This window comes from Mucilaginibacter frigoritolerans (genome assembly GCF_007830615.1).
GTDB lineage: Bacteria > Bacteroidota > Bacteroidia > Sphingobacteriales > Sphingobacteriaceae > Mucilaginibacter > Mucilaginibacter frigoritolerans.
On record NZ_VLLI01000016.1, the window covers coordinates 1 to 115,343 of the forward strand.

74 protein-coding genes, 1 tRNA gene and 1 rRNA gene (1 of these 76 running past the window's edge) are annotated in these 115,343 nt (G+C 40.8%); 40 read left to right on the top strand and 36 right to left on the bottom strand.

Annotation, left to right across the window (positions count from 1 at the left end):
- The 11 genes from JN11_RS21460 to JN11_RS21510 form a co-directional block, all read right to left on the bottom strand.
- Positions 1-234, bottom strand: a 16S ribosomal RNA gene (locus tag JN11_RS21460); the annotation flags it as partial.
- Positions 235-837: 603 nt separating this feature from the next.
- Complete coding sequence (locus JN11_RS21465; RefSeq protein ID WP_144916033.1) at positions 838-2,907, bottom strand: alpha-amylase family protein; 2,070 nt, start codon at positions 2,905-2,907, stop codon at positions 838-840.
- A gap of 15 nt (positions 2,908-2,922) precedes the next feature.
- Positions 2,923-5,256, bottom strand: a complete 2,334-nt coding sequence (locus JN11_RS21470; RefSeq protein ID WP_144916034.1) for a glycoside hydrolase family 95 protein — start codon at positions 5,254-5,256, stop codon at positions 2,923-2,925.
- Positions 5,257-5,281: 25 nt separating this feature from the next.
- Positions 5,282-6,367 carry an SGNH/GDSL hydrolase family protein gene (locus JN11_RS21475; protein ID WP_170227823.1) on the bottom strand — a complete coding sequence of 362 codons (1,086 nt, stop codon included), beginning with the start codon at positions 6,365-6,367 and terminating at the stop codon, positions 5,282-5,284.
- A gap of 166 nt (positions 6,368-6,533) precedes the next feature.
- Positions 6,534-8,744 (bottom strand): alpha-galactosidase, encoded by a 2,211-nt coding sequence (locus JN11_RS21480; RefSeq protein WP_246139067.1) that lies wholly within the window; start codon positions 8,742-8,744, stop codon positions 6,534-6,536.
- A gap of 281 nt (positions 8,745-9,025) precedes the next feature.
- Positions 9,026-10,543, bottom strand: a complete 1,518-nt coding sequence (locus tag JN11_RS21485) for a RagB/SusD family nutrient uptake outer membrane protein (protein WP_144916037.1) — start codon at positions 10,541-10,543, stop codon at positions 9,026-9,028.
- Positions 10,544-10,554: 11 nt separating this feature from the next.
- Positions 10,555-13,710 carry a SusC/RagA family TonB-linked outer membrane protein gene (locus JN11_RS21490; protein ID WP_211360872.1) on the bottom strand — a complete coding sequence of 1,052 codons (3,156 nt, stop codon included), beginning with the start codon at positions 13,708-13,710 and terminating at the stop codon, positions 10,555-10,557.
- A gap of 834 nt (positions 13,711-14,544) precedes the next feature.
- Positions 14,545-16,134, bottom strand: a complete 1,590-nt coding sequence (locus JN11_RS21495) for a solute:sodium symporter family transporter (protein WP_144916039.1) — start codon at positions 16,132-16,134, stop codon at positions 14,545-14,547.
- 63 nt (positions 16,135-16,197) lie between these two features.
- The gene (locus JN11_RS21500; RefSeq protein ID WP_144916040.1) at positions 16,198-17,214 is read right to left on the bottom strand and encodes a GntR family transcriptional regulator; all 1,017 of its coding nucleotides are present in this window, start codon (positions 17,212-17,214) and stop codon (positions 16,198-16,200) included.
- A 318-nt stretch (positions 17,215-17,532) separates the two neighbouring features.
- Entirely contained in the window at positions 17,533-20,430 is a 2,898-nt protein-coding gene (locus JN11_RS21505; RefSeq protein ID WP_144916042.1) for a glycoside hydrolase family 9 protein, read from the bottom strand.
- A 352-nt stretch (positions 20,431-20,782) separates the two neighbouring features.
- Positions 20,783-21,616: a response regulator gene (locus JN11_RS21510; RefSeq protein WP_144916044.1), complete on the bottom strand. Its 834-nt coding sequence runs from the start codon at positions 21,614-21,616 to the stop codon at positions 20,783-20,785.
- Positions 21,617-21,763: 147 nt separating this feature from the next.
- Here JN11_RS21510 and JN11_RS21515 point away from each other — a divergent pair, with 147 nt between their 5' ends.
- Together JN11_RS21515 and JN11_RS21520 are read left to right on the top strand one after the other, a co-directional pair.
- Positions 21,764-22,231 (top strand): CAP domain-containing protein, encoded by a 468-nt coding sequence (locus JN11_RS21515; RefSeq protein WP_144916046.1) that lies wholly within the window; start codon positions 21,764-21,766, stop codon positions 22,229-22,231.
- A gap of 190 nt (positions 22,232-22,421) precedes the next feature.
- Positions 22,422-23,174, top strand: a complete 753-nt coding sequence (locus JN11_RS21520; RefSeq protein ID WP_211360873.1) for a GH12 family glycosyl hydrolase domain-containing protein — start codon at positions 22,422-22,424, stop codon at positions 23,172-23,174.
- 204 nt (positions 23,175-23,378) lie between these two features.
- On the opposite strand, the gene JN11_RS21525 is transcribed toward JN11_RS21520, so the two are convergent.
- Positions 23,379-25,100 carry a GH39 family glycosyl hydrolase gene (locus JN11_RS21525; RefSeq protein ID WP_211360874.1) on the bottom strand — a complete coding sequence of 574 codons (1,722 nt, stop codon included), beginning with the start codon at positions 25,098-25,100 and terminating at the stop codon, positions 23,379-23,381.
- Between the two features lie 373 nt (positions 25,101-25,473).
- Here JN11_RS21525 and JN11_RS21530 point away from each other — a divergent pair, with 373 nt between their 5' ends.
- The 8 genes from JN11_RS21530 to JN11_RS21565 all read left to right on the top strand — a co-directional run bounded on the left by JN11_RS21530 (position 25,474) and on the right by JN11_RS21565 (position 42,626).
- Positions 25,474-29,679 carry a hybrid sensor histidine kinase/response regulator transcription factor gene (locus JN11_RS21530; protein ID WP_144916047.1) on the top strand — a complete coding sequence of 1,402 codons (4,206 nt, stop codon included), beginning with the start codon at positions 25,474-25,476 and terminating at the stop codon, positions 29,677-29,679.
- A 592-nt stretch (positions 29,680-30,271) separates the two neighbouring features.
- Positions 30,272-33,436 carry a SusC/RagA family TonB-linked outer membrane protein gene (locus JN11_RS21535; protein ID WP_144916049.1) on the top strand — a complete coding sequence of 1,055 codons (3,165 nt, stop codon included), beginning with the start codon at positions 30,272-30,274 and terminating at the stop codon, positions 33,434-33,436.
- 11 nt (positions 33,437-33,447) lie between these two features.
- Positions 33,448-35,016 (top strand): RagB/SusD family nutrient uptake outer membrane protein, encoded by a 1,569-nt coding sequence (locus JN11_RS21540; protein WP_144916050.1) that lies wholly within the window; start codon positions 33,448-33,450, stop codon positions 35,014-35,016.
- A gap of 39 nt (positions 35,017-35,055) precedes the next feature.
- Positions 35,056-36,279: a glycan-binding surface protein gene (locus JN11_RS21545; RefSeq protein ID WP_144916052.1), complete on the top strand. Its 1,224-nt coding sequence runs from the start codon at positions 35,056-35,058 to the stop codon at positions 36,277-36,279.
- A gap of 83 nt (positions 36,280-36,362) precedes the next feature.
- Positions 36,363-38,072 carry an alpha-L-arabinofuranosidase gene (locus JN11_RS21550; protein WP_144916054.1) on the top strand — a complete coding sequence of 570 codons (1,710 nt, stop codon included), beginning with the start codon at positions 36,363-36,365 and terminating at the stop codon, positions 38,070-38,072.
- Between the two features lie 129 nt (positions 38,073-38,201).
- The gene (locus tag JN11_RS21555) at positions 38,202-39,782 is read left to right on the top strand and encodes a GH39 family glycosyl hydrolase (protein ID WP_144916055.1); all 1,581 of its coding nucleotides are present in this window, start codon (positions 38,202-38,204) and stop codon (positions 39,780-39,782) included.
- Positions 39,783-39,869: 87 nt separating this feature from the next.
- On the top strand, positions 39,870-41,381 hold the full coding sequence (locus JN11_RS21560) for a family 43 glycosylhydrolase (RefSeq protein WP_144916057.1): 1,512 nt from the start codon (positions 39,870-39,872) through the stop codon (positions 41,379-41,381).
- Positions 41,382-41,483: 102 nt separating this feature from the next.
- Positions 41,484-42,626, top strand: coding sequence for an alginate lyase family protein (locus tag JN11_RS21565; protein ID WP_144916059.1), 1,143 nt, complete (start codon positions 41,484-41,486; stop codon positions 42,624-42,626).
- Between the two features lie 546 nt (positions 42,627-43,172).
- Here the strand turns inward: JN11_RS21565 and JN11_RS21570 are convergent.
- The 12 genes from JN11_RS21570 to JN11_RS21625 all read right to left on the bottom strand — a co-directional run bounded on the left by JN11_RS21570 (position 43,173) and on the right by JN11_RS21625 (position 59,248).
- Positions 43,173-44,570 (bottom strand): YeiH family protein, encoded by a 1,398-nt coding sequence (locus tag JN11_RS21570; RefSeq protein WP_144916060.1) that lies wholly within the window; start codon positions 44,568-44,570, stop codon positions 43,173-43,175.
- Between the two features lie 53 nt (positions 44,571-44,623).
- On the bottom strand, positions 44,624-45,910 hold the full coding sequence (gene soxC / locus JN11_RS21575; RefSeq protein WP_246139068.1) for a sulfite dehydrogenase: 1,287 nt from the start codon (positions 45,908-45,910) through the stop codon (positions 44,624-44,626).
- The gene (locus JN11_RS21580; protein ID WP_211360875.1) at positions 45,879-46,502 is read right to left on the bottom strand and encodes a c-type cytochrome; all 624 of its coding nucleotides are present in this window, start codon (positions 46,500-46,502) and stop codon (positions 45,879-45,881) included. Before JN11_RS21580 ends, soxC begins: the two co-directional genes overlap by 32 nt.
- 16 nt (positions 46,503-46,518) lie before the next feature.
- A complete protein-coding gene (locus JN11_RS21585; RefSeq protein ID WP_211360876.1) occupies positions 46,519-47,961 on the bottom strand; it encodes a phytoene desaturase family protein in 1,443 nt (480 codons plus the stop codon).
- Between the two features lie 8 nt (positions 47,962-47,969).
- Complete coding sequence (locus tag JN11_RS21590) at positions 47,970-49,997, bottom strand: MFS transporter (protein ID WP_144916064.1); 2,028 nt, start codon at positions 49,995-49,997, stop codon at positions 47,970-47,972.
- A gap of 63 nt (positions 49,998-50,060) precedes the next feature.
- A complete protein-coding gene (locus JN11_RS21595; protein WP_144916065.1) occupies positions 50,061-51,395 on the bottom strand; it encodes a DoxX family protein in 1,335 nt (444 codons plus the stop codon).
- 149 nt (positions 51,396-51,544) lie between these two features.
- On the bottom strand, positions 51,545-52,519 hold the full coding sequence (locus tag JN11_RS21600; protein WP_144916067.1) for a cyanophycinase: 975 nt from the start codon (positions 52,517-52,519) through the stop codon (positions 51,545-51,547).
- Positions 52,520-52,555: 36 nt separating this feature from the next.
- Positions 52,556-53,509 (bottom strand): cyanophycinase, encoded by a 954-nt coding sequence (locus JN11_RS21605; protein ID WP_144916068.1) that lies wholly within the window; start codon positions 53,507-53,509, stop codon positions 52,556-52,558.
- Positions 53,510-53,526: 17 nt separating this feature from the next.
- On the bottom strand, positions 53,527-54,879 hold the full coding sequence (locus tag JN11_RS21610) for a RagB/SusD family nutrient uptake outer membrane protein (RefSeq protein WP_144916070.1): 1,353 nt from the start codon (positions 54,877-54,879) through the stop codon (positions 53,527-53,529).
- Positions 54,880-54,912: 33 nt separating this feature from the next.
- Complete coding sequence (locus tag JN11_RS21615) at positions 54,913-58,023, bottom strand: SusC/RagA family TonB-linked outer membrane protein (protein ID WP_144916072.1); 3,111 nt, start codon at positions 58,021-58,023, stop codon at positions 54,913-54,915.
- Between the two features lie 809 nt (positions 58,024-58,832).
- Positions 58,833-58,903, bottom strand: a tRNA-Cys gene (locus JN11_RS21620).
- A 135-nt stretch (positions 58,904-59,038) separates the two neighbouring features.
- On the bottom strand, positions 59,039-59,248 hold the full coding sequence (locus tag JN11_RS21625) for a hypothetical protein (RefSeq protein ID WP_144916073.1): 210 nt from the start codon (positions 59,246-59,248) through the stop codon (positions 59,039-59,041).
- A gap of 231 nt (positions 59,249-59,479) precedes the next feature.
- Here JN11_RS21625 and JN11_RS21630 point away from each other — a divergent pair, with 231 nt between their 5' ends.
- The 7 genes from JN11_RS21630 (at position 59,480) to JN11_RS24875 (ending at position 65,732) form a co-directional block, all read left to right on the top strand.
- Entirely contained in the window at positions 59,480-60,058 is a 579-nt protein-coding gene (locus JN11_RS21630; RefSeq protein ID WP_246139069.1) for a TlpA family protein disulfide reductase, read from the top strand.
- 50 nt (positions 60,059-60,108) lie between these two features.
- Positions 60,109-61,425 (top strand): APC family permease, encoded by a 1,317-nt coding sequence (locus tag JN11_RS21635; RefSeq protein WP_262713301.1) that lies wholly within the window; start codon positions 60,109-60,111, stop codon positions 61,423-61,425.
- Positions 61,422-62,588: an LLM class flavin-dependent oxidoreductase gene (locus tag JN11_RS21640; RefSeq protein WP_144916075.1), complete on the top strand. Its 1,167-nt coding sequence runs from the start codon at positions 61,422-61,424 to the stop codon at positions 62,586-62,588. Before JN11_RS21635 ends, JN11_RS21640 begins: the two co-directional genes overlap by 4 nt.
- 629 nt (positions 62,589-63,217) lie before the next feature.
- Positions 63,218-63,409 (top strand): histone H1, encoded by a 192-nt coding sequence (locus JN11_RS21645; protein WP_144916077.1) that lies wholly within the window; start codon positions 63,218-63,220, stop codon positions 63,407-63,409.
- An 80-nt stretch (positions 63,410-63,489) separates the two neighbouring features.
- Positions 63,490-63,954 (top strand): DUF4395 domain-containing protein, encoded by a 465-nt coding sequence (locus JN11_RS21650; RefSeq protein WP_144916078.1) that lies wholly within the window; start codon positions 63,490-63,492, stop codon positions 63,952-63,954.
- Positions 63,955-64,064: 110 nt separating this feature from the next.
- Entirely contained in the window at positions 64,065-65,570 is a 1,506-nt protein-coding gene (locus JN11_RS21655) for an OmpP1/FadL family transporter (RefSeq protein ID WP_144916080.1), read from the top strand.
- Positions 65,571-65,609: 39 nt separating this feature from the next.
- On the top strand, positions 65,610-65,732 hold the full coding sequence (locus tag JN11_RS24875) for a hypothetical protein (RefSeq protein ID WP_262713302.1): 123 nt from the start codon (positions 65,610-65,612) through the stop codon (positions 65,730-65,732).
- A gap of 503 nt (positions 65,733-66,235) precedes the next feature.
- On the opposite strand, the gene JN11_RS21660 is transcribed toward JN11_RS24875, so the two are convergent.
- Complete coding sequence (locus JN11_RS21660) at positions 66,236-67,015, bottom strand: DeoR/GlpR family DNA-binding transcription regulator (RefSeq protein ID WP_144916081.1); 780 nt, start codon at positions 67,013-67,015, stop codon at positions 66,236-66,238.
- A gap of 291 nt (positions 67,016-67,306) precedes the next feature.
- Between JN11_RS21660 and JN11_RS21665 the strand changes: the two genes are divergently transcribed.
- The 4 genes from JN11_RS21665 to JN11_RS21680 are packed head-to-tail and all read left to right on the top strand — an operon-like array spanning position 67,307 to position 72,028.
- A complete protein-coding gene (locus JN11_RS21665) occupies positions 67,307-68,899 on the top strand; it encodes a glycerol-3-phosphate dehydrogenase/oxidase (RefSeq protein WP_144916083.1) in 1,593 nt (530 codons plus the stop codon).
- 50 nt (positions 68,900-68,949) lie between these two features.
- On the top strand, positions 68,950-70,464 hold the full coding sequence (glpK, locus tag JN11_RS21670; protein WP_144916085.1) for a glycerol kinase GlpK: 1,515 nt from the start codon (positions 68,950-68,952) through the stop codon (positions 70,462-70,464).
- Positions 70,465-70,488: 24 nt separating this feature from the next.
- Positions 70,489-71,220, top strand: coding sequence for an MIP/aquaporin family protein (locus JN11_RS21675; RefSeq protein WP_144916086.1), 732 nt, complete (start codon positions 70,489-70,491; stop codon positions 71,218-71,220).
- Positions 71,221-71,251: 31 nt separating this feature from the next.
- A complete protein-coding gene (locus tag JN11_RS21680; RefSeq protein ID WP_144916088.1) occupies positions 71,252-72,028 on the top strand; it encodes a hypothetical protein in 777 nt (258 codons plus the stop codon).
- A 215-nt stretch (positions 72,029-72,243) separates the two neighbouring features.
- On the opposite strand, the gene JN11_RS21685 is transcribed toward JN11_RS21680, so the two are convergent.
- The 4 genes from JN11_RS21685 to JN11_RS21700 are packed head-to-tail and all read right to left on the bottom strand — an operon-like array spanning position 72,244 to position 78,770.
- Positions 72,244-73,527: a metal-dependent hydrolase family protein gene (locus tag JN11_RS21685; RefSeq protein ID WP_144916089.1), complete on the bottom strand. Its 1,284-nt coding sequence runs from the start codon at positions 73,525-73,527 to the stop codon at positions 72,244-72,246.
- A gap of 43 nt (positions 73,528-73,570) precedes the next feature.
- Positions 73,571-74,032 (bottom strand): hypothetical protein, encoded by a 462-nt coding sequence (locus JN11_RS21690; protein WP_211360878.1) that lies wholly within the window; start codon positions 74,030-74,032, stop codon positions 73,571-73,573.
- A 21-nt stretch (positions 74,033-74,053) separates the two neighbouring features.
- Entirely contained in the window at positions 74,054-75,505 is a 1,452-nt protein-coding gene (locus tag JN11_RS21695; protein WP_144916091.1) for a SusD/RagB family nutrient-binding outer membrane lipoprotein, read from the bottom strand.
- A 4-nt stretch (positions 75,506-75,509) separates the two neighbouring features.
- The gene (locus JN11_RS21700; RefSeq protein ID WP_246139070.1) at positions 75,510-78,770 is read right to left on the bottom strand and encodes a SusC/RagA family TonB-linked outer membrane protein; all 3,261 of its coding nucleotides are present in this window, start codon (positions 78,768-78,770) and stop codon (positions 75,510-75,512) included.
- Between the two features lie 1,000 nt (positions 78,771-79,770).
- Between JN11_RS21700 and JN11_RS21705 the strand changes: the two genes are divergently transcribed.
- The 8 genes from JN11_RS21705 (at position 79,771) to JN11_RS21740 (ending at position 89,577) form a co-directional block, all read left to right on the top strand.
- Positions 79,771-80,796, top strand: a complete 1,026-nt coding sequence (locus tag JN11_RS21705; protein ID WP_144916092.1) for a winged helix-turn-helix domain-containing protein — start codon at positions 79,771-79,773, stop codon at positions 80,794-80,796.
- A gap of 105 nt (positions 80,797-80,901) precedes the next feature.
- Positions 80,902-82,020 carry an L-rhamnose/proton symporter RhaT gene (gene rhaT, locus JN11_RS21710; protein WP_144916094.1) on the top strand — a complete coding sequence of 373 codons (1,119 nt, stop codon included), beginning with the start codon at positions 80,902-80,904 and terminating at the stop codon, positions 82,018-82,020.
- Between the two features lie 22 nt (positions 82,021-82,042).
- Complete coding sequence (locus JN11_RS21715) at positions 82,043-84,163, top strand: bifunctional aldolase/short-chain dehydrogenase (RefSeq protein ID WP_144916095.1); 2,121 nt, start codon at positions 82,043-82,045, stop codon at positions 84,161-84,163.
- A gap of 29 nt (positions 84,164-84,192) precedes the next feature.
- Complete coding sequence (locus JN11_RS21720; protein WP_144916097.1) at positions 84,193-85,467, top strand: TIM barrel protein; 1,275 nt, start codon at positions 84,193-84,195, stop codon at positions 85,465-85,467.
- Between the two features lie 7 nt (positions 85,468-85,474).
- Entirely contained in the window at positions 85,475-86,857 is a 1,383-nt protein-coding gene (locus tag JN11_RS21725) for an FGGY-family carbohydrate kinase (protein WP_144916099.1), read from the top strand.
- Positions 86,854-87,588, top strand: coding sequence for a (Fe-S)-binding protein (locus JN11_RS21730; protein WP_144916101.1), 735 nt, complete (start codon positions 86,854-86,856; stop codon positions 87,586-87,588). The genes JN11_RS21725 and JN11_RS21730 overlap by 4 nt, the downstream gene beginning before the upstream one ends.
- 6 nt (positions 87,589-87,594) lie before the next feature.
- Positions 87,595-88,971, top strand: coding sequence for a lactate utilization protein B (locus JN11_RS21735; protein WP_144916102.1), 1,377 nt, complete (start codon positions 87,595-87,597; stop codon positions 88,969-88,971).
- A 15-nt stretch (positions 88,972-88,986) separates the two neighbouring features.
- Positions 88,987-89,577: a LutC/YkgG family protein gene (locus JN11_RS21740; RefSeq protein ID WP_144916104.1), complete on the top strand. Its 591-nt coding sequence runs from the start codon at positions 88,987-88,989 to the stop codon at positions 89,575-89,577.
- Positions 89,578-89,756: 179 nt separating this feature from the next.
- Here JN11_RS21740 and JN11_RS21745 read toward each other — a convergent pair whose 3' ends face one another.
- Positions 89,757-90,158: a hypothetical protein gene (locus JN11_RS21745; RefSeq protein ID WP_144916106.1), complete on the bottom strand. Its 402-nt coding sequence runs from the start codon at positions 90,156-90,158 to the stop codon at positions 89,757-89,759.
- A gap of 261 nt (positions 90,159-90,419) precedes the next feature.
- On the opposite strand from JN11_RS21745, the gene JN11_RS21750 reads away from it, so the two are divergent.
- From JN11_RS21750 to JN11_RS21785, 8 genes are all read left to right on the top strand, one after another.
- Positions 90,420-90,788 (top strand): winged helix-turn-helix transcriptional regulator, encoded by a 369-nt coding sequence (locus JN11_RS21750; RefSeq protein WP_144916107.1) that lies wholly within the window; start codon positions 90,420-90,422, stop codon positions 90,786-90,788.
- A gap of 385 nt (positions 90,789-91,173) precedes the next feature.
- Entirely contained in the window at positions 91,174-91,746 is a 573-nt protein-coding gene (locus JN11_RS21755; RefSeq protein WP_144916109.1) for an RNA polymerase sigma factor, read from the top strand.
- Between the two features lie 120 nt (positions 91,747-91,866).
- Positions 91,867-92,988 carry a FecR domain-containing protein gene (locus JN11_RS21760; protein WP_144916110.1) on the top strand — a complete coding sequence of 374 codons (1,122 nt, stop codon included), beginning with the start codon at positions 91,867-91,869 and terminating at the stop codon, positions 92,986-92,988.
- A gap of 269 nt (positions 92,989-93,257) precedes the next feature.
- Positions 93,258-96,668, top strand: coding sequence for a SusC/RagA family TonB-linked outer membrane protein (locus JN11_RS21765; protein WP_246139071.1), 3,411 nt, complete (start codon positions 93,258-93,260; stop codon positions 96,666-96,668).
- 12 nt (positions 96,669-96,680) lie between these two features.
- Positions 96,681-98,069 (top strand): RagB/SusD family nutrient uptake outer membrane protein, encoded by a 1,389-nt coding sequence (locus JN11_RS21770; protein ID WP_144916114.1) that lies wholly within the window; start codon positions 96,681-96,683, stop codon positions 98,067-98,069.
- 122 nt (positions 98,070-98,191) lie between these two features.
- Positions 98,192-99,277: a TlpA disulfide reductase family protein gene (locus tag JN11_RS21775; protein ID WP_170227824.1), complete on the top strand. Its 1,086-nt coding sequence runs from the start codon at positions 98,192-98,194 to the stop codon at positions 99,275-99,277.
- A gap of 23 nt (positions 99,278-99,300) precedes the next feature.
- Complete coding sequence (locus JN11_RS21780; RefSeq protein WP_144916117.1) at positions 99,301-102,114, top strand: M16 family metallopeptidase; 2,814 nt, start codon at positions 99,301-99,303, stop codon at positions 102,112-102,114.
- A 313-nt stretch (positions 102,115-102,427) separates the two neighbouring features.
- Positions 102,428-102,640 carry a hypothetical protein gene (locus JN11_RS21785; RefSeq protein WP_144916118.1) on the top strand — a complete coding sequence of 71 codons (213 nt, stop codon included), beginning with the start codon at positions 102,428-102,430 and terminating at the stop codon, positions 102,638-102,640.
- Between the two features lie 104 nt (positions 102,641-102,744).
- On the opposite strand, the gene JN11_RS21790 is transcribed toward JN11_RS21785, so the two are convergent.
- The 4 genes from JN11_RS21790 to JN11_RS21805 all read right to left on the bottom strand — a co-directional run bounded on the left by JN11_RS21790 (position 102,745) and on the right by JN11_RS21805 (position 109,433).
- A complete protein-coding gene (locus JN11_RS21790; protein WP_144916120.1) occupies positions 102,745-103,764 on the bottom strand; it encodes a hypothetical protein in 1,020 nt (339 codons plus the stop codon).
- 144 nt (positions 103,765-103,908) lie between these two features.
- On the bottom strand, positions 103,909-107,019 hold the full coding sequence (locus JN11_RS21795) for an efflux RND transporter permease subunit (RefSeq protein ID WP_144916122.1): 3,111 nt from the start codon (positions 107,017-107,019) through the stop codon (positions 103,909-103,911).
- Between the two features lie 11 nt (positions 107,020-107,030).
- A complete protein-coding gene (locus JN11_RS21800) occupies positions 107,031-108,089 on the bottom strand; it encodes an efflux RND transporter periplasmic adaptor subunit (protein WP_144916123.1) in 1,059 nt (352 codons plus the stop codon).
- Positions 108,090-108,092: 3 nt separating this feature from the next.
- Positions 108,093-109,433: a TolC family protein gene (locus JN11_RS21805; protein ID WP_144916125.1), complete on the bottom strand. Its 1,341-nt coding sequence runs from the start codon at positions 109,431-109,433 to the stop codon at positions 108,093-108,095.
- A gap of 333 nt (positions 109,434-109,766) precedes the next feature.
- On the opposite strand from JN11_RS21805, the gene JN11_RS24880 reads away from it, so the two are divergent.
- Entirely contained in the window at positions 109,767-109,901 is a 135-nt protein-coding gene (locus tag JN11_RS24880) for a hypothetical protein (protein WP_262713303.1), read from the top strand.
- 139 nt (positions 109,902-110,040) lie between these two features.
- Here the strand turns inward: JN11_RS24880 and JN11_RS21810 are convergent, their stop codons facing one another.
- Positions 110,041-110,805, bottom strand: coding sequence for a LytR/AlgR family response regulator transcription factor (locus JN11_RS21810; protein WP_144916127.1), 765 nt, complete (start codon positions 110,803-110,805; stop codon positions 110,041-110,043).
- Complete coding sequence (locus JN11_RS21815) at positions 110,786-111,721, bottom strand: sensor histidine kinase (RefSeq protein ID WP_246139072.1); 936 nt, start codon at positions 111,719-111,721, stop codon at positions 110,786-110,788. The genes JN11_RS21810 and JN11_RS21815 overlap by 20 nt, the downstream gene beginning before the upstream one ends.
- Positions 111,722-112,245: 524 nt before the next feature.
- On the opposite strand from JN11_RS21815, the gene JN11_RS21820 reads away from it, so the two are divergent.
- Complete coding sequence (locus JN11_RS21820; protein ID WP_144916130.1) at positions 112,246-114,627, top strand: TonB-dependent receptor; 2,382 nt, start codon at positions 112,246-112,248, stop codon at positions 114,625-114,627.
- Positions 114,628-114,650: 23 nt separating this feature from the next.
- Positions 114,651-115,343: the 5' portion of a PepSY-associated TM helix domain-containing protein gene (locus JN11_RS21825; RefSeq protein ID WP_144916132.1), read on the top strand. The gene runs 432 nt beyond the window's last position; only the first 693 of its 1,125 coding nucleotides appear in the window; the start codon lies at positions 114,651-114,653; its stop codon lies off the right edge, out of view.

Below are 115,343 nucleotides of genomic sequence, written 5' to 3' on the forward strand. Positions count from 1 at the left end.
GCATGCCCATCCATATCCTATAAATATTTGATCATTATACAATGCTGTACTGTGATTTTATGCGGGCTTAATCTCTCTTTCGAGAGGCTATCCCCCTGATATGGGTAGGTTACATACGTGTTACGCACCCGTGCGCCACTCTCATGAAAAGCAAGCTCTTCAATCCCGTCCGACTTGCATGTATTAGGCCTGCCGCTAGCGTTCATCCTGAGCCAGGATCAAACTCTCCATTGTAAAATGTTTTTGTTTGTTCACTGACCCTATTATTAATAATAGAATCTGTATTTTATATCTTTTTACAGTATCCCCGGGTTTCATCAATTCGTTTGACTCGATAATAATTAAATTATCTTCCCGCTACGTTATATGTTATACCTTAAAACAAAGAACTTTTCGCCTTCTCTCACGATTTGGCTTTTTATTATCTCTACCATCATTGCGATGGTCAACTAATCATTGTTATTTAGCAATTGTGCTACCCTGATTGCGGGGTGCAAATATAGGAATGTTTTGAATAAAAAAAAATAAAAAATATTTTTATTCAAAAAGCACAAAAACACCTTTTAAATGTCCAAAAAACACACTTTAACTTCATCGAAATAAAATAAACATTTAATAAACAACTAATTAAAATATACAGACGATAACAAGACAATGCTTAAAGCGGTGCGCGTACTGGGTTGAGCACATTACAAATGTGCGCTTGACGGAAAATCAGTAATGTAAAAAAAGCGCGTATTGGACCATTTTTCTCAAAATATCAGAAAAATTATCCCGAATTATTGGCTACAATATTTCATAGCAGTGCTAACCTGCCACTAGTAAAAAATCATATTATTATTCTTTACTGAATTTATACAAGACCGCGTCATTCGCAGGCAGTTTGCTCTTTGACGATAATTGCGTTAACGAACTTGGGGCATCATCCGGCAGCAGATTTTTAATAGTATACTTTTTATTTAGTGCCAAGCCAAGGCGTTGCTTGTTTATTTCATATTCCTTAGCATCATTACTGTAGTTAAATACAGCAAGGTAAAAATCATTGCCAATCCATTGGGTAAACATTTCAGTTGTTTTATCGCCTGTATTACCCTCAACCGGCCTGAATGCTTTACCATTTTTAATTACCTTAAGCAATTCCTTATTTTGATACAGCTTTTTAGCCACCGTAGCCCATTGCCCGGCGGTTGAAAAATCATCCCCCGTAAAAAAAGTACCGGTAACTATACCTGACAACACCCGCGCCCTGTTTGCACCCGGCGTTTCTGTACCTAATACCAATTGGTCGGCATCAATAAAATTGTACATATAAGTTAGCCACCAGCCATAATTAACACTGTTTAATGTGTATTGAGTATCATGCATACTTTTAAAGCCATCGCAAGCAATACGGCGGGTATGTACGTAACGCGCGGTAGCCAAATTAGGCGATATTGCAGCATAAACCAGCATTTGCCCATCAAGTTGTTTAATTAAATATTCCATTCCCTTATGGTAGGCCTGCATGCCGGTGGTAACTGTGGTATCATAAAAATGTGTTGATTCAGCTGCACCATGCCCCAAAAAATCAATCTTTATCATTTTAAAACCGCATGCTTTTAGTTTGCCAATTATAAATGCAATACGCTGCTGCGTACCGGGGTGAGTTGGATCAATAGCACGTGCACCATCAATTTCATGATAGCCGTTGCCTACTTTAGTCCATATATCGCCCCAATTATATTGGCTGCCTTCCACCTTTCTGTTAGAGCCACTTTTCCAGCCCCAGTCAGTAAATGGCGCCCAGTAAACACCCGGCTGTAATCCTTTCGATTTACAATAATCTGCAAACTCCTTCAATTTGCTGTAATCACCTTCATTCCCGCCTTTCAGCATGTTATCCCAAAACGCATCGAGATCAACATAAGCGGTATTACCTGTTCTGAAACCGGCCAGGCTATCGGCAATAAAGTCTGCAACTTTTACCACTTTATCAAACGTTATCTTATCCTGCAATACTCCCCAGCTATTCCAACCCACGGGTGTTGGTTTTGTCCAGTTAAAAATAAATGGTGGTTCGGCCATACGGTTTGCCTTGCCATATTCTTCCAGCCCGGCACGCCAGTCATCAAAATAACCTACAAATACTTTTGGCGATTTAATTATAGTACCACCAATTTCACCATGCGGAATATTGTCACGGGTAACCGTCGAATCACTATATCCCCCAAAAACATTAACCATGTTACCACTATCCTTTGTAGCGGTTGTACTTACACCTGTTTTCCAAACCTCATGCTCTAATGACCCGAATACAAAACCCCTGCGAGATGTATTATCAAATACTGCTCCTGTTTCAGAACTGATGTTAGCAGCCGGTGCAATAAACGGTTTTGAATTATAGCTAATGAAAGTATCGTTATCGAAAGGAAAGAATACAGTACGCGCATCACCATTAATACCGGCAAAACTTCCTTTAAAGGGCGACATATAATTGCTTTTTAAATAGCTTCCGCTTAGTTCAACCTGGGTAATAAAATATGGCCGGTTATTGTATATGTAAAACACCTGCTTCATCTCAACGCCGCTATTGCCCCTAAGTGTGACCGTGTGCCTTGATCCGTTTCCGAATTTATCGCTGATGCTAATTTGATTATATTTCCGTTCCGGGAAGTCTGCCGAGCTCAAAATTTTTCCTTTTACCTTACAGGTAGCAACAATGTTTGAAAATATCAGTTCATGGTGGCTGTAAACGTTATACATCCCGGTTTTTAAATTGTATACCACCACACCATTGAGATATAGCATATTAATTTTTGAATCTGCAGCACTAACGTGTTTAACATGTATTGAACCTAAAACAGCGAGTGGCAGCAAAGCGATCAGCAATAGCAATAACAGTTGGGTAGTTTTTATAAGATGATTCATATTTTTTGTGATTGATCAGACTTTTAATGCCATTATATTTTTAATAACACCGTTTATTTTCACTTTAACCATTCGTGGTTGTGCTGATGTGATGTGGTAATCAGTTACTTTACCATCTTTCCATTTAAAATCAATGGTCAAATTACCGCGTGCCCTTAAGCCCGTTACTTCTCCCGTTCCCTTCCACTCATTTGGTATGGCTGGTATCAGTTCGATGTAACCGGCGTGGCTTTGTATCAGCATTTCGGCAATACCTGCTGCAGCACCAAAGTTGCCATCGATCTGAAATGGCGGCCCTGCTGAAAGCAGGTTGGGATAAATGCCACCGCCTGAACCATAATTAATATCGTTACGCAAAGTTGGTCTCATTAATTGGCAGTATAGTTTAAAAGCGCGGTCGCCATCATGCAGCCTTGCCCACCACAATATTTTGTAGGCTATAGACCAGCTTGGGCCATCATCACCACGAACGTCAAGTGTTTTTTTAGCGGCTTCGGCAAGTTCAGGCGTAGCGTCAGGCGTTATTAATGATGCCGGGAACAAGCCATACAGATGCGATACATGGCGATGTTTCGGCTCAGTTTCCTTATAATCTTCCAGCCATTCCTGTATACGACCATCTTTAGATATAACACCCGGAGGCGGCAGTTCCTTTAATTTAGCGCTTAGCTGTGCCCTGAAAGCTTTATCCTTACCCAATATTTTTGAGGCGGCAATCACATTATTAAATAATTCCCTTATAATTTGATTATCAATGGTTGCGCCCATGCAAATACTGGCGATTTTACCGTTTGGTAAATAAAATGAGTTTTCGGGAGATGATGACGGCGAGGTTACCTGCCAGCCTGTTTTAGGATCCTTAACTAATATGCTGTTATAAAACAGCGCAGAACCTCTTAATATCGGGTAAATACTGGCCAGATATTTTTTATCGTTGGTAAATGTATAATGCTCCCATATGTTATTGCATAACCACCCTGAACCTGCCTTAGTTACGCCCCACGATGCACTTTCTCCCGGCTCGGTAAAATGCCACGGATTGGTTATTACGTGTGCCACCCAACCATCAGCATTATAATATGCTTTTGCTGTTTTTTCACCATGCGGTATCATTTCGCGAATCAGCTCAACTAATGGCAAGTTAAGTTCAGACAGGTTTGATACTTCCAGCGGCCAATGATTCATTTGCACGTTAATATCCAGGTGATAATCGCCATTCCAGGGCGTTTGTATTTGATTTGCCCATAAACCCTGCAAGTTTGGCGGCAGTAAGCCTACTCTTGTACTGCAAATACTCAGGTACCGGCCATACTGGTAAAATAATACCGGCAGGCCATTGTCTGATGCCGGGTTTTTATGGAACGAGATTAGCCTTTCATCAGTTGTTTCCTTGATATCACCAGCATTGCCCAAATTAACAATTACCCTATTAAATAGCTTTTGATAATTGCTGACATGCTTTTGCTTTTCGACAGCATAAGGCGTATTTACAGCGGCGTTGAGTATAGCCTCCGTATTCTTTTTGAAGGCTGCACCCTTGAAATCGGTTCCGGCTGATATATAAATTATAGCTTCGGTAGCATTTTTGATGATCAGCATATTGTTTGCAAGGCTCATGGTACCGCCCTGCAGTTTGGTCTTTACATGCGCCAGGTATTGCATGCCCTTGCCATCAATGCCATTATCCAACTGACCGCTTAATTGCAGTTCATCATCACTTAGGGTCACGTTACCCTGCTCCGGGCGACTAATGCCTATGCTACAGCTTAGTTGCCCTGGTTTATCGGCAGTAAGCCTTATAATGCTGATATCATTATTAAAGCTGGTAAAATATTCTCTGGTATAAGTAACACCATTTACCTTAAATGTGCTTTTGGCAATGGCTTTGTTTAATGATAGTTCGCGCTCATAATTGGTGAATTGGCTGCCGGTGCTATCAGCACCATTGTATTTATATTTTATGCTAAGATTGCCAAGCACCTGGTAGCAACCGAAGGGCACACTACCACCGCCTTTGCCGGTACATACAAAATCCTTATTGATCAAATCCTGTGCTTCATCATTTTTACCTTCATCAAGCAGCTTTCTTATTTGCGGTAAAACTTTATAAGCATTGTAATTATTAGCGTCTTGTGGTGCGCCAGACCATAGGGTAATGTCATTCAGTACAATATTTTCGCTGGCTACACCACCATCGGGCATCATACCTAAACGGCCATTGCCTAAAGGCAGGGTTTCTTCCCAAACCTGTGCAGGCTTGTCATACCATAATTTCAAAGGCTGCTGCCCGAAACAAGTATTAATGAGTACAATGCTAAGTATTGTGAATAAAGAAATCTTACGAATCATACTTAATGTTATATGAGTTATGCTCTTATTGTTTATTTACCAAAAAGTTAACTATGCGGCATGCATTGCCTTTACTATTTTTATTTTTCAGCTGATTTATGGTGATAGTTAACACGTGATTTCCGGGTTTTAAATTACTGCCCAACAACAGATACCACGGTAAGTGCAGCATGCTGCTCCATTCGGTATACAAATCGACCATGTTTTCGGGACCATCATCTACCCGGTACGAAATAATTCCTGCATCCGAGCCGGAAATAATGGCAATGCCTACCGCAGTTCCGTTAAAAGGTAATGACAATGCTGAGCCCGGTGTTACAGAACTTAATACCGGCACGTTTACAAAACCTGCTCTAGTACCAAGGCCATCAGTTGGTTTCCAATTGTTATCAATTGACCAGCCGAAATTATAGCGGGCATTACTGATATTATAGTAACTTCCATGCTCAAAATTTGCTTTATCCAATGGTTTAGGCAATGATGGTTTAATTGTTTTTTTTGTCTTACCATCCAAACAGGCATTAAGCAGGCTTTTTATGTTTTCAAAATACAGTTGCTGTCCAAAAGGCGCCGGATGTATATCCTTAAAATCACCTTCCCAGCTAAATTCTTTGTTATTGATTTTATCACGAACCTCTTTACCCAGGTTTATAAATAGCAGGTTATAATGTTCAGCAACCATTTGATGATTCGCTATTTCGGGCGGAATAAGGCCCTGGTTATAGTCACTCGTTTTGTAAGGGTCAGCAAAGGCCATCATGATGAGATCCATATATGGATTACTTCTTTTAGCATGCCTAACTATTCCTTCTAAAGCTCGTACCTGCGTTATACTATCAGTATGGTTTACCCTGTCATTTACGGCGGCTTCAATAAACATCAGGTCGATTTTGCCTGAATCAAGTATATCGCGCTGTAACCTGAATGCGTGGGGCAGGCTTCCTAAAGATGGTATACCTGCAGCAATAAAATGAAAATCAGTATTCGGGAATCTATCTGTAAGGTATTTACAAACCATTTGTCGCCAGCCCGGATTGTATGTGATGGAGCCACCAAGGAATGTTACTGTAACGTTTTTTCTTGTGGCAATTACATGCTTAAAATTGTTCAATTTATTGACCAACGTATAATAGTTCCTATAAGGCAAGCCTGTATTAGTTATAACAGATTTGTCTTGCCCTTTTGCAAATAGACATGCACAAGCAAAAAGCATGACGAAAGTGAATTTCTGTATTAAAGTTGTTTTTATTCCCGTTTTCATCATCTTATAACACAAATTATTTCATTTCATTCAATTCCATTACTACGCTTGTCCTGTTAACATTTACTTCAGGATTCAGACCAATCTTCATTAAAAAATCACCTGTGTAAACCCTTTCATGGTCGGTTACCGGCAATGTGCCCGGGTATAAATTTATCTCTTTGATACGGTATTTCTTTTCAGGGTCTAGTCCATTCAGCAGAATTGGTCTTTTACTTCCTTCTCCGTAACGGTAATTAACCAGATACGTAAACATCACCGCAGTCGACTTATCAGCATCTACATAGATTAGCGAAGCGGTATTTTCCTTTCGAGGGTCTGACAGCCTATACTGATCTCCCTGCCATACCACCGGCTTGATTTCGTTATAGATTGCCACCGCGTTCTGGCAAAACTTAAGATCATCACCACTGAGTTTGCTGACCACTATATCAAATCCGAGTTTACCCATCATCGCAACATCAACCCTAAACTTCAGGGGTTCTTTACCCCAGTCGGTTACATGGTTAGCGCTTGTAATGGCAGGGTAGAAGTAGGAATTTTCCCACTGGATAAATATCCGCTCAATAGGGTCAGTATTATCACTCGGCCAAAACTCTGTAAAATATTGTAAAGCACCGTAGTCAACACGTCCGCCGCCACCTGAACATAACATCATCGGTACTTCCGGGTATTTGGCCCGGATCCGCTGTAGTACTTTATATAAACCCCTTACATAATCAACATAAAACTGCGACTGGTTTTGATGCAGATGGACGGCGTAAGCGTTATAAATAACGGCATTACAATCCCATTTTATAAAGGCCAATGCCGGATCCTTAATAAATAAGGAGTCGATAACATGGTATACAAAGTCTTGTACCTGTGGATTACTCAGGTCAAGTACCAACTGGTTTCTAAAGTAATATTCTTGCCTGTCGGGTTGTTTAATTACCCAGTCGGGATGCTGATGGTATAAGTTGCTCTTAGGACTAACCATTTCTGGTTCGATCCATATCCCAAACTTAACTCCCTCGCTTTGTGCCTCCTTCGCAATAGCTGCAATGCCATTCGGTAGTTTTTTACGGTTCTCCTGCCAGTCACCCAAGCCGGCGTGATCATTATTCCGCGGAAACTGGTTACCAAACCAGCCGTCGTCCAGCAGGAAAAGATCGACACCTAGTTTTTTGGTGCTTTTTAACAATTCATTGAGCTTGGCCTCATTAAAGTCAAAATAGGTAGATTCCCAGTTATTAAGCAGGGTCAGCCTTGAACCTTTACCGTCAATCAGTTTATAGTTACGGGCCCAGGATTGCAGGTCACGACTTGCTTTGCCTTTACCCTGTGTTGAAAACGTGTATAAAAATGGTGGCGTTTCAAACACTTCACCCGATTTTAGCTGATAAGGTGATGCATAATTATTGATTCCTGATATAATCCGGAGGTTATCTTGTGGATCAATTTCAAAATCCGTTTTGAAGTTTCCGCTCCATTCCAATCCGCCAAACAGAACACTGCCATGGTCTTCGGTAGCTGGCTCGTCGAGTGAAACCATAAATACGGAAGGCATAAAAAGGTTAGCCCTCGTCCCCAGTTTCGAATCCAGCGTTTTGATGCCATGTGTCAGCAAGGTCTCCTCGGGCTGCATCTCCCTGACCCAGTCGCCATGATATTGCCGAAGCCAATAGCTGCCCGCAGACAAATTGAGGTTAGCGGATGCAAACTTTTGCAGCACTATATTTCCTTTTTCATGGTGTTGTATAGCGCTCCATTGTTCAAGTACATTTTCTTTGTAATAAGATTTGTAATACAAGGTAACCTGGAAGTTATAGACCGGGTCTTTCAACAGCACGGTTAAAAGTGAGATATCATTACTAATTTTAGTTTGAGTATGGCTTACATACTGCAGATCGAGTGAATTATTGCCATCAGCGTGTGTGACCGCAATGGCAGGTTCCAGCAGGTTTCGTGAACCGGCCGGTGTGTAAGCAGAATTATACATTCCGCTATAATCAATCGCCTGTTTATATTCGCCGGTAACCAATTCATATTCACCTGTTTTATCCAGTTTCTTCCCTATATAAATTGTATTTAAATGCCCAGCGGCATCCGTTTGTAAAACGACAGCTGTCTGCTCCGTTTCCACCGGTATAGTTACCTGCTGCGCTTTAGCATGCCCGCAGCAGGCAATTGTTACTAAACACAGTATAATATACCTGCTCTTTAAATATATATCTGTTATTTTCAATTGTATAGTACTTTTTTAAAATCTTTAAATAAACCTTACCCGGCTGCACTTTCTTTCGCTATAACATCGCATGATTGATGATTAGTTCATTGACACTGCTTAACCAATCATTGTTGTGCTTATGGTAACTGTAATAAACCGCCGGTTTATGTTGATCATTAACACACCGGCGGTTCAGCAAACCTTAGTATAGACAAACAGGGCTATCCAGATCCTAAATAGCCCCGTCTTTGTCCGGACAAGAACACCATCGTCTCTCCGTTATACTTAATAACTCAATTTTATTTGTAATCAGGATTTTGCACCAACACACCACCGCTTTTATCAATCTCTGTTTGTGGTAATGGCCATTTGTAAAATTTATCCTGCCAGTTAAAGGTGATTATACCGGTATTCAGTCCGTTTAGGGTTGGGCCTGCTATATGCCACCTCACAAGGTCAAACTGACGTAATCCTTCAAAGGCCAGTTCCACCCTACGTTCATGGCGTATACGCTGGCGCATTTGGTCTTGGGACAGGCCGGCTGGATAAGCTGGCATACCTACCCTCGCCCGAATGGCCGTGGTCAGCTGGTAAACGATTGCATCCGGACCCGATAGCTCGTTTTCAGCTTCAGCATACATCAGCATTACCTCTGCTGCGCGAATGATAACAGCATCCTGCTGGCTCAATGTAGAAAAGCCATAAGGTATATTCTTGGGTTCCAGGAATTTTTTTGTACCATATCCAGTTGGAACAGGATTCGATGGATGATCTACCTCGCCGTTCCCAAAATCGATATAGCCTTTATAAACCGTCATTCCCAGCCTGGGATCACGATTATTAAAATTATTTACTTTGTCAGTCAATGGTGATGTGCCCCAGGGCAAGCCATCAGTACATTCATAATCGTCTACCAAATTTTCGTAGGGAGCACAGGCGTCCCAGTCACCATAATACAGATCCCATGGTGCAGTGTTATTGGGCGCTAGGAAATTAATTGTAAAAATAACTTCATTACTGGTCATCTGGGTTGCATCCCTGAACGGACTGATAAAATCCGGATCTAAAGAATACTGTGTCAACACAGACTTGCTCAAATCACGAACCTGACCCATTATGGTCGGATCAACAGTACCTGTCCCCTGGTACGCAGCAAAAATCAATACCCTGGCCAGTAAAGCCTGCGCCGATGATGCGCAGGCGTGGCCATAATTGCTGATATAGGGTTGGGTGCTTAAGTTAGTGATCGAGTAATTCAGGTCGCTTTGAATTTGTGCCAGTATTTGCGCTGCGGGAACTTTTGGTTGTTTCTGTGTGGCTAGCGTGAGTGGTTGAGTTACCAACGGCACATCGCCATAAATGGTGTACAGCTGATAATACATAAACGCTCTTACAAACATTACCTCACCTGTATATTGCTTCCTTATAGCGTCGGTTACATCAGCACCCTTGTAAGCTGTTAGCTGTGTTAAAAAATTATTGACACGCGCGATGCTGGTATATGCGTCATCATATATTGCCTGTTGATAACCTCCGATTGTTGCACTCAGATTACCCTGGTCGATACTGGTTACCGAACCTGAATTAAACTGATTGTAGCCGTTATCAGAAAGACAATCCCGGAAACCCATTCCGTAGGAAAACTCCTCGGTCTGCATGGAGCCATACACAGAAGCCAGCGCTTCATCAAAGTCACTTTTTTGTTTGAAAAAAGTACTGGTAGCCAGTTGATCTGTAGGATTCAGATCGAGCGTTTTTTTGCAGGCTCCCAGCGTTGTGACTATAGCCATGCATATGATATATATTCGTTTTTTCATTTTATCAATTCTTAAAAAGTTACGTTTACACCGAAGGAATATATTTTATTTTGCGGGTAAGTGAGAAAATCACCACTTGCCGCGCGTTCCGGATCAAGCCCAGGGTACTTAGTAAAAGTGAAAAGATTGTCGCCTGAGAAGTAGACCCTAAGACGATCTATACCTATATGTTTGGTAACACTTACTGGAATTGTATATCCAAATACCAGGTTTTTCACCCTAAGGTATGAACCATCCTGCAGAAAAAAGGTGGACGGGCGGGTCAGACTTTGCGGAGCATTGAATCCCCAGTAAAGACGGGGCATAGTAGTAGATGGGTTTGTTGGGGACCAGGCATTCAACCAGTTGGTGGTTGGTGGCGCACCTTGCACAAATGGGATTGTTCCCCAATCATTAACAAAGTACTTAACACCATATACGCCTTGCATCAATACCGAAAGATCGAAACCCTTCCAGCTGCCACTTGCACTAAAGGAGTAATTCAATTTGGGAACAACACCCGGAATGATTACCCTATCATTATCATCAATTTTTCCATCGCCGTTAACATCCTTGTATTTCAGATCGCCAGGCTGTGTAGCATCTCCATATTGTTTAGGTGAATTAGCAACTTCCTGTGCATTCTGGAAAATTCCTACCACTTGCAGCATATAAAAAGAATTGATTGGATAGCCCTGCTCATTGATACTATTACTATAAATATCAGGCGCGCCATACTTCACCAGTTTATTGGTGTTATGATCCAGGTTAAGGCCAAAGTTATAGGTCAGCCCGCTAAAAGTACCGCCATTTACGGAATTACCATAAGTAAGGCCAAGTTCAACGCCTTTATTATCTACCGTACCATCATTGATGGTAGGCGCCTGTAGCCCAACAACGGCAGTGATTTGGGATTGCCTCAAAATATTTGAAGTGACCCTATTGTACCAATCAAAAGTGACATTAAAATGCTTTACAAGAGTAATATCCGCACCAATGTCCGTCATGGTGGTCGTTTCCCATTGTAATTGCAAATTATTTAATTGTGTTTGCGCAACTCCGGTGGTCAGGTTTTGGTTATTAAATGAATAAGCACCTGTAAAATTCAACAATGCCTGATATGGATAAAGTACACCATAGCCACCTTCCACTATATTTTGATTACCGACTTGCCCCCATGATCCTCTGAATTTAAGGTTGCTGAGCCAGTTTAAATTGAGGTCTTTAACAAATGGTTCCTCTGTAACTCTCCAACCGGCAGAAGCGGATGGAAAAGTCCCCCATTTATTACCGGGAGCAAATTTCGAACTACCATCAAAGCGGATGTTGCTTTCCAGAAGGTAACGTTCTTTGTAATTGTAATCCACGCGGCCGAACCATGACTCCAGCGCCCATGCATTACTCGTACCTGCATTAGTAATATGATCAGTACTACCCGCGTTTATCTCCTGCAAAGCAGGGTCGACAAAATTTTGCCTGTAGGCTTGCAGATATTCATAATCGCTTTGCTCAATACTCCAACCTGCTTGTGCCGAAACTGTATGACTACCAAAAGAGTGGTTATATTTCAGGTAACTGAATAAATTGGAATAAATCGTATGCTCGTCCTGTACGGTTAGCCCCTGCCCCAGGTCAAGAGTTGTACCCAATTGTCCGGTTTGATAATAATATTCCGGAATGTTCTGAACAAAGTTTTTGTAATTATCAAATTCTCCGTTAAAAGCGGCCTTGGTGTACCATGAAAAATCTTTGTTGAAGGTCACATTTGCCCAACCCTGGATGTTCGCTACGTAATCCTTGGTATCATGGTATAAGCCATCATCCAACACTGCAACAGGGTTTTTATTATTATACTCAAACGGATATGCTTTGTATGTAAAATTACCGCTGCCATCTGCCGTATAAGGTCCGTAAGTGGGTGCCTGTGATAATGTTGACAAGAACATATCTTCTGACCCATTTGAAGTAGCATCTGTTACTCCTGATTTTAACAGGATATTGGTACCGAAGGTGATATGATCATTAACTTTGGATTGTAGATTTGAACGAATATTGTATTTTTGGTAATCAAACCCACGCATGATACCATTTTCATCAACATACCCAAAATTTATATTGTAGGTCGTTTTATCGTTACCTCCGCTAAATGTCAGGTTATGCGTTTGTGTTGGCGCTGTCCTGAAAAGGTATGGTAACCAATTCGTGTTTGGATACAAAGGATCATTCGGATGCGTCGCGTAAGCGTTAATTTCTGCCGGTGTGTATAGTTGCGTTGGATCGGTAAGACCGGAATTGATACGGGCTGTATTGTACATATTCATATACTGAACAGAATTAGTAACCAAACTAAACATTTTAGTGTAGGTGTAGATACCAACATTGCCGTCGTACTCAACTTTAAGTTTGCCGGCTTTACCTTTCTTTGTGGTTACCAGAATTACGCCGTTGGCCGCCCGCGAGCCGTAAATGGCTGTGGACGAAGCATCTTTCAATACAGAAACGCTTTCAATATCGGTAGGATTGACATCGTTCAGGTTGCCCGGAACGTCATCAATTAGCACCAGAGGGTCGGAACCGGCCCCGCTGAAGGTGCCTACCCCCCGAATTTTTATTGAAGCATTTTCATTTCCAGGTTCACCGCTGCCCTGGGTTATCGCCACACCGGGAGCAAGGCCTTCCAGCATAGTGGTTGTATTTACAACTGGTCGCTTAATCATATCTACTCCCGAAATAGTTGAAACAGATCCAGTAAGGTTAACCTTTTTCTGGGCACCATAGCCCACTACCACCACTTCATTCAGCTCTTTATTTTCTTCCTGAAGGGTAACGTTGATGTTTGTTTGATTATTAATGTGGATCAACAGGGTTTTATATCCGATAAGGCTAAAGGAAAGATCGGCTGTTGGGCCTGCTTTAATACTATAGGCACCTTTAACATCAGTAACAACGCCATTGCCTGTGCCCGGAATACTTACTGTTACACCAGGCAGGACACCGTTAGCATCTGATACCTGACCGCTCACCGTGATGGTTTGCGCGTAGGCGTTTAAGGTTAACAAGGGTAAAAGGATCAGGAGAAATAAAACAAGCTTGTGTTTACCGGACATAAGCTGCCTTTTTGGGCAAATGCCGGAAAAGGCTTGTCTCATGTCGCCATCCTTCAAAATGGAATGAGTAAATCTTTTCATAATTTAAATTGAATTGGTTTGATTAATATGGAATGAATGGTAGAAAATACTATAGGATGTATTAAAGTTGAGCTACAAGCATCGTGGCCTTAGATTTTCTTTTCGGCAGGTGTTTTTTTAGGTTCATGTGAGATGGGTTATATTGTTTAAAATTTGTTTGTTTACTTACCTATAGTTTACTGTACCAGCCGCATAGTACAATTATTCACTTCGCAGTAAACAATTAGCTATGGCTACACATCAAACATCCATTTGTACAATGCACTACTAGTACAACATTACAATGGAAAACACTATTCTTTAAGCAACTGGTTTATAATTGGCACAATAGCATAGAGGGCTTAACTATTCTATACTATACTATAATTCAAAAATGAAAATATAAAATGACTTTTGCAAGTTTTCATTACATTTTTCATAATGCTAGCTATTTAAGTATTGAATTCTTTATATTTAGGCAGCACCCATTTCCCATTGAAGACGCTGTAATAAATTATTTTATATTGGTTAAATTCTTATTATCCAACAATTGCAATTGTAAAGTTATTTGTGATATACTTTAATCGATATCTATTTTATTTTTAAAACTCCCCGGATAAGCCTACTACCAAATGTGTTTTAGAAAAACTCAACAAGACTTAAAAATGAATTTTTAAATAAAGTATAGAATAGTACAGATAAAAATCTATCGACAGGATCGTTCGCCTATGATTGCGAAATATTGAAAAGGGGAATGTTTTCGGAGAAAAAGCCAGCCTTCTAAAATTTCAACTTCGAATACTGGTCAAGAGCCTTACATCAGTGGGGCCCAATACTATTAGTAAACCGCACACGCTATTTACCGGCAATGCCTATTGATGAGAACAGGACAAAGGCGAGCACCATAAGGATAATGAGCAACACACTTACCCAATGCCGGTAACGCCAGGGCTGAACATTTACAACAGGATGTTTTTCTGGCTGATAAGGCACCTTGAGCGGGAACAGTCGCCCAATAAGTAGCATTATGCCAACGGTAACTACAAACAGGATAGCCAGCACATGCAAGTAATGCATTGGCGGATGAAATATCAAGATAACGATGGCATAAGTCGTTATAAAAAAGGCCAATCCAATTTTTACGGCCACGGGCGGCACTCTGCGTGTCAGAAAGCCTACAAGCAAAACAGAGAAAATGGGCACGGTAAAAAAGCCAGACAGCATCTGGATATAAGTATAAAAACCGCCTTTAAACAAAATAATGAACGGCGCTATACAGCATCCCAGCAGCGTGAGCAGCACCTGGAAGATTTTACTGCTCCGCACCAATTGCTCATCGTTTTTCTGCTTTCCGGTTTTATCAAACCAGGGCTTATAAATGTTCATGATAAATAACGTTCCTGAACTGTTGAGGCCGGCGTTAAAAGTGCTGAAAACTGCACCTAAAACGATGGATGCCATAAAACCCTGGAAAACACCGGGCAGAATATCTGATATCAGCCTAGGGAACACCTCCCTGGTATTATCAAGATGAGGATACAGGTGCACGGCAATCAATCCCGGCAAATTCAAAATTAACGGAGAAAGCAATTTGCCCACGCAGGCCAGTGCTATGCCTTTCTGGCATTCTTTTAGATTTTTGGAAGCGAGTGCCTGCTGTACTATAAATTGCTCCATGCCCCAGTAGTACAAGTTCATGAGCAGCATGCCGGTAAAAATTGTACCAAAGGGCACCGCGTCTCCAGCTGAGCCGATGGCGTTGAGGTGCTCTTTTTTTTGATGCAATATCACCCCCACCCCATTTAATAAATTGCCATGACCGAGATACTTAAAACCGTAATAAGATATGAGCAGGCAGCCAGTCATCATTCCCAGGCCCAAAAGCGTATCAGAAATGCTCATGGCCCGCAGACCGCCCAGAATAGAGTATAAACTACCCGAAATACCGATGACCACAATAAGCACGCAGCAAGTGGCAGTTGAATTCCACCCCATGTGCTGACTAACGTGAAAAATGCCGTTCATAGCCAGGGCGCCGCCGTATAAAATGGTGGGAATAAGATTGATTGCATAACTAGCCAGAAAAACAACAGATACTATTCTCTTGGTAACTGCGTCAAAACGGTGCTCTAAAAAATCGGGGGTAGTAATGGCACCTATACGTAGATAAACCGGTAGCAGAAATTCCGAAACGACGAGCATGGCCAGGATAGACGTCATCCCCCAGGCCATAACAGACATATTATTGATATACACAGACTCGTTTTCACCGATGAGCAGGTTGCCGCTCAGGTTGGTCAAAAAGATAGAAGAGCCAACCAGCACAAAACCAAGGCTGCGATTGCTTAAAAAATAATCATTCACCGTTTTCAAGCGTGTTCGTCTTGTTTTAAGCCAGGAAATCAAGGCTACCAATCCGGTACAAATGATAAAACTAAGCAGCATAACAAACTAAAACGCGTATGATAAAATTGATCGGAATACAGATATACACTCTACTTATAAACGCTACAATGATTTACGTCTAATGAGCGTTGTGGGAATGATTTTTTTGATCGCTTTGCCTGACGTTACAAACACAGCCGCTTCTTCTGCCATTAACCCGAAATCGGTAGAATAAGTAGTAATACCACCGCAGATGATCTCTTTTACCATATCATCATTGTGTGATAGAATGCCTACGTCAGCACCCGGATCGAGGTTTTTATCTATGCAATCTTTCAGCATAGCCCATAACTCTGTATTATTAATTGTGAAATATACCTTTCCCTTAGTGATTGCCCCTGGGGTGTATTCCGTATGTATGGTTCCTTTTATGCCGTATTCTTTAATGAATCTTTTAAAAGACCGTAAAATTTCAATTGGCGTATCTGTAGATGGGCGGTAGTAGAAAACAAATTCATCATAACGTGTTATTACGTCTTTTAATTCGCAAAAAGCTTTGTAAGTCGCTTGTTCAAACTCCTGTGTAACGTAAGAGAAGTCTCCGTCCATCTGCTCAAAACGATCAATCATCAGAAATTTATTCAGTGGAATATTTTTCAGAATATCTTTGGTGCGCGGGTTAGGGATGGGAGCCACCACGTATATACCATACTTGCCACGTATGTTGTTGATAATAGTGTCCAGGATGTCGATATTGTTATGATGGAAAAATACATCGAGATGCACATCCTGATCGAGGTGCTTCTTAAATGTTTTGTAGAATGTTTCCTGGAAAGTATCAAACGCGTAAAGCACCAGCGCTACCCGCAGACTCTGACCAGTATCTTCACTGGCAATGAAAAAGCCCATACGGTTACGGGATTCTACAATACCACGCTTGATGAGCTCCTTGTAGCCCTTCATGATGGTTTCCCGGGCAAAGCCCAGCTCATTCATCAACTTATTGACTGACGGGAGCAGATCGCCCAAGGCAACTACTTTATTATCAACAGCATTGATAATGCCCTGCACAAACTGTTCATGCTTGGTTAGCCGTGGTATACCCTCAAGCTCATGTATCTGGTCATAGATATCTCTCATCTAATGTATTTTTATCATACTTCGACTTCTTTCTTGCATTATGATTTAGTCAATAATGGAATAGAATAGTATAAGACCAAAGGTAAATTTATTTGCGCAAAATCCGCATTGCGATGATATTTTTTTTAGGAACGTAACTTCAGGTAAACCCTTTTTAAATTGGGTTCAATCAATTTATCTGCCATCAGTTCCTGCTTATCCTAATTAGATAGGTATATGCTATTGGAGCCGTGATATTAATTAATCGTACAAAAGAAATTGCAGGATTGATTTTAATCCAACACGTCTGTTCATATAACGCTTAATATTCCAGCGAATTTACCAGGCCGCACCCCGAATTTCTTTTCGTTCGGTTAGATTTTTATCAGCAATAATTACCGCAACCCATGGCTCGTCAGACACCGTAATATGTCCCCGCCATTCAAAATTAGCAGCGACGCCTGGGGTAAATTTGATTTCTTTTGAATAATCGCTCAATGAAAGGTTATCCGTACGGATTGTGAATTGATGGTTTCCTGTGCCTTGCGCTATAACTTCGATCACTATATCTCCGTTTTGCGCGGACTGTTTAGTTATTTTATAACTAAACATGAATTTGGAACGGAACTCCAGTTGATAAGAAGAACCAGGTAAAAAAGTTTGGCTTTGTTTCAGCCCTTTACTGCTGATTTCATATTGACCCTCTGGTAAAGTTATTTTAAAATGCTTCGAAGATCTATCTGGAAGAATGGTCGTTGTTTGCCCGGAGATTTTGTCCTTAAAAGTTACGGCTGCATCTGCAAGGCCCCCAACGATAGCTGAACCCTCCACATCTTTTAAAAGCCAGACCCAGTTAGTAACCGGATGACCCCATATTTCTTTATAGGTCCACATTGCTTGCACAGGCCAGTAAGGCGCATCATTTGCTTCGCGCGTTTGTATACCAACAGGTAGCCCGCCAACCATATCACCTGAAGATGGTGAATATAGCGGGATGTAATCATGTCCTTCGCCGTACATTGTACTTTCAGCAAACGGGTTTCTACCAATAATCCATTCCAATTGCTTCGTAGCCAATTCTTCACTGGCCAGATCACCACGTAAGCGGCCAGCACTGGCTAAAGCCTGCGCTTGAGGTAATATTGTACCAAAGTTCCCACGGTAGTCCATCCAAACCGGAAAAATCCGCAGATAATGCCCCGAGCCTAAAGATATGCCTTGTAATACCTGCGTACGAAATGATTCCTGGCGGCTTTCGGGTACATGCCTGTATTCGGTGTCCACATAAATTGACGCCGGCATCATTTGGTATGGAGCTGAGTATTTAGCCATAGTTTTTAAATATTCAGCATAAAGCGTTACCGAAGCGTACCATTTCATCCAGTTGGCATCATCCGGAAAAGCGTCGCAAAGTGCGGTTAATGCCATGGTCGGTGCCTGCTCACGTCCCCGGTGACAATAATGTAAAATCCGCTCGTGTGTAGTGCTCGTGTAGTAAAATCCTGTAAACGGTACTTTCCAATCAGGGCGCTTCCGTTGTTGGGCATTGGTGATAAGCGGGGCAAGCCGGGTCGCCAAATTTTTATATTGCAATGCGTGAGTCGCTTTCCATAAAGCCACTGAACTAATGATTGCCTGCGCCGGCAGCTCATCCTCTACATTGTTCGAATCAAAAGTTCCCCGCCAAATATCGGCAGATGGTTTTACTGATGGCATGCCTGCCATCGCGAATTGCCAATCGGCCTCTGCCGTTTTTAGTGCATAGGCTGCCAGCCGCGGATCACTTTCTTTGAACACTGAATAAGCAAGCGCTTCAACACCCGCTGCCTCAAAATTAGCCATCGGGTTGTTTTGTGCATAAGTAACCGGATCATCATCATCGCCGATAATATCATTTGTTCTGCGGCTATTTAATGATCCTGTATTACGGTAGCCATCGCCAAAATTATTTTTCAGGATCCAGTCAAGCCCCCACTGAGCTTCCTCCGTAACCCGGTCATAAAGCTTTGGGTTATCATCCCGTTCTTTAAGCTTTTCAGCCATACTTAGTAATGCACTGGTAATCTCTGCAGTACCTTCAAAGCTTTGTGACAGGTCGCCAGCGTCATGCCAGCCACCATTGGTCACTATCTTACGATTCCCATGGATACAGATCCAGTCGTTGTGTTCATTGCCATGTATGCCCGGTATTGCCATACCGCAGCGTTCTGCATAAAAAAAATTGAGCGCTTTCCAAACCGTACGTTCATAAACATCTGCTTCGATGCGAAACGGCTGCGTAACAGTTTCCCCGGCTTTCAAAACGTAAGTTCCCGGTGTTCGGACCTCCGAAAAATCCATTTCCTGAAAGTTTCCTATAGCTGAATTTACTTGTTTAACGGGCTTGTCTAATACCACTTTACCATTTAGCTGATTAATTAGTTTAAAATCTTTAGCAGTGATATAACTACCTATCGCGCTTTTTTGAGCTCCGGTCTGGTAACCGGTATGCGCGTAAGCGATCCGTCCCTTCCAAACATCCCAACCTTCAATTTTGTCCGGGTCAACTTTCTCCAGCTCCATCTGGTCAAAATAAAAATGAATTTTATCGCTTTCCCCGGGATAGCTCCCGGACAAACCATAGGAAACTTCAAAGCTGGTTATTTTATCCCTGGCCACATTGCCGATTTCCCAAACAATATGGTTCCATTGGTGATTTTTAAGCACCCAGGAGGTTTGGCCTTCCTGCCCGAAAATTGCGGGAAGTTTCTCTTTGCCGTCATTATACAGCTGGGCATCCAATGCAATTGTATAAAATCCAGGCAAATCCGGATAAATCCAGATAGAAATACGGTTGTATTTTGTCCAGTCTTCACCATTGAACAGCCTTCGGATGCCAGAACGCCCCCACCCGCGGCCATTTTTAGGTGCCGGGCCTTCAAGCCTTGTTGGCGTGGTCATGAGTAAGGAATGATCCCCCTGATGAACAAATTGTTTCGAAAGCGATATGTCAGCAACTGTACCGCTCGAATCAGGTGTGGTCATTACCTTTCTGGCATCAACAACCTGTACTCCTGATGAGGTAAATGATTTCCAGTGATCGAGGCTTTCCATATCATCTAACGTACGTTTGTCGTAGATTTTTTTATTCAGCCAGCGGTAAGCTGCAGAATCTTTAAACTCCGCTTCCATCGGTTTCCTGACCAGATAAAAGGCAGACAAAAAAATAAACGCAGCAAGCAATAATAAGTATCTCATAATTCTAAATCTCAGGGTAAAACAAGGAGCCTAAATGCAATGAATTGTAATTATAAAACTCTCAATTCAAAATAGTGGCCAAAGGAGACCCTACATTTACGCTACACCTTATCATTAAAATTTACAACAACAGCAATCCGGCTCCATAACACTTTAATTATTCATCCTTTTATACATGGTTGCTTCTGTTAAATGGAGATTATATGAATGCATTTTTTTGCCATATAAACGAACTTGCCATTTTGAAACTTAGAGTACTTTGATAAAATCGAACTCAAATCTATTGTACAGAAAACACTATTCTACCTGTTGACTGTTTGGGTTGCATATAAAACTTCATATTAAGAACAAGTTATTTGCTCTTGTTTAAGGAAATGTACCTTGTGGGCGAAATTTTAAAATATTGGCTAAAAGAGGATGAAAAGTAGGCTACGGAACTAAACCCTACCTGATAGGCAATTTCCGAAATGTTATGACTGGTAGTGGTGAGTAACTCTGCTGCTTTTTCAAGGCGGAAAATGCGAATAAACTCCTTAACCGACAGGCCCGTAATAATTTTTATTTTACGGTAAGTCTGGGCCCTGCTCATTCCAATGGCTCTGGCAAAATCATTTGCCTCAAAGGCCGAATTACTTATGTTCTGTTCAATGGTTGCGTAAGCTTTCCGCAAAAGTAATTCGTCAGTATTGGTAAGCCCGGTTTTATTGTGCGAGAGCCGGCGTCCATTTAAAAAATTATTCAGCAATAGCTTTCTTGATTTTATCAGGTTACCCACCCGGGCTCTTAGAATGTCAAAACTGAAGGGCTTTGTTACATAATGATCGGCACCATTCTTTAATCCCCTAAGTAAACTATTTTCGTCATCATAACCCGTAATTAGTACTATAGGTATATGGCTGGTGCGTAGGTCTTCCTTTAATAGCTTACATAATTTTATGCCGTTTATACCCGGCAATTGTATATCGCTTATAATTACATCGGGTATAGCTGTAATAGTTTTTTCAAAGCCTGTTAAACCATCTTCTGAATCCATAATGCGATAATAATCTTTAAATTCATCTTTTATTACCATTCGCATCTCATAGTCATCTTCAATAATATGCACCAAAGGCTTCCCGTCATCGGCAGGTATTTTCCAGTGAACGTAATCAGGTAGCAATGCCCGGATATTATTTTGATCAAACATAAGTAGGTTTTACAGAGCAGAACGCCCTTTGTATTTATAAAGGTAATGATATTTTTACATGTAATTAAGACAGTTTTATTGAAAAAAGCTATTTTGCTTTCCTGATATAACTTTTAATGGTTAAAATTGACTAACCAATTCGTATCCGTGAAAAAATTTATTAACCTTGGAGTGTTGCTATGCTTTATTATTTATGGGTGCAAAAAAGAGAGCAACCCTACTGAGGATGTGCATAAAGATATGCTTGCAGCCGTTAACGCATTAAGAAGTACGGGCTGCACTTGCGGTACAACCTATATGCCACCAGTACCGGCAGTTAAATGGAACAGCGATCTTGAAGCTGCTGCTGCTGCTCATGCAAAAGATATGTTTGTTAATAATTACTTTAATCATATAGCGCCTGATGGCTCTTCACCAATACAGAGGGCCCTGCAAGCAGGCTACACAGGAATGTATATAGGCGAAAATATTGGAACCGGTTACAACGATGTTCAACAGGTAATGGCTGCCTGGACAAAAAGTGAAGATCATTGCAGAGCGATGATGGATAGCACCTATGTAGACTTGGGTGCCGCAAGGTATAATACCATTTGGGTGCAGGAATTTGGGAGGTAAACCCAGCGCTGCCGTAATAAATTATTTGTAAAACAACCACAACTGTAACAGACTATTCATCAGGCAAATTACCTATTAGTTTATATTTATTATATCTATGAGAAACTAGTGCAAACAATTGAGCAATTAGTGAAAGGCTTTTGGATAATTATAGTTTTAATTTGGGTAACCAATAATAAAACTTAAAATTATGAAAAAAGTATTTTTATTTTCAATTGCAGCCATAGCTATGGCCTCATGTCAAAAAGAAGCTAAGGCACCTGCTCCTGTTTCTGCTAATGCCAAAGTAGAGGCAAACTGGTCGTCATCTGCACAATATGCCACTTGGAATGCAGGCAGTGGCTACTATATCGAAAACAATATATGGGGAAGTGGCGCTGGCTTTCAATCTATTTGGGCAAACTCCTACAGCAACTGGGGGGTATGGTCCGACCAGCCAAATACCAGTGGGGTAAAGTCATACCCAAATTCAGATTATGGCGTTCATCAAACATTTAGCGGCTTACACACTGTTCAAAGCAGCTTTAATGTAACAGTTCCCAGCAGCGGTGCTGCTGCCGAAAGCACCTATGATATATGGTGCAATAACTATGCTTATGAAATTATGATATGGGAGAACTGGACCGGTGCGGTAAATCCAATTGCCGTTGGCTATAACGGCAATGGCACTCCAATAGCGACTTACACAAATGTAACGCCTACTTCCGGAGGCCCTACTTATACCGTTTATGTGGGCTCTAACGGAACAAATGCTGTATATTCTTTTTTAAATAATAGCCAAACATCATCTGGAACCGTTAATATAAAGGACATTCTTAATTTTATTCAGAGTAAAGGGGTAACCTTTACCACGCTGGATAAGGTTCAATTCGGGTTTGAGATCACGTCATCAAATGGTGGTCTTAATTTCGACTGCAACAGCTATTCAGCTACTGTCAATTGATTTTGTAATTAATCCTATACAATTACCTAACAATTAGTTTCAGTCAGTCAAAAAAAGCCTCAGTGTTTTCGACCTGAGGCTTTTGACTTTTTAAAGAGTAAAAAGAAATAATCAAATGTAAAATCTGACCAACAATTTTGAGCCAATTTCAACCTATATTGATGGGGAAAATGAGTTCCTAATAACTGATTTTTGCAAATAAGTTTACCAAGTGATTTTTAATAAAGTAACGCCTTGTCTTTCCAAGTCAAAATCAATTTTCGTTTCACCATTTACAGGTGTAATATATTTTGGAGAATAAGCTTCTTTTAACTGACCTGCAGCTTCCAATATCTTATACTCTTCCAGTGTTGGAGTCTTTGGTGAACCCATTTTTTTCCACACCGTATAGGCATTACTATGCGTCTGATCAATAATATATTGAGTGAGTAATACATTTCGCAGCGGAAGTCCTTTTACCAATATAGAAACAGGTGTCGACGGAACATCGGTATCATTTTTATCATGATAGTTCCAAACCAATATGGCGGTAGCATTTGTGCTTTTTGTAGCTAATGCATTTACGTCCGGCTCCTGCCCTCTTACACTCGAGTCGCGAATGGTTATATAGTTTTGCTTTGAGGTTGACGTAGTGGTTACTCTGTTGCCTTGCATCATTCCAAACATTCTGAATACATTCAAAACAGGTTTATCAATACCATTGGTAGCAAGGTCCCTGAAACCTCTGAAATAAGGCTGATCTTCAAATTCAAATGCCCAAGTTACAGCACCTGATAGGTTAACCCCTCTTTTTGTGGCCAGGTCATAGGTACGGGTCATCACCGCTGCCGTATAGCTGGCATACATGGTGCTGTTGCGGTAGGCATATTCAGGATGAAGGTCTCCCGGGCAGGCTGCGCAACCCTCAGGATCTGATTCTCCGATAACTATGGGCAGTTTTTTTAAAGAAGGTATAGATGAAACGATCTCAAATCCTTTGTCAATACTCCTAAGTTGGTTCCCCATATTCATCCATACAACTCCATCAATAAGTTTAGGAGCACCTTTAGCGTGAAAGGTAATAAAATCAAGCGGGGTACCCGGTTTACCGGTAACATAATTCTTCCCGCTTACAATATGCGTTAAAAACTTTTGCAGGAGTTCGCCACCCGATTTTCCATCAGGACTGGTGGTTTCTGGCCCACCTATTTTTGCAGTCGGCAATGCCCGCTTTACCGCATCTGCAGTATAGTCATATAATTTAATGTATTCGTCCGTGTTTCCTTTCCAGTAAAAGGTTAAATCAGGCTCATTCCATACCTCCCAGTACCAGCTCTCTACTTCTGTTTTGCCATAACGTTGCACAGAATGCTTCACCCATTGAAAAACCAGTTCAGCCCATTTTTCATAGCTCTTTGGAGGATATGGCCATCCCGAATAATGTTTCGGTTTTGTTTTATCCAATTGAGTTTCTTCACTTACGGACCCTGGATTAACGGACAGCGCCTCTGGCATGAAGCCTATTTCGGCAATTGGTTTCATACCACGCTGAATATAGGTATCAAAAATACTGTCAATAATTTTCCAGTTATAAACCGGTTTTCCATTGGAGTCCTCGGTATAAGCATTGGTTGAACTCCATTTTAAACCTGGGATAGCATCGCCGCTGGTCAGCATATTATGAGCTCTCACATTTACCCTTACCGGGCTTAAAGCAGCAATTTCTGTCAGTAATTTTTTCCCATCTTTCATATAGGTATAGTTTGCTTCATCATATCCGAAATACTCCCAGATCGGGGGCAGACGTCCCTCTGTTTGTAATAAATTTACATCAATAGAAACTGTAGGAGTTTTAGATTGTCCATAGCCACCTAATGATATTGATAACAGAATAAGGAAGAAAAAACACCTTGAAATAATTTTGGAGCTCATAATATTTTGTTTCATTGAAATTCGATTGGTGATGGCCTTTCTTATATTTTAAACAATTATACTCAAAGTCTATATTCAATTACCGTTACATTTTCATATCGCAAAGCTTTAAAATTTGGAATGAGCCGCCATCCTGATTTTCTAAAGTTGCTGATAGGTGATTAGGTTACTATTTTGTCTTCATTTAATTTTTCATACTTGCAGCTGCCCGTTATTTTTTAAAAAATGTTATAACTACAATTGAAGCTAAAACAGACATGTTTTTCATTTTATGACAGCGAATTTATTTACAAACAGATATTACGTGTTTATATTACAATTATACTAACTTAGTGTAAACCAATCATAAATATAGGCACCAATTTTGAACTATTTCAACCGTACCCCAATGCGCATAAAGTGTTATGTTCTGCTTGCATTCATGTTTTTTACATGCGTCTGGTCTTTTGCGCAAAGCAGCCAATACCAATTTTCACACCTGGGTATAAGTGATGGCCTGTCACACAACCAGGTTAACTGTATTTATAAAGATTCTGAGGGCTTCATGTGGTTTGGTACAGCATCGGGCCTTAACCGTTACGATGGTTATAACTTTAAAGTATTTAAGCATGATGCTGATAATAAAAACTCTCTCCTCGACGATTTTATAACTAATATTTTCGAAGGACCTGATAAAAAATTGTATATATCAACACGCACAGGGTATTGTTTTTATGATCCGGAAACAGAGCAGTTTAATAGCGATATGTCATTATTACTCGGACCTTTAAAACTTCCAAATTATCCCGTTATCTCAAAAATAGTGCGGAATAATCACGGAGATTTTTGGTTTTTGTGTCCCGATTCAGGCATTTACAGGTATAATACCTTAAGCAGGCAGACAAAACGTTACTATCATAATATAAAATCTAAACCTTCTCTGTACTCGAGTACTGTTGCAGATCTTAGTGAAGATGCAAAAGGCAATATATGGCTGGTTTATTATGACGGCACAGTTGAGATGTTTAATATTAAACTTAATAAAATTACCTATCGTACTAATGTTTTTACTAGGGTAAGTAGAAATACAAACAACTATTATTCCATAACCGTAGATCGGGACAATGATTTGTGGCTTTATGCATCCAACGTAAATATGGGTGTATACTATTACAGCCCCTCAACGGGCATATTCAGACATATCAATAAGGAAACTAGAGAAACAAAGTTAAAGTCGAATATCATTAATAATATTGTTCAGGCCGATAACGGACTTATATGGATAGCTACTGATCACGGGGGCATAAACGTACTGGATAAAAAGAACTTCAAAATTACTTATTTATTAAATCGGGAAGACGATGCTAAATCGTTAAGGCAAAACAGCGTAATGCTTTATAAGGATAATACCGGTATTATGTGGGCCGGCACTTTTAAAGAAGGGATAAGTTATTACCATAACAATATTATCAGGTTTCCGCTCTATAGGCATTTTGCCTCAGACCCAGGTAGTTTGAGTTTTGAAGACGTTGACAAATTTGTTGAAGACAAGCTAGGGAATTTGTGGATTGGCACTAATGGTGGCGGTTTAATTTATTATAACCGTAAAACGGGAAAGTTTAAGCAGTATAAATACGATCCGGGAAATCCGAATAGCTTAAGCAATGATATTATTGTTAGCTTATGCATTGATCATAACCAAAAATTATGGATAGGTACCTATTTTGGGGGACTTGATTGTTTTGACGGAAACAGCTTTACACATTATAAGCACGATGATAAGGTGCCAACCAGTATTGCTGATGACAGAGTATGGAATATCCTTGAAGATTCAAGGCACCGGTTATGGATAGGAACGTTTGCAGGTGGCCTGGAAATTTTTGACAATTCAAAAAAGATATTCTATCACCCCTTTAAGCAAACTGAGATCAGATGCCCTTATATATCCTCGATTTTTGAAGATAAGGATGGGAATATTTGGGTAGGTGGGTATTTTGGTATTGATGTTATAATGAAAGAAGGCAACCGTGTGATTCATTATAAACGAAATGCGAACAATGAAAATAGCTTAATAGATGATAATATAAATTGTATTAATCAGGATAGCCGCGGGCTAATATGGATAGGAACACGGGCTGGATTGAATATATTAAATCCTAAAACAAAGAGGTTTACTCCGCTTACCAAAAAAAACGGCCTTCCTGATAACTCAATATTAGATATACTGGAGGACAATAAAGGAGCGATGTGGTTAAGCTCATCAAACGGTTTGTGCCGAATAACAATGTCCCCCAGCAATGGTACCTATAGTTTTCAGTTTGAAAACTTTGATGAAACAGATGGCCTGCAAGGACGGGAGTTTAATGTAAACGCAGCCCTAAAAACCAGTAAGGGCGAACTGATATTTGGTGGCGGCCATGGATTCAATATTTTTGATCCATTAAGTATACAGCCTAATACTAATAAACCTGAATTAATTTTCACCGATTTTCTGCTATTTAATAAAAGCATAGCAGCTAATGAGGCGGTTAATGGGCATGTTATACTGTCAAAAGCCATTTCGGCGACCCGGTCAATAACGCTTAACCATAGCGAGAATGTTTTTACTATTGAGTTTGCTGCATTGAATTTTTTTAATCCTCACAAGGTGAAGCATCAGTATATGATGGAAGGATTTGACAAAGGATGGCTTAATGCTGATAATGCAACGCGCAAGGCAACCTACACCAATCTTGACGGTGGCGATTATACATTTAAGGTGCGGGCCTCAAATTCAGAGGGTGCATGGAATCCCAATTATATAGCTTTAAGGATAAAGGTACAGCCCCCATTCTGGAAATCGCCAGTAGCATATATTAGTTATGTAATGCTGATTTTTGGAATACTTTTTCTGATCCGTCAGCGGGGGATACAAAAGATAAAGAGAAAGTTCATTGCCGAACAGGAAAAGCAGGAAACAAAACTTATTATTGAACAGGAAAGGAAAGAGGTTAAGCGTATGCATGAGCTTGACATGATGAAGATTAAGTTTTTTACCAATGTAAGTCACGAATTCAGAACGCCTTTATCCCTGATAATGGCGCCGGTTGATAAAATGCTTAATCATACAACTGATGTTGACCAGAAGCAACAGCTAACCATGATCAGAAAAAACGCCAAACGATTATTAAACCTTGTAAATCAATTGCTTGATTTACGTAAAATGGAAATACAGGAATTAAAATTGCATAATAAGCCCGGCGATATTGTTAAATTCATTAAAGAAATCTCTTTGTCGTTTACAAATATAGCAGATGAAAAAGGTATTGGTTTTGTATTTGATACAGAGTTGGAAACCTTAATAACAAGTTTCGATCATGATAAGATAGAAAGAATATTATTTAACCTGCTTTCTAACGCTTTTAAGTTCACTCCAATGGGTGGCCATGTAAGTGTTTTACTTAATATGGTATACAACAGATCGATGGTTGAATCTCAGCTACTTGAAATTAAGGTTATTGATACCGGTATTGGCATCCCTTTTGAAAAGCACGATAAGATATTTGAAAGATTTTATCAGCATGATATACCTGAGTCATTACTTAACCAGGGCAGTGGTATTGGCCTTGCAATAGCCCGGGAATTTGTTAAGATGCATAAGGGAGAAATAATAGTTGAAAGTGAGCCTGGGCACGGGAGCTGTTTTATAATTCAGTTACCGCTACCTATACAAGAAAACTTAGTGTCTACCTTAACAGATATTGATACAATTGAAAGTGAAGAACTGAATATCCCACTAATTGAAGAAGACAAAGCAGGACTTAAACATCAATATGCAAACAAAAAACCTGTAGTATTACTGGTGGAGGACAATGAGGATTTTCGTTTTTATTTAAAAGGCAACCTAAAAAACATATTTTCAGTTATTGAAGCCTCAAATGGTAAGGAAGGATGGCAAAAGGCCTTATCACATCATCCTGATATTATGGTTAGCGATATCAGCATGCCCGAAATGAATGGCATAGATCTTTGCAAAAAAATAAAAGATGATAAACGCACTTCGCACATCCCGATCATTTTATTAACGGCTTTAACCGGTGAAGAGGAACAGTTAAAAGGATTGGAAATTGGTGCCAATGATTATATGACCAAACCCTTCAACTTTGAAATACTGCTTTCAAAAATTAAAAACCTGCTAATCTTGCAGGATACCTTTAAACGTACTTATAAAAAACAAATGGATATACAACTACAAGAAGTTGCCATTCAATCCAATGATGAGAAACTTTTAAGAAATATAGTTGAATATATCGAACAAAATATTTTAAACTATAACCTTTCTGTTGAAGAATTAAGCCGCCAGATGAACATGAGCCGGGGATCACTTTATAAAAAGGTTTTAATGCTTACAGGAAAATCGCCCCTTGAATTTATTCGATCAATAAGATTAAAAAAAGCAGTTTATTTACTGGAGAACAGCCAGATGAGCATAAGCCAGATAACTTACGAAGTTGGCTTTAATACGCCCAAATATTTCACAAAATTATTTAAGGAAGAATATAATATCCTCCCGTCTGCATACGTTAGCTCCATTCGTCAAAAAAGAATCCTGGCAGAAACGGGAAGCAAAGAATAACAAATAGATTTTTTTTCTGATTCATTTTAAGAATCTTCTTCAAAATGCCGTGATAGACCTGTGTCGTTAAGTAACATTTTTGTTATTATTTCACTTCAAATTTCATGAAAACACATCCAAAAATGGATAGTTAATTAAATAAAAACAATTTAACTATCTTATTTTCAATACATTAAATAGATTTGAACATTTGGTCTATATTCATGTTCAAATCTGCCATCCCATTTTTTAAAACTGTCATAGTTTCATTCCCAAGAATATCTGTTCAACACAGTGAATTAAGATTACTGCTTTGAACTTATCTGTCCAATTATAAGCTAACAACCCTAACCAGGTTAATTTATTTTTTTACTATGCTGAAAATTTTACTTACCAAACGGTATAAGTTTTTTCTATACCCTATTCCCGCAATCGATTGCGGGAATAAAAATGAGGCATAAGAGCATCTTTAAAAATCGCTTTTAAACTCCTTCCATTACTATTCCAATTATAGTATTAAAACCAATAATAAATTATGAATGAAAATTAAAACACAATCAAACCAAAGAATTATGAACCAATTATTTACCAATTTTTAAAATTCCTGTATAAAATGGAAAAAATTTTACTAAGAAAAATGAGATGCGGCATTATGCTATTTATAGCAACCATGTTGCTGGGGCTGCCCGCCTACGCGCAAATTCATCGAATTACCGGAACGATCATTAGCGCCGAAGATTCTAAACCAATGCCGGGAGTAAGCATTAAAGTAAGCGGTGCAACAACAGGCACTGTATCGTTAACCGATGGTACTTACTCCATAATGGCAAAATCAACTGATGTGCTGATTTTTAGCTTTATAAGTTATACATCACAACAAATTTACGTTGGTTCAAGTAATTCAATTGACGTAAAAATGAGCCAGTCAACAAGTAACTTAAATGAAGTAGTAGTTATTGGTTATGGCAATTCGAAGAGAAAAGACCTTACCGGCTCAATTTCTTCGGTATCGGCGACAAACATTGTTGAAGCGCATCCAACCACTATTGACCAGGCTTTACAGGGCAGAGTTGCCGGTGTAGTAGTACAACAGGTGTCGGGGCAGCCGGGTGGTGATGTAAATATACAGATACGAGGTATCGGTGGGTTTACAAATGCACCTCCACTGTATGTTATTGACGGGGTACAAATACCACCAAACGTTCAGTCGCCTATTCCGGGCGAGGGCAGTAATCCATTATCCACTATCAATCCTTCCGACATTGCATCAATTGATATATTAAAAGATGCTTCTGCCACAGCAATATATGGTTCCCAGGCTTCAAATGGGGTGGTGATCATTACAACCAAAAAAGGGGTTATGGGGCCACCGTTAATAAGTTACGATGGCTACGCCGGCGAGCAATCTTTGTCAAAGTATTACGATGTAATGAACCTACAGCAATATGCCACTTTTATGAATGAAAAAGCTGCCATTATCGGTTATGATTTGAGGCCCCAGTTTGCAAACCCGCAATACTTGGGCACCGGTACCGATTGGCAAAAAGCTTTGTATAGGACTGCTCCTGAAGAAAACCATAACATATCCATAAGTGGTGGCGATGCCAGAACCAAATATTTTTTGTCGGGTACTTACTTTTCCCAGGAAGGCATCGCTTTAGGTTCTGATTTTAAACGAACTACATTGAAAGTGAATATTGACAACAAAACAACCAACTGGTTAAAAATTGGCACTAATTTAGCTTTTGCCCACGTAGCTGAAAACGTGGCAACAACCAATACCGGTGTTATTTTACAGGCACTGAACCAGACCCCGGATGTAGAAGTGAAAAACCCAGATGGTACCTGGGGTGGTAACGATCCTAATATTTATGGCGCATATGGCGCCAATCCGTTTGCATTGGCATCAATTGTTACTGACTTTAAAAGCAGGTATCAGTTGATTGGAAATGCATACGCCGAAATACAATTTACAAAAGACCTGACATTGCGTAATGAAGTTTCGGGAAATTTTGATTTTGCTACCGAGGATTATTTTGATCCCACTTATACTATGGGAGCCTATACAAATACTACCAATACCGGAACTTCAACAAGTGCGCAAAACTTTTATAATTCAATTACAAATTATTTAACCTACTCGCATTTCTTTAATAAAAGCAAACTGTGGTTTAGTGCAACAGCAGGGCACGAAGCGCAAAAAGTAAATGGCAGTACAGTTTCGGCAACGCGAACTAACTTTGTCAGCAATAACGTAACAACGATTAGTAGTGGCGACCCTACTACCGCACTAAATTCGGGTATTAAATCCGATGGTGCACTGGAAGCTTATTTTGGCAGGGCGAATTTAACCTTTGACGATAAATACACATTAACCGGAACTATACGCAGAGACGGTACTTCAAAAATAGATGTCACCAACAGGTGGAATACTTCTTATTCAGGCGCATTTGCGTGGAAGTTGAACAATGAAGCATTTTTGAAAGATGTAAAAGCCATTGATGATTTGAAACTGAGGCTAAGTTACGGGTTAGTGAATAACCAAAACATTGCCGAATATGCATATGGTTCTACATTAACCACTGTGGCAACAGGGCTGTCGGGCAATTCACAGTTGACCTCTACCTTGGGTAATCCAGACATAAAATGGGAAACAACAAAAGAGTACAATCTGGGTTTAGATGCCAGTGTACTTAATAACCGGATTACTTTTACTGGTGATGTTTATTATCGTAAAACAGATAACTTATTATTAAGCCTAACCGAACCCTATTATTCGGGAACCTATGCTGCCGGAGGCTATTCGCCCGGTGCTATCCTTGCCCCTTATGTTAATATTGGTTCAGTTAGCAACAAGGGTATTGAGTTTTCAATCGCAACTACCAACATTAAATCAAAAGATTTTAACTGGAGAACTAACCTGATCTATTCGCAAAACAAAAATACCGTACTTGCCTTATCTCCTGGTACCCCGGCAATATATGGCACTTATACCAAAACAATCGTCGGTAGATCCATCGGAGAATTCTACGGCTATCAGACTCTTGGTTTATATAAAGATGCTGCTGATTTTGCCAAATACCCTGCAGTTTGGCAAAACGGAAGCGGACCAATACCAATCACACCAGGCTCAGGAGGCGTTTGGGTAGGCGATGTTATCTATAAAGACAACAATAAGGATGGTAAAATAGATGCCAATGACGAGACCTTTTTAGGTTCTCCTTTGCCTAAATTCCAATACGGTATAAACAATACTTTTAATTATAAGAATTTCGACCTTACTGTTTTTATGACAGGCGAATATGGCAACAAAGTTTTTAACCAGATAGGTGTTAACGGAAGTGATCCGAATCAAAACTTTGGTTATTTCGCAAGTGTAGCTAACTATGCCCGTATAGGACTGATAAACCCTAGCGGGTCTGCGTCAGACATAAACAACGTTTATATTACTAACCCCAGCACAAAAATTACCAGGATAAGCCAGAGCAGCGGCGATCAAAACACCATTTTCTCTGATAGGTATATTGAAGATGGCTCATTTTTAAAATGCAAAAGCATTGCTTTGGGGTATAATTTTTCACAAAGTGTTTTATCAAAATTACACCTGAGATCATTGCGCATATATGCCAATGTTACCAATGTATTTACTATTACAAAATATACAGGTTACGACCCTGAAATAGGTTCATGGAATCCTTTGGCTGCTGGTATTGACAACGGATATTACGCTCAGCCGAGGGTTATTTCAATTGGTGCCAACATTTCTCTGAATAATTAAAATTTATTATTATGAAAAAGATTAAAATATATATTTTCTCATTGTTTGTCATTATCATGATAAACAGTTGTAAAAAGGACTTCCTTAACAGACCCCCTTTAACCGGAATTACAACAAGTAATTTTTACAAAAGCACATCCGATCTTAGGCTCGCCACGGCGGCCATTTATGCACAGCCCTGGTTTGACTGGAATAATTTTCCGCTTTTAGGTATCGGGGATATCATGGCCGGTAATATGCTGCAACCTTACAATTCCGGCCTTGTTCAGTTCACTACATTTTCAATAACCAGCGACAATACTTACCTTACGCAGGCTTGGCAGGGTTTTTATATTATAGTGGCCCATTGTAATGTAAATATCAAGGCCATAAACACCCAGTTGCCTGATAGCGTATCTGCAGCGGGTAAAAATGGCGCCCTTGGCGAATTGAGATTTTTACGGGCTACCGCGTATTATCATCTTGCAATGTTGTGGGGAGCTGTTCCCATTATTGAAGACAATGACAAGCTGATTGCCAACCCTTTAGTTCCGCGCAATAAACTGACTGATGTTTACAGATTTATTATAAACGATTTAAGGTTTGCGGCAGCAAATCTGCCCAAATCTGATCAGGCAGGGCGTGTAACCACATGGTCGGCGCAGGGTATGCTGGCCAAAGTATATTTAACCAGGGCCGGTTTAGGCCAGAGCGGTACCCGCAACCAAACTGATCTGGACAGCGCAGCGTATTTCGCTGGCAACGTTTGCAATACAAGCGGTTTGGCGCTTTTACCAAGCTATTACAACCTTTTCAGGACCCAGTACAATGATAATTCCGAATCACTTTTTGCTTTTCAGTGGGCTCCGGGTGTGGGCTACGGACAAGGTAATGATATACAGGCGCAGTTTGCGCCAAGCTCAAGCATAGTACCTGGTGCTGGCTGGGGAGGTGCAATCGGCCCAACTATTGACCTCGCTAACCTGTATACTAAACAGGATTCTATTCGCCGCAAAGCCACTTTTATGCTTACAGGCGACTACTATCCCGAACTAAATGCCGCTGGAGGAGGTTATACCGCTACCGGCTGCAATGTTAAAAAACACATAGTAGGAACCCCTGCAGATAACAATTCGCCAACCATGGATCGTTGGTCCTCTATTGAACATAATACCGTGTTGCGATTAGCTGATGTGTATTTAATTTACGCTGAAGCTTTGATGGGGAACAATAGTTCTACTGTTAATGGCCAGGCATTGCAATATTTTAATGCTGTACGCACAAGAGCCGGCGTTGACCCTGTTACAATACTTACGCCTGATATCCTGATGAAGGAACGCCGGATTGAGTTGGCTTTTGAAGGCCAGTATTGGTTCGATCTTGTCCGTCTTTCTTATTATAACCCGCAAGCAGCGATTGCCTCTATTAATGGTCAAACAAGGGAGCAATTTACTTACAATCCGGGCACAGGTGTGTCAACCATAGTGCCAAGTAACCTGATTATTACACCGGCAACTGCTGCAACATTTACATTGCCCATTCCGGCAAACGATCAGACGGCTGATCCTAAATTATTGCAGGCACCGGTGGCTTATTATTAACATCAATAGAATTATTTTATTCTTTAAAAATATACATATATGAAAAAGCTACTTTACAATGTCAATAATTATTTATTGCTTGTTATAATCGCTGCTATATTCTTTTCGCTACCAGCCTGTAAAAAGGAGAGTTCTTCTACCGGTACACCTGTAATTACGGCTATCCGTAATTACGTTCCACATCCCGGCGACTCCCTTTTAAGCAAAGTTGGTACAGGACAATGGGTGGTAATTTCTGGCCGAAATTTAAAAGGGGCCCTTAATATTTATTTTGACGGTGTTTCCGCTTCTTTTAATGATGCATGGTTCTCCGATACCAGCGCTGTTGTACTGATCCCATCAGTTATTGCATTTCCTTCGGTACCATCGAAAACGCTTAATACTATAACCTATGTCACAACACACGGGCAAACTACTTTTTCGTTCCCCATTGTTGCCCCGGCGCCTTCAATTTCAGGCATTTCTGATGAAGACGCCAATCCGGGCGATTCAGTTAAGATATACGGGTTTAATTTCTTTTTTGTGCAGAGTTTAACCTATGCAGGTTTGCCGGTAACTAGTTATAAGTCTTCAAATGATGGTACATACATTAGCCTGGCAGTGCCTGCAGGAGTTACGCAGACCGGCGGTATTGTTTCTGTTACAACAAAATCGGGTAAAGCAACAACTGTTTACACAGTCCATGATTTTGTAACAGGCGTATTCCAAAACTGGGATAGTATAAATACTTATCCCTGGGGATCAAATACGTCAAGCAGTTCCACGGATTTTCCGGGTAATACCGGCAGTTATAATGTGTTGACTGCTACTAATCTTGCGGCTGACGACTTTGCCTGGTATAATGGTGGTCGTGGAGTAAACATGGGAGCCAGTCAATGGGTACCTATTGCAGATATTGACAGCAGTTTATCCAGTTATGCCGTAAAGTTCGAAATATCGGTTCCAACAACTACACCATGGGTTAATGGTGCTATTTATGTTGCTGTAAATTATAGTTTTAATTATATAGCACGTTATACCCCATGGATAAGCAGCACTGGTAAAACAACTGCATTTACTACAAATGGCTGGCAAACTGTAACTATACCGCTATCAAACTTCTTGACAAATAATGGTACAGGAACACAAGTTGCATCTATAACGGATTTAGTAGGTGCTAGCGGTAATAATGGTATGAATATCTGGTACATCAATGACAGTTCAGGCGCGGTTACAGCTTTTACTGCGGCTATTGATAATATCAGAGTTGTAAAAATCAACTAACCAGATAATGCTTATACCCACTTACTGTTCAATACAGAAGCGGGTATAAGCATTTTTATAACCTCTTAGAACAAAATAACACCATGAAATTAATTATATTTTGCCTGGCTTTATTTTGCCTTTCAGCTTTTGCTGCTTGTAAAAAAGGCAATAAACCTGATACAACCGTTACAAGTATAGCCCCGCAAAAAGATCCGGTGATTGCTAAGTCTGTGGGTTTCTTCCTGGACGATTGGGTATCTAAAACTTTTGTAACACCTTTTTATACCGATATAGCCCAGCCATCAGGTAGTGCTACTGTAACTGTAAATATTGACTATAGTACCGTAATTACAAAGGTGCCTAAATACCTTTATGGCAATAATACCAATCCATATATGGGGCAATTAGTTACGGAACCGACTTTAATAAATAATATTAAAAATTTATCGCCCAATATTCTTCGCTTCCCTGGTGGAAATATTTCGAGCGTTTATTTCTGGAATGGGGTATTGCCGGCTGATGTACCTGCTAATTTGTATGATTCAAACGGCAATACCGTTGCTGCCAGTTATTGGTTAGGCAATAATACAGCCGCCTGGACCTTATCATTAGACAACTATTATGCAGCCCTAAAGCAAACCAACAGTACGGGCATTATAACAGTTAATTATAGTTATGCCCGTTACGGTACAAGCGCACATCCCGACCAGGTGGCGGCTCACCTGGCTGCTGATTGGGTACGCTATGACAAAGGGCGCACCAAATACTGGGAAATTGGCAACGAAAGCGGTGGTCCGTGGCAAGCTGGCTGGAGAATTGATCTCTCACAAAATAAGGACGGCCAGCCTCAGATCATCACCGGCGCCCTATATGGCATCCATTTTAAAGTATTTGCTGATTCCATGCGTAAAGCAGCTGCCGATGTTGGCGCTCAAATTAAAATTGGTGCCCAGCTTGTGGGTACTAACCCCGTAAACTCGTGGAATTCGGTTGATAAAACATGGAATTCGGGACTGTTCGCCTCGGCCGGTGATTATGCCGATTTTTATATTGTACACGATTATTTTACCGGATCAGATAATGAAACAGCAGCCACTATTCTTAATACACCAACAACCGAATCACAAACAGTTATGGACTGGATGAATACCACCACTACACAGGGTGGAGTTTCATTAAAACCTATTGCCCTTACTGAATGGAATTTATTCACTATCGGCTCAAAACAAATGACATCATTTATAGCAGGCATTCATGCTACTATGGTTTTAGGCGAATTACTTAAAAATCAGTTTGGCATGGCCAGCCGCTGGGACCTCGCCAATGGATGGAACAACGGCGACGATATGGGTATGTTTAATGCCGGTGACGAGCCCGATGGCGTTAGCAAATGGAATCCCCGGCCTGCATTTTATTATATGTACTATTTCCAGAAATATTTTGGCGATAGGATGGTGAGTTCATCGGTGCTAGGGGGAAGCGGCGATGTATTAAGTTATGCATCATCTTTCACATCTGGAGAAGCTGGTGTAGTAATTGTGAACAAAGGCACCTCATCCCAAATAGTAAGTGTCAGCTTAAAAAATTTCGCACCGGGTACCAGGTATTATTATTATACTTTTACCGGCGGAACTGATAACGGCGAATTCTCAGGCAAGGTATATATAAATGGTAATGGGCCCGATGGCGCCAATGGTGGGCCTGCAGATTATTTAACATTAACAGCTTCCTCGTCCACTATGAATAGCGGTATTAAAGTTTCGGTGCCCCCGCGATCTGTGATTTTCCTGGTAGCTGATAGTAAGAAATAAATTATTTATCGTAAAAATACACTCGATTTATGTTTCACCTGATATAAAAGCAACAATAAACAAGTTTACAACAACTAAAAAGATAAATTTTCATGAGTAATTTTATTTCTAACAATAAAAATTAAACATATGCCCTTAAAGTATTTTATCTCGATTATTTTATTAACTACCTTTTTTATTACTGCAACAGCACAAAAAAAATCAAATGATAGAGTCATTTCCGTTGATTTGGGCGAAGTAAAAGGGCCACTATCTAAAAGTTTTAAAATGTGTGTAGGTGCAGGTCGTGCCAATGAGGGTTTAAGGGCCGATTGGCAAAGGCAATTGAAGATGGCGCATGAGGAATGCGGGTTTCAATACATCCGCTTTCATGGTCTGCTATCTGATGATATGGGTGTTTATTTTGAAGATAAAGCTGGTCATCCAATCTATAACTGGCAATACATCGATGATCTATTCGACTTTTTACTCCAGATACACATGAAGCCATTTGTTGAAGTAGGATTTATGCCGGGTGCCCTGGCAAGCGGTACCCAAACTATTTTCTGGTGGAAAGGAAATGTTACACCACCAAAAGACTATCAGAAATGGGACGATTTGATTAAGGCCCTCGTTGAGCACTGGACACAGCGATATGGTCAAAAGGAAATAGCAAGCTGGTATTTTGAGGTATGGAACGAACCTAATCTGAAAGGCGGCTTCTTTACCGGCACGCAACAGGATTATTTTAAAATGTACAAAGAAACGGCTATAGCTATTAAAAGCGTGTCGGCCAATTATCGCGTAGGTGGCCCTGCCACTGCGGGGAATGCCTGGATACCGGAAATGATTGATTTTTGTTCGCAGCAAAAAGCACCAATCGATTTCATCAGTACCCACGATTATGGTGTAAATCAGGGATTCCTGGATGCGACTGGTAATGCCGGAACTGTCCTCAGCCAAAACAGATACGCTGTTGCGGATAACATGCGCAATTCAAAAAGAAAAATTGCACAATCCGCGATGCCTAACCTGGAGTTACATTATACCGAGTGGAGTGCTTCCTATACTCCATCAGATCCGGTTCATGACAGTTACCATGAAGCAGCCTATATTTTAAATACGGTGAAACATGCCGGATCCTATGTTAATTCCATGTCATACTGGACCTTTACCGATATTTTTGAAGAAGCGGGTCCGCGGACAACGCCTTTTCACGGAGGTTTTGGCCTGGTCAATTATGAAGACATTAAAAAACCGGCATATTATGCTTTTAAATATTTAAACCAGCTTGGCAATACTGAACTTCGGTGCGCGGATTCCAGCGCCATCGTTTGTAAGGACACCAGGGGTAATATACAAGCATTATTATGGGACTTTACAATTGATCATCCAGGAGATAGCGTCAATAACCAGGTATTTTATAAAAGGAATCTGCCGGCCAAACCTTTACCACCTGCACAATTGAAACTTCACGGATTAAAACCGGGGAAATATGTTTTAAGCGTATACAAGACCGGCTATCAGGAAAACGACCCTTATACAGCATATTTCAAGCTCGGGTCGCCCCCACAACTGACGATAGAACAGGTCAAAATACTAAAGCAACACGATAAGGATACTCCTATTGAGCACCGGGTGGTTAACGTTAATTCATCAGGCAATTTTGACAAAGAATTTATCATCCGGCAGAATGAGGTGTTGTTGATCAATATAACCCGGATTAATTAGAGTTTAGCCGATTGCGGCAATAATGTTAAAACACACGATCAGGACGTCCAAAAACTAGATGGGTAAACCGGTTATCATAAGTAAATCATGAAAAAAATTATTACGACTGTCGTACTCATCTTATTGGCTTATTTTGCAAATGCTCAATACCAGATAAATACCAAAGCAAAAGGAGAAGATTACTATTTAAACCCAATCTTTGCAGGAGACTATCCTGACCCCAGCCTATTGCGCGACGGCAGCGATTACTATATCGTTCATTCTTCATTTGAGTACTACCCTGGGTTATTGATCTGGCATTCAAAAGATTTGATAAATTGGACACCGGTAACACATGCCTTACACAAATATGTTGGCTCAGTGTGGGCACCCGACCTGGTTAAATACAAGAATAAATATTACATCTACTTCCCTGCAGGTAATACCACCTATGTAGTGACTGCTGATGCTATTAACGGGGCATGGAGCGAGCCGGTAGATCTGAAGATCAACTATATCGATCCCGGTCATTTTACAGACTCCCTGGGCAAGCGCTATTTGTATTTCAATAATGGAGGTTATGTCCCTTTGTCTGACGATGGTCTTTCTATTACCGGTGAGTTTAAACATTCGTACGATGGCTGGAAAATACCCCACGATTGGTCAATTGAATGTTTCTGTATGGAAGGTCCTAAGATGGCTAAGCGCGGCAATTATTACTATCTTACGGTGGCCGAGGGTGGAACAGCTGGGCCGGCAACAAGTCATATGGTAATATCAGCACGTTCTAGGTCCCCTTTTGGGCCGTGGGAGAACTCTCCTTACAACCCCATCATCAGAACAAAGCAAAATTCGGAAAAATGGTGGTCCAAAGGGCATGGTACTTTGTTTGAAGACGCAAAGGGGAAATGGTGGATGGTTTTTCACGGCTATGAAAATGGTTATTACAATATGGGCCGTCAGACCTTGCTTCAACCTATAGAATGGACCAAGGACGGTTGGTATAAATCACCTGTCGGTATTAAAACAGACGAACCTATTAAAAGGCCCACTAAAAGTATTTCAAAGAGTACGTTTTCACTTAATGATGACTTTAGTGGAAATGATTTAAAAACCCAATGGCAATTTTTCAGAGAGTATGATACCACTAGATTTCATTTGGTTAATAAATGCTTAACGATAAAAGCAAAAGGCAACTCTATTGGTGATTGTGCGCCCTTACTTTGCATCCCATCGAATCATTCCTACATTGCCCAGATAGAATTAATTATTGAAGGAGAGGCAACTGGAGGACTGGTCCTCTTTTATGACAATAAATATTATTCCGGAATTTTAGCAGATAAGGAAAATATTCTGGCTAATCTTCGGGGCTGGCAATTTCCAACAGCAAAAGCAGTAATAAAAAGACATGTGTTTATACGCTTGAAAAATATTAAAAATACCATTGATATGTATTACAGCTTAGACAGTCAAAAATGGACCAAAATAGAAAACTCTGTCGAAGTATCCGGTTATAATCATAATGTCCTAAGCGGATTTTTAAGTTTACGATTAGGGCTTTGTTCTATAGGGAATGGAAATGTTAAGTTCAAGAATTTTATTTACAAACCATTGGATTGAAAATAAAACTCTTAAAATCATTGTTGTGATAGACACTTGTTTACGATTTAATAAATCGTTTTATTAAAATTGGAACGCCCACATGCAACTCAAACTACCAGTATGAAGAAATTCAACCCGATTATTTTGATCTCCCTTATCAGTGCTTTTATTTGCCTTAGTATGAACACCTTCGCTCAGAGACATTTTGTTCATCCGGGGCTACTACAGTCACAGGCCTCACTCGATAAAATTTACTATGCCGTACAAAACAAAACGGAGCCGCAATACGGTTCGTACGAATTATTGGAAGAAAATCCATTGGCCCAGGCTGATTATAAAATGCGTGGCCCATTTAAGATTATCGCCCGTGATGGTGACTATAAATACACTAAACCTAAAATGGAAGCCGATTTTTCGGCAGCCTATCTTAACGCATTAATGTGGGCCGCTACTAAAAAGGAGACCCATGCTAAAAAGTCACTTGAGATTCTGGAAGCGTATGCCGATAGCCTGCAATTGATACCTCCAACTAACGATGCGCCCTTGCTTGCCGGGTTAGAAGGCAACAAGATAGTTAATGCCGCCGAGATATTGCGTTATACGTACAAAGGGATAACTGCCAGCCAGATAGAAAAAATTAAAAAGATGATTGTAAAGGTATTTTTACCCGTTTGCGATAATTTTTATAACCAGCCTCCTTATACCAATGGTAACTGGGGCGCCTGCGTTACCAACATGTATTTAGGCAGTGCAGTTTTTTTAGATAACCTGAAGATGTACAACAAAGCAGTTGATTTTTATTTGAATGGGTATGACAACGGGAATGTTAAGCACTATATAGATAGCCTTACCGGACAGGTACAGGAAAGTGGCCGTGACCAGGTGCATACCATGCTCGGAATAGGATGTTTGGCGTCGACCTGCGAAATTGCTTATAACCAAGGCGATGATTTGTACAGCGCATACAATAACCGTCTGCTGCTGGGCTTTGAGTATGTAGCCAAATACAATTTAGGCTACAATGTACCTTTCCAAACATATAAGGAAGTAACGGGCAAATATTCAAACCTTAGCAAAATATCTGATAAAGATCGCGGAATGCTGATTCCGATATATGAAATGGTTTATAATCACTACGTTCGCATAAAGGATTTTCAAATGCCTTATACTGCGAAAATGATTGCCAAAATGCAGCCTGAGGGCTTTGATAGTGCTCATATGGGTTTTGGTACTTTACTTTTCTATAGTAGGGATAATCATTAAAAATTAAAAGATCTTTTTAACCCGATCACTTGTGCTTGTTCAATCAAACTAAATGCATACCGTTCGGTAGCAGTGATAATTAGGTTAGCTTTTTCGATACAAAAATTGATTTTTCATTGAGCATCAATAAGTTAAAAATAGACAACAAAATTTTTCGAGCCTTTTTTGCTAATAACATGTGGAAAACTTTGAAATCACCTCTTATTTCTTTGCCTATCTCCAATAACAGTACAGTATCGTTAGGAGCATACAAATCAGTGCCCATATTTTTATTTAACTTTCAGATCGCACTGAATTTTCAATCTCTCCTCGATTAAACCCAGAAATGCGCGGTATAAAGTGCGGACAACTATCCCTCGCGGAAAGATAAAGTTGATTATAATTACATAACCCATCCTGATCTCTAACGGAGGCAAACCCCGAACTCATGATTGTGAGTCCGGGATAAACCGCTTCTATAACAGCAGGATCGTTTTGGAAGTGTATACATTTTTGGCAAATCTGCTCAGAATTACCTGGTTTAATTAAATCTAAAATTTTCATGTGTTAATGTGTCACAATTGAAGACCAATAATGACCGAAAACAATTACTGATAGGAAGTATCCCAAAGCTACATTTACAACAACCCCGAAAGTAAATGCGGCGAAAGGCTTGATACCTGCCGCAGCCAATTCACGGAACCGAGTAGTAAGACCAATACTTAAGAAACTAAAGGTGAACACCCAGGTGCGCAATGCCGTTATAGGGAGAATGAGCGATGGTTTCACCAATTTATTGTAATCAGTAAGCGTATTTCCGTGTACAATAAGTGTAGTAACCACTGAAGCAATGAGGAACCCAATTACGAATTTGGGGAAGCGCCACCATATCTGTCCAACCTGAACCTTTGAGTTGGTTTCAGTACGCTCCCAAACAGTAACTGAAATAAGCGCCAATACCAATGACCAGATACCGATCCAGATGTCCCGTCCTATTACTTTGATCAGTGTGTAAGATGCAAGGGCCTGTTCAGCTGTTCCGGAAATACCCAAATGCGTGCCAGCCAGACCACCATACGATTGAGCAGCAGCCAAACCGGCAGCGTCAGCAAATTCTGACGTCCCTATCCAGGCGCCTGCCACCCCTGTTGGCAGGTGAATTGCACGTGAAACCAGTGGCAAAGCAAAAATGAGAATAATGGCGTAAAACACCACCAGGCTTATCGCAATTGGCGGATGCTCCTTCTTGGCCCGTACGGCTCCCGCAACAGCAATTGAAGCAGAAACACCGCATACAGCACCACCTGCCCCCAATACCGCCGCTAACCGATGGTCAAGACCAAGCTTTCGGGCAGTGAAGAAAATAACAAAAAAGGTAACTAAGGAAACAATTGATGCCTGTAAAATAGCTACGGGTCCAGCCCAGATAATTAATGTAAAAGGCAAGGTAGCTCCCAGCAATACAATACCCAGTTTAATATAAAACTCTACCCTGAATCCGGCATCCAGCCAACGGGGTAATCCAATTACGTTTGAAATAAATAATCCAAGCGCAAGAGCCAGCAATGGTGGTTCCAGGTTATAGCGGTTGGCCTGATCCCAGCTGCCTATGGCGTAGATGACTGTTGAAAGTACAAAAATAAAAATGAACGATGGAATAAATGCCTTTGGTTTTTGCCCGATGAAGGAAATTACTATGGTAAAGAGCCCGAGGAATGCCGCAAGCAAAGCCAGATACTTAATGCCGTTCTTTGAAAATTGTGTGGAAAGCTGTGATAAGGTTGACCATTTGGCCGGAGCCACCGCAATCCATGAAATGCTGGAGCCCGTAAGATAAAGGACATAGGCCAAGGCCACAATACCCAGGCCAAGCCAAACCGCCCACCAGTCTTCTTTCGACCAGAATTCCTGCCAGATGGAGGGTTTATTTATACCGGTTACTTCGGTATGAGTTGTTTCTGTCATAATGTTTAATTTAAATTATTTTTGAATGATATTTATTGTGTTTTTTAGTCTCCTTATTTCCAATTTTCCGGTTTAAATAATACACTGCCATCAGTTCTTATCTGCCAGGAAGTAACCGGATTTAAATGATATCCGCCCAGATCTGTACCCCGGGCATCCACCAGTTGCCTTAAGGTAGGTTGTATGTACCCCGTCTCATCAATTGCTCTGCTTAATATTTCTGTATTTTCCCCGTTCCACTGCCATAGGTATCTGAACAAGGTATGTGCCTTATCCAGTACAGGCTCCTGTAGTTTGGCGGAGCTCCAGGTTTTACCGGCATCTGTGCTTACTTCCACTTTTACAATTTTCCCCCTTCCGGTCCATGCAATACCTCTTATTTCTATCCACCCACGGTCTACTTTTTGAGGAAAAGAAGGATAGGTAATTATCGATCGTGCATCCATTTCGAAGCTGAACATTCTGATCTTATCCTTAACCGGATAAGTGTAACGGGATGTTTCTTCCCTCGTCATAAAAGGCTGATCAGATATTTCAATTCGTCTTATCCATTTTACGTTGGTATTGCCTTCCCAACCAGGTAGCAGTAAACGGGCTGGATATCCCTGTTCGGGACGCAAAGCCTCCCCATTTTGACCATACGCTATAATTGCCTCATCCCACCCTTTCCTGGGAATGCTCCTTGTCATTAGAGATGCGTCTGAACCTTCGGCGAGCAGCCATGATGCCTTTTCACTTACGCCAACCTCCCTCAGCAAGGTAGAGAGCATAACCCCGGTCCATTCGCTTTGGCTGGTTAAGCCAAGTACATCCTGCGGTGTCATTTCTTCTTTACCGGTTCTAAAATTGCCTGCACACTCCAAAAAACAGATTCTTGTAAATGAGGGAAACTTCTTCAGATCAGCTAGAGTAAACTTCATGGGCCTGCTAACCATCCCATGAATAAGCAATTCATATTTACCAGGGTCAATGGTTGCTACTCCCGCATGATGCCTTTCAAAATGCAGGTCTGATGGCGTTATGGTACTATATAAATCCTGTAAAGGGGTGCGAGATGATAGATCTGACGGCTTACGAACAGGGTGCTCAAAAGGAGAACGTTTACCAAGTACGCTCGGACCCGGGCCTACTGTTTTTGTTGGATCGCTGATCGGGCCAACAGGGACTCCGGCTTGTATGTATTTCGCAAAAGAAGAACTAACCGGGATAATAGCAGCAGCCAGTGCCCCGCCTAGTAAGGTACGGCGGCTTATCCTTCCCGGTGTTTTATTCATTTCGGTATTCTTATTTTCCTCCATCAGCTCATTGTTATTTAACTTCTGCCCCACCCCTTCGGTCATCAACCACAAAAAGCTTTTTTGCGGGCATAATTACACGCGGTAAGGTTTGTGCATTTAATATAAAATCGGGTTTTATAATCTGGTTGGAACCCAGCAAAAAAGCTGTTAAGCTATAAACCTCGTTATTTGTTAATGAGCCGGGAAGATTATAAGGCATGGTGCGTCTCATATAATCAAATAACGTTGTTGCGTAGGGCCAGTAATTACCAATGGTTTTAGGCTTACTTTTAAATAAGGTGTCACTTACCAGGGCCGGGGCGGGCAGTTTAAATCCCGGCGTTTCCCTACCATTCTCACCATGACAAGCAGCACACTTTAACGCATATAATACCTTTCCCCTAGCTGCATCGCCTTCGCCTGATGGTAAGCCCTTACCATCGGGCCTTATTGCTATATCCCAAAGAGAGATTTCCTGGGCTGTTGCAGTGCGTCCAAAACCAAAAGTTGCCGGCCATTTTGTTGTATCCTGTCCTTTCCATTGCTGATGTTTAACAGCTCCGTTGCCATGCGAAGCCATCAGCATCACGGCAATCAGCCCGTAAGCAATCACCATAATAAAACGAATAGACCTGCCCCGTATCTTTTTTTTCATTTCAACTCAATATTTATCATTTGACATTGATGTTAAATACATCCTTCAAGGCACATTTAGCAGCATGGTACCCGCACATACCATGTACACCGCCGCCAGGCGGTGTAGAAGACGAACAGATATAGATACCTTTTGCCGATGTACGGTAAGGCGACCAGCGCAAGGCTGGCCTTGTAAATAGCTGTGCCAGATCAATAATTCCGCCGTTAATATCACCGCCAATATAATTGGGGTTATAGCTCTCAAGTTGACCGGTGTTCATGGTGCTTCTCGCAATAATTCTTTCACGGAAGCCAGGTGCAAAACGCTCCACCTGTTTTTCTATCGCGTCTGTCATGTCCTTGAATGAACCATTAGGAACATGGCAATAAGCCCAGGCTGTATGTTTTCCATTTGGTGCACGTGAAGGATCAAACAAGCTTTGTTGAGCCAGCAGCACAAAGGGTTTTTCAGGATGATGTCCCTTAGAAGTTAGCTGTTCGCTTTCTACAATCTCCTGTAAGCTGCCTCCTATGTGAACGGTTCCGGTATCCCGAACATTTTCAGCAGTAAATGGTATGGGAGCATCTAATGCCCAATCAACTTTGAACACGCCCATTCCATAACGGTATCGCTCCAATTGCCACTTATAAATTGATGAGAATTTATGCCCTGCTATTGTAAGAAGTTGTTTTGGGGTAATGTCAAAAAGTATGGCGCGTGCGGATGGCAACTGATCTAATAACGTAATATATCTGTTGGTTTCAATTTTACCACCCAGGGATAAAAAATATAAAGCAAGGGCTTCAGAAATTTTCTTTGAGCCGCCCTTGGGCACCGGCCATCCTTTCAAGTGACCGTTGGCCATTAAAACAAGTGCAATTGCTGAAGTTGCCATATTGCTTAATGGCTGGATACTATGGGCAGCCATTCCTGCAAAAAGCCCTTTTGCTTTTTCTGTATCAAACCGTTTGGAAAGTTGTGTTGCGGGCGCTAAAGCATTTAATCCGAAACGCGCCATTTCATATGGATGTTTAGGGAAATGTAATGGGGCCAACACATCTGCTGCAATATCCGGCAAGCTTTTTACCAGCGGCTGTATCAGTTTTAAATAAGCATTTTTATCAGCTCCCAATAAGTCAGCCGTTTCCAAAACAGACGTTTTAAGCACAGCAGCGCTTCCGTCATCAAATGGATGTGCTGCCGCCACTGCGGGATAGATATACTCCAGACCGTATTCACCAAGAGGAAGCGTTTCAAAAAATGGAGAGGCCACTGCCATAGGATGAATGGCTGAACATACATCATGCAAAAAACCTGGCAGGGTTAGTTCCTCTGTGCGTAAACCGCCGCCAATTTTATCTTTTCCTTCTATCAGTAAAACAGAAAGCCCGTTTTGTTGCAATAATATGGCTGCAGCAAGACCATTTGGTCCTGAGCCTACTACTACTGCATCGTAATCAACACTTCCTGTTTTCATTAATTCCATTAATATTTCCCAGCACTGAGCGTGCTTGCCGGTAATGTATATTTCCTTTTATATCTATCCAACACTACGTAAATCAAATCCTTTTTTTCATTTATACCCGAAAGGATCACTCTCGCCCCATCGGTAGTGCTGTATTTCAGGATCATGCGGTTCCGCTTTGGTTCGGGTCCCTTAGCAGCAAACTCCCTGTCTCTCCTGGTTGACCAGGCATGCTCGTCTATCATTTTCTTTTCATCACCTATATGCTGCAGGGCTGTTTTGCTGATCCAGTTATCTGTCGGCTTTTTCTCGGTATTAGAACGATTACGGCCTCTTGTTCCTCTGTTACCTCTTAAGGTTATAGCATTTTTATCCTGTAGGTAAAGTACCTTATCAATCGTATCTGCATAATAGTGGAATGCGCGTTGTCCACCAGCTACCCCGGTGATTTCGAATGTCCGCTGAATATCTTTCATAGGGCTCCCACCTCCGTTAGAAGGGTCAATCAATACCGGATGGTTTACTTTAAATGTTAAAGTGGTCCAGTTTTCAAAGGTTGCTTCCTGCCACCTTACCGTATCCAGTGGATTGTAAGGAATCTCCTGCCCATTTATTTTAAATTCAGTTACGTGATAGTTGCCTCTTAACTGTTTTAGCCCGGCGGTTGCAGGTTGCTTATAAGGATCGTATTTAAAGTTAATAACCTCTGTATAAGTTAAAATGACAAAAAATATGATGAACGTAAGCAGCTTTAATCCGATGCGAGCATATTTAAGCCATGGCTTTCTAAAATCAGGATAAACGCGAACCGGTACGGTATAGCGTTCCAGAATAAGCAGGTTATATAGTTTGGGAATATCATCGGCAAAAAGAATGAGTGCCAAAAACACAAAATAAAATGCATAAACGTGTACACCACCATCGTAGGCATAGTTTACATAAGTAATATCTCCCAGGGCACCAGCAAGTAAAATTGCACCGAAAGTTGTTGTACGCCTGAAAAAAAGCATAGTTCCTGCGGCAATCTCAACAACGCCGCCAAAAACCTGATACCAAGGCACAATACCTACAGACATCCAGTAGATTTTCTGAGCGGTAAAATCGCCAAAATTACTGTTTAACAAGCCCAGTGAGGGATAAGGCATTTGCGTAGGAAACAGCTTGGTAAAACCAAAACCAATAATCCCGATCCCAGCCCTGTATCTTACAACTACTCGAATCCAATAATATAAGATATTGTAATTTTTGCTTTTCCAATCAACCAGGGTCCAAATTAATCCACCGGCCACCCCTATCAGAAAGGCAATACCCCAATCGGCATAGTCGGCCAAAAAATTCCTATCCGGAGGCGGTGCGCTATCATTACCATTTCTACCGTGCTTTTTACCTGTAAAAGCAGCAGCCGTTGAATCATGATCGGCATCGCCGTTCGGACCAATTTTATTGCGGCCGCTACCATGATGCGCGGCAAAACGCTGTGTTCTTCCGGTGTCCGTTTTTGTGGAGTCTCCCCTGTGATGGTGAGGTCTAATACCTGTGCCAGCCAGGCTATCGCCGCTCCTCCCGGCTTGGGTAGAATCGCCATGGTGGTGATGTCTGCCAAATCCGTTATGATTCCCACCGGCAAAGCCGCCGCCATTGCCTGATTGTGTTGAGTCGCCCCCCCTGTTATGATGCCGATGCTCTTCTCCCTTGTTGCCATTTTTATCACCCGGGTTGCCTTCATTACCCACCGGGAAAGCGCTATCTTCATTATCGCCTTTGCCACTGAAAAATTGTTTGAAGCTCGGCTGAAAACGTGCGATATCGTATATATCCCGGTAATGCGGATGCAGCCAGTCAAGCGTAAACAGGTTTTTATACCAGTTGCTTGTGAAAGGAATACACATTGCCAACAGAAATACAAAAAGTATGCGAAACGCAAGTTTTTTGTACCATGACCATACCTTGTTGTTTGCTACAGGTTGGTTACTTGTCGAATCTCCTGGGTCATTTTGTGATTCGGGTGTTATTTCAGGATTATCTGAATTAGTTTTTTTATCAGACATAATGTTTTAAGTTTAAATCGATGATCTATGATTCCGTTTTCTCAAAGGATTACTTCTTTTCTGTTAAAGTTTAAGCACCCTTCTGCGACCCATTGAGAGCGGATATTTTTTATCCAGCTTATTGAGCACGACATAGACAGAATCCTTTTGCTGATTAATACCAGTTAAAATAATTGTAGCGGTATCCGGCCGTGAATATTTGAGTACAAGCTTTTCGCCTTTATAATGTGGATTCTTATCGGCTAAAAACAATACGTGGTTTAAAGTATCGGTATTATAGCTATAGTAATGCCTGCCAGCGGAACCTATTAACTCATAATCCCTGTCTTCATCCTTTTTAAATACCTGCTCATAATTAACTGCATCAACAATTACCGGCCGGTTAGATCTGATACTAATGGTTGCCCATTTTTCAAATACCACATCTTTCCACCGCACCGAATCTGTTGCCGAATAAGGGAGTTCTTTATTATTGATTTTAAATTCGCTTACATTATATATACCACTTGCTTTAGCTAAACCCGGTGTATTTGGAAACTGGTAAGGATCATGCTTATAACCTGAATAGGTTTTAAAACCATAAAGAAAAACAAAAAAGAAAACTACCAGTGTTTTAACAACCAACCGGATTGTTCGCTGTCTGCCTGTTAGTTCGGGTTTAAACTTATTGGGTTCGGTAGGCTGTTCCAGCGAAACCAGATTGTATATCCGCAGGGCGTCAAATGACAATACAAATAAAGCGAAGCTCAACAGATATATACTGTAAACGTATTCGCCACCTTCATAGGCAAGGTTAGATATAAAAACGTTTCCTGTAAATACCAAGATGATCAGCGCACCAATGGTTGCTGTTTTCCTGAAAAACAATAATAAACCGGCAACAATTTCGATAGATCCGAGAAACGACTCATAGTTTGGTACGATGCCAAGGCTCATCGAGAATATCTTCCAATCGTTGAAATCTCCATAACTGGTATTCAGATTACTTATGGAAGGAAATGGTGCCTGCAGAGGAAAAAATTTAATAAAGCCGTATCCTAAAATACCTATGGCCAGCCGGTAACGTACAATTACTCTTAACCAATAATATAAGATACTATAGTCCTGATCTTTAAATTTGAATCTACTCCAAATCACTGAACCAATTACAGCTAATACAGCGGCAATTATCCAGTTGATGAAGCTATCGGCCCCGGGAATAAATTTGGCAGACAAGCGTGTTATATTGAAAATATCACCATAACTGATGCGAAGCCAGTTAATGCCAAAAACTACTTTAAATAGGTCCACGCTTAGTGGCAACGCCTGGATTATGAAAAAGAGGAAAAAGAACCGAAATACATTCTTCTCTCGCTCACTCCATTTACCGGTAGGTTCAATTGTTAAGAATTTTGTCATGGGGTTTAATTTAATATTGTCAAAAAATGACGCCGGAGGCAGAATCGAACTGCCGTATAAGGTTTTGCAGACCCAACCTGGCTACTCGGTCCTCCGGCTCCATTTATTTAAGGTTACCCTTTTATTGGTACCCTTAAATTTGTCTTTCGTTATTTGGCTTTCACTGCTGAATTTCCGGGTTTGATTTTACGGGGCTCTCTGATCACCTCTCTTTTGGCCAGGTCATATTTTTGACCTGCGCTTAAAAAGAAAAACGGGCCGCTTGATACCGTATAATCTTCCGTACCCTTAGGCAAAGATTTTTCTTCACTTTTGAGGATCGTGTTATAATCGTATATGGCCACAAAAGATTTTCCTATAACCTGTAAAGTGTCTCTTTGCACCACTACTGCGGTTGCCTCATCAAGCCCTATACCAATAAGTTGCGGCGATTTTCTGATCAGGCTAACCAGGTCAAACTCCCTGTTCCGGACTAAAAGGTGCTGGTCTATCGCTGAACTTTTAAGAAAACCCAGGCCTTGTGTATGGTCACCGATCAATATCTGAGCCCCTTTAGTATCACCTCTCCAAAGAAATGAACCTTGGATGCTGGCCCCTGCAGAACTTCCTGCAATTACACCACCGCGATTTAGTACATCCCAAAAAGCCTTGTGAGTAAGCGTATTGAGGTACGCATCGGCTATGCGCCATTGGCGGCCTCCCACAAAATAAACTCCGGTTGCTTTTTTTAGGGGAGCAATAAAAGCTTCGCTATTGGCTTCCTTCAAATCATTTGTGTGCAGAAGCGTTACATCCTTAATACCAGTTTCTTTTTTTAAAATTTCTACATCTTTCTGGTCGTAGGCTGCAGAGTCGCCAGTTGCAGTGGTTACCACTACAATTACCGCTTTTTCTTTGCCTCCGGCTAACTCTGTGAATTTATCCCAGATGTCTCTTTGAGATCCTACGTTTCCTCCTATAATAAGCAGGGAGCCTTTTTCTGGCCCGTGTTTGGTGGTAGGATTTATAATTTTTATTGCCGGTTGTAAAGTTATCGGTGTCAATGTTTTTTTGACAGCAGCTGACTGCGCTTGCACAAATGCAGATACTGTCAGCAATAAACCTATCAGGAAATATTTTTTCATGTTACGTCGTTTTTGATGTTTAATAATTAAGATAACCTACTTATCATCGTCATCTCCACTTTTTCCAACCCCGGTATTTGAACCTTTGCCTCGTGGTTGTTCAATCACCACGCGTTTAGCCAAGTCATATTTTTGACCTTCGTGCAAAAAGAAAAAAGGCCCATCAGAAGCAGTGTAATTCTCCTTTCCATTGGTAACATGCTTTACACCATTTCCTATAATAGTGTTGTAATCATAAATGGCTACGTAAGCTTTTCCTATTACCTCTAAAGTATCTCTCTGCACCAAGATAGCGGTGGCCTGCTCCAAGCCTATACCTATTAATTCTGGCGTATTTTTCACAAAATCGACAAGATCAAACTGCCTGTTCCGGGTAAGTAAGTGTTGGTCAATCACGGCGTTTTTTAAGAAGCCCAGCCCTTGGGTATGGTCGCCGATCAATATTTCTGAGCTTTTTGTGTCGCCTCGCCAAAGGAATGACCCTTGTATCGTAGCTCCTGCAGACGTACCTGCAATTACCCCTCCACGGTCAAGAAGATCTTTAAAAGCCTGGTGCGTTAGTGTGTTCAGATAGGAATCTGCAATGTGCCACTGCCTGCCACCATCAAAAAAAATGGCAGTAGCTTTTTTTATCGGCTCAATAAACTTCTCAGAATTGGCTACTGAAAGGTCGCCGGTGTGCAATGCGTGCACATTTTGCACACCGGTTTCCTTTTTGATTAATTCTACGGTTTCAGTAACGAATTCAGCCGAGTCACCGGCAGCTGTTGTAACTACCAGAATATTAGCTTTATCTTTTCCACCAGCCAGTTCAACAAACTTGCTCCAGATTGTCGGAGTTGCTCCACCTCCGCCAATGATAATCAGTGATCCCTTTTCCGGACCGTGCCTGGTAGTCGATTTCTTTATCGTAATAGGCGATGGCTGAGCAAATACAGCCGAACAGCTGACAACAGCTATTATAAACGAAAGGATGATTAATTTTTTCATTTGATTTTTAATAGTGATTAATATCCAGGGTTAGCATTTGCTCCCGCCAATTCGGGATCAACTAATGTCTGACTATAAGGAATCGGGAATAAATACAGATGCGTATCTGGAAGTGATAATACCGTTTGCGCCCTGCCGGTTCTCACCAGATTGAAAAAGCGATCTGTCTCAAAAGGAAACTCAACCTCTCTTTCTTTTTCAAGTGCTAATAACAAATCACTAAGCGTTGCAGCAGTACTGGCTGGAACACCCGCGCGTGCTCTTACTGCGTTTAAATCGGCCAGCGAACCACTTAGATTTCCCTGCTCAGCTCTTGCCTCTGAACGGATAAAGTATAACTCGGCTATACGAATTACATAGGCAGGATCGGTTCCCAGCGGCTGACGATAGTATAACTGACCATACCAAAGGTTTCCTGGAGGAGCAGTTTGTGCAATCAACGCGCTTCTGTTACCTCCTATTGCGGGGTTATTTAACAAAGCAACCAAACCTGTATTAGGAGCCCATTCGCGACGGCCGCCTAACGCGGGTGGCAGCCACCATGTGCTGTGACCATTAGTATTTGAAACCGTATATGCCAGCTCAAAAACTGATTCTTTTGTAGCCACAGCATTATTGGCAAAAAAAGCACTGTAAGGTGTCACCAAAGTATAGTCCGTAGCATCACTTATAACCTGGGTGGCATATTGCTCTGCCAATGCCCACTGTTGTGTATAAAGGTATAGCCGCGCTTTTAGTGCCCATACGGTTTTTTGAGTTACCCTATTACGGTTTACTGCTGATGGGACTAAAGTTTCGGCGGTATTTAAATCCTTTAACACCTGGGCATAAGTATCAGCCAGGCTGCTTCGGGGAATACCTGTGTTGTCTGCAGGGGTAGTTGTTGGTTTAAGGATCAATTGCACCCCGCCCCAGCCACGCGCCAGATCAAAGTACGCCAATGCCCTGATAAAGTAGGCCTCACCGAGATATTGGTTTCGTGTTGCAGTAGTAAATAAGGGGTCAGTTACCTTTGGAACATCGGCAATAATATAATTTGCCTGCGAAATGGTTTCATAAATGGTTGTCCACGCTGTTAAGATATAACCATTGGTTGATGACGTTAAGTGCTTATTAATATCACTTGCATCTGATTGAGAGCCGGTCCACTGGATATCGCCACCTGCCAAATAGGAAATAGCCGGAAAATTTTCCCCGTAATATCCACTGCTGGCAAGCGTATTAAATAAGCCGTTAGTTGCTGTTCCTGCCGAGCCTGCATCAACAATTGCCTGTGATTGGTCCACATTTAATTTTGGCTCAACAGTCAGGAATTTCTTGCACGCGCCCAGCAATAATATAACAGGTATTATGTATATATATTTTTTCATCTGTCTTTCTTTTGTGATTATGAATGAAACGGGTTAAAATGTTACGTTTGCTCCTATTTGTACTGTGCGTGGTATTGGCGGTGTTCCAAGGTCATAACCAAGTACTGTAGGAGATGATGACACATTTACTTCAGGATCTGGTCCGCGGTATTTAGTAAGCAACCAAAGATTTGTGCCGCTTACGTAAACCCTTATGGAAGAAACCCCTATTTTATTTGTCAGACTGTGTGGTAGCTTATAACCCAGATTCGCATTACTTAATCTTAAAAAGGAGCCATCCTCAATATTGCGACTGGTTGGGCTGATCGTGTAGTTATCTCCCAGCGCAGTCAATCTTGGCATGTCGGTTATCTGTCCGGGTGTTGTCCATGCGGTTAACTGCCTGGTATCAATTGCCCTATTGGCATCGCGTGTTCCGCCGCCCTCAAGGAAGTAAGCATTGTTATTGTATACTTTGTTGCCTATTTCATAGTTGAATGATACATTCAAATCAAAATTTTTGTAAGTAAAACTATTGTTTACCCCCCCGGTGTATTTCGGCAATGCGCTGCCATCGGCTTCAATATCGTTGGCTGTTGGTTTTAATGTGCCACCGTCGTGTCTGGCGTCATCATAAACTGCATTGCCTGTTTTGGGATCAACATATAACTGCTTATACACAAAGAAGGTGTACATTGATAAACCCTGCACCATTCTTTCAGCAGCATAGGCTGCTACAATAGGGCTTGGAATTTTTACGATTTTATTTACGTTGGTTGCAATATTGAAGTTTGTGGTCCATTTAAAATGCTCCGCGCTAATGTTTGTGCTGGTAATATTTAATTCTATACCTTTATTACTCATTTCTCCGGCATTTTCCAGTATTGATGAAAATCCGGAACTTACTGCCAAAGGCAGATTAAGTAATAAATTTGAAGTGAACTTATCATACACATCGGCTGTAACATTCAGGCGGCTGTTAAATAAACTGGCATCCACGCCGATATCAGCCTGGCGGGTACTTTCCCACTTCAGATTAGGATTTGCTAACTGCGTAGGAAGTGTTCCAGGGTTATTTTGATAATTTGCGCCAGCTCCCCATAATCCCCTCGAAGCATAATCGTTGATGTTGTTCTGATTTCCTGTCAAGCCATAGCTTCCACGTAATTTTAAATCATTTACAACAGCAACATCCTTTAAAAAGTCCTCTTGTTTTAGGCGCCAGGCTACACCTGCAGATGGAAAATATCCAAACTGATTATTTGCCCCAAAGCGGGATGAACCATCGGCACGTAAATTAAACTCCGCGTAATATTTTTCATCATAGTTATAATTAACTCTTCCGAAAAATGATGAAAGCCTATATTCAGCTTCAGTAGCCGAGGCCGTTGTACTGGCAGCAGAGGATATCAATGTGTAGGAGTCATTCGGGAAATTTGTACCGTTGGCAGTGGTATTAGCAGTAGTAGTGCCTTCTAAAGAATTACCTACCAGGACGCCAAATGTATGTTTGCCCCAGTTTTTACTATAAGTAAGTGTTTGCTCATCAGACCAAACCGTATTGGTAGAAATGCTGGAAGTTCCTAAATTATGATTGGCTATGCCAATAATGGTTAAACTATCCCAATACTGATATTCGTTATAGGTATTGTAATCAATACTCCAGCTACTGCGAAATTTCAGATCTGGTGCTATTTTTGCTTCTAAATAGAAGTTACTGATCAAACGATCGCTGGTAGAATGCATATTGGTATTATTCAGCAAAACATCCAGGTTATCAAAGCCTGCCCATCTTGCAGGTGAGCCATCGGCATTTACTTCAGGCAGGTATGTTGGTGTGTGTAAGGCTGATTGCAGTACACCACCCTGCGGCCCGTCACCCACACGTGCATTTGTACGATAGGTTTGGCTAAGTGAGTTGCTGGTACCTATAGTAAATATATCGTTGATTTTTTGATCAATATTAACCTTAAAGCTTGCCCTTCTAAAGTCATTAGTCTTTAGGTCAGCTTGCTGTGTATTAATTCCAGCACCGATATAATAAGTGGTTTTATCATTTCCACCCGATATTGAGCCATCATAATTCTGCAGAAAGCCTGTTCTGAATGCGTCATGTAAACGATCATATGTTTGCTGGTCCTGTGGTAAACCTCGTGGCGCAGGTGAAGCAGTAGGATTGTCAGTTAAAGCTCTGAAAGGCTGTACTGCATATTGAGCAATTGCTGTTGCATTACCTGCTGCAATAGCATCAGCCTCAGAGTTCTTATACATCGTATTGATTATTTCCGCTTGTTGCGGGCCTGTTACAAGATCCCAAAGTTTTGGGGCCCAGGCAGCGCCGAAGTAGGTATTTAAACTTACTTTGGGGGCTGTATTGCGCTTACCTCTCTTGGTAGTAACTAATATAACGCCATTTGCCGCCCTGGCACCGTAAATAGCCGTTGCATCAGCATCTTTTAAGACACTGATACTTTCAATATCTGCAGGATTGATATCAGAAAGAGGATTGTCGGCCTGGCCCTCAGTAGTTATCGTTTGTAAAGAACTACTATTAACGTATACACCGTCAATTACATATAGCGGGTCATTGCCTGCATTTATAGATGTGGTACCACGAATACGGATAAACATGGAATCACCAGGCACACCTGTAGAAGCGCTAATTTGCAGACCTGCTGCCTGGCCTTGCAACTGTTGTTCAAAAGTTGCCTGAGGTTTGTCCCGAATGTCATCAACCTTAACAGTAGAAACAGAACCGGTTAACGACTTGCGTGTTTGTGTGCCATAAGCAACCACCACTACGTCATTGAGTTGATTAAGTGTTTCAGCTAATTTAATAGTGATGGGGCTTCCATCGGCTATAATTTCTTTCGTTTTATAGCCGAGATAGGTAATAATCAGGGTATAAGGGAATTTCTGGCCGGTTACAAAATTAAACCGACCACGGACATCAGTAGCAACAGCGTGTGTAGTACCTTTAATATGTGCAATAGCACCTGCTACGGGTTCTTTAGTAAGTGAATCTAATACTAACCCATCCAATGTAGAGTTAATAAGGGGGGTAGTTGTTTGTGCCTTAACAAGGTATGGGATAATGAAAAGGGTTAGAATTGCAAAAGGACGTATGTATTTTTTTAATTTTTTCTTACGGGTAAATATTTCCATATTTAACGAGGTTTTATGTTAATGAACTATTCGTTGCTTAAACCAGTGGTGAAGTTCAGTGAGTGATTTGCCGTTACTGAGCTGATACTTCATTTACTACAGACCGGTAAGGCTTCCTTGCCGGTTTCTTTTTTTTATTATTTTATTTAATCATATATTTCTGTGTGCTATCTTCTTTAAAAGCATACGCGCTATTATTGAGGTATATCAAATACCCATTAGCATATTATATTAAAAATGATGTGGATTATTAACAACAACAACATAGAATGTCGCCATTGGGAGAGACGGTCATCATGTTGCTTTCTGATTCTATTCCTTTCGAAAACAGAAATATGTTACTTACAGTTGTTTTCATTATTGAAAGGCAAATATAATAATTATATACTACTTACTCTATAGACTTTGTATTTTGATTGTTACATTATGATATTTTTTACTATTTGAAGTTTCTATAGCTTGCATTAGCATTACGTATTAGAAAATATTTTATTGATAATCATATCCTGCATCAATTAGAGTTCAACATCGTGATGTTGTGTACGATATTTAATTTTATTGCTACTCCGTTAAATATAGATTACTCCCTCCTGGGATGGGAGCTTTAAATAAACCCTAAAAGATTTTTAAATAACTGGTAGTTGCCATTCAATCACATCGAAACATTAATTAAACGGGGCTGCGTTTACCACTAACCTATCACCTAAGGCAGTTTTTTTGAGGGAATAAAAGTAAAGCCCCTGATAACAGGGGCCCTTACTAACCCAATATAAACCCAATATGAGAGAAGAATTATGCGCAATGCATAGAGGTCAGAAGCGGATTTGAACCGCTGTAGAAGGTTTTGCAGACCTTAGCCTAACCGCTCGGCCACCTGACCATTGCCCGGATAAACCGGGCACTAAACTAATTGATCACTAATAAACAAGCGCTAACTTGCTATTTTCTTTAAATTCTTAAGACAGTTTTCATATTCACGCTTCAATTAATTACAGATTAGTTAATAGTTGATTAATTAGAAAATATTTTCGGTAAAAAATGAGTTTTGTAAAGAACGCGTATGGTTGGTATAGCTGTCATTAAAAATCGGCATACCTTCGCCAAGTTTTAACTCAGATAGATTAACTGCATATTTCTCATTTACTTCAGGCTGTTCGCAAGGATTTCCGTAAAAAAAAGTGTTCAGGCTTTTCCTGGCAATATTTATTAATCTAGGCTTCGCCATGTGACATCATGTGTAAAAAATGATATTGAATAACTAATGGTTCTGATTAAAATCGAAATGCTTAGCAGCAACAACAGCTACAACACCCCTGTTTGGTCAGGAGTTCAAAATATTGGTTTTTGATAGCTGTTTTGTTCATATCCATGACAAATGTAGGTAAAGAAATGAACTTTGCAAGTTAATTCTATAAAAACTATAGATTTTATAGAATTAATTTAGAAATTTGATAAAATGAAACATATTAGATTTGCCATCTGCGCTGCATTGCAGCTATTGATATTAATGGGCGCCAAAGCGCAGCAAATTCAGACCACAACGGCAAGCAACTATGACCGGGGCTACGCGGTGAAAGTTGGCGACCAGGCTCCGGACGATTTTGAACTGGTTTTAACCGACGGAACAAAAACATCCCTGAAACAGCTACGGGGAAAGATAGTAGTTTTACAGTTTACAGCCAGTTGGTGCAGTGTTTGCCGTGAGGAGATACCCCACCTGGAGAGTGAAGTATGGAAAGCTTTTAAGGATAAAAATGTGGTTTTGATTGGTATTGACCGGGATGAGCCATTAGCTAAAGTGCAAAAATACCATCAGGAAATGCAGGTTAGTTATCCGTTTGCGCTTGATCCAGGCGCCGATATATTTGGACGTTTTGCCAATAAGAAAAGCGGCGTAACACGTAACGTTGTAATTGATGCTGGCGGCAAAATTATTTACCTTACCCGGTTGTATAATACCGACGAATTTAACGCAATGGTCAAGGTGATTGATCAACAAGTTAACCAGCCCGTCGCAAAAACAACAGACCTTTAAAAGTAGTTTAAGTAAATTTCCTTTAGTTTAGCCGGATATACAGTGCTATTTTGAAACATCCACAGCTTAAGGGCCCAGGTATTAATTTAATCAGGGGAATTAGTAAATGGGATTTTGTCTCATTGATAGTTAATATCACGGTCGGTGCTGGCATATTGGGCCTGCCTTCAAAAATATTTGCCCTTGTGGGGGTTTATAGTTTGCCGGCCATTGCAGGTTGCGCTGTACTGATCCTATTACTTATTCTTTGTTTTGCCGAAGTCGGCAGTCGCTTCAACGGTACAGGAGGACCATACTTATATACGTTAACCACTTTAGGTCCTTTTATAGGTTTTGTAGCAGGATGGCTTTTGTGGTTATCACGCTTATTCAGCTTTGCTTCGGTTTGTAACCTGTTTATAGATTATACTGCTTATTTATGGCCGGGCGCAGCCTTTGGTTTGCCGAGAGTGTTTTTAATCGGCTTGATTACCCTCAGCCTGGGAGCAATCAATTATGCCGGTATACGCCCAGCCACCCGGGTCAATAACATTATTACTGTTATCAAGCTTTCAGTACTTATCCTCTTTGTTATGGTTGGTTTATTTTTTATCCATCCCACCAATTTCCGGGCGATCAGCTCTTTTAAGCCATCCGCTTTTTTGTCATCCGTTTTGCTGCTGGTATTTGCATTTTCCGGTTTTGATGTGGCAACGGTGCCTGCCGGAGAAGTTGTTGAACCGCAAAAAACGGTCCCACAAAGTTTATTAATCGCCATCGGCGTTGTCTCCATTTTATACATTTGTATTCAATACGTATGTATAGGTACCCTGCCCAATTTGGTACATTCAGAAAAACCCATAGCGGATGCCTCCCGATTATTTATGGGTAATGCGGGGGGATATTTTATTACTGCCGGTGCTTTGATTACCATGCTGGGTACATTAAATGCGCTAATGCTAACCAGCTCGCGGCTGCTATTTGCCATGTCCGAACAAAAGCAGTTGCCGGCAATACTTAGTCATATTAATAAACGCTACTACACACCATCGGTTGCAATACTGATAACCTGTGCGGTTTTACTGTTGCTAACCATCGGCGGAAATTTTGTAAATACTTTAACTATCAGTGCAATTATACGCCTGTTTACTTTTATTACCACCTGTTTGGCATTGCCTATACTGCGAAAAAAGCAAATAAAAAGAGCTCCTTTTACAGTTCCAGGAGGCGTGTTTATCGCGATAATTTCTATTGCTCTTTGCTTATTTTTGTTTTTGAATATTAATAGCGGTGAAGCGGTCAATGCGGGATTGTTGGCTCTTACAGGACTGGCAATTTACTTGATTTGTAAATATACCGGTGTTAACAAAATAACTATTGCTAAATGATAGATAAAGAATTTAAGCCGGTAACGATCAGAACGGATGCGCGTATAGCTGAGATATCCTGGTTTGATGACTTATGTGGCGGCGATACGCAGTTTCTGAGTGTTTTGGATAATGAGCGCAGAAGTAATTTTAAACACTGCGCCGATATTACGTTACTTGCGGAACAGTTAGGCTATAGTAATATCCTGCTTCCAACATCCTATACCGTTGGGCAAGACGTAATGACCTTTGCAGCGGGAATAGCCCCGCAAACCAGCAAAATTAATTTATTAATCGCTATTCGTTGCGGGGAGATACACCCACCTATGCTGGCCAGGGCATTAGCTTCCCTTGATCACATGCTGCAGGGCAGGCTAACCATCAATATCATTAATTCAGATTTGCCTGGTTACCGGGAAGATGCTGATTACCGGTACCGGCGCTGCGCAGAAACGATAGAAATATTAAAACAGGCATGGATGCAGGATCGTATCCTGCATAAAGGAAAACTTTATGAATTTGATATGCCCGCTGACCCGGCTAAACCCTACCAGCAGAATGGCGGCCCTTTACTTTATTTCGGCGGCACATCAGATGGTGCAAGAGACGTATGCGCCCGGTATTGCGATATGTTTTTAATGTGGCCCGAAACCGAAGAAATGCTATACCAAAGCATGCAGGACGTAAGCCTGCGGGCGGCAACTTACGGCAGAAAGGTCGATTTCGGGCTCCGTGTCCATGTTATTGTCAGAGAAACGGAGGTGGAAGCCAGGACGTATGCCAAAAAGCTAATGTCAAAATTTGATCCGATTAAAGGCATGGAAATCAAAAGCCGCGCACAAGACTCCTGGTCACTTGGAGTAAAAAGACAAAATATGGTACGCGAAATGGCCGATGAGGAAGGCTATGCTGAACCTAATCTATGGACCGATATCGGCAAGGCCAGGTCGGGAGCCGGGGGATGCCTGGTAGGTAACCCGCAACAGATACTGCAAAAATTAAACCGGTATATGGATATGGGTATACGCTCATTTATTTTATCCGGGTACCCGCTGTTGGACGAGGCCAAATACTTTGCCGAATTGGTGCTGCCTCACCTGCCTAATGTATCTATGCCCAAAGTACAAAACCGTATTCCAGATAAGGAACCGGTCACACCCTTAACAACTGCGCCTTTACATTAAGCACTCCTGCTAGTAAGGTTAATCTGTTAATTTAAAAATCACCATGAGTTCATTCCCTATATAACTCTTTCGCGGTGCTACTTTCCCCAGTAAGCCATTTTATTACTAATAAGTCCGAGCGTCCAGCCTAATTTTCAAATTGTTTATTCCTGCCGTTCTAACATTAATTATGAAAACAGATTTCCTATAAAGAATTGAAGTCTGTCTTTTATAAATATTTTAAAAATACATAATTTATCGATATTTAATAAAAACTATAAAATCCATAGACATAGTATATTTTCTGTAAAAGTTTACTATATTTGAATCGTAAATAAAATAGAATGAACTTTTTTTTACATTCTGAACTAAGAAAATCAACTACGGCTACCTTCGTTTTATGCAAACGAATTTGCTGTTGTTATTGTTGTTGCTGATCACCCATCTCAAAAAGGATGTCCTTTTAATTATCTTTTAAAAGACGAATCATCTAATCTACAATTTATTATATCCGTAATGAAGCCTCAAGGCAACACCTTTTGTAAGGCGGCCTTCCTGATCTTAAGCAAAAATTACAGCCCCGTTCTGATGGCAAAACTACCAAGTAAATCAAATTAATAATTTATATCTAAAACTCAAATTTTAACAACATGTCAGCATTTAAAAAACTAAAAGAATTGGTGGCAGCAGCAGAGTCTGATGCTACCGCATTTTACAGCAAAGGAAATAAAGCAGCGGGTACACGACTTCGAAAAGCATTACAAGAGATAAAAAATGCCGCTCAACATGGCAGAGCGGAAATACTCGAATTAAAGACTAAAGAAAAATCAAAGGGTTTGTAAACCTTTATTGAAATCTTGATTGTTTGCGAGCAATGGTTTGTATAGGAATTTCATTAACTATTACCTTAAAGATCTAAAACATGAGTACAGATTTACAATGTCCTGTAGACTTCGTAACTATTAACGAAAATCAGGCCAGATTAACTGCTTTGCAGGTATTATTACTGGTCGCCATTGGGCTGTTTTTTGGATATACAGTTATAATAGCATTTCTTGTTATCGATTTTTTTTTAAGAAGCTTTAACTGGGGAAAATACAGCATTCTCAATATTGCTAGTGGTTTCTTGATCAGGAAATTCGCAATTAACAACAAGCAGGTTGACAGGGGCCCTAAACGTTTTGCGGCGCTGGTTGGATTCTTTTTCACACTATCAATTTTAATATTATCTCTTGCGGATATTACTCTGCCGGCCCAGATAATTGCTGGCGTCTTATTGATTTTTGCCTCTCTGGAGGCTTTTGTTGGTTTTTGTGCCGGATGTTATGTCTATACATTTTTTATCCGATTAAAGGAAAGGCGAAATCCCGATCCTCAGAGCAATTAAAATAATTGTAAATATTCTTGGCAAGGCCTTAATGACGTATAGCACAGCTTAAACTACAATGGTAAATTTTATAAACCGTTTTTTATCACAATAATATAATCTAATAAACTATGAAAATTGAACTTACTTTACTTTTTGCAGCCCCTATCCTATTCTTGGCCATACCATCATTTGCGCAAGATGGAACCAAACTTATAGGTTACGATGCCAAGACCATTGGAAGAGGCGGAACAGTTACCGGATTTTTTGACAATACAACGCTATTGCAAACCAATCCAGCAGGCATTTCGTTTCTAACATCATCTGAATTAGATTTTGGGGCCGGAATTTTAGCACCTCAATTGCATTTCAAAAATAGCATTAATGATGCTAATGGAAAAAGCAATAAGTATCCTTTAGTAACCATAAGTTATGTTCACAAACCTTCAAATAAATTCACATACGGCTTTGGTGTTTTTACTGAAGGAGGATTAGGCGCCGATTTTTCATTGAACGATGAACTATATAAGGACCAATCAGGTCAATATGTTAAACAGCCATATCATTCAAAATTTGATGTTTTGGAAGGCGGCGGATCATTGGCCTATAAGATAACAGACAAATTTTCTGTTGGCGGAACGGCTCAGTTGGTATATTCCCAATTGCAATTCGGGGCGCCGTTGAGTTTATCCCCATCGCTATTAAAGGGCGTTATCAATCCGCAAACCGGTTATACTTTCGGAAACCTATTTTCTGGTGCGCCTTCATCAGGTGGTTTGGGGTATTCAGAATTAACGGGAACGGCAAACATAAGTGGACTAACAGCCTGGGGATTTTCGGGGAAAATAGGATTTGCATATAAACCTACTGATCGGCTGTCTTTTGGACTGAATTATACTTTACCAACAAGCCTTTCATTTAAAGGTGGCACATCAAACCTTGATTTGACTTATCAATTTAACGATGCTTTCGGAAGAGTTGTGGCGGGCATTATACAACAAAACCCTGGCACCACCCAGGCACAGGCACAGCAACAGGCCACGCAACAGTTTACTCAACTCGGTATCGACCTTACAAAAGGAGTAAAGGATACTTACGCTGCAGATGCCGGGCTTAAACTCCCACAGTCTATATCTGGCGGCTTTTCTTATGCCGCAAGCAAAAAAATAAGGTTTGGTGCAGACGTTGAATGGATAAACTGGGCAAATGCTTTTTCAAACCTTAATATCAATTTGACGCAAGGAACAAACCCCAACATTAACAGGTTATTGGGGACAAATGGAACCATAGCCATTCCTTTTCCGCTACAGTGGAAAAACACTATCGAGATCCGTACCGGCGGCGAGGTTGATGTCACCCAGGGTATAACACTAAGAGCCGGATATATTTATGGCGGCAACCCGGTGCCTGCAAACACGGTGTTTCCAATATTCCCTGCAATAGTTAAACACCACCTAACATTAGGCGGTTCTGTAAAACTATCAAGTGTAGTTGCGTTAAACCTCGCTTATGAACATGCTTTCAATAATGATGAAACTGCAAGTTCGGCAAGTTTAATCGGCAGTCAATATAACAATAGTACGTCAAGCCTAGCCACCAACGTTTATCACGTTTCAATTTCATGGTTGCTACGATAACAACTTTTTGGCAGTTCCCGGCAAATCTCAAAATTGTTGATGAAGAATATAAAACCATCTATTGCCTGTTGCCGGTATTATAAATCGCAGTTTAATCGTGCTGATGACAGCAGGCTTTATGTGGGACCCGGGCAGGATAGCTTTTGCGGTGGCGGGAAATAAAAACAACTTTATCAAAAAATGGACCGGCTAATCAAATTTAGCTGTCCTATTGGTATCGTTTTAGTGCTTTTGTTAAAGTTAAGCAATTGGATTGCTGTATTGAAGCAATATTGTTCAATTTTATACGGTCGAGCGCAAGCATCTATAGGCGTGCACAAATGGACGCTTCTCGAACCATTTTACAAATTTAAAGATATTTAACTCATTGTCAATCTGTTAAAAATCAAGGTCTCATCAAAAGTTTAAGACATAACTAATATTACAGTTCACGACTTTTTAAATTCACCATCTTATAATTAAAGTTCAGATACTTTCAAGACGGATGGCAGGACAATTGTCGAATCACTTTTTGCAGGATTTGAAGAAGCTAGCCGGGTAAGTATGTGTAGCCTTTGCTCCCAAATTGAGCTCGAACCAATGCCCCTCTTGGTTAACGGAAAGATAAATTAGTAGTGATCCGATATTGTATTAATGAATTTTGTACAGTTTATCGGGTGACCAAGCTATTTTTTATTAGTTGCTATAACTGTAACGTTAATGCCCTTATCCTCCAGTAATTTAATGGTTGAATCTGCTATACCATCATCTGTTATAATGTATTGAATTTGATCAAGCGCGCATATTTTCCCTAAGCCCCGTCTTCCCATTTTTGAACTATCTGCCAGTACTACAGTAACCTGCGCAGCATCAATCATTTTTTGATTTAAACGGGCCTCCATAAGGCTGGTAGTGGTTAAGCCCACCTCTAAATCTATTCCATCTACGCCTAAAAAAAGCATGCTGCACGATACGTCAGCAAGTATTTGTTCGGCATAAGGCCCCATAACCGAAGATGAATTTTGCCTTAGCTGGCCCCCAAGCTGTAAAACATCAACATACTGATGATGAGACAATTCTAACGCCACATTTAATGCCGAGGTAATTACTGTCAAATGCTTTTCGGGTTGAATGGACCTGGCCAGCGCCAACATAGTTGTGCCTGATGCAATGATGATTGAATCGTTATGTCCTATCATTTTTGCGGCAGCTCTGGCTATAAGGCTTTTTTCCTCGGCATTAAGTTGCTCTTTTTCAGCAACCGGCTTGTCGTTTGTATAGGGATTAATTTTTGTGCCCCCACCATGTGTGCGAAAGAGCAAATTTTTATCCTCAAGCAATTTCAGGTCCTTCCTGATGGTAACATGAGAAACATCCATCTCCGTACTCAATTCCTGAACATTAACATAACCGGCGTCATTCAGTTTCTTTAAAATATATTGATGTCTTTCGGTAATACTTTTCATATCCTGGTACAAAAAAATACAATTATCATCTCAAAAATAACAATAAGCGTAACATTATAGACTACATTCTTTAAATATTCCATACAAATAAACACAACAAACATTTCGATTTGTTTCTTTATTTACATAAAAGCTATTATATTGCCCCACAAATGAAACAAACAAAAATTAACAGCAACTAATATCTTATAAAAACTTTCATTATATCACAATATAGTTTCGTTATATTTCGTTTATAATTAAAATTACAAACGAAGCAAACAGCTCCATAATAAAAAACATCTGAAGATTATGATCAGCACAGAAAGAAATAAAATAGCAACAGTATTAAGTGATCCGGAAAAAATATGGGATGTAATTGTAATTGGGGGTGGCGCTACAGGACTGGGTACCGCACTTGATGCTGCATCCCGCGGGTATCAAACGCTATTGTTAGAGCAAGTTGATTTTGCAAAGGGCACATCCAGCCGTAGCACCAAATTAGTACATGGCGGGGTGCGTTATCTTGCCCAGGGCGATATTGGCCTGGTCAGAGAGGCGCTATACGAAAGAGGATTGCTCCTTAAAAATGCAGCCCATTTGGTTAAAAATGAATCATTTATTATACCTAATTATGAATGGTGGGGAGGTGCTTTTTACACAATAGGCCTAACATTATATGATCTGTTAGCCGGAAAATTAGGTTTTGGCAGGGCTAAACATATTTCAAAAAAACAAGTGATTAGTAAATTGGGCACTATACAGCAAAAAAGTTTATATGGAGGAGTGGTTTATCACGATGGTCAGTTTGATGATGCGCGACTTGCTGTAAATCTTGCTCAAACCTGCATAGAGCAGGGCGCTACCGTGCTCAATTATTTTAAGGTGGTTAATTTAATCAAAAATAAAGAAGACAAAATTACAGGGGTTGTTTGTACCGATATAGAAACCGGCACAAGCTATACCATAAAAGGCAAAACTGTAATTAATGCAACAGGCGTATTTGTTGATAACATTTTAAATATAGATAAACCCGGAAGAAAACCAATGGTAAGGCCAAGTCAGGGTGTTCATATTGTGCTCAACAGATCATTTATGCCGGGTGAGGACGCGCTGATGATCCCTAAAACGGATGATGGCCGGGTACTTTTTGCTGTTCCATGGCATGATAAGCTGGTTATAGGCACTACCGATACCCCCATTGATGAACACAGCCTGGAACCAGTGGCCTTACAAGAAGAAATTGACTTTATTATGCGTACAGCCGCTAAGTATTTAGTAAAAGCGCCAACCCGTAAAGATGTATTAAGTGTATTTGCCGGTTTGCGCCCTTTAGCTGCGCCAGAAAGCGGATCATCAAAAACCAAAGAAATATCACGCAGTCATAAGCTGATCGTATCAGAATCAGGATTGATAACTATAACCGGCGGTAAATGGACAACCTACCGCCGTATGGGCGAAGACACTATTGATAAAGCAATAGAGATTGGGGGATTAACCCCTTATCCAAATAAGACTAAAACATTACCTATACATGGCAATAAAGCAGATGTAGATCGCAAAGACCACTTATATGTGTACGGAAGCGATGAAGCTGCACTGCTCGCACTTGGCAATGAAAACCCCAAATGGAAAGAAAAATTGCATCCCCGCATGCCTTATATTAAAGCCGAGGTGATATGGGGTGTTAGACATGAAATGGCCCGTACAGTAGAAGATATTTTAGCCAGACGGGTAAGAGCCTTGTTTTTAGATGCACGAGCGGCAATTGATATGGCACCGGCTGTAGCTGATCTTATAGCTGGCGAACTCAACAAAGATACCACATGGAAAAAGGAGCAAGTTGATTTGTTCAGAAAGGTTGCTAAAACCTATTTGCTCGAACCATATTCACCGGCAACCTAAACCACTAAATCTGCTTTTTTTAATATATACCAAAAATAAATAATAAAGTTATGGAAGATTACATTTTAGCGTTAGACCAGGGAACAACCAGTTCCAGGGCTATTATTTTTGATCATGATGGAAAAATCAGATCTGTAGCACAAAAAGAATTTACTCAGATTTTTCCACAATCGGGATGGGTAGAACATGATCCTAATGAAATATGGTTTACTCAGGCAGGAGTAGCAGCCGAAGCAACCGTTAAGATGGGTATTAACGGCACTAACATCAAAGCAATAGGCATTACTAACCAGCGGGAAACAACCATAGTTTGGGACCGAATTACCGGTGAGCCGGTTTATAACGCCATTGTTTGGCAGGACAGGCGAACTGCAGAGTTTTGCGATCAATTAAAAAAACAGGGCAAAACAGAACTGATACGCTCAAAAACAGGGCTTGTAATTGATTCTTATTTTTCAGGAACCAAAATAAAGTGGATCCTGGATAATGTAGAAGGCGCCCGCGAAAAAGCAAATGCCGGTGAACTGGCTTTCGGTACTGTTGATAGCTGGCTTGTATGGAAATTTACCAGGGGCAAAGTGCATGTTACCGATATAACTAATGCCAGCCGAACCATGCTGTTCAATATCCGTACCCAGCAATGGGATGATGAATTGTTAGCACTGTTGGATGTTCCTAAAAACATGCTGCCCGAAGTAAAACAATCCAGCGAAATATATGGCGAAACAGCCACTACTATATTTGCCTCAAAAATACCAATTGCAGGCATGGCCGGCGATCAGCATGCCGCACTTTTTGGCCAGATGTGTATTGAAAAGGGCATGGTTAAAAATACGTACGGTACCGGTTGTTTTATGCTAATGAACATTGGCGATAAGTTTATCGAATCAAAAAACAACTTATTAACTACCATTGCATGGAAAATTAACGGGCAAATACAATATGCATTTGAAGGAAGCATATTTATAGCCGGAGCTGTTGTTCAATGGTTGCGTGATGGCCTGGGAATTATTAAAACATCAGCCGATGTGGAGCAACTGGCCCTAAGTGTGCCAGACACGCAGGGGGTGTATTTTGTACCTGCTTTTGCCGGCCTTGGCGCTCCTTACTGGAAGCCCGATGTTAGAGGTACAATTGTTGGCCTTAGCAGAGGTACTACATCAGGTCATATTGCACGGGCGGCAACAGAATCTATCGCTTACCAAACTATGGATGTATTAAAAGCAATGGAAGCTGATGCCGGTATCGAGATAAAAGAGTTAAGGGTTGATGGTGGTGCAACAGCTAATAATATGCTGATGCAGTTTCAGTCCGATTTACTTAACTGTAAGGTTATAAGGCCTACTATAGTTGAAACAACAGCATTAGGCGCGGCTTATCTGGCCGGATTGGCCGTAGGTTATTGGAAAAACGTGGAAGAGATACAGCAGCTTTGGAAATCAGAGAAAGAGTTTACTGCTAATGCAGATCCATCAATCATAAAGAAAGGTATCCATGGTTGGGAAAGAGCAATCCATACAGCTCAATGCTCTATTGATGAAGTTTCACAAGGTGAATTGGTTTAGTTATCAACTTAAAATTTAATTAAGATGTCTCCATTTATAGCGGAGTTAATTGGCACTATGCTGATGATACTTCTGGGCGATGGCGTAGTAGCCAACGTTCTTCTGAAAGATACCAAAGGAAACAACAGCGGCTGGATGGTAATTACCACCGCCTGGGGTTTAGCTGTTTTTGTAGCCGTTACTGTTGCAGGTCCATACAGCGGCGCTCATTTAAATCCTGCTGTTACCATCAGCCTTGCAGTTGCAGGTAAATTCGCATGGGCAAACGTTGTTCCTTATATTATAGCCCAGTTTATGGGTGCTTTTATTGGTGCTTTCCTGGTTTGGGTAATGTATTATGATCATTTTAAACGTACTAATGATCCGGCTTCAGTGTTAGCCATATTTTGTACCGGCCCTGCAGTACGCAATTACGTATCAAACATAGCAAGCGAAATTATTGGCGCGTTTGTGCTGATATTAGTGATCTTTTACATTACAGGTGCCGAAATAACGCCAAGTAAAACACCTATCGGGCTCGGCTCGGTTGGCGCGCTGCCGGTAGCGTTTTTGGTGTGGGTAATAGGCTTATCATTAGGCGGGACAACCGGCTATGCCATTAACCCGGCACGTGACCTGGGGCCACGAATCATACACGCCTTATTACCAATTAAAGGTAAAGGCGGCAGCGACTGGGCTTACTCATGGATCCCGATTGCAGGCCCTCTTATAGGAGCGGTAATAGCAGCGCTTTTATACGATCAACTACATGGATAAATAAACCTGTTAATTTTTTAACACCATTTTTATGAAAACCATTTATAAAGTTAGCCTAATGGCTATACTTGGGCTATGCCTTTGTCTTCATGGTATGGCACAGGATACAACAGCAAGAAAAAAAGACACTACCGTATTAAAAAAATACCAACCCTTTGATGTTAATTTACAGGTGCGCAGCCTTTATATATGGCGCGGTTTCATAGTTTCAAACAGCCCCATCAGTGATGTAGATATTCATTATACAACCCGCGACAGAAGTTTTGCCGTTGGTGTATGGGGAGGAACGGGCTTTACCGGTGATTACAAGGAATTTGATTATTATGTAAGCTATACTAAATCAGGCTTTAATTTTTCGGTCTGGGACATCAATAATTTCACCAATTATCCAAATGCCAATTTGTTTAATTATAACCCTGCCAGTACTTCGCATTTTATAGATGTAACAGCTGGTTATCAATTTGGCAACTCTTTTCCGTTAAGTATTAATTGGAGTACAATTGTACAGGGACGGGATACCTATGTAAAAAGCAATGGTGATTTGGCCAATGCCTACTCCAACTATGTAGTACTTGATTACAGGTTGTGGAAACAAGACAGCTCTGATCTGCATATTTTTGCAGGAGGTGGATTTGCGTTTGGCAGGGATCAGAATTTTTATGGGTCCAAACCTAATATTGTAAATACCGGGTTAACGCTTAATAAGGAATTAGTTCTTTTTAATTATCATATGCCCGTTGCCGCTACCGCGATGTTCAGCCCCGAACATAAGGATGGGGCGCTGCAATTGATTATCAATGTTTTTTAAATTGTGTTATATAAAAGCTGAAGGCACAATAAAATATAATTAATTGATTAACAAGCTTCAAAGAGACTGTATCATAAATCATGATCAGTCTCTTTTTTTATTATACCCCCCTTATTGCTATTGAATTGAACATTCTGACAGGCATGACTACCTCATTCCGGAAATCCCTGTTTGTACCTTTGGAATGAAGTAGTCAATGGCTTCGGAATATCCACTTAATTACCTATACCTAAATAGACTTTTCCCGCTTTCATTACAAATACCACGTTTTTGATTGCCTTAATATCCGTGAGCGGGTCGCCGTCAACTGCAATTACATCGGCAAACCTACCTTTGCTAATGCTACCCAATTCCTGTTGCTTTCCTAAAAGTATAGCTGCATTAGATGTAGCCGATTTGATGGCGTCCATCGCAGGCATTCCGGCATCAACCATATACCCGAACTCAAGGTAATTCAAGCCATGGTCAAATGCCCCCGCATCAGTTCCGAAAGCAATTTTAACACCGGCTTTATACGCTTTTGCAAAAGTCCTTTGAATCTGATCACCAAAAGCTATCGCTTTACCGGCAATAATTGGCGGATAATACCCTTTCCTTGCAGAGTCGGCAACGGCCTTGCCGGCAATAATGGTGGGTACATACCATGTACCATATTGCTTCATCAGCCTGATATCTTCATCATCCATGTAAGTGCCATGTTCAATTGAGGCTACACCGCCTAATATGGCCCTCCGTATTCCTTCGGCCCCGTGGGCGTGACAGGCCACCTTCAAGCCATAATCGTTAGCTGTTTCAACTACTGCCTTAATTTCATCAATGCTGAACTTTGCTTTTTTATTATTGTCTCCCAATTCAAAAACACCACCGGTTGAAGCGATCTTTATTACATCAGCACCTGCTTTTATTTGAAGCCTTACTGCTTTTATCAGCTCATCCCTCCCATCGGCAACCCCATCTTCGGGTCCGGGACGATGATTGAAAACATCATCCCGGAAACCGTTTGTTGGGTCGCTTGCGCCACCGCTTGATGAGATGATCTTCCCGGCGGTAAATATCCGCGGGCCATCAACCCAACCCTTTTCAACCGCATTTCGCAGGCTGATATTTACACCAGTACCGCCCAGATCACGCACGGTAGTAAAACCGGCTAAAAGTGTTTTTTTTGCAAAACTTACTGAACGATACGCAATATCCGCATCTGATAAAGTAAAGGTCTCCAGCAAGGTGTTGGTGCTCAGGATGTCTTCCAGGTGCACATGGCAATCTATAAGGCCTGGTAAAACGGTCTTCGATTTCAGATCGATTACTTTATCTGCACTGCCGGCATCGGGATAACCGCTGACTACACTTTGTATCCGGCCGCTATCCACAATAATGGTTACCTTAGTTTGAACGGTATTGGAAATACCATCAATAAGTTTACCACAGTACAGATAGGTTTTTTGAGCATGTGCAATTTGAGCACACAGCAATAAACACAGCACTATTATCTTTTTCATTTGCATATATTTTCCGGTTGAAAATGTATTAATGTGTGCTATTTTAATTTAATGGAAGATTTTCAACAGTTACATCCCAGTGGGCAATCACAATTTCCCATCGCCGCTGCTCTTCCTTTTTATAGGTTTCCTGATCGGGAAACAATTGCAATTTATATGGGTCAACAATACTGTAATCAAAGGCAAGCGCAGCCGTTTTAAAAACTACGCTTACTTTTAAATCCCAGCGGCTCTCCTCGCTGCTGTGCAATCGTGGGGTTTCTGCTTCAATACTTATTACATCGCCTTTCTCCTGTAATTTTTTTAATAAAGGGTAGTGATTCTTCTTCCACAGTGCAATAAACTCATCTGTGTAACCCCACTTTATTTTGTAATAATCTTCTATTTTAAAATACTCAGCCGGGTTTGCTTTTTGGGCCGAAGCCTGGTTGCCTGAAATCAACAGAACCATTGCTATCAGCGTTACTGTTAATGATTTGAAGTAGCGTATGTTTACTTTTTTCATGTTGTTTAATTTAAAACGTGGTTAGTTTTTGTCCCAGAATAACTTTGTCGCAATATTATCTCCTCCTATTGCTGCGGCAGCCTGGCTGTAATTAGCCTGATTAACATTTTGCTCAGTTATTGGGTAAGTAAAACGGTTAAGATAGGATGTTTGGTTTGGCGGCAATGGCAGCACCAGGCCTAACCTCCTTATCTCTGTCCAGGCCTCATAACCTCTGTTGTAAAGGGCAATATACTTCTGGGTTCCGATTTTCAGTTTATACGAACCTGTGGCTGTTGCGTAAGCAACTTTGGGATTGGCAAGGTAAGTACTAATGTCATTGGCGCTGCCTCCCCAATAATTTATGGAAGCTGTTATCGCATTAATGTAATGTTGCTCTGCGGTTCCGCCTACATTAAATCCCCTTTCTACTGCTTCCGCCAGATCAAATTCAACTTCCGAGTAATCAGCCAGCAACGATGGCAGGTTCGGCTGGGCAATAGTATTGCTGAATGTGGAGAATTTATTATAGGTATTCACCTTGCCTATAGCACCGCCCTTATACACCAGCAGATCACCTGCTTGTGGTGTAGCATTCGTATCAATGGCGGTATAATAAGCCGGTCTCCTTGGATCGTTTAAACTATTCAGCAGATCAACAAGTGTTGCCCCTGCAACATAATCTATTAAATGGCCTTGTACCTGATCAACCCACAGCGGATTGGTATTTGGTGTAGTTGTTAAATAGTTAAAGCTTACATTATCAGCATTTGATTGTAAGGCATTTGGAGCCGCAGCTTCCACAGCCAGTTGAGCTTTTGCCGGCTCTACATCAGCCAGGGTTATACCTACTTTTAACTTTACGGTATTGCCAAACTTTTTCCATGAACTGATCTCGTTAGTACCATTGAACAACAGATCGGCGGTATTGAATCCAGGCGCGCTGGTATTAAGCTTTGAAAGTGCATCATCCAGGCGGCTTAATAAACTATCATAAATCTGGCTTGCATCATCATATTTAGGTGTAGTATTGGTATAATCAACCGCTTGGGTATAAGGAATATTGCCAAAAGTGTTGACCAATACCGCATAAGCATATACCTCAAGGATATTGATCTGTGCCAGCTGGTTACTTTTTTGTGCCGCTGACAAAGTTACGTCAGCTTCCGTAAGCTTGTTTGCCTCGTATAAATTACGCAATACATTTACATAAATAGCATTCCAGAAACCATCAGGAACATTACGCAATTTCAAGTCATAATCGCTTTCGGATATTGCAGTGGTCTCGGTCCATTGCTGGGCAGTCAGCCTGAATATATTAACATTATAAGCGCTGGTTGCCAATACATCCGACAGTTGTTTTTCTGCATAGGAAAACAAGGTGGATGCCGGTACAGCAGTCGCGCTTTTGGTATCATTATTCAGGGATTCATCTTTTTTAACACAGCCGCTTAATGCCATGGCGGTCAGCAGCGTTAATATTATCTTTTTCATCTGTTTAGAAAGTAAATTTTAAGTTAAAACCATATCTGCGCACGTTGGGGTATGAGCCAAGCTGAACTCCCTGGTAGGCGCTGCCTGCACCAAGGCCATCTTCCGGATCAGCATAAGGAATGTTCTTATGGATTATCCAAAGGTTACGGCCATTAAGAGAAACGTCGATTGCTTTTACAGCTCCGATTTTCTGTACAAATGATGCAGGTACACTATAGGTAAGTGCAGCTTCTCTTAGCTTAATGTAGGAAGCATCATATACAAAGGCTTTGTTCGGGGCTGTTTGATAGCCATAAGCCGACTGATTTTGAGAAGCGTCAATCCGGGTGGTGTTCGGCGCTCCGTTTGCATAAACACCAGGCAGAATAACACCCCCGCCTTGTGATAAAGGATTTCTTTTAGGATTGCCCAAATCATTTAAGCCTGCTGTTTCGGGGTATAATCCTGTCCATAAACCAAATACCATATCTACATCATAGATATTTCCACCATGGCTAAAGTCAACTAAAAAGCTTAAAGTGAAATTCTTATAACGGAAAGCATTATAGACACCGCCGGTCCAATCCGGGTTGGAGTTTCCTAAATTATTATTAGAGTTAGATGTAAACAAGTAATGGCCGCTCGCATCAACCTCTTTTTGCCCGTTTTTGTAAATAAAATCAGTTCCCCTTAAAGTTCCGTACGGTTCGCCCACAGTGGCATTTGTTGTTACGCCACCTTTATAAGCTGCCAACTGGTAATTACTTACCCCGTTGTAAAGCGATAAAACCTTATTGGTGTTTTTAGCGAAATTCACATTGATGTTCCATGAAAAATCATTGTTTTTTATCGGCGTGCCATTTACGGTAACCTCTACACCCTTATTTTGAACATTTCCGGAGTTTACATATAAACCATCATACCCTGTTGCTGTAGATACTGATACTGGCAGGATCTGATTAATAGTATTATTTTTATAATAAGTAAAGTCGAACCCGATACGGTTTTTAAGGAATGATGCTTCCAAACCGGTTTCAAAACTCTTTGTCCGCTCTGGTTTCAGGTCGGCGTTATTGCGCACCGTTGACACATAGTAAAGCGGTTCGGATCCAAAGTTGGCAGCCTTATCATAAACCTCGCTAATACTGTGCGATGGTGCATCATTACCAACTTCAGCATAATTCAGTTTTACCTTACCGTTGGAAAGCCATGTATAATCTTTAAGCAAGCCGGAGAAAACAAAACTACCGGCAACAGAAGGGTAATAATAAGTATTGTTTTTATCGGGCAGCGTTGTAGATTGGTCGCGCCTTAAAGTTCCGTCAAGAAAAAGCAGGTCTTTATAACCGAAAGTAACACCGCTAAAAATGCCGGTTACTACTTTCTGATCAACTTCCTCTATAGGGTAATCTATAGGATTTACCGAATTGCTTAGAGCAAATAATCCGGGAATTACCAGCCCGCCATTCGTGGAGGCGCTGATAGAGTTAATATTTTGCCGCCTGGCGTTTAAACCTAAAACTCCTTTAAAGCTGATATCATTTGTGATGGCCTTATTGAAATTCAACAATAAATCGTAATTATTTTCTTTATAAGTGCGGTTTAAACGATAATATGATGATGGCGTAACCACGCTGCCAACGTTTATACGCTGTTCCTGAAACTCATTATAATAGTCTTCAGAAGCACGTCCCAAAATATCCAACCAGTTGAACAGTTTGTAATCAAGACTTACGTTACCAAAATAACGATCTCTTTCATCTGTTTCATAATTCTGGTATTGAACAAAATAAGGATTGTCCCAATAAGCAGAGCTGAGGTCTGTAGGGCTTTTAACATTCCAGTTATCATTGCTTTGCGTCCTGAAATAAGCGTCTTTCAGGTCCTGAACATCTACGTTCACCTGCCAGAACTCCCGGAAATTTTGCAGGATATTTATGGGTTCGCCGTTTTGTCCGCCAAAACCAGTTCCTCCTCTGCCCTTTCCTGCGGTTTGCGTATAATTAACACTCGCCTGTGCGGTTAATTTATCCGTAAGTCTGTAAGAACCTCCGAAATTAAACAAGTTTTTACCTATGCTGCTGTTCGGCAATATGCCATAATCGTCTGACCGGGTATAGCCTAGCTTATAGTTACCCTTGTCGGTACCGCCGTCAATAAATAAGCTATTATTGAATGTATAGGGATGAGTGAAAAAAGTGGAGGGATCGTTTTTAGCTGCCACCCATGGTGTTTGTTTATGATAATAGGGTGATGTAGGATCAAGGGACCGCCAGTCATATACCAGCAAATTCGGATCAAACTTTTGACCGTAAGAAGCATCATCGTAGGTAGGCACCACCAGTTGTTTAGTGCCATTGCCCAATATATCGGTGTAATCAAAATGACTGCCGGGTGTGTTCGGGTCATAGTAAGGCCCATAACCTGCGCCATACTCCTTTTGGTATTGAGCAAATGTGCTCTTATCAACCGACCCAAATTGAACGCCTGTATTTAAAACTACATTAAGGCTTTTACTACCTTTCTTTGTGGTAATAATAATGGCGCCATTTGCCGCTCTTGATCCATAAAGCGCAGTAGAAGCAGCTCCCTTCAGCACAGTAACGCTGGCAATATCATCCGGGTTGATATCAGCCCCAGGACTGCCATAGTCATAACCGCCCTTGCCATTGCGTTGGTTTTGGGTTACATTACTAATGCCGCCCAGTTCAAGTTCGCTCGAGTTGTCAATAGGTACGCCGTCAACCACAAATAATGGCTGGTTACTGCCTGATAGTGATTTAGGCCCTCGTAGCACAATATTTGTTGAGCCACCAATATCATTAGCCTGCCTGATTTGAGCGCCAGCTATCTTTCCGGATAATTCACCAAGTAAATTGGTATTGCGGTTACTGTTAACTTCTGCCCCGGTTAGTGTTTGCGCAGAGTAAGGCAGCTCACTTTTGTTTCTGGAGAGGCCCAATGCTACAACCACCACTTCATCCAATTTATTGGCATTATGGGTTAGCGTTACATTTATGGTTGGCTGGTTAACGCTAATTTCTTGGTTATTATAACCTACGAAAGAAAAAACAAGCGTTTCGCCATTGACTGCTTTTATCGCATAATCTCCCTTACCATCTGTTATAGTCCCTTTTGATGTGTTTTTAATCTTGACGCTTACACCAGGCAAACCGCCTTGCTGGTCGCTAACATTGCCGTGAACAACTTGCTGCTGCGCAAAAGTTACCAGCGGGCATAAAAAAATAAATAGCAATAGCCATTTAATACGTATTGGTTTCATCATGAAATACTTTTGAGTTTTGAAAATTTTGACAAAAAAGTTCTTTAACTGATTCCGGGAATCAATTTGAACTGGAAAAGAAAAAATGAAAAGAGTTGTGATGAAGAATTCAGCTTATGATTCCATCAACAATTAAGGAATTTTAACAACAATAGCGGGCGCTACACCAAGTGTTAATTTGGAATTGGCAAAAACTAGGTTGAATTCGGTAATGAAAAGACGGATTTGACCCTTTGAATAGGAAAAGTAGAGTTGTATTCATTGCATTATTATTTTATATCAAAAATGTTACGCGAAGATAATATTTATTCTATTAAATCTATAGATTTAATAGAATAAATATTGAACAGAGGTATAAGTGCTTTGATCTTTAGTCGTTACAGATATGGTAATTGTAATATCAGCTTAGCATCCTGTAGTCATTGGGCGTTTGTCCTATCTTTTATTTAAACAGTCTTTATATGGAGTAAAGTTAACATTGGTTTTCTAAATGAAAGTTTACAGAAAATCTTCAAAAAGCTTTAACTTAAACATAGTACAAAAAAGATCCTTTTTTAACTTCTCCGCACTGAAATCATAAAATATGAAAAACAAAAACGATTTCTCCAGGCGGTAAACTGTATTATATTCGTATTTAAACATGATACATTAAAAATTCTATTAATATTGCGCGGGCTTGGCGAGCAACAAAGAAAATGGAGTTTGATGGGTAGATTTGTTCAGGCGAAAGAGGGTCTGATAATGTGTAAATTGAACAATTCCATAGCTTTGCCAATCCAAAGCAAGCCACCTACTTTAATTCATTGGTTAATTAGTACTTGTAAATGGACTTAAAAGGCCTTCAAAAGTATTTTACTGGATTTAACTAACCCTCCTGAGCCTACCTCAACCTTCCTCAATCTTCTTGATTACGGTTTCAGATCCTGTTTTTCCGCACTCAGCAAGCGTTATAAAAAAACGCTACTTTTATTCCATATAAAATATGTCATATTAGAAATTTAGTATGAAGAATTATTTGAAAATTATTAAAATAGATGAGTTTTCAATAACACCTAAGTACCTGCAGATTTACAATTCTGTCCTTAGAGGGATTGACGATCAGCTTATCGAAAAAGGTGATATTTTCCCATCGATCTTTGATTTGAGCGTAGCCCTTGAAGTGTCGCGGAATACAATCGAAAGAGCTTATAACGAATTAAAAAAAATTGGGTTACTCAGTTCCATTAACGGCAAAGGATATTTTATCTCCAATATTCTATTTCAAAAACCGGTAAAAATATTATTACTATTTAATAAGTTAAGCAGTCATAAAAAAATCATTTACGACTCCTTTGCGGAAACTCTGGGATCAAACGCCGCAATTGATTTTTATATTTATAATAATGACTTTAATTTCTTCAAGAAGATTTTGCTTGAAAAAGTCGATCAATATTCTAAACTGGTGATCATTCCGCACTTTAAAGAGAGCGAAGCGGACGCACTGAAAATTATCAATGAACTGCCAAAAGATAAGTTAATATTGATGGATAAATTAATTCCGGGCATGTGTGGAAGCTTTGGGGCCGTTTTTGAAAACTTCGAACTGGATATCTATTCAGCTTTGAGTCAGTTATCAGGAAAACTATCAAAATACAAAACAATTAAAATAATTTTTCCCGAGAATAGCTATTATTCAAAGCAAATTCTGACAGGCTTTGAAAACTTCTGCGTGGACTATGCGTTCAATCATGAAACCATTAGCGGCCTGGCGGAAGAACAACTGCAACCGGGTACCGTGTACATTAATTTAATGGAAGATGACTTGGTGGACCTTATTGAAAAATCCATCGCAGCAAACTTAATAGTAGGAAATGATATCGGTGTCATCTCTTATAATGAGACCCCTTTAAAGAAAATAATTCTGAAGGGCATTACTACTATTTCTACCGACTTTAAAATGATGGGAGAAAAAACGGCCCGTATGGTACTGGATAACTCGAAAGACCATTTGGCTATTCCTTTTCACGTAACATTTAGAAACTCAATATAACCCCAATATAAACCACACTATTACAGTGCCCGTGAAGGATAAGGAAGGTTAAGTAGTTTTTGTCATTTATTATTGCGTTTATAAACCAATTTATAAATTTCTAATATGCAGGTGCTATTTGGCGTAATATTCCATTTTATAGGAGGTTTTGCTTCCGGTAGCTTTTATATACCTTATAAAAAAGTGAAGCACTGGGCATGGGAAAGTTACTGGATAGTGGGCGGTATTTTCTCCTGGCTACTTGTTCCGCCATTGGCGGCTTGGTTAACTATTCCGAATTTCACCGAAATTATACGCGACACTAATGGTAGCATCCTGCTCCTCACCTACTTTTTCGGCCTGCTTTGGGGAATTGGCGGGTTAACCTATGGCCTGGGCGTTCGTTATTTAGGGGTGTCATTAGGCAGCACCATTATATTAGGCCTATGTGCCGTGTTCGGTTCGCTTATCCCCTCTGTTTATTATGGTTTCTTTCCTCAAGCGGGGAAAGACAGCATAGTAACATTGGCAACTACCCATTGGGGCCAATGGGTATTATCGGGTATCGGGCTTACCGTAGTCGGCATCATCATCTGCGGCTGGGCAGGCACTATGAAAGAAAAAGAACTGGCTGCAGGCAGGGCCAATGTAGCTGACAATAAAGATTACCGCTTCGGGCTGGGCATTGTAGTGGCGATTGTCTCCGGCGTACTTAGCGCCTGCTTTAATTTCGGAATAGAGGCCGGTAAAACAATGGCTGATTCTGCCAATACTATATGGATAGCCAATCATCACGGGCAGGGAAATTTCCTTTTTCAAAACAATGTGGTTTATATTGTAATTTTATGGGGTGGCTTAACGACCAACTTTATTTGGTGTATGGTATTAAATGCCCGCAATAAAAGTTTTGGGAATTATACCGATAAAAAAACGCCCCTGTTAAAAAACTACATCTTTTGCGCATTGGCAGGCACCACCTGGTTTCTGCAATTCTTTTTTTATGGTATGGGCGAAAGTAAAATGGGCAATGGTGCCAGTTCATGGATATTGCACATGGCTTTTATAATACTCATTGCAAACGCTTGGGGCCTGGTTCTAAAAGAATGGAAAGGCGTAAGCAAAAGGGCTCTTGCAATAATAATTACCGGTATAACAGTGATGATTTTATCGGTTTTAATAGTAGGCAAAGGAAATGCTGTCAAAGACGAAGAGATCAAATTAATCCATACAAATAATATCAAATAAATAATAATTCAATATTAAGCATATGTCTGCCAGTACAACACAATTTAAACATGTAAGTTATTTATGGGATGACGCCAAAGCAGCCGAACTAGCAGGCGACGAGGTAGCATTACTGATATATAGATCAAACCTTTTGGGCGCCGATTTGCACCTAACCAACTATGGTGGCGGCAATACATCATGTAAGGTAATGGACAAAGATCCCTTAACTGGAAACAAAGTTGAAGTAATGTGGATCAAAGGTTCGGGCGGTGATATCGGCACATTGAAAAAAAGTGGTCTCGCCGCTTTATATGTCGACCGTCTGCGCAGCCTGAAGAATGTTTATCGCGGTATTGAGTTTGAAGATGAAATGGTTGAACTATTTAACCACAGCATTTTTGACCTTAACTCAAAAGCCCCGTCAATTGATACGCCCTTACATGGCTTTTTACCCTTCAAACACATTGATCATTTACACCCCGATGCGGCCATTGCTATAGCGGCGGCAAAAGACGGTAAAAAAATAACCAATGAGCTTTTCGGAGGAGCAATAGGTTGGGTAGACTGGCAACGCCCCGGCTTCGACTTAGGCTTGCAGCTTAAAGCCTGTTTAGATGCCAGCCCAGACATCCGGGGTATCATGCTGGGCTCACACGGATTGTTTACCTGGGGGGATACCGCATATGAAAGCTATATCAATACCCTTGAAGTAATTGAAAAATGCGCTGAGTATTTAGAAGAAAACTACAAGAAAAAAGGTGCTGCTTTTGGTGGTAAAAAGATTGATAGTTTGCCCGAAGCTGAACGCAAAAAGCAAGCAGTAGCATTAGCGCCAATATTACGGGGATTTTGTTCATCAAAAACACAGATGATCGGCCACTTTACAGATGATGCAAGGGTGCTGGAATATATTAATGCTAACGATCTGGAGCGTTTAGCTCCAATGGGCACCAGCTGCCCCGACCATTTTCTGCGTACCAAAATCAGCCCACTGGTATTGGAATTAAAAGCCGGCGATGACCTGTCAGATGTCGTTGCTGTCAAAGATAAACTTACCCCTGCATTTGAAGCCTATCGCAAAATGTATGAGGATTACTATAATACTTGCAAACACCTGAACAGCCCTGCTATTCGCGATGCTAACCCGGTAGTAATACTTTACCCGGGTGTAGGCATGTTTACTTTTGCCAAGGATAAACAAACCGCCCGCGTGGCAGCTGAATTCTATATCAACGCTGTAAACGTCATGAAAGGGGCTGAGGCAATCTCAGCATATACTTCATTGCCACGCCAGGAAGCCTTTGATATTGAATACTGGTTACTGGAAGAGGCCAAACTGCAACGCATGCCTAAACCAAAAGCCTTATCAGGACGGGTTGCCTTTATAACCGGAAGTGCAGGCGGCATCGGTAAAGCGATTGCCAAAAGGTTTGTAGAAGAAGGCGCAGTTGTTATATTGAATGACATGAACGCCGAACGCTTAGAAGGTGCCGGCGAAGAATTCAAAAAAGCATACGGTAAAGATGCATATACCACCGTAACTTTGGATGTAACTAGCGCGGAACAGATTAATGAAGCAATAGCAACCGCTATTTTAGCTTTTGGTGGAGTAGATTTGATAGTGAATAATGCCGGCTTATCGATCTCTAAAACAATAGCCGACCACACCGAAAAAGATTGGGATTTATTATATGATGTATTGGTAAAAGGCCAGTTTTTGGTTACTCAGGCAGCTGTGGCAGTGATGAAGAAACAAGCCATTGGTGGCGACATCATCAACATAGTAAGTAAAAACGCCTTAGTTAGCGGGCCAAACAACGCCGGTTACGGCAGTGCGAAAGCGGCACAACTGCACCTCAGCAGATTGAATGCCGCAGAACTTGGTCCTAATCATATCCGGGTAAATGTCATCAACCCTGACGCTGTGATAAGCGACAGTAACATTTGGGCAGGCGGTTGGGCCGAAGGCCGGGCTAAAGCTTATGGTATAACTGTTGCAGAACTACCTACCTACTACGCTAAAAGGACATTACTGAATGAGATTATTTTACCTGTTGATATCGCTAATGCCTGTTTTGCTTTAACCGGAGGCTTATTAAACAAATCAACAGGGAATGTAATCAATGTTGACGGCGGCGTATCGGCAGGATTTGTAAGGTAGTTAATATTCCATAATCAGTAGCTAAAGAGATGCAATTAGAGAAATATACTATTGACGAGTTAAATCATCAGCAAGCTAAAAAGCACCAGTGGCGGTTTAATGGTGTAGCCGCAGATATCAGCAATATTGATGATGTGCTTAAAAAATTAGGTGTATTCAATATCGCTATACCGAGTTGGGCCCTGGGTACAGGTGGTACCCGTTTCGGCCGTTTTTCCGGCGGTGGCGAACCGCGGAGCCTAGAGGAAAAAATTGAAGACGTAGGTCTTATTCATGCTTTGAATAAATCCAGCAATGCCATATCCCTGCATATCCCCTGGGATATTCCTAAAAATGCAGTAGCCATTAAAGCATTGGCTGCTCAACATGGGTTACACTTCGACGCGGTAAACTCCAATACCTTTCAGGATCAAAAGGATCAAAAACTGAGCTACAAATTTGGCTCACTGCACCATATTGATAAAGCCGTCCGCAAACAAGCCATAGAGCACAATATTGAAGTAATAAAATACGGAAGGCAACTGGAATCCAAAGCGATATCGGTTTGGCTTTCTGACGGATCGAATTTTCCCGGTCAGCTTAATTTCCGCAAGGCATTTCAGAACACTTTGGAAAGCTTAGAGGAGATTTACGCGGCTTTGCCAGATGATTGGAAAATTTGGGTAGAGTATAAACCCTACGAACCTAATTTTTATTCAACTACCATTGGCGATTGGGGTCAGTCTTACCTATTAGCTAATAAATTAGGCGCCAAGGCAAGCACCCTGGTTGACTTGGGTCACCACCTGCAAGGCACCAATATTGAGCAGATAGTTTCACTGTTACTCATGGAAGGCAAACTTGCCGGTTTCCACTTTAATGATTCCAAATATGGGGATGACGATTTAACGGTTGGGAGTATCAACCCCTACCAATTGTTCTTGATATTTAATGAATTGGTGGAGGGAATGGATGCAAAAGGTATGGATCATGCTACGTCAATTGGCTGGATGATAGATGCTTCACACAATGTAAAAGATCCGATTGAAGATCTATTACAATCTGTTCAGGCTATCAAAATAGCTTATGCACAAGCCTTATTAGTTGATAAAACCGCATTAGTAACAGCTCAAAATAACAACGACGTAACATTAGCTCAGGAGATCTTGCAGCAGGCATATCGCACTGATGTTCGTCCATTAGTGGCAGAGGCATCATTGCGTAATGGGGGTACTTTGGATCCTATCGGCGCCTTTCGTAAGTTGAACATCAGAGGAAACTTGATAAAAGAACGCGGACTAAAAACGGTAGCCACAGGGCTATAATTAAAAAATGAGTGCAATACCTGTAATAGCTATATTTGATGTGGGTAAAACCAACAAAAAGCTTTTCCTTTTTGATGAGCACTATCATATTGTTTATGAAAAATCGGCACGCTTTGTTGAAATCGTTGATGATGAAGGTTATCCTTGTGAAAATATTGACAGCCTGACGCGATTTGTCTTTGATTCTTTGATAGAAGTAAACAAAATGAATGAATTTACGTTGGTTGCTGTAAATTTCTCCACATACGGGGCAAGCCTCGTGCACATTGATGAAAACGGAAAGGTTATCGCACCATTATATAATTATCTTCAGAAATATCCTGAAAGCATAAAAAATCAGTTCTACGAGGCTTATGGTGGTGAAGAGAAGATGGCAAAGGAAACGTCATCCCCTGTATTGGGTAACTTAAATTCAGGCATGCAGCTTTACCAGATCAAGTATCGGAAACCCTACCTCTTTAACAAAATAAAGTACAGTCTGCATTTGCCGCAGTACCTCAGCTATTTGTTAACAAAACAGCCCGTTACGGATATTACCAGCATCGGCTGCCACACAGGTCTTTGGGATTTTGAGCGAAACGACTATCATGAATGGGTTTATCGGGAACATATTTTTGAAAAGTTCGCACCGCTCACCCCCTCAGATACCGTCCTCCAAAATGCCGAAGGGCCATCAAGCTTTTTAGTAGGTACTGGTTTGCATGACAGTTCTGCAGCGCTCATTCCCTACCTGGTTAATTTTACGGAGCCTTTCGTTTTAATAAGCACTGGAACATGGTGCATTAGCCTGAATCCGTTTAACAACACACCGCTTACCGCCATTGAATTGAAAAACGATTGCCTCTGTTACATCCAATATAAAGGCGCTCCGGTAAAGGCTTCTCGCTTATTTGCGGGAAATGAGCATGAGTTTCAGATGAAAAGAATTGCTACCCATTTTAACGTCGATACTTTTATATTTGAAGATATTGCGTACGATGCTGATATCATTAAAAGACTCAAAAGTGATATCGACATACAATCGCAGCCGGTTTCAGGACAGCAGCCAAGATTTACCGGAAGAGATTTATTTACATTTATGAATTATACTGAGGCTTACCACCAGCTCATGCTGGATATTGTTGAACAGCAACACCATTCTACAGCACTCGTATTGAATGGGCTGAAAATTCGCAAGCTATTCGTAGATGGTGGGTTCAGCAAAAATCCCATCTTCATGAATTTACTCGCAAAAGCATTCCCAGACATGGAAGTATTTGCTGCATCAATGGCGCAGGCAACTGCCCTGGGTACGGCAATAGCCATTCATGATAGCTGGAACAAAAAGCTGCTGCCAGCCGATATCGTCAAATTAAAATATTATTCAGCTCCTCACTCTATTCCGCTATGAAAGTAGGTTTATTTGTTCCTTGTTATGTAGATCAGTTTTATCCCGGCGCAGCTATAGCTACGTTGAAGCTGCTGGAGAAGTTGGGTGTTGAAGTGGTTTATCCGCCAAAGCAAACGTGCTGCGGTCAGCCAATGGCTAATTCTGGTTTTGAGCACCTTACAATTGGCTGTAATGAATTATTTATAAAGAATTTTGAAGAATTTGAGTACATAGTAGCTCCATCAGGGAGTTGCGTATTGCATATACGCGATCATTTGCATGATGATAAACAGCCTGAAGCAGCTAAAAGCATCAGTAACAAGATATATGAGCTTACTGCTTTTTTAACTGATGTACTCAAAGTAAAAAAACTTTCTGCTAAATTTCCGCACCGCGTAGGTATTCACCAAAGCTGTCATGGACAACGGGGCTTACACATCAGTTCAATGACAGAACTGGTTGCACCGGAATTTTCAAAACCGCTAAGTCTCTTGCAAATGGTAGACGGTATTGACCTGTTACAGCTTAGCCGTAAAGATGAATGCTGCGGCTTTGGCGGAACATTTTGTGTAACAGAAGAAGCCGTGTCGGTAAAAATGGGTAAAGACAGGGTTGCCGATCATCTGGAGCACGGCGCCGAGTATATTACCGGAGTCGACATGTCTTGTCTGATGCATATGGAGGGTATATTAAAAAGACAGGGAAGCAAAGTAAAAGTGATACATATAGCAGAGATTTTAAACGCGGGATAAGAGTCAATGGAGCAAACAACTAAAGATCATTCAGCACTTGCACAACAATTTAATCGTGATGAAGACCGGGTGGACTGGCACGATGAAACCCTTTGGTGGATACGCGAAAAACGCGACAAGGCCGCTCACCAGCTCCCCGAGTGGGAAAGCCTCAGGGAAGCAGCATCGCAGATAAAAAATAACACGCTTTCCAATCTGCATGATTATTTATTGCAGTTTGAACAAAATGCTATAGCCAATGGATTACAGGTACATTGGGCGGCTGATGCCGCCGAGCATAATCAGATAGTTCATCGAATAATTAATGAGGCAAATGTTGTACGTATCGTTAAAAGTAAGTCAATGCTGACTGAAGAATGCGGCCTGAATGAATATCTGGCTAAGCGGGGTATCGAAGTAATTGATTCCGACTTGGGCGAACGCATCGTTCAATTAGCCGCCGAACCACCCAGTCATATCGTTTTGCCCTGTATTCACAAAAAGAAGGAAGAGATCGGTGAATTATTCCATCAGCATTTAGGCATTGAGGCCAATATATCCGATCCGCAATTCCTGACAGAAACAGCGCGACAACATTTACGCGAGATTTTTCTTACCCGTAAATTAGCCCTCACGGGCGTTAACTTTGCGATTGCAGAAACCGGGGAATTTGTGGTTTGTACCAACGAGGGGAACGCCGATATGGGCGCTCACCTGGCAGAAGTTCATATAGCCAGTATGGGCATTGAGAAAATAATACCCGAAAGAGCGCATCTTGGCGTCTTCCTTCGTCTGCTCACGCGAAGCGCAACCGGTCAACCCATTACAACGTACAGCAGCCACTTCAAAAGACCACGGGAAGGTAAAAAAATACATATCATCATTGTCGACAATGGCCGCACCGTGCAGTTAGGCCGTAAGGATTTCAGGAATTCTTTAAAATGTATCCGGTGTGCTGCATGCATGAACACCTGCCCGGTATACCGCCGTAGTGGCGGACACAGCTATCATACAGCGGTAGCAGGCCCAATCGGCTCCATTCTGGCGCCAAACCTGGATATGAAAAAATACGCAGACCTCCCCTTTGCATCAACGCTATGCGGTTCATGTTCAAATGTATGTCCGGTAAAAATTGATATACATGAACAGCTTTATAAATGGCGGCAGGTACTGGTAAAAAATGGCTATACTCCTACCGCAAAAAAAGCTGGCATGCAGCTTATGACCTGGACGCTTTCTTCGCCTGGTCGCTATCACATGGCAGGTAAAGCGGGTCGATGGGTACTAAAAAATGCACCATTTGCAGTAAATAATAAACTGAATCCGTGGTATCGGCAACGCGATATGCCGGAGGCGCCCGAATTGTCATTCAGCGAATGGTATAAACAAAACAAGAAAAACTAAACTACCAGCAGATAAATGATGAGCAGCAGGGATTCCATTTTAAAAGCAGTCAAAGAAAATCAGCCCGAAAAAGCGGGACTGCCGGATATATCCGTTTTTAAAACCAGTACGCAGGGTTCTTTGTCAAAATTTGCAGCAGCTTTAAATGCTGTCGGTGGGAAAATAGCCTATGTTTCGGATTATGGCGAAATCCTCCACATGATAAAAGCACAATATGGAGATCATGCCAAAGTCATCAGCCCAATGAAAGAATTGGCAATGCTTTGTACAGAAAATTTCGACCTATCAACCCCGGTTCACAGCTTGCATGATGTTGATGTGGCGATATTAAAGGGACAATTCGGTGTAGCCGAAAACGGTGCGGTCTGGATAACGGATAAAGAAATGGTAAACAGGGCATTACCTTTTATTACGCAGCATTTAGTAGCGATCATAGACTGGGAGATGATCGTGCCAACCATGCACGACTCCTATGAGTTGATTAGTCGTACCAGGTACGGATTTGGAACCTTTATTGCCGGTCCTTCCAAAACTGCGGATATTGAACAGTCTTTAGTCATCGGCGCCCACGGCCCAAGAAGTATGACCGTCTATGTAATGGGTTAGCAGGACGAATGGCCAACTAAGAAAACTTCTCCCGCTATGAGTCTCAAAATTCCACTGCGATCAATATAATTGTTTGCAACAGGAAGAGAAACCGCAAAGGATGCTAAACACGGCCTCTGGTTGACGACAATTTTAATTGCGTTATTGCTATTATTCTTAACAACCAATAGTCATAATAATTAACCGGTTGACCTTTGGTTAACAACCTGTATAGGCTGCAGCCTAGTGACAATAGCCGTTATATAATTTCTTGCTTCTATCAATAAATATCCCCCTGTTGCCTCAGTAATACAAAGCAGATCGGCTATTTGTAGAGCTGTAAAGAGTTCAACAACGTAAAAATTATATATAATACGATAACAGGCAGGTATACTTTGCAAGATTGATATAAGGTCGTTATACTCCAATGATATATTGTCGAAATCTATTTCGTTTGAAGGAATATGGAAAGTATGTTGTATTACAATATGTTTAAATTTTTCAATATGTCCATCTATAATACACTCTATCAAAACATCTTTTATCCATTGTTCAAAAGGCATATATTTATTAAAATTCCTGATATTCTTGAATATCCTCATAAAACCCATATTAAGTAAGATGACAGCGTCTGCCCGGCAATCAACATATCGCAAACACATAGCCATTGAAGAGGCGTAATAATGCTGGTACAAGGCCTTTTGACATGCTCTATCTTTCCTTATACATCCATTAATCAACTTAATAAAGTTTTCTTCTGTCATTCTTTGAGGCAACTAAATTCAATTTTGTATCTTTACTGTTACAAAGCTATTTATATAAAAAAATCTATTTGCTAACCTTTTTATCACTTAATCGCTATTATGGGAAAAGCACCAAATGTTAAAGTTGAATTCACTGAGATAGCGTGTATTAAGCACCTTAAACCTGTAAGAGATGCATTGTTTGTCTTTGGTGGAAAATGGAAACTGCAAATCATTATCGTTTTAAGATCGGGCAATAAAAGATTTAACGAATTGCAACGTACAATAGAGGGAATTTCGTCAAGGGTGCTTTCGAATGAGTTAAAAGACCTGGAACTAAACAAGTTTGTAAAGCGCAGTTTAATTTCTCAGAACCCTGATATTTATGAATACGAAATAACCGAATATAGCGATACATTAAAGGAGGTTTTAATGGCTCTCGGTGCCTGGGGAAGGATGCACAGGGGTACACTTATAAATGACAAATAGAAAACCGCGAAACACAGCAACAGATAGATTATCCCGTCAAAAATTTATACTCCAAAAGATTTCCTTTTTTATTGATTTTAAAGCTCCCCAGACCGCACATAATCAAGCCATTTAGTAGAACAATTAAAGCTTCCGCTGGTATGGTTTAAAAATCAAAGCGCATTCAATTTAATTCAAGGCATCTTTAAAATTTAAGGATGAGGCAGAACCTTCGATTGACCTTCAGATAACGATATATAAAATCCAGATGAGTAGAAAAGGGCAATGAGAATGGACCGTTAATTTCAACCTAGTTTTTAGGTAAGATAGTGATTTAGAGTTTACGCTTATTACCCAACTTTCATTTTCAAATTAAATTTCTGTAAATTGCAATCTTAAACTCACGATGGCTGCATACGGTAAATTCACGGATAATGAATTAGCGTCTTTGATTAAGGAAGACGACCAATTGGCCTATACCGAAGTTTTTTTACGTTATTCAAAATTACTGGTCGCACACGCTTACCGTTTGTTAGGGAATCAGGACGAAGCCAATGATGTGGTTCAGGATGTTTTGCTCACGCTTTGGCAAAACAGGAAAAGTATAGCATTAAATACATCACTTTCATCATATCTCTATACGGCCATACGTAACCGTATTTTCAACCGTATGTCGCATCAAAAGATCGTTGCAAAATATGCCGATTCCATAGTTAACTTTATGGAGGTTGGTCATGCAGTTACTGATGAATTGATTAGGGCCAAAGAACTTGCTGTTATCATTGAACAGGAAATAGCTGCCTTGCCCCCTAAAATGCGGGAAGTATTTTTGCTGAACAAAAGAGAAGAACTATCCTACAAAGAGATTGCTCTAAAACTTGACATTACGGATAAGACCGCCAAGCAGCAGGTTTATAATGCTGTTAAGAATTTAAGGTTAAAATTAACTTCAATTATGAGCATTTTGCCTTTCCTATAGACCTGTTTAACGCCAATTTCATCTTTTCTTTACATTTTTTTAACTTTTTTTCATGATCGTCTATGACGATAGGCTTACTTAACTGTCATTGCATAAAGGGACAGGTTTTCCTTATTGGTTATGAATGAAGAAAAAGCTATAGAACTGTTAAAGAAATACGAGAGCGGAGTCATCAATGCGGGTGAAAAAGCATTGTTGGAAACCTGGTATTTACAACATGCCAAAAACAGTACAGATCAACTTAGTCCGGAACAATTGGATGAAAGTGTTGAATTTTTAAAAGGACAGCTTCCATTAAAATTGGGTAAAGAAAGGTCATTATGGCCACGTATAGCCGCTGCCGCTTCCATATTAGTTATTTTATCAGCAGGGAGCTACTTTCTAATACGGCAGCCGTTGCCTCAGCATATTGCCCAAAACGAGCAACATGAAATATTGCCAGGGACAAACCAAGCTACGCTTACCCTTGCTAGCGGTCAGAAAATAGCATTGACAAAATCATTAAGCGGCAAGCTGGCCCAGCAGGGAAATACAACTATTAGCATGGTTTCTGGCGGTGAGGTAACCTACACGCAAAAGGACGCGGCACAACCCCAGGTTGCTGAAGTTGCCTACAATACCCTTACTACTAAACGGAAGGAACAATTTCCGCTGGTATTGGCAGATGGTACTAAGGTATGGTTAAACTCATCTTCTTCTATTACCTATCCAGTTACTTTTAATGGTAAAGAAAGGCGCGTTTCCATTACGGGCGAAGCCTATTTCGAAGTCGTTCACAATGCGGCTCAGCCGTTCCGTGTAGCAGTAAGCGGGCAAACAGTTGAAGATATTGGAACTGAATTTAATATCAATGCCTACGATGATGAGCCGGTAATTAAAACCACTTTAATCAACGGTAGTATCCGGGTTACGAAAGGAAACCACAAAGCGATATTAAAACCAGGCCAAGCGACCATCACTAAATTACAGCAAGACGATATTCAGGTAAAGGATGCTGATGTAGAGGAAGCGGCGGCTTGGAAAAATGGTCAGACTTTATTTAATGATGAAGACATCCAAACTATTATGCGGCAGGTGTCGCGCTGGTATGATGTGGATGTGGTATACGAGGGTAAAATACCTAACCGCCGTTTTGAGGGTGGTATTTCAAGGAAATCAAATTTATCAAGCTTGTTAAAGGTATTGGAAGCGAATAATATCCATTGTACGGTAGAAAACAATAAAATCATCATAAAACCTTAATTGAGAAACCATTGATTAACCCTAAAAAAGCGGAGGCTTATGAAAAAATAAGGACTTAAAAAATCAGGGAGCCATAAAAAAAACCGGAAGTGCTGGAAACACTGCCGGTTCAATATCAGGGTCAACCCTTTTCTAACCGGAATCCGGGAAGAATAAAATCTTGCGAGATCATCAAGTATTTAACCCTAACAAACAAATGTATGAATTTTTATACGCTCTTTAACTCCGTGCGGTTTAAACGGAGCGCACTTCTCAAAACCATTTTGGTTATGAAACTGATTATATTGTTAACCACCGTCGTTTGTCTTCATGTAGCTGCGGCAGGTTATGCGCAAAAAATCACCCTGAATGAAAAAAATGCTTCTATGGAAACGGTATTTAAAGATATCAGGAAGCAAAGCGGGTACATTATCTTTTTTGATAAAAGCCTGTTAAATAATTTGGCCCCGGTAAACATCAAGTTAACTAACGCCAGCTTACAAGAAACTTTAAATAAATGCCTGGAAGGTCAACCGTTAACATTTACTATTGTTGATAATACGATTATAATAAAAGAAAAGGAACCCAGCTTTCTCGATAATGTCAAAGACAAAGTAGCCACACTCCTTGCCCTTCCCGCAGATGTAAACGGAAAAGTAGTTGATAGCCTGGGGCAACCTGTGATAGGCGCAAACGTAAGCCTTAGTATAAATGGAATGTCTTATGGTATAGCCACTGATAATAAGGGTGATTTTCATTTTAATAAGGTGCCACCAGGGCGTTACACATTGCTTGTGACTTATATAGGTTATAGCAAACTGGAAAAGATTGTGAAAGTGGATGGCAAGGATTTGACGCTCAATTTAGTACTGCGTAATTCAACTTCGGCACTTGATCAAATCCAAGTCATCGCTTATGGCACCGAATCCAAGCGTTTTAGCGTCGGCTCCGTTTCTACCGTTACTGCCGAAGATATCGAAAAGCAACCGGTAACCAACCCTTTACTTGCATTGCAAGGCCAGGCTCCCGGCTTGGTTATCACCTCCACCGGCGGCATACCCGGGTCGCAGGTAACAGCTCAGATCAGGGGCCAAAATAGTTTGAATAACAGTTCACTTACTAATACAACCAATCTAAAACCCTACGATCAACCCTTATTTATAATAGATGGTGTTCCGTTCGCGGCACAAAATAATAATATCAGTCAAATATCCTCACTGGTCAATACAAGTAATTTCACAGGGGGTAATATCCAACCTGGCGGAGGTTTCAGCCCTTTTAACAACATTAATCCAGCTGACATTGAAAGCATCACCATACTAAAAGATGCCGACGCAACTTCTATTTATGGTACTCAAGGTTCTAACGGTGTTATCATTATTACCACTAAAAAAGGAAAAGTCGGTGCTACTACGTTTGATCTGAATGTAAACACAGGCTTCAATTCGGCTGCCGATCCTGTTCAAATGTTGAATACACAGCAATACCTGCAATTAAGAAAAGATGCCTTTGCAGCAGATGGGGTAATACCAACAAGCAATCCGTATGCTTATCCGCAGCCTTATGCTCCTGACGCTATAATTTTTGATCAGAGCAAATACACCAACTGGGAAAAGGTTATTTATGGTAAAACCACCAGTAATACCGATGTGCATGGTAGCCTGTCTGGCGGCACGGCTAATAATACTTTTATCATGTCGGCCGGTTATAACAAATCAACCTATAATTATCCTGGTGATTTTGCTGACCAGCGATTTACATTTCACAGCAACATTCACCATCTCTCCACAGATAAACGCCTTACCATAGATATGACCAGTGATTTTGGTTATGACCAAAATAATTCCGCAGCTTTTGGGGGCGGGCAGGATATAGTTTTGCCGCCGAACTTACCCAATTTGTTAAGTCCGTCCGGTGGTTTAATTTGGAACTATAAGGGAGTGGATCTAACCAGTGATCAATTTTATAGTGGATTGCAGCAGCCTACCACTTTGCAGAATTATAACTTTAATGACGCATTTCATATTTCCTATAAAATAGTGGACGGGTTAACCATAGGTGCTGATATCGGTTATAACCGTAATACGACAAGCGAGCATAATATTAATCCGTTTTCGGCACAAAATCCGGCAGGATATGATGTCATCGCCACCTCAACCTTTGCTAATACCACTTACCAAACCATTAACATAGAGCCACAAATTAAATACAACAAAACTTTTGGCAAAGGCGTTTTTAGCGCGTTGGTGGGTTCAACCTATAAAAAGAATACGAGCTATTCAACCCAGATAGAGGGAAGCGGGTATGCAAACGATAACCTTCTCGGATCGATTGACGGTGCTACAACATTATCCGCTTTTGATGCCTCCAATATTTATAAATACAGTGCAGGTTTCGCCCGTTTAAATTACATTTATAACAGTGAGTTCATCCTTGATTTGACAGGCAGGCGGGATGGCTCCAGCTATTTTGGCCCCGGGAGACAATTTGGTAATTTTGGCGCTGTTGGTGCCGGTTGGATATTTACGGAGGAGAAAATTTTTAAAAACGCTCCGTCTATATTGAGTTATGGTAAACTATCAGGTAGCTATGGAACTTCCGGGTCCGACGGTGTACAGGCATACCAATACAATACTTTATACCAAACTATTCAATATGTCCCTGGTTTCCAGGGCACCACACCAACTTCTCCTTATAACCTTTACAATCCTGATTATAGCTGGGCGCTAAAAAAATCTTTGAACATAGCGTTAGATCTTGGCTTTTTTAATAACCGCCTTTTATTTAATGCTACTTTCTACAGGGACCGTGAAAGTAACGAGTTAGTAAATTATCCTTTGCCCATACAATCAGGCCTACCATCGGTACTTGGCAATTTAGATGCTACGGTTCAGAACCAGGGCTTTGAATTTTCAATCATCTCAACTAACATTAAAACCAAAGATTTTTCCTGGAAAACTAACTTTAATTTGTCTTTTAACCGAAATAAATTGATTTCGTTTCCAAATCTGGAAAATTCTTCTTATAACGAGATGTACGTTATAGGGCAGCCAACCTCTATCGTCTACGGTTATAAATACAAGGATGTAAATCCTACTACCGGATTGTTTGAGTTTTACAAGGCTGACGGGAAAACGGTTACCTCTCACCCTACTGGTGGCGTGGCCGCAGTTGGTGGTGACGAGGTTCCTATTGCCAATCAGGAAGTTAAATATCAGGGAGGCTTTGGGAATAATTTCAGCTATAAACATTTCAGTCTTTATATTTTTTGTCAATTTTCCAGCCAGAACGCGCCAAGTTACTTAGCGCAAGCATATACCTCTTATCCAATTGGATTTGAATTTAATCAACCTACGGCAGTGCTTAATAATTATTGGAAAGCATCCGGCGATGTTACCCAGTTGCAGCGATTAGCAAGCGGTTACGGTTCTGCCGCGTTTAACACTGCGCTGGATTTTTCAAAGTCAAGTGGAGTTTACACCGATGATACGTACCTGCGTGTAAAAACTGTTTCATTGGCTTACCAACTTCCTGATGCCTTTCTTAAAAAGATACATGTAAAAGGGGGAAGCGTGTTTATGAATGGCCAAAATTTGCTGACGTTCACCGACTATAAAGTGGGGGATCCGGAACTACCCGGTTCATATACCTCTTTTCCGATACAGCGTATTCTGGCATTTGGTTTAAATCTCAAATTTTAAGTAAAAATGGTTATGAAAAAGATTTTTTTTAATATAAATAAAATAATAATCGGCCTTTTGTTGGTTGCCGGGTTACTTGCATCCTGCAAAAAACTCATCGAGATACCCACAAATCCACCTTCATTTGTTTCCCAGCAGGAAGAATTTGCTGATAGTGCATCAACTATTTCCGCTGTTGCCGGCGTTTATACTTATAATCCAGGGAACGGTTTTGCTTATAGTGATGGAAATTTGACTATTTGCACCGCACTTTCTGCTGACGAATTGACAACCAGCATCTCAAGCGACGCGCAGCAATTCTATACCTATACCTTAACCCCATTAAATGGCCGCGTTACTAGCAACTTGTGGCCACTTCCTTACCAAAGCATTTTCCAGGTAAATTCGGTATTGAGCGGTGTTGCCAATAACAGTGCTTTATCTGCTGCACTCCAAAAGCAGATAACGGGAGAAATGGAGGTTGTACGTGCCCTGTATTATTTCAACCTGGTGAATATGTTTGGTGGCGTACCGCTGGTAACCACAACAAATTATGCTGTGACAGCCCGTCTGCCGAGGGCTACTACTGCTGCAATATATGCCCAGATAAAGGCCGACCTTACCGATGCCGAAAAAAAATTAACAGCAGCTTATCCTTCTTCAGGGCATATTCGTCCCAATCTGTATACAGCAGTAGCGCTGCTTGCAAAAGTTGATTTATACCTGGGCAATTGGCAAAGTGCTTATAATGAAGCCAATTCGGTTATCAATTCCGGTTTATATAGTGTGGCCAATGTTCCTTTAAATGGTGTATTTCTTGATGGCAGTAATGAAGCTATATGGCAATTGCCGGCAAATGGTCTATATTCAGTATATAGTGATGCAGCAAATTTTCTACCTCAATATTCCGGAGCAACCCCTAATTACCTGGTAACACCGTTTTTGTTAAATGCATTTGAGGCCGGAGACCAACGCCTGCAAAATTGGATAGGCTCAACATCAGTAAATAACCAGACGCTTTATTATGCGAATAAATATAAAAATTTAGATCCAACCGTAACAACCGAAGATCAAATGGTATTGAGATTAGGCGAAGTGTACCTGATCCGCGCCGAAGCTGCCGCACAATTGAACAACCTCACACAGGCTTTAGCAGATGTAAATACCATACGTGCCCGGGCTGGATTAGCACCCAGTACAGCAACATCACAGGCTGCTGTATTAAGCGCGGTTATGCACGAGCGCCAGGTAGAGCTTTTTTGTGAATGGGGCAATCGCTGGTTTGATTTGAAAAGGACCGGAACAGCGGCAGCAGTGCTTGGCGCAGAAAAGACAGGTTTTACCGCTAATGCTGAGTTATATCCGGTACCGCAGGCACAGATACAATTAGATAATTTATTGACACAAAATCCGGGTTATTAATTAAGAAATTAATTCTTGATAATAAACAGATTTTAAGATTCACTTCCGGGGCATGCGATGATACCCCGGAAAGTGAATCTATTATTCACTTACAATTATTCACTTACAATATGAAATGCCTTATGAAAAAAAAGAATTTGTACAACGTTATTTTGCTTAGTGTGCTGTGTTCGTTAAGCATAATTGCCCATGCCCAAAATATAGAACTTTCGGGCCAGATGAAGGGTTTGGGTAGTGCGACTGTTAAAATTGGCTATAGCAAGGATGGGGTATTCAAAACGGATAGCGTGAAAGCATCCAACGATATATTTACCTGGAAAGCAGATTCATTTGATCCTCAGATAATGTCAATAACTGTGAACCGCAGCAGTTATTCTTTTTTTGCACAGCCGGGTCATATCAAGCTTACGGGTGTTAAAGACTCCATGCAAACCTATAAAATAACGGGTTCTCAAATACAGGAAGATGCTGTAGCATTTAGTGAGTATATTAAAGATATAACTGATCAGGAAGCTCCGCTTCGTTCCGGATACAAGCAAGCATCTGCAGAAGAAAAAGTGACAATAGACAAAAAACTGAATGATCTTGAAACACAAAAGGAGATCAAGGTAAAACAGTTTATATCAGATCATTCTAAAAGTTATTACTGCATATACATGATCACAAGGCGTACCATGGGCGGTAGTGGCTACGATGAGGTCAAAGCCCTGTATAATTTGCTGGATGAGTCGGCAAAACAAACTGACGCAGGTAAAAAACTTACCGAAAAGCTGCAAGTACTCAAAAAAAGCCGAATAGGAACTCCAATGACAAATTTTACACAGCCGGATACCAGTGGCAACCCCGTGGAATTCAGCAGTTTTAAAGGAAAATATGTATTGGTTGATTTTTGGGCCAGCTGGTGCGGGCCATGCCGCGCAGAGAACCCTAACGTGCTGAAAGCTTACAATGCATATAAAGACAAAGGATTTACTGTTGTTGGAATTTCATTAGATAATAAAGCAGCTAACTGGAAAAAAGCCATAAAGGATGATAAAATGCCCTGGACGCAATTATCAGATCTGAAAGGCTGGAAAAATGAGGTATCTGCCGATTTTGGAATACTATCTATCCCAAGTAACCTGCTGATTGATCCATCCGGAAAAATTGTTGCGAGAAATATCAGAGGTGCGATGTTAGAAAACACGCTGAAACGATTATTGAATTGACCCTTGCTGAACAAATAAAAACGATGAATATAAATTTTCGATTAAAATCACTGGTAATACTGGTGTTTACATCTTGTGCATTGTTTGCGCAAACCCCTGAAAAACAGGTTGGCGATTTGCCGCTTGACCCTGCCGTACGTACCGGTAAATTACCTAATGGGTTTACTTACTATATCCGCCATAACGAAGAGCCCAAAAATCGTGTAATATTTTACTTGGCCAACAAAGTAGGTTCGGTATTGGAGAATGAGGATCAGCGCGGCCTGGCCCATTTTATGGAGCATATGAATTTTAACGGGACCAAACATTTTCCTCACAATGAGTTGGTGAATTATTTGCAAAAAGAAGGTGTGCGTTTCGGCGCTGATATTAATGCCTATACCAGTTTTGATGAAACAGTTTACCAGCTGCCATTACCATCCGATGATCCTGAAGTATTGAAGAACGGTATCGAGATCATGCGCGATTGGGCACAGGAAGCCACCCTTGACCCGGTAGAAATTGATAAGGAACGCGGTGTTGTTCTGGAAGAAAAACGTTTAGGAAAAGGATCCGCAGAACGTATGCGCCGCCAGTTTTGGCCCCAGCTTTTAAATAACTCACGTTACTCCGTACGTATCCCTATTGGTTTAGACACGGTATTAGACAATTTTAAACGACCAACTATCGCCAGCTTCTATCATGACTGGTACCGCCCGGATCTTCAGGCACTTATCATTGTTGGTGATGTTAATGTTGACCAAATTGAACAAATAGTTAAAGCCAAATTCAGCGATCTGAAAAACCCTCAACAAGAAAGGGTACGTACCAAATACAGTATTGAACTTACCGGCCGTAACCAATTTATGGAGGTAACCGATAAGGAAATGGCCAGCACTACGGCTGAGATCATTATCAAACACAAAACAGGCCCGGTAACTACCGAAGCAGAATACCGTGAAGCTATAGTAAAGGAATTATTTAATAGTATGATGAGGGCTCGTTACGGCGAACTTTCAAGACAGGCCGATCCGCCTTTTATACAAGGCGGTACAGGCATAGAAGATTTTTTAGGTGGACTGGATATGTTTGATGCAAGTGTTGTTGCTAAACCAAACGAATTAGAGGTAGGCTTGAAATCGGTATGGCGCGAAGTGGAACGCGTTAAACGTTTCGGTTTTACCGCTACAGAACTGGAGCGCGTTAAAGAGAGCTACTTTAATAATTTAGAATATATGTTAAGGGCGAAAGGCAAAACAAACTCTCAAGCTTATGTGAGTGAATATCTTAATAACTTTTTGAAAAATGAAGCAGCGCCGGGTATTGATGTCGAATATAAAATGGTCAAGGCTATGTTGCCAACGATTACACTTGCAGACATGAACAAGCTTGTTGAAACTTATGTTCGTAATGATAATAAAGATATTTTGATACTGGGTCAAGACAAGGACAAAGCTACTTTACCTTCGGAAACCACCGTTAACGAGTGGTTAAAAGCAGTTGATGCAGAGGATCTTAAACCTTATAGCGATGATGTTAGCAGTAAACCATTATTGATTAACAATCCTGTTCCCGGCAAAATAACTAAAGAAGAAAAAAATAGCGAACTTAATATCACTACAATTACTTTAAGTAATGGTATTAAGGTGTTATTAAAACCTACCGATTTTAAAAATGATGAGATCATGTTCAGCGCGTTCTCTGCTGGTGGAACCTCTTTATATTCTGATGCAGATTTCCGAAGCGCGGCTAATGCCGGTGGTATGATCCACTCATTTGGCGCGGGTAACTATAATACAACAGAATTAGACAAATATCTTTCGGGAAAACAATTGGGTGTTCAGCCTTTTATTTCCGAGCGAACACAGGGTATTACCGGGGTCAGTATACCTAAAAACCTGGAAATTGCTTTCCAATTGTTATATGCTTACTTAACCGAACCTCGTAAAGACGAAATTCAATTCAATAATATCATTAAACGTACAAAGGCTGGCCTGGCAAACAGGGGTAATAACCCGAATATTGTATTCAGAGATTCGATAGCGGCTATTATGAGTGGCTACGATATACGGCATATGCCACCAACCGTGGCAATGGTGGATCAGATAGACCTCAATAAAATTTGCAGCATTTACAAAGAGCGCTTTGCAGATGCATCCGGAATGACCTTCATTTTTGTAGGTAACATAGATACGGTAACCATCAAGCCATTGTTGGAAAAATATATTGCATCATTACCATCAACAAACTCCCACCAGCAGGCTAAAGACCTGGCTATCCATACGCCAAAAGGCCGTATCGAAAAAACCATCTACAAAGGCAGCGAGCCAAGAGCTACCGTAGAACTTTATTTTACCGGCGATCTTGATTCCTCAGCCCAGGTAAAGTACCAATTAGATGCGCTTAAAGAAGTATTGGAAATTAGGCTATTAGAGCGCTTGCGCGAAGACGAAAGTGGAGTATACAGCCCAAGTGCCTATGCAAGTACCGATAAATACCCTACCCCTCATTACACTTTTGGTGTTGGTTTTGGTTGTGCGCCGCAAAATGTTGATAAACTGATTGCTTCAGCATTAGATGAGATAGCCAAGCTTAAAACAGAGGGCCCGCCAGTGGTTAATATCGATAAATACAAAGCTGAGAAACAGCGTACCCACGAGATCAATATAAAGACCAATGATTGGTGGTTCGGCTATTTGAATGATCAATTACAGGATAATAACCCGTTAAACCAGGTGAATGATTATAAGGCTAACATGGCGAATATAACACAAGAGAGTTTGAAAGAAACAGCTCAGAAATATTTGAGCGGAAAAAATTATATCAAATTGGTTTTGATGCCGGAGAATAAAAATTAGAAATATTGCACCATAGCCATTTTAATAATGGTCTGAAATCATACTCTGTTCTTTATACGCCTTTATCTAGTTAATGAAGGACCAGTTAATAGTTAAAAGCCTACCCCTTGAGTAAGGGTATGGTTTTAACTGTGCTAAAAAGAAAGTCAAAAGCCTCAAGTCTAAAAACTTGAGGCTTGCTTATTTTATAACCACTTTGCACATCGCACTACTATATTATTTTATCTGGGCACGGAAAATCAAGATAATTTTACGGATTTACCTATATTCACACCGTAAACCAACGTGGTGCCCCCCTACCCGTGCAGTAAACATGCACTTTTTAATATCTATCGAAATTATTCCGGCAATCATCAGTATTGTGCTGATCCTGGTTCTCAAAACCCCTTTAAAGACCAGTGATAAGTTGCTATTAGCCATCCTTGCTTGTTTCGCGATCAAGTTTTCGCGCGACGAGGTGTCATCACCACCGGCAATCCACTTTTCGGCAGCTTTGCCGGAGCACTCGACATCAGCTCCATTGTAACCTGCCACTGGTATATCAAGTACCTCATTGATATGAACGGGCGCTTTGGCTGGAAGCAACTGAATTATATACCACTCGCGGTGGCAGTAATTGGCTTCATGCTACTATTTTAAGCTTTTTATAAACGGCAGAAATGATATAGAAAAACTGATATAAGGAGAAGAACCATTACTTGTCCTGAAAAAATATTGATCTGGCTTATCGTCGTGATCAAACATGCGTGATGAGGCTGCAGTATATAATCCTCCGCTAACGCCAAGTACCAATTTTTTTGTCACCAGATATTCAAAGGTAGCACCTGACCTGATGTCTATAGTACTATAGATGTTATTTTGCGGTAGTGAAGGTTGATTAAGATTAAAGAAGTAAATATTGCCTCCAAGCTCACTGCCGAAGGTTGCCCAGGCTTTTTTAGAAATCTGTTTTCGTAAAGCGATTCTTGACGGGAAGTCTACATAAAGGTCCAGGTCGGACGCCTGGAATTTATGCCAGTAGCTGATTATTGGAATCACGGGTTCTACAGTAGACGGGTCAATGGTCACAACTACACCTACTGTAAATGAAGAGTACTTACTTCTGCTTATAGGAACAGTAATCAATCCCATATAATTTACCCTTTTAATAGACGAAGCTTCATCCGTTAGCCCTGATACACTTCCCGAATAGTTTATCGGATGATTAAAAATTGAATCTGCCCTGCTGAACGTTGCTGTTAAACCTACCGTTGATTTGTTTACGCTTTGGTCAGTACTTGGAAAAGAGGGACTGAAACTGGTTACATCATCGGTTTCCAAATGGATCTGCTGATAACTGACCGTTCCGGTTATGATGTTTTTGCCCCATTGCGCCAGGGGAATATTAAAATTAGACCGGATACGTTCGATGCCCATCTTTCCCTGATAAAGGTCTTTTCCGTTGAGTTCACCGGTAACTGTTCTGCCGGCTATAAAGTCTGTCGCCAAAAATCCTTGTCTTAGTACAGGATAGCTCTCCGCATATTGCGACAACATCGCCATTTTTATAGAATCAATCATTTTTGCGGTAACTTTCTGTTTGTCAGTTTGAGCGGATGCGGAGAGCGTAAGGAAAAGTGGTAGCAATACCAGGAGATATTTAGTTTTCATATTTGAGTTTTTCATGCCAATTCAGAAATCGGGTCACCGGTTCATCCGGAGATTAAGATTAAACAACCGTTGCGCCTGTTTTTTTGAACAAAGCCGGCAGACCCTATTCTAATTGGCTATATATAATTATTGTTGCAGTTTTAATTACAGGTTTTTCTTACCTGCTTTTTTCTTCGAAAACTTATCTAATAAATGGTCTATAATGAGGTACATGGATGGCACTACAAAAAGTGTCAGCAACATCGAACTGGTTAACCCGCCAATGATTACCCAGGCCATACCGTTTTTTATTTCAGCACCGGCACCTGCAGCTATCGCGATAGGCAGCATACCAAAAATCATCGCCAGCGTAGTCATCAGGATCGGCCTGAGCCTTTCTTTACCCGCTTCAACCAATGCTACTTTAACCGGATGTCCTTCACTTTTTAGGTGATTGGTGAAATCGACTATCAGAATCGCGTTTTTCGATACCAGTCCCAACAGCATGATCAACCCGATCATCGAGAATATATTTAGGGTTTGCATCGTCAGCGCCAGCGCGAGCAAGGCGCCGATCAGTGCTACAGGAATAGAAAAGAGTACTACAAACGGATAAACAGCATTTTCGTATAGCCCTACCATAACCAGGTAAACAAGTACAATAGCGACTACTAAAGCAAAACCTAAACTACCAAAGGCATCCCCCTGGTTTTTTACATCGCCCAGGTATTCAATCGATACACCCTCAGGTAATGTAATCTTGGCTGCTTTGGCTTTAATATCATCTGCCACAGACCCGCTAGGTCGGCCGGCAACATTAGTATTTACGGTTATTGATCCCAATCGGTCAATCCGCTGCAACACCGTTTCTCCTAAGCCTTCGGCCACGTCGGCGAACTGGCTGAGTAAAAATGTCTGCCCGTTATTATTGGTAAACGACAGTTTTTTGACATCATCGATGTTGGAGCGGTCAAAACTATCAAGGCTGATCAGGATCTTATATTCATTGCCTGATTGTTTGAACTTGCTTTTATCGTTGCCGATAAAGGCGTTTTGCAGCGCTGCGCCTACCTGGCTGGCATCAAGCCCTAGCATAGTCATTTTTTGACGGTTAAGGTTGATCTCCACTTGTGGCTTTTGATCCTTTACAGAAAGTTCCACGAAGCGGGTGCCTGGAACAGATGCTACCATTTTTTTATACTCTTCTGCTACCTTACGCACGGCTTTAAGGTCAATACCCTTTATTGCGATTTGTATAGGTGCAGTATTTGCGCCACCAGTGATTGATGTTGGACTTGCTGTGACTTTTGCACCGGGAATTACCTTACTGAGTTGCTCCTGCATCCTGATGCCAAAATCTTCCGCACTTATTTTTCGTTTGCTCTTATCCACCATACTGATGGTGATTTCAGACAGGTTACTGTTATTAGTAGTTCCGGCAACGCTTCCAGTCACAAACCCAATACTGGAAAATTCATGGATGACCTCAGGTTGAGCCATGATTAGCTTTTCTGCCTGTTGTGTAAGTATATTAGTTTGATAAAGCGAAGCAGAAGGAGCCAGTTCCAAACTAATCAACACTTCGCCCTGATCCGTACTGGGCACAAAGGCCCCGCCAATAAATCCGAGTGGGATCAAGGCTATAGCACCAATGATCAGTACAATGACTCCTGACAAGAGATAACGTTTTTTGGCCAGTACGATAGTTAGCAATTTCCCGTAATCTTCTTTAAGTAGATCCAAGAAATGTTCAAAGCCGAGGTTAAGCTTTCCCCAAAGGCTTTTTTCATTCAGTTTTTCTATCTTACCAAATTTGCTGGCCAGTAAAGGAGTAACCGTAAAGGAAACAAACAAGCTCATCAAGGTTGAAAATACAACCACAAGCGAAAACTCCTGAAGCAGGGAACCGATAATTCCACCTGCAAAGGCTATAGGAAGGAACACCACCACGTCGACTAACGTTATCGCAATGGCTGTAAAGCCGATTTCACTACGACCATCCAGCGCAGCTTTCTGTTTATCGGAACCCATTTCCAGGTGCCGATAAATATTTTCCAGTACCACAATGGAATCATCGACGAGGATACCTACGACAAGTGACATCGCCATCAGCGTCATCAGATTTAATGAAAAACCTAATGCGTACATCGCGATAAAGGTTGGAATGATCGATGATGGCAACGCAACCAGCACAAACATGGAGCTTCGGAAACTGTGTAAAAAGGCCAACATTACTACGCCTACGATCAATACTGCAAGACCGAGATCTTCCATTACTGCATCGGCGGACTGGAGTGTATAAATACTTTGATCAGACGCTACCGCAAATTTTAGGTTTTCCGATTTATATTGCCCCTCTATTTCGGTAAACTTTTCCTTCACTTTTTCGCTCACATCAACCGCATTGGCGTCACTTTGCTTCACTATCTGCACGCCGATAGACGGTATGCCATTGATGTGGTTTATAGCGGTAGTTTTCGCAGTCCCATCCACTACTTCGGCAATATCTTTCAGGTAAACGCTTCCTGCATTGGGTTTTTGGAGTACAATCAGGTTACTGATCTGCGCAATAGATACCACATTGGCATCAAATTGAATGGACATCTGCTGATTGCGGGTTTCGATGCTACCGGCAGGAAAAGACTGATTGGCTTTGCTAATCGCGTCGGTTACTTGTGCAATACCAAGCCCATAAGCGTTCAACTTATTCTGGTCAATATTGACCTGTATTTCCCGTTCGTCACCACCGGTAACATTGACCTGTCCAACACCTGGTACGTTCTGTAAAAGTGGTAGTAGTTGTTTGTCTACAAACTCATAAAGGTCGCGGGGGGATTTAGTGGAGGTAATACCCGCTTTTAGAATGGGCGCATCGTCCAGGTTGATCTTATTAACGATGGGCTTGTCAATATTATCGGGCAAATCATTTTGAGCCTGATCAGCTTTACGTTGAATATCACGCTCCGCCTGATCCACGTCTGTACCGCTTTTGAGCTGTACCACTATCTGCGATACGCCTTGTTGCGAAGTTGATGTGATTTGGTCAAGCCCCTCTACAGAAGAAAAAGCGTCTTCCAGTTTTTTGGTAACTGAAGTTTCTACTTCAGCTGCCGCCGCTCCGGGGTAGGTGGTACTTACCGATACGGTAGGCACATCAATTTTGGGAAGCAGGTTGTAATTCAAACTGAAATAAGACTGTATGCCGAATATAAACAGTACGGTAAATATTACAACTATTAATAAGGGCCGTTTAACGGCAATTTCTGTTAGTGACATCGCTGTTGGTTTTATTTGGAAATAATGACCTTTGATCCATCTTTCAGGTTAATCTGCCCGGAGGTTACCACCATATCGCCTGCTTTAATGCCGCTTATAATTTGGATCATACCATTCACCTCAATTCCGGTTTTAACAGGCTTTTGATACACCACATTGTTTTCAACTACAAATACCGAAGCGTCTTTAATGCTTTGAGTTAAAGCATCGCGTGGAATAAGCAAAATATTTTGCGACGTTTTGCGGGAGAAATCGGCATAAACAAAAGTCCCCGAACGTAGCAATGAACTTTCTTTATTATCTGCAATGATCTCAACACTATAGTTATGGGTATCATCGGCTTGTGGACTGATAAAGGTGATCTTGCCGTTAAATACCTGACCGGGATACACATCACTGGTTATCTTTACTTCCTGTCCCGTTTTTACCTGATACACCTCAGTTTCTGTCAAATTTAGCTGTACTTTCGCTTGTGAAAGATTGACGATGGTTGCGATCTGGGTACCTGTATTAGCAAATACGCCATCCTCAACCGGCTTTTCAGCTATTACCCCACTTGTCGGGGCTTTAACTGCCGCGTCCGATATCTGCTTTTTGTTCTGAGCGACCTGGTTTACGGCATCCAAATAATTTTGACGGACCTCATTCACTTTCTCTTGTGTAGCGGCTTGGCCCTGTAATAATTCGGTATAAGTTTGAAGATCACGGCGAAGTTTATCTGCGTTAGTCTCCGACTTTTGAAGGTCCAACTGCATTAAGCGCGTGTCCATCACCGCTAAAATTTGTCCTTGGCTCACATGATCGCCTAGGTTAAAGCGGAGCTGCCGGATGGTTCCTGAAGCTGTAGAAAGCACCTTAGCCTCCTTAAAGGGCGCAACGGCCCCGGTTTTAACCAGGCTAATCACCTCCTGTTGCTCTTTAGCCGCGACAGCCTTAACCGGTATTTGTACCACGGTGTCTTTTGACGGTTGTTCTTTTTTATTTAGCGTGCTTTTATTCGAAGCAAGCCTGAAGACTATTAGTACAATGATGACTAGGATGATCAGGCCGAAAATATATTTACGTTTCATAACTTATAGTGAGGTATAGAAAGATTTAAGGTTACCGGAGGCTTTTTCCAGATCAAGTTTGGCCTGATAAAAGCTGTATAATGAATTGAGATAATTATTTTGAGAGTCTTTGATCGAGTTCCTTGCATCGAGCCAGTCAGTAAGATCGGTCACTCCCTTTTTATATTGGAAATCGGTGGTTCTGAAAACGGACTCAGCCAATTCAATATTGCGCTTGTCGCTCTCCAGGTTACTTTGCGCTTTAACCATTTTTGTTTTCGCACTTTGGTACTCCAAAGCATATTTACCGGAATCCAGTTTGAGGTTCTCGGCAGCATTCAAACTTTTATATTTAGCCTGGCTGTATTGCGCGTTTCTTTTGTAGAAATTGAACAAGGGAATAGAGAGTTTTAATCCAATTGCAGAATAAGGGTTTAGATCATTAAATGAAGGTCCTAAAGTATTTCCAAAACCGACTGCACCATATTTGGCATACCCTGTCAAGGTAGGAAGTCCACCGGCCTTGATTCTTTTTTGGTCAATAACTAAAAGTTTGAAGTTGACCTGGGAAAGTTGGTAATCGGTCCGGTTTTCAGCAGAAAATTCGTCAAAAGCTAAATCGGCAGCTGACGGATTTGAGAGGTTTTGCTGCGCAATGGTATCAACAGGTAATTCAGAGTTGATGGGATAGCCCATATCATATTTTAGCTGGTTCTGTGCCAGTGTCAGACTGCTTTCTGCAACCCTGATCTGAGAAACAGCGTTATTATAATTTACTGTAACCTTGTCCAAGTCTTTTTGCAGGGCAACACCTTTTTTAACCTGCAAAGTTGAAATCTCCATCTGCTTGCGGTAGATCTCCAGATTTCCTTTTAATAGCCGGAGCTGTTCCCGATAAACATAGGTTTGGTAATAGTCATTACCAATGTTGTAGATGATAGTTTCCTGACTCTGTTTGATATTCAGATCCGCCTGTTGCCTACTGTACTTATTAGCCTTAAGCCCTATTAGCAATGATTGGTCATAAATGGTTTGATCAAGTTCAACTAAACCATTGGTATTATATCTTTGCGTAAAAGCTAATTTAAGTGGTGTCGGGCCAAATAAACCCGCTGGGATTACCGATTCCTGCACCCTGATATTATCGTCAAAAGTGCCGGTCACATTCAACGATGGCAGATAAGCAGAAAGCGTTTCTTTCGCTTTCTCATCGGCGGCCTTTTTATCATTATCGTAGACTACACCATTGCGGTTATTTTTGAGGCCGTATTCGATGCAATCCCTTAAATTCCATTGCTGCGGCTGCTGGGCAAGCAAATGAAAGGGAATAAAGCAAACAAGGGCCAGTAACATTTTTTTTTTCATAATCTGTGTCCAGATCCTTCGCATCAATTTTTAAATTGTGCTTTTAAGATCTTGAGCGCAAAATTATCCAACCGTTTTACCGCTATTTAAAATACAGTAATGAAACGGACAAAACTGGCAATGAAATGGACAACAAGCCTTAAATATTTGCCTTCGCAATAAATAGACTTAAAACAAGATTTAATGCGTTACATGTCAACAGGCAAATCGGTCCGTTTCATAAGGCGATTTGTCCACTTCATTTCGTTAATACATTACAATATCCCACAAGTGGATAGTTTTGGGTAATAGGATCATTAAGATTCATGAATATTTACTTTAAAATTCAACACTATGAAAACCAGAAGATTTGGAATGCTGATCGCACTATTATCTACAATTGCAGTTTTATCAGGTTGTTTTCCAATGCATCACCACGGCTCCCAGGGGAATGGCGGTCAGGGTCATGAAAACAATGGACACCATTAAGTAATCATATAAGAAATAGTTCTTAATAAGGCTGTCGCTAATTATTAAAATAAATAACCGTTCCTGTTAAGCCCTGCTACTTGCAGGAATGGTTATTTATTTTTTATTTAATCCCTCAATTAAACTTCAGCATCCACATTCATTGCTCCATCCAATTTAGAAAAAGCCGTGCTTTGATCTTACTAACGATGATCTTTTCGGGTGGTTCGTACTTAGTCTTTACGTACAATTTACGGTTAAAATAATGTTCCACATTTTGAATCGTGTCACGGTTAATAATGAATGCTCTATTTGCTCTGTAAAATTGATGAGGATTTAATAGCTGTTCTAATTGTTCGATGGTGTATTGAACCGAATAACTTTTATCGTCTCTGGTATTGACGTGAACTAATCCGTTCGCCGCATAAACGAATGCGATATCAATGACCTTGATCGGAATGATCTTTTCACGGTAATGGACGAGCAAAGTTTGCTTATAAGTGGTATCCATTTGGACGATCACCTTATTCAGATTGACGGAGTACTGCGAACCAACATTTGATAAGTGATCCTTCAAGTTCATGTATTTTTCTACACTTCTTTGCAATATATCTTCTTCAATAGGTTTCAATAAATAATCAATGCTGTTTGCTTCGAAAGCCCTGATGGCATATTGATCAAACGCCGTACAAAATATTACAGGTGCTTTTGTCTGAACTTCTTGAAAAATCTCAAAGCTTAAACCGTCACCCAGCTGGATGTCCGAGAATATTAATTCCGGCGATGCATTTTCTTTAAGCCATTTTACAGCGGAGGAAACCGAGGTGAGGGTCGCGGCAACATTGATGTCGCTATCAATATTGAGCAACATCCCTTCCAACTCTTTGGCTGTTTTCTTTTCGTCCTCAATGATGATTACTCTCATTTTTCAATAATGGCAAAGTGACAGAAAACATTGATGATGTATTTACAATCTCTACCGGTAATTGTATCAGTAACCTGTAGCGTTCGCGGATGTTTTTTAATCCTGTGCCTGTACCTTCCTCAGGTATATTTTTAGGCTGAGTATTATTCTTTATAACCAATGCTGGAAAATCATTGGTCATAATAGTAATATGTAAGGGCTGCTCGTTAGATATCACGTTATGTTTAATGGCATTTTCAATCAGGAGCTGAAGTGAAAGCGGAGGAATCAATAACTGGAGATATTCATCCGGAATGTTTATGGTCACCTGAAGCGCTTCCTCAAATCGTTCACTCATGATATAAAGATACGACTTGATAAATGCCAACTCGTCTTTTAAAGGAGAAAGATAACTCTCGTTAAAATTAAGTACGTAACGATATACCGCTGCAAGTTGAACAACATAATTTTTTGTCGCTTGATCACCCGCGATCGTTTTTAGCGTGCTGAGGGAGTTAAATAAGAAATGAGGACTGATCTGCTGCTGCAACGACAATAATTGAGCGCGAAGGTGAGCCTGTTCTAATATTTCATTGTCAAGTTTAGCGTTTTGAAGTGCTGAATTCGTATGTACACTATAAAAAACGACATAGCAAATCAAACCAAGGAAAAATGCGCCGGTTAGATGATTAATAATATTTGAGACAGTATCAAATCCGGCACTATGTGAAATGAGATCTGTCTGTGGTAAAATCTGATACAGGAAATAATCCAGGGCAAACCCAGTAATTGTTGCCAAAAAGATGCTTAAAAAATGCTTTGTATAGTTATTATGCAGAGATGTAGTTCGCGTAAGAAAATATCCGTTTATCAACCAACCAATAAAAAGCAGTGCTGTAATATGAATTGCGTAATCGGGAAATTCCCACCATTTCAATGATGAGATTTTTCCCTGGTAAAGAAATAAACTACTTATGGTTAGAATCCCTGTAAGAATAAAAAACCATTTGATATGATAAGTCCTCAACATATACAAATGTATTTCAAAAAAATCGTCAATATGTTATTTGATCTTTCAGGTAGGACAAATCCGCCAATGAAGCGGACAAATTAATTAAACCAGTGCTATTATTTGGATAAACCACACCTAATTGCCTCCAGTTGGCCAATTTTAAAATAACCAACTTTAGTGCTTCGGTGCAGGTCTTTAGGAGATGGCTGTAAATTGGCGAAGTGTGGGTTACAGATTTTGAATTGCTTGCAATGTGTCATTCGATGAATTTTAAGCTGGCAATTCTAAACAGCAGCAAAAAAGTAAAACTATTCCTAAAACAATATTATTTGTAATTAATCTAAATAAGAATAAATTTGCAGAAAATAAAAAAGCCCGGTATGCTGCGTCGAAACTTTACACCGGGCCAATAACAACGATGTGTGAACCATTATCATTTGTACAAATTTATGTATTTTAAACTTACTTATCCACCATCCCAAACACGGATACACACTTTCCTCTTTTTTCTGACGCTGCTTTTTACGACTGGCATCGCATTCGCACAAACCACAGGCACATTAAAAGGTACCGTCAAAACATCAGACGGTAAGCCCGCTGAATTCGTTTCGATCCTGGTCAAAGAAACCAATCAGGGCACATCGGTTAACCAGACTGGGCATTACACCATTAAAAATATCAAACCCGGAACTTATACCGTAATTGCCAGCTTTATCGGTCTCAATACCGAATCAAAACAGGTAACGATTGTATCCGGAAAAACAGAAGTGCTCGATCTGACCTTAACCGAAAACGAAAAGCAACTTGATGAGGTTTATGTAAAATTGTACAAAGCCAATAAATTCCTTAAAAAAGAAACCAACGATATTGCTAAACTGCCTTTAAAAAATTTGGAGAATCCGCAGGTTTACAGCGTGGTAACCAGCGGCCTGATGCAAGAGCAATCGATCACCAATTTTAACGATGCCTATAAGAATATCCCCGGCGCAGGCGTCCCGCTGGTGTATAACAATGGCCGCAGCTCTCTCCTATCGCGTGGTTTTACCACCGAAAATCTGGTGAGGAACGGCATTTCGGGTTTTGATTATAACAGTGTCGATCCGGCCAATATCGAAAAGATTGAAGCAATCAAAGGCCCATCAGGTACATTATTCAGCAGTACGCTGACTTCTTTTGGCGGTTTGTTTAACAGGGTAACTAAAAAACCTTTTGATACATTTAAAGGCGAGGTGAGTTATTCGGCCGGAGGTTTTGATCTGAACCGTTTAACTGCAGATATCAATACCCCGCTCAATGCGGATAAAACGGCCTTATTCCGCGTTAATACCGCCATACACAGCGAACATAGTTTTCAGGATCAGGGATTTACCCGCAGTATCTTTTTTGCGCCAAGTTTCTCTTACAAGATGAATGATCGTTTGGATATTCAGCTAGATGCCGAAATTAGTGATTATGATGCCACATCAGCTTATCGTTTTGCACCATTTGTGGGCGCAACCAGTAAGGTGCATAGTATTACAGACCTGGGTATACCTTATAAACTATCCTTTATCAATAACAGCCTGGATTATAACAGCCAGCAGTTCGATCTTTTTGGCGTGATAAATTATAAATTATCGGATCATTGGAAATCACAAACTGCTTTTGCCAGAACGTTTTCAACCACCAAAGGCTATGTAACACAATTGACCGGCGTAACCGACACCACCCTAAAACAGAGCTTGCAAAAAGAGGATTTCCCTTATTACGGTACCGATGTGCAGGAAAACGTTATAGGCGATATTAAAGTGGTCGGTTTACGCAATCGTGTGGTGATCGGTATTGATGTTTACAACCAGAAAAGTAACCGCGATTATGCTACGGCTACCATGCCAGCCATCAATTTCCAGCACCCGGGCGTCGCTTACAATACCTATAACGTAGATAAAGTAAACGCAATGCTGGCAACTGCAACTTATACGTATTATCAAACCAACCAAACCATCTATGCCGCTTACGCATCGGATGTGATCAATTTTACCGACCAGTTAAGCGCGATGGCCAGCTTGCGCCTGGATAGGATAGATAACAAGGGTACTTATACCCCAAGCGCGAATACCACGATTGGCAATTTCGGGCAAACCGCCTTATCGCCCAAATTCGGGCTGGTATACCAGGTAATTAAAGACCAGATTTCCTTGTTCGGTAATTATATGAACGGTTTTAGTAATGTGGCAGGTACCGATATTAATGGTACAACCTTTAAACCGCAATATGCCAACCAATGGGAAAGCGGTGTGAAACTTGACATCTGGGATCATAAGATCAGTTCGACGATCAGCTACTACGATATTTCCGTTACCAATACCATACGGCCAAATCCGGCTAATGCCGCTTTCAACATCCAGGATGGTACGCAATTAAGTAAAGGTGTAGAAGCTGAGCTGATTGCCAACCCCATAACAGGCCTCAACATTATTGCAGGCTATGCTTATAATAACAGTGTTTACACAGCCGGCGACCCAACTATTGTTGGCCTTCGTCCCGCAGTTTCCGGGCCGGATAAAATGGCTAATTTATGGATGAGCTATCAGTTTATGGACGGAAAGGCCAAAGGCTTAGGTTTCGGAATTGGCGGCAACCATGGCAGCCGGTCGTACCAGACCAATACCACCACAGCTGTATTCACTATACCTGCTTATACCCTGATCGATGCTGCAGCATTTTATGATCAACCGAAATATCGGTTTAGTTTGAAAGCAGATAACCTGACGAACCAGCAATACTGGTCGTTCCGCTTGGCACCACAGAATCCGGCGCGTGTTACGGCCAGCATGAGCATTAAATTTTAACCCCAAAATAGTATATCAATACAATGGCAACCAAACACATTACCCTTAAATACCTGATCAGGCAACTTCACTTAATTTTAGGCCTGGCAAGCGGCCTGGTCGTTGTTATTGTTGCCCTAACAGGTTCTTTATATGTATTTGAGCAAGAAGGCCGCGAACTCTTCCAGCACGATTTTTACCATGTACAGCAGGTAGGGCATGTCCGGTTACCTTTAACGCAAATGACAGATACGCTTAAAAGCTATTATCCAAAGGATAAGATCAAAAGTATCCGGTTTAAAGAAGATAAAGATGCCGCCATTATTTTTTATATTAAGAAGGACAGAGCCATCAGTGTTGACCCTTATACTTCAAAAATTATCGGGGTAAAGGATCTTAATCACGATTTTTTTGAAATTGATGAGGATATCCATAAGCACCTGTTATTGGGTGATGTGGGTTCGGTGATCATCAAATGCAATGTGCTCATCTTTCTGGTGATGTGTATCAGCGGGCTCATCTTATGGTGGCCCAAACAGCGTCGTTTCTTCAAAAAGGCCATCACCATCAACTTCAAAACAAAAAACTGGAAGTTGTTGAATTGGGAACTACACAGCGTATTGGGTTTTTACACACTGATCGTTCTGTTGACGATCTCGATGACGGGGATATTCTTTGTTTATGATTCGGCTAAAAGCACCGTCGCTTTTTTGACCGGCCAGCCCATACCCAAAAAA

Coding starts and splice junctions, on each gene's coding strand:
- JN11_RS21605 (WP_144916068.1), bottom strand. CDS start 53,509: ATGAAAAAATTAATCATCCTTTCGTTTATAATAGCTGTTGTCAGCTGT.
- JN11_RS21590 (WP_144916064.1), bottom strand. CDS start 49,997: ATGTCTGATAAAAAAACTAATTCAGATAATCCTGAAATAACACCCGAA.
- JN11_RS21520 (WP_211360873.1), top strand. CDS start 22,422: ATGAAAAAAGTATTTTTATTTTCAATTGCAGCCATAGCTATGGCCTCA.
- JN11_RS21525 (WP_211360874.1), bottom strand. CDS start 25,100: ATGAAACAAAATATTATGAGCTCCAAAATTATTTCAAGGTGTTTTTTC.
- JN11_RS21530 (WP_144916047.1), top strand. CDS start 25,474: ATGCGCATAAAGTGTTATGTTCTGCTTGCATTCATGTTTTTTACATGC.
- JN11_RS21805 (WP_144916125.1), bottom strand. CDS start 109,433: ATGAAAAAAAAAATGTTACTGGCCCTTGTTTGCTTTATTCCCTTTCAT.
- JN11_RS21640 (WP_144916075.1), top strand. CDS start 61,422: ATGATAGATAAAGAATTTAAGCCGGTAACGATCAGAACGGATGCGCGT.
- JN11_RS21715 (WP_144916095.1), top strand. CDS start 82,043: ATGTCTGCCAGTACAACACAATTTAAACATGTAAGTTATTTATGGGAT.
- JN11_RS21765 (WP_246139071.1), top strand. CDS start 93,258: ATGAAACTGATTATATTGTTAACCACCGTCGTTTGTCTTCATGTAGCT.
- JN11_RS21495 (WP_144916039.1), bottom strand. CDS start 16,134: ATGCTGCTTAGTTTTATCATTTGTACCGGATTGGTAGCCTTGATTTCC.
- JN11_RS21560 (WP_144916057.1), top strand. CDS start 39,870: ATGAAAAAAATTATTACGACTGTCGTACTCATCTTATTGGCTTATTTT.
- JN11_RS21465 (WP_144916033.1), bottom strand. CDS start 2,907: ATGAATCATCTTATAAAAACTACCCAACTGTTATTGCTATTGCTGATC.
- JN11_RS21665 (WP_144916083.1), top strand. CDS start 67,307: ATGATCAGCACAGAAAGAAATAAAATAGCAACAGTATTAAGTGATCCG.
- JN11_RS21740 (WP_144916104.1), top strand. CDS start 88,987: ATGATGAGCAGCAGGGATTCCATTTTAAAAGCAGTCAAAGAAAATCAG.
- JN11_RS21645 (WP_144916077.1), top strand. CDS start 63,218: ATGTCAGCATTTAAAAAACTAAAAGAATTGGTGGCAGCAGCAGAGTCT.
- JN11_RS21790 (WP_144916120.1), bottom strand. CDS start 103,764: ATGAAAACTAAATATCTCCTGGTATTGCTACCACTTTTCCTTACGCTC.
- JN11_RS21700 (WP_246139070.1), bottom strand. CDS start 78,770: ATGATGAAACCAATACGTATTAAATGGCTATTGCTATTTATTTTTTTA.
- JN11_RS21775 (WP_170227824.1), top strand. CDS start 98,192: ATGAAAAAAAAGAATTTGTACAACGTTATTTTGCTTAGTGTGCTGTGT.
- JN11_RS24880 (WP_262713303.1), top strand. CDS start 109,767: ATGAAAACCAGAAGATTTGGAATGCTGATCGCACTATTATCTACAATT.
- JN11_RS21600 (WP_144916067.1), bottom strand. CDS start 52,519: ATGAAAAAATATTTCCTGATAGGTTTATTGCTGACAGTATCTGCATTT.
- JN11_RS21510 (WP_144916044.1), bottom strand. CDS start 21,616: ATGTTTGATCAAAATAATATCCGGGCATTGCTACCTGATTACGTTCAC.
- JN11_RS21690 (WP_211360878.1), bottom strand. CDS start 74,032: ATGAAAAAAGTAAACATACGCTACTTCAAATCATTAACAGTAACGCTG.
- rhaT (WP_144916094.1), top strand. CDS start 80,902: ATGCAGGTGCTATTTGGCGTAATATTCCATTTTATAGGAGGTTTTGCT.
- JN11_RS21725 (WP_144916099.1), top strand. CDS start 85,475: ATGAGTGCAATACCTGTAATAGCTATATTTGATGTGGGTAAAACCAAC.
- JN11_RS21680 (WP_144916088.1), top strand. CDS start 71,252: ATGAAAACCATTTATAAAGTTAGCCTAATGGCTATACTTGGGCTATGC.
- JN11_RS21660 (WP_144916081.1), bottom strand. CDS start 67,015: ATGAAAAGTATTACCGAAAGACATCAATATATTTTAAAGAAACTGAAT.
- JN11_RS21485 (WP_144916037.1), bottom strand. CDS start 10,543: ATGAAAAAACGAATATATATCATATGCATGGCTATAGTCACAACGCTG.
- JN11_RS21500 (WP_144916040.1), bottom strand. CDS start 17,214: ATGAGAGATATCTATGACCAGATACATGAGCTTGAGGGTATACCACGG.
- JN11_RS21695 (WP_144916091.1), bottom strand. CDS start 75,505: ATGAAAAAGATAATATTAACGCTGCTGACCGCCATGGCATTAAGCGGC.
- JN11_RS21580 (WP_211360875.1), bottom strand. CDS start 46,502: ATGAAAAAAAAGATACGGGGCAGGTCTATTCGTTTTATTATGGTGATT.
- JN11_RS21585 (WP_211360876.1), bottom strand. CDS start 47,961: ATGAAAACAGGAAGTGTTGATTACGATGCAGTAGTAGTAGGCTCAGGA.
- JN11_RS21745 (WP_144916106.1), bottom strand. CDS start 90,158: ATGAGGATATTCAAGAATATCAGGAATTTTAATAAATATATGCCTTTT.
- JN11_RS21550 (WP_144916054.1), top strand. CDS start 36,363: ATGAAATTAATTATATTTTGCCTGGCTTTATTTTGCCTTTCAGCTTTT.
- JN11_RS21780 (WP_144916117.1), top strand. CDS start 99,301: ATGAATATAAATTTTCGATTAAAATCACTGGTAATACTGGTGTTTACA.
- JN11_RS21545 (WP_144916052.1), top strand. CDS start 35,056: ATGAAAAAGCTACTTTACAATGTCAATAATTATTTATTGCTTGTTATA.
- JN11_RS21570 (WP_144916060.1), bottom strand. CDS start 44,570: ATGACAGAAACAACTCATACCGAAGTAACCGGTATAAATAAACCCTCC.
- JN11_RS21625 (WP_144916073.1), bottom strand. CDS start 59,248: ATGGCGAAGCCTAGATTAATAAATATTGCCAGGAAAAGCCTGAACACT.
- JN11_RS21685 (WP_144916089.1), bottom strand. CDS start 73,527: ATGAAAAAGATAATAGTGCTGTGTTTATTGCTGTGTGCTCAAATTGCA.
- JN11_RS21730 (WP_144916101.1), top strand. CDS start 86,854: ATGAAAGTAGGTTTATTTGTTCCTTGTTATGTAGATCAGTTTTATCCC.
- JN11_RS21650 (WP_144916078.1), top strand. CDS start 63,490: ATGAGTACAGATTTACAATGTCCTGTAGACTTCGTAACTATTAACGAA.
- JN11_RS21610 (WP_144916070.1), bottom strand. CDS start 54,879: ATGAAAAAATATATATACATAATACCTGTTATATTATTGCTGGGCGCG.
- JN11_RS21760 (WP_144916110.1), top strand. CDS start 91,867: ATGAATGAAGAAAAAGCTATAGAACTGTTAAAGAAATACGAGAGCGGA.
- JN11_RS21470 (WP_144916034.1), bottom strand. CDS start 5,256: ATGATTCGTAAGATTTCTTTATTCACAATACTTAGCATTGTACTCATT.
- JN11_RS21555 (WP_144916055.1), top strand. CDS start 38,202: ATGCCCTTAAAGTATTTTATCTCGATTATTTTATTAACTACCTTTTTT.
- JN11_RS21675 (WP_144916086.1), top strand. CDS start 70,489: ATGTCTCCATTTATAGCGGAGTTAATTGGCACTATGCTGATGATACTT.
- JN11_RS21810 (WP_144916127.1), bottom strand. CDS start 110,805: ATGAGAGTAATCATCATTGAGGACGAAAAGAAAACAGCCAAAGAGTTG.
- JN11_RS21795 (WP_144916122.1), bottom strand. CDS start 107,019: ATGTCACTAACAGAAATTGCCGTTAAACGGCCCTTATTAATAGTTGTA.
- JN11_RS21755 (WP_144916109.1), top strand. CDS start 91,174: ATGGCTGCATACGGTAAATTCACGGATAATGAATTAGCGTCTTTGATT.
- JN11_RS21770 (WP_144916114.1), top strand. CDS start 96,681: ATGAAAAAGATTTTTTTTAATATAAATAAAATAATAATCGGCCTTTTG.
- JN11_RS21615 (WP_144916072.1), bottom strand. CDS start 58,023: ATGGAAATATTTACCCGTAAGAAAAAATTAAAAAAATACATACGTCCT.
- glpK (WP_144916085.1), top strand. CDS start 68,950: ATGGAAGATTACATTTTAGCGTTAGACCAGGGAACAACCAGTTCCAGG.
- JN11_RS21785 (WP_144916118.1), top strand. CDS start 102,428: ATGCACTTTTTAATATCTATCGAAATTATTCCGGCAATCATCAGTATT.
- JN11_RS21630 (WP_246139069.1), top strand. CDS start 59,480: ATGAAACATATTAGATTTGCCATCTGCGCTGCATTGCAGCTATTGATA.
- JN11_RS21490 (WP_211360872.1), bottom strand. CDS start 13,710: ATGAAAAGATTTACTCATTCCATTTTGAAGGATGGCGACATGAGACAA.
- JN11_RS21595 (WP_144916065.1), bottom strand. CDS start 51,395: ATGACAAAATTCTTAACAATTGAACCTACCGGTAAATGGAGTGAGCGA.
- JN11_RS21800 (WP_144916123.1), bottom strand. CDS start 108,089: ATGAAACGTAAATATATTTTCGGCCTGATCATCCTAGTCATCATTGTA.
- JN11_RS21820 (WP_144916130.1), top strand. CDS start 112,246: ATGTATTTTAAACTTACTTATCCACCATCCCAAACACGGATACACACT.
- JN11_RS21540 (WP_144916050.1), top strand. CDS start 33,448: ATGAAAAAGATTAAAATATATATTTTCTCATTGTTTGTCATTATCATG.
- JN11_RS21735 (WP_144916102.1), top strand. CDS start 87,595: ATGGAGCAAACAACTAAAGATCATTCAGCACTTGCACAACAATTTAAT.
- JN11_RS21565 (WP_144916059.1), top strand. CDS start 41,484: ATGAAGAAATTCAACCCGATTATTTTGATCTCCCTTATCAGTGCTTTT.
- JN11_RS21655 (WP_144916080.1), top strand. CDS start 64,065: ATGAAAATTGAACTTACTTTACTTTTTGCAGCCCCTATCCTATTCTTG.
- JN11_RS24875 (WP_262713302.1), top strand. CDS start 65,610: ATGAAGAATATAAAACCATCTATTGCCTGTTGCCGGTATTATAAATCG.
- JN11_RS21720 (WP_144916097.1), top strand. CDS start 84,193: ATGCAATTAGAGAAATATACTATTGACGAGTTAAATCATCAGCAAGCT.
- soxC (WP_246139068.1), bottom strand. CDS start 45,910: ATGACCGAAGGGGTGGGGCAGAAGTTAAATAACAATGAGCTGATGGAG.
- JN11_RS21535 (WP_144916049.1), top strand. CDS start 30,272: ATGGAAAAAATTTTACTAAGAAAAATGAGATGCGGCATTATGCTATTT.
- JN11_RS21705 (WP_144916092.1), top strand. CDS start 79,771: ATGAAGAATTATTTGAAAATTATTAAAATAGATGAGTTTTCAATAACA.
- JN11_RS21750 (WP_144916107.1), top strand. CDS start 90,420: ATGGGAAAAGCACCAAATGTTAAAGTTGAATTCACTGAGATAGCGTGT.
- JN11_RS21505 (WP_144916042.1), bottom strand. CDS start 20,430: ATGAGATACTTATTATTGCTTGCTGCGTTTATTTTTTTGTCTGCCTTT.